100 protein-coding genes, 1 tRNA gene and 3 pseudogenes are annotated in these 110,695 nt (G+C 72.0%); 47 read left to right on the plus strand and 57 right to left on the minus strand.

Annotated elements, in window-relative coordinates:
* The coding region (locus ABH931_RS30845) for an SbcC/MukB-like Walker B domain-containing protein (RefSeq protein ID WP_370120511.1) at nt 1–2,058 on the plus strand (2,058 nt) is incomplete at its 5' end.
* On the opposite strand, the gene ABH931_RS30850 is transcribed toward ABH931_RS30845, so the two are convergent.
* On the minus strand, nt 2,043–2,672 hold the full coding sequence (locus tag ABH931_RS30850; RefSeq protein ID WP_370120514.1) for a TetR/AcrR family transcriptional regulator: 630 nt from the start codon (nt 2,670–2,672) through the stop codon (nt 2,043–2,045). The two genes, ABH931_RS30845 and ABH931_RS30850, sit on opposite strands and share 16 nt — an antisense overlap.
* A gap of 112 nt (nt 2,673–2,784) precedes the next feature.
* Between ABH931_RS30850 and ABH931_RS30855 the strand changes: the two genes are divergently transcribed.
* Together ABH931_RS30855 and ABH931_RS30860 are read left to right on the plus strand one after the other, a co-directional pair.
* Nucleotides 2,785–3,204, plus strand: a complete 420-nt coding sequence (locus ABH931_RS30855; protein WP_370120517.1) for a 4-oxalocrotonate tautomerase family protein — start codon at nt 2,785–2,787, stop codon at nt 3,202–3,204.
* Nucleotides 3,205–3,250: 46 nt separating this feature from the next.
* A complete protein-coding gene (locus ABH931_RS30860) occupies nt 3,251–4,900 on the plus strand; it encodes a glycoside hydrolase family 13 protein (protein WP_370120519.1) in 1,650 nt (549 codons plus the stop codon).
* A gap of 156 nt (nt 4,901–5,056) precedes the next feature.
* Here the strand turns inward: ABH931_RS30860 and ABH931_RS30865 are convergent, their stop codons facing one another.
* On the minus strand, nt 5,057–7,573 hold the full coding sequence (locus ABH931_RS30865; RefSeq protein WP_370120522.1) for a Tex family protein: 2,517 nt from the start codon (nt 7,571–7,573) through the stop codon (nt 5,057–5,059).
* A 109-nt stretch (nt 7,574–7,682) separates the two neighbouring features.
* On the opposite strand from ABH931_RS30865, the gene ABH931_RS30870 reads away from it, so the two are divergent.
* Nucleotides 7,683–8,171, plus strand: a complete 489-nt coding sequence (locus ABH931_RS30870) for an N-acetyltransferase family protein (protein WP_370120525.1) — start codon at nt 7,683–7,685, stop codon at nt 8,169–8,171.
* A 102-nt stretch (nt 8,172–8,273) separates the two neighbouring features.
* Here the strand turns inward: ABH931_RS30870 and ABH931_RS30875 are convergent, their stop codons facing one another.
* Nucleotides 8,274–8,867 carry a Uma2 family endonuclease gene (locus tag ABH931_RS30875; RefSeq protein ID WP_370120528.1) on the minus strand — a complete coding sequence of 198 codons (594 nt, stop codon included), beginning with the start codon at nt 8,865–8,867 and terminating at the stop codon, nt 8,274–8,276.
* A 113-nt stretch (nt 8,868–8,980) separates the two neighbouring features.
* Here ABH931_RS30875 and ABH931_RS30880 point away from each other — a divergent pair, with 113 nt between their 5' ends.
* Nucleotides 8,981–9,304, plus strand: coding sequence for a YciI family protein (locus tag ABH931_RS30880; protein WP_370120531.1), 324 nt, complete (start codon nt 8,981–8,983; stop codon nt 9,302–9,304).
* Entirely contained in the window at nt 9,301–10,533 is a 1,233-nt protein-coding gene (locus ABH931_RS30885; RefSeq protein WP_370120534.1) for an RNA polymerase sigma factor, read from the plus strand. The genes ABH931_RS30880 and ABH931_RS30885 overlap by 4 nt, the downstream gene beginning before the upstream one ends.
* On the opposite strand, the gene ABH931_RS30890 is transcribed toward ABH931_RS30885, so the two are convergent.
* Complete coding sequence (locus ABH931_RS30890) at nt 10,530–11,360, minus strand: thioesterase family protein (RefSeq protein ID WP_370120537.1); 831 nt, start codon at nt 11,358–11,360, stop codon at nt 10,530–10,532. The genes ABH931_RS30885 and ABH931_RS30890 overlap by 4 nt on opposite strands.
* 112 nt (nt 11,361–11,472) lie before the next feature.
* On the opposite strand from ABH931_RS30890, the gene ABH931_RS30895 reads away from it, so the two are divergent.
* The gene (locus ABH931_RS30895; RefSeq protein WP_370120540.1) at nt 11,473–12,258 is read left to right on the plus strand and encodes an SDR family NAD(P)-dependent oxidoreductase; all 786 of its coding nucleotides are present in this window, start codon (nt 11,473–11,475) and stop codon (nt 12,256–12,258) included.
* A gap of 16 nt (nt 12,259–12,274) precedes the next feature.
* Here ABH931_RS30895 and pgi read toward each other — a convergent pair whose 3' ends face one another.
* From pgi to ABH931_RS30915, 4 genes are all read right to left on the minus strand, one after another.
* Complete coding sequence (gene pgi / locus ABH931_RS30900; protein ID WP_370120543.1) at nt 12,275–13,921, minus strand: glucose-6-phosphate isomerase; 1,647 nt, start codon at nt 13,919–13,921, stop codon at nt 12,275–12,277.
* 319 nt (nt 13,922–14,240) lie between these two features.
* Nucleotides 14,241–15,506: a sensor histidine kinase gene (locus tag ABH931_RS30905; RefSeq protein ID WP_370120546.1), complete on the minus strand. Its 1,266-nt coding sequence runs from the start codon at nt 15,504–15,506 to the stop codon at nt 14,241–14,243.
* On the minus strand, nt 15,503–16,138 hold the full coding sequence (locus tag ABH931_RS30910; RefSeq protein ID WP_370120549.1) for a response regulator: 636 nt from the start codon (nt 16,136–16,138) through the stop codon (nt 15,503–15,505). The genes ABH931_RS30905 and ABH931_RS30910 overlap by 4 nt, the downstream gene beginning before the upstream one ends.
* Nucleotides 16,139–16,459: 321 nt before the next feature.
* A complete protein-coding gene (locus ABH931_RS30915; protein WP_370120552.1) occupies nt 16,460–17,119 on the minus strand; it encodes a Pr6Pr family membrane protein in 660 nt (219 codons plus the stop codon).
* A 142-nt stretch (nt 17,120–17,261) separates the two neighbouring features.
* On the opposite strand from ABH931_RS30915, the gene ABH931_RS30920 reads away from it, so the two are divergent.
* Nucleotides 17,262–18,236 carry a glycosyl hydrolase family 18 protein gene (locus ABH931_RS30920; protein WP_370120555.1) on the plus strand — a complete coding sequence of 325 codons (975 nt, stop codon included), beginning with the start codon at nt 17,262–17,264 and terminating at the stop codon, nt 18,234–18,236.
* Between the two features lie 274 nt (nt 18,237–18,510).
* Here the strand turns inward: ABH931_RS30920 and ABH931_RS30925 are convergent, their stop codons facing one another.
* From ABH931_RS30925 to ABH931_RS30955, 7 genes are read right to left on the minus strand one after another with little or no spacing between them, the layout of a single operon-like run.
* The gene (locus ABH931_RS30925; RefSeq protein WP_370120557.1) at nt 18,511–19,962 is read right to left on the minus strand and encodes a chlorohydrolase family protein; all 1,452 of its coding nucleotides are present in this window, start codon (nt 19,960–19,962) and stop codon (nt 18,511–18,513) included.
* On the minus strand, nt 19,959–20,738 hold the full coding sequence (locus tag ABH931_RS30930) for an ABC transporter ATP-binding protein (RefSeq protein ID WP_370120560.1): 780 nt from the start codon (nt 20,736–20,738) through the stop codon (nt 19,959–19,961). The genes ABH931_RS30925 and ABH931_RS30930 overlap by 4 nt, the downstream gene beginning before the upstream one ends.
* Complete coding sequence (locus ABH931_RS30935; RefSeq protein ID WP_370120563.1) at nt 20,732–21,697, minus strand: ABC transporter ATP-binding protein; 966 nt, start codon at nt 21,695–21,697, stop codon at nt 20,732–20,734. Before ABH931_RS30935 ends, ABH931_RS30930 begins: the two co-directional genes overlap by 7 nt.
* On the minus strand, nt 21,694–22,542 hold the full coding sequence (locus ABH931_RS30940) for an ABC transporter permease (RefSeq protein WP_370120566.1): 849 nt from the start codon (nt 22,540–22,542) through the stop codon (nt 21,694–21,696). Before ABH931_RS30940 ends, ABH931_RS30935 begins: the two co-directional genes overlap by 4 nt.
* Nucleotides 22,539–23,468, minus strand: a complete 930-nt coding sequence (locus tag ABH931_RS30945) for an ABC transporter permease (RefSeq protein ID WP_370120569.1) — start codon at nt 23,466–23,468, stop codon at nt 22,539–22,541. Before ABH931_RS30945 ends, ABH931_RS30940 begins: the two co-directional genes overlap by 4 nt.
* An 8-nt stretch (nt 23,469–23,476) precedes the next feature.
* Complete coding sequence (locus ABH931_RS30950; protein ID WP_370120571.1) at nt 23,477–25,120, minus strand: ABC transporter substrate-binding protein; 1,644 nt, start codon at nt 25,118–25,120, stop codon at nt 23,477–23,479.
* On the minus strand, nt 25,117–26,313 hold the full coding sequence (locus ABH931_RS30955) for an amidohydrolase (RefSeq protein ID WP_370120574.1): 1,197 nt from the start codon (nt 26,311–26,313) through the stop codon (nt 25,117–25,119). The genes ABH931_RS30950 and ABH931_RS30955 overlap by 4 nt, the downstream gene beginning before the upstream one ends.
* A gap of 75 nt (nt 26,314–26,388) precedes the next feature.
* Here ABH931_RS30955 and ABH931_RS30960 point away from each other — a divergent pair, with 75 nt between their 5' ends.
* Complete coding sequence (locus tag ABH931_RS30960) at nt 26,389–27,030, plus strand: FadR/GntR family transcriptional regulator (RefSeq protein WP_370120577.1); 642 nt, start codon at nt 26,389–26,391, stop codon at nt 27,028–27,030.
* Between the two features lie 18 nt (nt 27,031–27,048).
* Here the strand turns inward: ABH931_RS30960 and ABH931_RS30965 are convergent, their stop codons facing one another.
* The 4 genes from ABH931_RS30965 to ABH931_RS30980 form a co-directional block, all read right to left on the minus strand.
* On the minus strand, nt 27,049–27,786 hold the full coding sequence (locus ABH931_RS30965; protein WP_370120580.1) for a hypothetical protein: 738 nt from the start codon (nt 27,784–27,786) through the stop codon (nt 27,049–27,051).
* Between the two features lie 16 nt (nt 27,787–27,802).
* The gene (locus tag ABH931_RS30970) at nt 27,803–28,795 is read right to left on the minus strand and encodes an alpha/beta fold hydrolase (RefSeq protein WP_370120583.1); all 993 of its coding nucleotides are present in this window, start codon (nt 28,793–28,795) and stop codon (nt 27,803–27,805) included.
* Nucleotides 28,796–28,874: 79 nt separating this feature from the next.
* Nucleotides 28,875–29,357, minus strand: coding sequence for a type II toxin-antitoxin system PemK/MazF family toxin (locus tag ABH931_RS30975; RefSeq protein ID WP_370120586.1), 483 nt, complete (start codon nt 29,355–29,357; stop codon nt 28,875–28,877).
* Between the two features lie 57 nt (nt 29,358–29,414).
* Complete coding sequence (locus ABH931_RS30980) at nt 29,415–29,969, minus strand: YceI family protein (RefSeq protein WP_370120589.1); 555 nt, start codon at nt 29,967–29,969, stop codon at nt 29,415–29,417.
* An 85-nt stretch (nt 29,970–30,054) separates the two neighbouring features.
* Between ABH931_RS30980 and ABH931_RS30985 the strand changes: the two genes are divergently transcribed.
* The 4 genes from ABH931_RS30985 (at nt 30,055) to ABH931_RS31000 (ending at nt 34,238) form a co-directional block, all read left to right on the plus strand.
* Complete coding sequence (locus tag ABH931_RS30985; protein WP_370120592.1) at nt 30,055–30,573, plus strand: MarR family winged helix-turn-helix transcriptional regulator; 519 nt, start codon at nt 30,055–30,057, stop codon at nt 30,571–30,573.
* 91 nt (nt 30,574–30,664) lie between these two features.
* Nucleotides 30,665–32,362, plus strand: coding sequence for a CHAD domain-containing protein (locus tag ABH931_RS30990; protein ID WP_370120595.1), 1,698 nt, complete (start codon nt 30,665–30,667; stop codon nt 32,360–32,362).
* A 219-nt stretch (nt 32,363–32,581) separates the two neighbouring features.
* Nucleotides 32,582–32,761, plus strand: a complete 180-nt coding sequence (locus ABH931_RS30995; RefSeq protein WP_370120598.1) for a hypothetical protein — start codon at nt 32,582–32,584, stop codon at nt 32,759–32,761.
* Nucleotides 32,762–32,912: 151 nt separating this feature from the next.
* Nucleotides 32,913–34,238: a PHB depolymerase family esterase gene (locus tag ABH931_RS31000; RefSeq protein WP_370120601.1), complete on the plus strand. Its 1,326-nt coding sequence runs from the start codon at nt 32,913–32,915 to the stop codon at nt 34,236–34,238.
* Here the strand turns inward: ABH931_RS31000 and ABH931_RS31005 are convergent.
* Both ABH931_RS31005 and ABH931_RS31010 read right to left on the minus strand, forming a co-directional pair.
* Nucleotides 34,210–34,911 (minus strand): pentapeptide repeat-containing protein, encoded by a 702-nt coding sequence (locus ABH931_RS31005; protein ID WP_370120604.1) that lies wholly within the window; start codon nt 34,909–34,911, stop codon nt 34,210–34,212. The two genes, ABH931_RS31000 and ABH931_RS31005, sit on opposite strands and share 29 nt — an antisense overlap.
* 221 nt (nt 34,912–35,132) lie before the next feature.
* Nucleotides 35,133–36,785, minus strand: a complete 1,653-nt coding sequence (locus ABH931_RS31010) for a purple acid phosphatase family protein (protein ID WP_370120609.1) — start codon at nt 36,783–36,785, stop codon at nt 35,133–35,135.
* A 461-nt stretch (nt 36,786–37,246) separates the two neighbouring features.
* On the opposite strand from ABH931_RS31010, the gene ABH931_RS31015 reads away from it, so the two are divergent.
* A complete protein-coding gene (locus tag ABH931_RS31015) occupies nt 37,247–38,191 on the plus strand; it encodes a pseudouridine synthase (protein WP_370120612.1) in 945 nt (314 codons plus the stop codon).
* Here ABH931_RS31015 and ABH931_RS31020 read toward each other — a convergent pair.
* The 3 genes from ABH931_RS31020 to ABH931_RS31030 form a co-directional block, all read right to left on the minus strand.
* Complete coding sequence (locus ABH931_RS31020; protein ID WP_370120615.1) at nt 38,136–39,959, minus strand: GMC oxidoreductase; 1,824 nt, start codon at nt 39,957–39,959, stop codon at nt 38,136–38,138. The two genes, ABH931_RS31015 and ABH931_RS31020, sit on opposite strands and share 56 nt — an antisense overlap.
* Nucleotides 39,949–41,883, minus strand: a complete 1,935-nt coding sequence (locus ABH931_RS31025; RefSeq protein ID WP_370120618.1) for a long-chain fatty acid--CoA ligase — start codon at nt 41,881–41,883, stop codon at nt 39,949–39,951. Before ABH931_RS31025 ends, ABH931_RS31020 begins: the two co-directional genes overlap by 11 nt.
* A gap of 179 nt (nt 41,884–42,062) precedes the next feature.
* Nucleotides 42,063–43,358: an acetyl-CoA C-acetyltransferase gene (locus ABH931_RS31030; protein WP_370120621.1), complete on the minus strand. Its 1,296-nt coding sequence runs from the start codon at nt 43,356–43,358 to the stop codon at nt 42,063–42,065.
* Nucleotides 43,359–43,435: 77 nt separating this feature from the next.
* On the opposite strand from ABH931_RS31030, the gene ABH931_RS31035 reads away from it, so the two are divergent.
* The 3 genes from ABH931_RS31035 to ABH931_RS31045 are packed head-to-tail and all read left to right on the plus strand — an operon-like array spanning nt 43,436 to nt 46,177.
* Nucleotides 43,436–44,785 (plus strand): 3-oxoacyl-ACP reductase, encoded by a 1,350-nt coding sequence (locus tag ABH931_RS31035; protein WP_370120625.1) that lies wholly within the window; start codon nt 43,436–43,438, stop codon nt 44,783–44,785.
* Between the two features lie 4 nt (nt 44,786–44,789).
* Nucleotides 44,790–45,680 (plus strand): MaoC/PaaZ C-terminal domain-containing protein, encoded by an 891-nt coding sequence (locus tag ABH931_RS31040; RefSeq protein WP_370120628.1) that lies wholly within the window; start codon nt 44,790–44,792, stop codon nt 45,678–45,680.
* A gap of 38 nt (nt 45,681–45,718) precedes the next feature.
* Nucleotides 45,719–46,177 (plus strand): SCP2 sterol-binding domain-containing protein, encoded by a 459-nt coding sequence (locus ABH931_RS31045; protein WP_370120631.1) that lies wholly within the window; start codon nt 45,719–45,721, stop codon nt 46,175–46,177.
* Between the two features lie 7 nt (nt 46,178–46,184).
* On the opposite strand, the gene ABH931_RS31050 is transcribed toward ABH931_RS31045, so the two are convergent.
* Both ABH931_RS31050 and ABH931_RS31055 read right to left on the minus strand, forming a co-directional pair.
* A complete protein-coding gene (locus ABH931_RS31050) occupies nt 46,185–46,742 on the minus strand; it encodes a GNAT family N-acetyltransferase (protein ID WP_370120634.1) in 558 nt (185 codons plus the stop codon).
* A gap of 12 nt (nt 46,743–46,754) precedes the next feature.
* Nucleotides 46,755–48,467 carry a class I adenylate-forming enzyme family protein gene (locus ABH931_RS31055; RefSeq protein WP_370120637.1) on the minus strand — a complete coding sequence of 571 codons (1,713 nt, stop codon included), beginning with the start codon at nt 48,465–48,467 and terminating at the stop codon, nt 46,755–46,757.
* Between the two features lie 58 nt (nt 48,468–48,525).
* Between ABH931_RS31055 and ABH931_RS31060 the strand changes: the two genes are divergently transcribed.
* Together ABH931_RS31060 and ABH931_RS31065 are read left to right on the plus strand one after the other, a co-directional pair.
* A complete protein-coding gene (locus ABH931_RS31060; protein ID WP_370120640.1) occupies nt 48,526–48,837 on the plus strand; it encodes a hypothetical protein in 312 nt (103 codons plus the stop codon).
* 30 nt (nt 48,838–48,867) lie between these two features.
* Nucleotides 48,868–49,617 carry an aminoacyl-tRNA hydrolase gene (locus ABH931_RS31065; protein ID WP_370120643.1) on the plus strand — a complete coding sequence of 250 codons (750 nt, stop codon included), beginning with the start codon at nt 48,868–48,870 and terminating at the stop codon, nt 49,615–49,617.
* A gap of 5 nt (nt 49,618–49,622) precedes the next feature.
* Here ABH931_RS31065 and ABH931_RS31070 read toward each other — a convergent pair whose 3' ends face one another.
* The 3 genes from ABH931_RS31070 to ABH931_RS31080 all read right to left on the minus strand — a co-directional run bounded on the left by ABH931_RS31070 (nt 49,623) and on the right by ABH931_RS31080 (nt 52,350).
* On the minus strand, nt 49,623–50,930 hold the full coding sequence (locus ABH931_RS31070; RefSeq protein WP_370120646.1) for a radical SAM protein: 1,308 nt from the start codon (nt 50,928–50,930) through the stop codon (nt 49,623–49,625).
* Nucleotides 50,931–51,028: 98 nt separating this feature from the next.
* Nucleotides 51,029–51,451, minus strand: coding sequence for a VOC family protein (locus ABH931_RS31075; RefSeq protein WP_370120649.1), 423 nt, complete (start codon nt 51,449–51,451; stop codon nt 51,029–51,031).
* The gene (locus tag ABH931_RS31080) at nt 51,448–52,350 is read right to left on the minus strand and encodes a helix-turn-helix domain-containing protein (protein WP_370120652.1); all 903 of its coding nucleotides are present in this window, start codon (nt 52,348–52,350) and stop codon (nt 51,448–51,450) included. Before ABH931_RS31080 ends, ABH931_RS31075 begins: the two co-directional genes overlap by 4 nt.
* Nucleotides 52,351–52,427: 77 nt before the next feature.
* Between ABH931_RS31080 and ABH931_RS31085 the strand changes: the two genes are divergently transcribed.
* Nucleotides 52,428–53,594, plus strand: a complete 1,167-nt coding sequence (locus ABH931_RS31085; protein WP_370120655.1) for an alpha-hydroxy-acid oxidizing protein — start codon at nt 52,428–52,430, stop codon at nt 53,592–53,594.
* A 186-nt stretch (nt 53,595–53,780) separates the two neighbouring features.
* Here ABH931_RS31085 and ABH931_RS31090 read toward each other — a convergent pair whose 3' ends face one another.
* Nucleotides 53,781–54,674 carry a DUF1254 domain-containing protein gene (locus ABH931_RS31090; protein WP_370120658.1) on the minus strand — a complete coding sequence of 298 codons (894 nt, stop codon included), beginning with the start codon at nt 54,672–54,674 and terminating at the stop codon, nt 53,781–53,783.
* Between the two features lie 136 nt (nt 54,675–54,810).
* Here ABH931_RS31090 and ABH931_RS31095 point away from each other — a divergent pair, with 136 nt between their 5' ends.
* Nucleotides 54,811–54,954, plus strand: a complete 144-nt coding sequence (locus ABH931_RS31095) for a hypothetical protein (RefSeq protein ID WP_370120661.1) — start codon at nt 54,811–54,813, stop codon at nt 54,952–54,954.
* A 54-nt stretch (nt 54,955–55,008) separates the two neighbouring features.
* Here the strand turns inward: ABH931_RS31095 and fahA are convergent, their stop codons facing one another.
* Genes fahA through ABH931_RS31110 form a run of 3 tightly spaced genes read right to left on the minus strand, consistent with a single transcriptional unit; the run spans nt 55,009 to nt 58,403 of the window.
* The gene (gene fahA / locus ABH931_RS31100) at nt 55,009–56,226 is read right to left on the minus strand and encodes a fumarylacetoacetase (protein WP_370120664.1); all 1,218 of its coding nucleotides are present in this window, start codon (nt 56,224–56,226) and stop codon (nt 55,009–55,011) included.
* A 36-nt stretch (nt 56,227–56,262) separates the two neighbouring features.
* The gene (locus tag ABH931_RS31105; protein WP_370120667.1) at nt 56,263–57,150 is read right to left on the minus strand and encodes a hypothetical protein; all 888 of its coding nucleotides are present in this window, start codon (nt 57,148–57,150) and stop codon (nt 56,263–56,265) included.
* Entirely contained in the window at nt 57,147–58,403 is a 1,257-nt protein-coding gene (locus tag ABH931_RS31110) for a homogentisate 1,2-dioxygenase (protein ID WP_370120670.1), read from the minus strand. Before ABH931_RS31110 ends, ABH931_RS31105 begins: the two co-directional genes overlap by 4 nt.
* A gap of 173 nt (nt 58,404–58,576) precedes the next feature.
* Here ABH931_RS31110 and ABH931_RS31115 point away from each other — a divergent pair, with 173 nt between their 5' ends.
* Both ABH931_RS31115 and ABH931_RS31120 read left to right on the plus strand, forming a co-directional pair.
* Nucleotides 58,577–59,089 carry an Lrp/AsnC family transcriptional regulator gene (locus ABH931_RS31115; RefSeq protein WP_370120673.1) on the plus strand — a complete coding sequence of 171 codons (513 nt, stop codon included), beginning with the start codon at nt 58,577–58,579 and terminating at the stop codon, nt 59,087–59,089.
* 181 nt (nt 59,090–59,270) lie between these two features.
* A complete protein-coding gene (locus tag ABH931_RS31120; RefSeq protein ID WP_370120675.1) occupies nt 59,271–59,888 on the plus strand; it encodes a DUF2306 domain-containing protein in 618 nt (205 codons plus the stop codon).
* Nucleotides 59,889–59,943: 55 nt separating this feature from the next.
* Here the strand turns inward: ABH931_RS31120 and ABH931_RS31125 are convergent, their stop codons facing one another.
* The gene (locus ABH931_RS31125; protein WP_370120678.1) at nt 59,944–61,983 is read right to left on the minus strand and encodes a hypothetical protein; all 2,040 of its coding nucleotides are present in this window, start codon (nt 61,981–61,983) and stop codon (nt 59,944–59,946) included.
* Between the two features lie 343 nt (nt 61,984–62,326).
* Between ABH931_RS31125 and ABH931_RS31130 the strand changes: the two genes are divergently transcribed.
* Entirely contained in the window at nt 62,327–63,259 is a 933-nt protein-coding gene (locus ABH931_RS31130) for a TIGR03619 family F420-dependent LLM class oxidoreductase (protein WP_370120681.1), read from the plus strand.
* A gap of 148 nt (nt 63,260–63,407) precedes the next feature.
* Here ABH931_RS31130 and ABH931_RS31135 read toward each other — a convergent pair whose 3' ends face one another.
* Nucleotides 63,408–63,743, minus strand: a complete 336-nt coding sequence (locus ABH931_RS31135; protein ID WP_370120683.1) for a hypothetical protein — start codon at nt 63,741–63,743, stop codon at nt 63,408–63,410.
* A gap of 138 nt (nt 63,744–63,881) precedes the next feature.
* Between ABH931_RS31135 and ABH931_RS31140 the strand changes: the two genes are divergently transcribed.
* A complete protein-coding gene (locus ABH931_RS31140) occupies nt 63,882–64,349 on the plus strand; it encodes a hypothetical protein (protein WP_370120686.1) in 468 nt (155 codons plus the stop codon).
* A gap of 35 nt (nt 64,350–64,384) precedes the next feature.
* Nucleotides 64,385–64,549, plus strand: coding sequence for a hypothetical protein (locus ABH931_RS31145; protein ID WP_370120689.1), 165 nt, complete (start codon nt 64,385–64,387; stop codon nt 64,547–64,549).
* A gap of 39 nt (nt 64,550–64,588) precedes the next feature.
* On the opposite strand, the gene ABH931_RS31150 is transcribed toward ABH931_RS31145, so the two are convergent.
* The 3 genes from ABH931_RS31150 to dhaK form a co-directional block, all read right to left on the minus strand.
* Nucleotides 64,589–65,512 (minus strand): NADP-dependent oxidoreductase, encoded by a 924-nt coding sequence (locus ABH931_RS31150; RefSeq protein WP_370120692.1) that lies wholly within the window; start codon nt 65,510–65,512, stop codon nt 64,589–64,591.
* A gap of 137 nt (nt 65,513–65,649) precedes the next feature.
* On the minus strand, nt 65,650–66,336 hold the full coding sequence (gene dhaL / locus ABH931_RS31155; RefSeq protein ID WP_370120786.1) for a dihydroxyacetone kinase subunit DhaL: 687 nt from the start codon (nt 66,334–66,336) through the stop codon (nt 65,650–65,652).
* 69 nt (nt 66,337–66,405) lie between these two features.
* Entirely contained in the window at nt 66,406–67,452 is a 1,047-nt protein-coding gene (gene dhaK / locus ABH931_RS31160) for a dihydroxyacetone kinase subunit DhaK (protein ID WP_370120694.1), read from the minus strand.
* 96 nt (nt 67,453–67,548) lie between these two features.
* Between dhaK and ABH931_RS31165 the strand changes: the two genes are divergently transcribed.
* The 6 genes from ABH931_RS31165 to ABH931_RS31190 all read left to right on the plus strand — a co-directional run bounded on the left by ABH931_RS31165 (nt 67,549) and on the right by ABH931_RS31190 (nt 73,185).
* Nucleotides 67,549–68,064: a PTS-dependent dihydroxyacetone kinase phosphotransferase subunit DhaM gene (locus ABH931_RS31165; RefSeq protein WP_370120697.1), complete on the plus strand. Its 516-nt coding sequence runs from the start codon at nt 67,549–67,551 to the stop codon at nt 68,062–68,064.
* 78 nt (nt 68,065–68,142) lie between these two features.
* Nucleotides 68,143–69,012: an acyl-CoA thioesterase II gene (tesB, locus tag ABH931_RS31170; protein ID WP_370120700.1), complete on the plus strand. Its 870-nt coding sequence runs from the start codon at nt 68,143–68,145 to the stop codon at nt 69,010–69,012.
* Nucleotides 69,013–69,142: 130 nt separating this feature from the next.
* Nucleotides 69,143–69,553 carry a VOC family protein gene (locus ABH931_RS31175; RefSeq protein WP_370120703.1) on the plus strand — a complete coding sequence of 137 codons (411 nt, stop codon included), beginning with the start codon at nt 69,143–69,145 and terminating at the stop codon, nt 69,551–69,553.
* Nucleotides 69,554–69,725: 172 nt separating this feature from the next.
* The gene (locus ABH931_RS31180) at nt 69,726–71,060 is read left to right on the plus strand and encodes an MFS transporter (protein ID WP_370120706.1); all 1,335 of its coding nucleotides are present in this window, start codon (nt 69,726–69,728) and stop codon (nt 71,058–71,060) included.
* A 152-nt stretch (nt 71,061–71,212) separates the two neighbouring features.
* A tRNA-Pro gene (locus ABH931_RS31185) sits at nt 71,213–71,286 on the plus strand.
* 664 nt (nt 71,287–71,950) lie between these two features.
* Nucleotides 71,951–73,185, plus strand: a protein-coding gene (locus tag ABH931_RS31190) for an IS3 family transposase (RefSeq protein WP_370120789.1) whose coding sequence is annotated in 2 segments (ribosomal slippage) — nt 71,951–72,203 and nt 72,203–73,185 — 1,236 coding nt in all. Because the reading frame shifts where the segments join, the coding sequence is not laid out codon by codon here.
* Nucleotides 73,186–73,260: 75 nt separating this feature from the next.
* Here the strand turns inward: ABH931_RS31190 and ABH931_RS31195 are convergent.
* Nucleotides 73,261–73,551, minus strand: a pseudogene (locus tag ABH931_RS31195) (TetR/AcrR family transcriptional regulator); the annotation flags it as partial.
* On the opposite strand from ABH931_RS31195, the pseudogene ABH931_RS31200 reads away from it, so the two are divergent.
* Nucleotides 73,542–73,661: pseudogene (locus tag ABH931_RS31200) on the plus strand (GntR family transcriptional regulator); the annotation flags it as partial. The pseudogenes ABH931_RS31195 and ABH931_RS31200 overlap by 10 nt on opposite strands.
* Nucleotides 73,662–73,694: 33 nt before the next feature.
* Here ABH931_RS31200 and ABH931_RS31205 read toward each other — a convergent pair.
* A complete protein-coding gene (locus tag ABH931_RS31205) occupies nt 73,695–74,456 on the minus strand; it encodes a YoaK family protein (RefSeq protein ID WP_370120709.1) in 762 nt (253 codons plus the stop codon).
* A 128-nt stretch (nt 74,457–74,584) separates the two neighbouring features.
* On the opposite strand from ABH931_RS31205, the gene ABH931_RS31210 reads away from it, so the two are divergent.
* Nucleotides 74,585–75,490: a LysR family transcriptional regulator gene (locus ABH931_RS31210; RefSeq protein WP_370120792.1), complete on the plus strand. Its 906-nt coding sequence runs from the start codon at nt 74,585–74,587 to the stop codon at nt 75,488–75,490.
* 45 nt (nt 75,491–75,535) lie between these two features.
* On the opposite strand, the gene ABH931_RS31215 is transcribed toward ABH931_RS31210, so the two are convergent.
* Together ABH931_RS31215 and ABH931_RS31220 are read right to left on the minus strand one after the other, a co-directional pair.
* Nucleotides 75,536–75,856, minus strand: a complete 321-nt coding sequence (locus ABH931_RS31215) for an NIPSNAP family protein (RefSeq protein WP_370120712.1) — start codon at nt 75,854–75,856, stop codon at nt 75,536–75,538.
* Between the two features lie 30 nt (nt 75,857–75,886).
* Entirely contained in the window at nt 75,887–76,852 is a 966-nt protein-coding gene (locus tag ABH931_RS31220; protein WP_370120795.1) for an NADP-dependent oxidoreductase, read from the minus strand.
* Between the two features lie 128 nt (nt 76,853–76,980).
* On the opposite strand from ABH931_RS31220, the gene ABH931_RS31225 reads away from it, so the two are divergent.
* From ABH931_RS31225 to ABH931_RS31260, 8 genes and pseudogenes are all read left to right on the plus strand, one after another.
* On the plus strand, nt 76,981–77,961 hold the full coding sequence (locus ABH931_RS31225; protein WP_370120715.1) for a GlxA family transcriptional regulator: 981 nt from the start codon (nt 76,981–76,983) through the stop codon (nt 77,959–77,961).
* A gap of 390 nt (nt 77,962–78,351) precedes the next feature.
* Nucleotides 78,352–80,016, plus strand: coding sequence for an RICIN domain-containing protein (locus ABH931_RS31230; protein ID WP_370120717.1), 1,665 nt, complete (start codon nt 78,352–78,354; stop codon nt 80,014–80,016).
* Between the two features lie 218 nt (nt 80,017–80,234).
* Nucleotides 80,235–82,616, plus strand: coding sequence for a non-reducing end alpha-L-arabinofuranosidase family hydrolase (locus ABH931_RS31235; protein ID WP_370120798.1), 2,382 nt, complete (start codon nt 80,235–80,237; stop codon nt 82,614–82,616).
* Between the two features lie 361 nt (nt 82,617–82,977).
* Nucleotides 82,978–83,393: pseudogene (locus ABH931_RS31240) on the plus strand (HNH endonuclease); the annotation flags it as partial.
* A 1,320-nt stretch (nt 83,394–84,713) separates the two neighbouring features.
* The gene (locus ABH931_RS31245) at nt 84,714–85,214 is read left to right on the plus strand and encodes an SMI1/KNR4 family protein (RefSeq protein ID WP_370120720.1); all 501 of its coding nucleotides are present in this window, start codon (nt 84,714–84,716) and stop codon (nt 85,212–85,214) included.
* 435 nt (nt 85,215–85,649) lie between these two features.
* Nucleotides 85,650–86,864 (plus strand): hypothetical protein, encoded by a 1,215-nt coding sequence (locus ABH931_RS31250; protein ID WP_370120723.1) that lies wholly within the window; start codon nt 85,650–85,652, stop codon nt 86,862–86,864.
* Complete coding sequence (locus tag ABH931_RS31255) at nt 86,861–87,727, plus strand: hypothetical protein (protein ID WP_370120726.1); 867 nt, start codon at nt 86,861–86,863, stop codon at nt 87,725–87,727. The genes ABH931_RS31250 and ABH931_RS31255 overlap by 4 nt, the downstream gene beginning before the upstream one ends.
* Nucleotides 87,728–87,765: 38 nt before the next feature.
* Nucleotides 87,766–88,047: a hypothetical protein gene (locus ABH931_RS31260; RefSeq protein ID WP_370120729.1), complete on the plus strand. Its 282-nt coding sequence runs from the start codon at nt 87,766–87,768 to the stop codon at nt 88,045–88,047.
* A gap of 547 nt (nt 88,048–88,594) precedes the next feature.
* On the opposite strand, the gene ABH931_RS31265 is transcribed toward ABH931_RS31260, so the two are convergent.
* Both ABH931_RS31265 and ABH931_RS31270 read right to left on the minus strand, forming a co-directional pair.
* A complete protein-coding gene (locus ABH931_RS31265; RefSeq protein ID WP_370120732.1) occupies nt 88,595–89,269 on the minus strand; it encodes a DUF6461 domain-containing protein in 675 nt (224 codons plus the stop codon).
* A gap of 238 nt (nt 89,270–89,507) precedes the next feature.
* On the minus strand, nt 89,508–89,924 hold the full coding sequence (locus ABH931_RS31270; protein ID WP_370120735.1) for a hypothetical protein: 417 nt from the start codon (nt 89,922–89,924) through the stop codon (nt 89,508–89,510).
* An 843-nt stretch (nt 89,925–90,767) separates the two neighbouring features.
* Here ABH931_RS31270 and ABH931_RS31275 point away from each other — a divergent pair.
* Both ABH931_RS31275 and ABH931_RS31280 read left to right on the plus strand, forming a co-directional pair.
* The gene (locus tag ABH931_RS31275; protein ID WP_370120738.1) at nt 90,768–91,202 is read left to right on the plus strand and encodes a hypothetical protein; all 435 of its coding nucleotides are present in this window, start codon (nt 90,768–90,770) and stop codon (nt 91,200–91,202) included.
* A 105-nt stretch (nt 91,203–91,307) separates the two neighbouring features.
* Nucleotides 91,308–92,471 (plus strand): HEAT repeat domain-containing protein, encoded by a 1,164-nt coding sequence (locus ABH931_RS31280; RefSeq protein WP_370120741.1) that lies wholly within the window; start codon nt 91,308–91,310, stop codon nt 92,469–92,471.
* 303 nt (nt 92,472–92,774) lie between these two features.
* Here ABH931_RS31280 and ABH931_RS31285 read toward each other — a convergent pair whose 3' ends face one another.
* The 13 genes from ABH931_RS31285 to ABH931_RS31345 all read right to left on the minus strand — a co-directional run bounded on the left by ABH931_RS31285 (nt 92,775) and on the right by ABH931_RS31345 (nt 107,592).
* Nucleotides 92,775–93,215 carry a hypothetical protein gene (locus ABH931_RS31285; RefSeq protein WP_370120744.1) on the minus strand — a complete coding sequence of 147 codons (441 nt, stop codon included), beginning with the start codon at nt 93,213–93,215 and terminating at the stop codon, nt 92,775–92,777.
* Nucleotides 93,216–93,276: 61 nt separating this feature from the next.
* Nucleotides 93,277–93,750, minus strand: coding sequence for a hypothetical protein (locus tag ABH931_RS31290; RefSeq protein WP_370120747.1), 474 nt, complete (start codon nt 93,748–93,750; stop codon nt 93,277–93,279).
* Nucleotides 93,751–93,783: 33 nt separating this feature from the next.
* Nucleotides 93,784–94,998: an MFS transporter gene (locus ABH931_RS31295; RefSeq protein ID WP_370120750.1), complete on the minus strand. Its 1,215-nt coding sequence runs from the start codon at nt 94,996–94,998 to the stop codon at nt 93,784–93,786.
* 75 nt (nt 94,999–95,073) lie between these two features.
* Nucleotides 95,074–95,766, minus strand: a complete 693-nt coding sequence (locus ABH931_RS31300; protein WP_370120752.1) for a histidine phosphatase family protein — start codon at nt 95,764–95,766, stop codon at nt 95,074–95,076.
* Nucleotides 95,763–97,073: an ATP-grasp domain-containing protein gene (locus ABH931_RS31305; protein WP_370120755.1), complete on the minus strand. Its 1,311-nt coding sequence runs from the start codon at nt 97,071–97,073 to the stop codon at nt 95,763–95,765. Before ABH931_RS31305 ends, ABH931_RS31300 begins: the two co-directional genes overlap by 4 nt.
* A 59-nt stretch (nt 97,074–97,132) precedes the next feature.
* Nucleotides 97,133–98,008 carry an LLM class flavin-dependent oxidoreductase gene (locus ABH931_RS31310; protein WP_370120758.1) on the minus strand — a complete coding sequence of 292 codons (876 nt, stop codon included), beginning with the start codon at nt 98,006–98,008 and terminating at the stop codon, nt 97,133–97,135.
* Nucleotides 97,999–99,072, minus strand: a complete 1,074-nt coding sequence (ribD, locus tag ABH931_RS31315; RefSeq protein ID WP_370120801.1) for a bifunctional diaminohydroxyphosphoribosylaminopyrimidine deaminase/5-amino-6-(5-phosphoribosylamino)uracil reductase RibD — start codon at nt 99,070–99,072, stop codon at nt 97,999–98,001. Before ribD ends, ABH931_RS31310 begins: the two co-directional genes overlap by 10 nt.
* A 38-nt stretch (nt 99,073–99,110) precedes the next feature.
* Nucleotides 99,111–99,656 (minus strand): NADPH-dependent FMN reductase, encoded by a 546-nt coding sequence (locus ABH931_RS31320; RefSeq protein ID WP_370120761.1) that lies wholly within the window; start codon nt 99,654–99,656, stop codon nt 99,111–99,113.
* A 35-nt stretch (nt 99,657–99,691) separates the two neighbouring features.
* The gene (ribA, locus tag ABH931_RS31325) at nt 99,692–100,357 is read right to left on the minus strand and encodes a GTP cyclohydrolase II (RefSeq protein WP_370120764.1); all 666 of its coding nucleotides are present in this window, start codon (nt 100,355–100,357) and stop codon (nt 99,692–99,694) included.
* A 19-nt stretch (nt 100,358–100,376) separates the two neighbouring features.
* On the minus strand, nt 100,377–101,504 hold the full coding sequence (locus tag ABH931_RS31330) for a peptidogalycan biosysnthesis protein (protein ID WP_370120767.1): 1,128 nt from the start codon (nt 101,502–101,504) through the stop codon (nt 100,377–100,379).
* Nucleotides 101,501–102,673 carry a hypothetical protein gene (locus ABH931_RS31335; RefSeq protein WP_370120770.1) on the minus strand — a complete coding sequence of 391 codons (1,173 nt, stop codon included), beginning with the start codon at nt 102,671–102,673 and terminating at the stop codon, nt 101,501–101,503. Before ABH931_RS31335 ends, ABH931_RS31330 begins: the two co-directional genes overlap by 4 nt.
* Nucleotides 102,674–104,139: 1,466 nt before the next feature.
* Nucleotides 104,140–104,421 (minus strand): hypothetical protein, encoded by a 282-nt coding sequence (locus tag ABH931_RS31340; protein WP_370120773.1) that lies wholly within the window; start codon nt 104,419–104,421, stop codon nt 104,140–104,142.
* 66 nt (nt 104,422–104,487) lie between these two features.
* Nucleotides 104,488–107,592, minus strand: coding sequence for a BTAD domain-containing putative transcriptional regulator (locus ABH931_RS31345; protein ID WP_370120776.1), 3,105 nt, complete (start codon nt 107,590–107,592; stop codon nt 104,488–104,490).
* A gap of 397 nt (nt 107,593–107,989) precedes the next feature.
* Here ABH931_RS31345 and ABH931_RS31350 point away from each other — a divergent pair, with 397 nt between their 5' ends.
* From ABH931_RS31350 to ABH931_RS31360, 3 genes are read left to right on the plus strand one after another with little or no spacing between them, the layout of a single operon-like run.
* A complete protein-coding gene (locus tag ABH931_RS31350) occupies nt 107,990–108,493 on the plus strand; it encodes an SdpA family antimicrobial peptide system protein (RefSeq protein ID WP_370120804.1) in 504 nt (167 codons plus the stop codon).
* Nucleotides 108,481–109,455: a sporulation-delaying protein SdpB family protein gene (locus tag ABH931_RS31355; RefSeq protein WP_370120779.1), complete on the plus strand. Its 975-nt coding sequence runs from the start codon at nt 108,481–108,483 to the stop codon at nt 109,453–109,455. The genes ABH931_RS31350 and ABH931_RS31355 overlap by 13 nt, the downstream gene beginning before the upstream one ends.
* A complete protein-coding gene (locus ABH931_RS31360; RefSeq protein ID WP_370120782.1) occupies nt 109,452–110,486 on the plus strand; it encodes a GNAT family N-acetyltransferase in 1,035 nt (344 codons plus the stop codon). Before ABH931_RS31355 ends, ABH931_RS31360 begins: the two co-directional genes overlap by 4 nt.
* The last annotated feature ends 209 nt before the right edge of the window (nt 110,487–110,695 follow it).

A 110,695-nucleotide genomic window follows, 5' to 3' on the forward strand; every position in this document is an offset into this window, starting at 1 on the left:
ACCGTATCGGGACAGACGGCGGCGGCCGAAAGCACCGCGCACAGCAGCACCGCGTCCGCAGCCGGCGCCGACCCGCGCGAAGGCGCCCCGAGCGCGCCGAGCGCGACGGCGCCGGGGCGGGCGGTGGCCGGGGCAGGTGGCGGGCAGGCCACCGTTGCCCGGTTGCGGGCGGCCGAGCAGGCGGCGCATGCGGCCGTGGGTGGGTTGCGGGCGCTGGTGGCGGCGGAGCGGAGGTTCGAGGCCGTCGGGCACGAGGCGACGCGGGCGCAGCGGCAGTTCGAGGCGGCGGAGGAGGCGCGGGATGACGCCGCGTCCTGGCTGGCCCACTGGCCCGGCCGCAAGGCCGAGGCGCAGCGGGAGGTCGACGCCGCCCGCGAGGGCGCCTCGCGGCGGCAGGGCCTTCAGGAGCGGCTGGGCGCGGCCGAGCAGCGGGCCGAGGCCGCCGCGCGGCGCGACGCGCTGGGCGCCGAGCACGACGCGGCCCGCGAGCGGCACCACGGCCTGCGGGAGGACGCCCTCGACGCCCAACGGTCCTGGCTCGACCTCCAGCAGCGCCGGATCGACGGCATGGCCGCCGAACTCGCGGCTCGCCTGACGCCGGGCGCCGCGTGCGCCGTCTGCGGCGCGACGGAGCACCCAGCTCCGGCCGTCGCCGCACCGGACCAGGTGACGCCGGATCAGGAGCGGGCGGCGGAGGCCGCCTTCCGCACGCTGGAGCAGCGTGCCACCGACGCGGGCACGGAGGTCTCCCGGCTCGCCGAGGCGTCCTCCGCGGCGCGGGCCCGAGCCGGGGACGCCTCGCGGGCCGAGCTGCTGACGGAGGTCTCCGCCCTGCGCGCCGACCGGGACGCGGCCGAGCGCGCCGAGGCGGCGGCCGTCGCCGCCGCGCAGCGGCTGGACCGGCTGGAGCAGGAGCACGAGCGGCGCGGCGAGCGGCTGGCCTCGGCACAGACCGCCGCCGCGACCGCCGAGGCCGCCCTGGTCCGGCTGGCGGCCGAGCGCGTCGAGCTCGACGCCCGGCTGGCCGAGGCCCGCGCGGGCGCGCCCTCGGTCGCGTCCAGGATCGAGCAGCTGTCGCGCGAGGCCGCGGTGCTCGGCCGCGCGGCCGACGCGGTCCGCGGCGCCGACGCGGCGGCCGAGGCGGCCGAGGCGGCTCGGGCCGTCGCCGAACGGGAGTGCGCGGCGGCGGGCTTCGCGGACGTGGCCGCCGCCTGGGCGGCGGCCCTCTCGCCCGCCCGCGTGGAGCAGCTGCGCGAGGCCGTGTCGGGCCACGCGGAGCGGCTGGCCCGGGCCCGGGCCCTGGTGACCGATCCCGAGCTCACCGCCTCCGCCGCGCTGCCGACCGCCGACGTGCCGGGTGCCCGCGCGGCCGACGAGGTCGTGGAACAGGCGCTGCTGGAGGCGCACGCGGCCGAGCGGAGCGCCGCCGCGCGGGTCGCCGACCTGATCCGCCTGACAGCCCGTCTGGTGGACGACGTGGACCGGCTGCGCCCGTACGCGGCCGCGCTCACCACGGCGACGGAACTGTCCGCGCTGGTGGCCGGCACCAGCCGGAGCAACGAGCTGCGCATGTCCCTGGAGAACTACGTGCTCGCGGCCCGCCTGGAACAGGTCGCGGCGGCGGCGGGCGCGCGCCTGGAGGTCATGTCAGGCGGCCGCTACACCCTCGAACACACCGACGCGCGCGTCCGCGGCAACGCCCGCTCGGGGCTGGGCCTGCAGGTCCTGGACGCCTGGACGGGCCAGTACCGCGACACCTCGACGCTCTCGGGCGGGGAGAGCTTCTTCGCCTCGCTGGCCCTGGCCCTCGGCCTCGCGGACGTGGTGACGGACGAGGCGGGCGGCATGCCGCTGGACACCCTCTTCGTCGACGAGGGCTTCGGCTCGCTCGACCCGGACACCCTGGAGGAGGTCATGTCGGTGCTGGACTCGCTGCGCGAGCGGGACCGCGCGGTGGGCATCGTCAGCCACGTCGCGGAGCTGCGGGACCGGGTGCCGCAGCAACTGTCGGTCCGCAAGGCCCGTTCCGGCTCGACGCTGCGTCAGGACCATGCCTGAGGTCGGCTGACCTCGGACGCCCGCCCTCCGCCGGAGCCGCCGCCCGCGTAGCGGCTGCGGGCCAGGTCGAGGGCGGTGCGGGTCATCGTGTCGAAGGGGTCGGCGGTGCCCGCCGCGCGGCAGAGCACCTGGGCGCCCTCGAGCAGGGCCAGGAGCGTGGTCGCCAGGCCCGAGGCGTCCTCACCGGAGAGGCCGGAGGCGGCGAGGCGAGCGGTCAGGATGTCGCTCCAGGAGGCGAAGGCCGTGGCCGCGACCTCGCGCAGGGAGGTGGTCTCCGCGGGTTCGCCGGAGGCGACGGTCACCGCCGCGACCGCGCAGCCCGAGCCGGTCGCGGCGCACTCGACGACCGGGCGGATCAGGGCGAGAAAGGACTCGACGACCGCCACGGGGTCGTCCGCCGGGAGCGCGGCGAGGTTCTCGCGCACGTCCCGGCCGTTCCTGGCCGCCGCCTCGGCGACCAGCTGCCCCTTGCCGCCGGGAAAGTGGTGGTAGATCGCGCCGCGCGCCGCGCCGCTCTCGCGCAGCACCTCGGTGAAGGACATGCCGGCCACGCCGCGCCGCCGCAGCGCCTCGACGGTGGCCTCGATCATGCGGTCCCGGGTGTCCCCCGCCATCGGATCTCCTCTGCGGTCCGCTCCGTCGAGCTTGACTAGTACGCCCATCCTAGCCCACGCTGGAACGGCGCTAGGACGTACGTACTAGCTACCTCCAACCAAGGGGACCGTCATGCCCATCACCGTCACCGCCCCGCGCGGCGTGCTCACGCCCGCCGGCGAGCGCGAGATCCTGCCCCGCCTGACCGACGCCCTGGTCGAGGCCTCCGGGCTGACCGGCAACAAGACCTTCCTGTCCTTCGTCGGCGGCACCGTCCACGTGCTGCCGCCCGAGGACGTCTACGCCGGGGGCGTGAACCGCCCCGTCGTCATGGTCGAGCTGAAGCTGCCGAACATCGGCCTGCCCACCCCCGAGGCGCGCGCGGCCTTCATCCAGGCGGCCACCGCCGTCGTGGAGCAGCTGACCGGTCCGGGCCACGAGCGCGAGAACACCTGGGTCAACATCCTCAACGCCCCGGACGGCGCCTGGGGCATCGGCGGGCGACCGCTGACCGGCGAGCAGCTCATCGAGACGATCACCGCCGGGGCCTGACCGGAGGCCGCCCGACGGGGGGTGGTCCGGTCGCGGGCCGTGGGGCATGGTGGTGGACGTGCCGACTTCCGAGGGTTCCCAGGACCGGGCCACCACCGACTGGTGGCGAAGTGCCGTCATCTACCAGGTCTATCCACGCAGTTTCGCCGACGGGAACGGAGACGGGACGGGTGACGTCGCCGGCCTGCGGGCCCGTCTCGGACACCTCGCCGGGCTCGGCGTGGACGCGCTGTGGCTGTCGCCGTGGTACGTCTCGCCGCTGGCCGACGGCGGCTACGACGTGGCCGACTACCGCGACATCGACCCCGCCTTCGGCACCCTGGACGAGGCCGAGGCACTGATCCGCGAGGCCCACACGCTCGGCCTGCGGATCATCGTCGACCTCGTCCCGAACCACTGCTCCGAGCAGCATCCGTGGTTCCAGGCGGCGCTCACGGCCGGGCCGGGCGCGCCCGAGCGGGAGCTGTTCCACTTCCGCAGCGGACGCGGCGAGGACGGCGAACTGCCGCCCAACGACTGGCCCTCGCACTTCGGCGGTCCGGCCTGGAGCCGGACCGCCGACGGGGCCTGGTACCTGCACATGTTCGCCCCCGAGCAGCCGGACTGGAACTGGGACCACCCCGAGGTCCGCGCCGAGTTCCTCTCCGTCCTGCGCTTCTGGCTGGACCTGGGCGTGGACGGGTTCCGGATCGACGTCACCGACCACCTGGTCAAGGAGGACGGCCTGCCGGACGCCGCCGGTCACCACCACCGGCCCCACCCGTGGCGGGACCAGGAGGGCGTGCACGAGGTCTACCGCTCCTGGCGCAAGCTGCTGGACTCCTATCCGGGCGAGCGCGCCTTCGTCGCCGAGCTGTGGGAGACCGACCCGGAGCGGTTCGCCCGCTACCTGCGGCCCGACGAGCTGCACACCGCCTTCAACTTCCCCTTCCTGCGCTCCCCCTGGAACGCGGACGCGTTCCGCGAGGTGATCGACGCGACGCTGCACGCGCACGCGCTGGTCGGGGCGCCCGCGACCTGGGTGCTGTCCAACCACGACACCACCCGGCAGGTGACCCGCTACGGCCGCGCCGACAGCTCCTACGACTTCGACCGGGCCGCCCGCCACGGCCTGCCGGTGGACCTGGCGCTCGGCACCCACCGGGCCCGCGCCGCCGCGCTGCTGATGCTGGCCCTGCCGGGCAGCGCCTACGTCTACCAGGGCGACGAACTCGGCCTGTGGGAGATCGAGGACATCCCGGACGAGCTGCGGCAGGACCCGACCTGGGTGCGCAGCGGCGGCGTCGACCGGGGCCGGGACGGCTGCCGCGTGCCGTTGCCCTGGGAGGGCGAGGAGCAGCCGTTCGGCTTCAGCCCCGAACAGGCCTCGGCCGCGCCCTGGCTGGACGTCCAGCCGGACGCCTGGCGGGAGTTGACCGTCGCCGCGCAGAGCGGCGATCCGGCCTCGCACCTGGAGCTCTACCGCGAGGCGCTCGGGCTCCGACGCACACTGGCCGCGCTGGGCGACGGTCCGCTGGAGTGGCACGAGGCCGCGCCGGGCGTGCTGGACTTCTCCCGCCCCGTCGGCTTCCGCTGCGTGCTCAACCTCGGCACGGAGCCGGTCCGGCTCCCCACCGGTGAGCTGCTGCTGGCGAGCGGACCGCTCGCGGACGGTGCGCTGCCGCCGGACACCGCCGCCTGGCTGCGCGAGGCCTGAGACCCGCTCAGACAAGGAGGCCCCTGCCGCACGGGGGGACGGGAGGGGCCTCGCGTCTCATCCTACGAGCTGGAGGACCGTCAATCCGCCGAATGAGCACCAGGGATCAATGAGCCATCGATCGCTGGCAAGGTTGACGGTCCCATCCAACCTCCGCTACTTCGCGAGCCCGGCGCGCCGGAGCGCCTCGGCCATCTCGCTGTTGATCGCGCCACCGCCGCCGTCGCGCGGCGCCGGGGGACGCCGGTCGCCACCGCGCTGACCGCCCTGGCCGCCGCGCTGACCGCCTTGGCCCCCCTGACCGCGCTGGCCGCGCTGCTGCTGACCGCCGCCCTGACCCGCTTGGCCGCGCTGCTGCTGACCGCCGCCCTGACCGCCCTGACCGCTCTGCTGCTGGACCCCGCCCTGGCCCGCCTGGCCGCGCTGCTGGCCACCACGCTCGCCACGCTCGCGACGCGGCCCCCGCTCACCGCCGCCGGACCCGGCGCCGGAACCCGCCTGCGCCTCGTCGTCCAGACGCAGCGTCAGCGAGATGCGCTTGCGCGGGATGTCCACGTCCAGCACCTTCACGCGCACGATGTCGCCGGACTTCACGACCTCGCGCGGGTCCTTGACGAAGGTCTTGGACAGGGCCGAGACGTGGACCAGGCCGTCCTGGTGCACGCCGATGTCGACGAACGCGCCGAACGCGGCCACGTTGGTGACCGTGCCCTCCAGCACCATGCCGGGCTCCAGGTCGCCGAGCTTCTCGACACCCTCCTTGAACTCCGCCGTGCGGAAGGCCGGACGCGGGTCTCGGCCCGGCTTCTCCAGCTCGGCCAGGATGTCCTTGACCGTCGGCACACCGAAGGTGTCGTCGGCGAAGTCGCCCGGCTTGAGGGTGCGCAGCTTCGCGCTGTCGCCGATCAGCGTCTTCAGCTCGCCGCCGGTGGACGCCAGGATCCGGCGGACGACCGGATAGGCCTCGGGGTGGACGCTGGAGACGTCCAGCGGGTCGTCCCCGCCGGGGATCCGGAGGAAGCCCGCGCACTGCTCGAAGGCCTTCGGGCCCAGGCGTGCGACCTTCTTCAGCTCCTTGCGGCTGCGGAACGGACCGTTGGCGTCGCGGTGGGCGACGATGTTGTCGGCCAGCCCGGCGCCGATACCGGAGACGCGGGTCAGCAGCGGGGCCGAGGCGGTGTTCACGTCCACCCCGACGCCGTTGACGCAATCCTCCACCACGGCGTCCAGCGACCGCGACAGCTTGGTCTCGGAGACGTCGTGCTGGTACTGGCCGACACCGATCGACTTCGGGTCGATCTTGACGAGCTCGGCCAGCGGGTCCTGGAGCCGGCGGGCGATGGAGACTGCGCCGCGGATCACGACGTTGAGCTCGGGCAGCTCCTGCGAGGCGAACGCGGAGGCCGAGTAGACGGAGGCGCCGGCCTCGGAGACCACGGCCTTGGTCAGCTTCAGCTCCGGGTGACGCTTGATCAGGTCCAGCGCCAGCTTGTCCGTCTCGCGGGAGGCGGTGCCGTTGCCGATCGCGATCAGATCCACGCTGTGCTTCGCGCAGAGCTTGGCCAGCGTCGCGATGGCCTCGTCCCACTTGTTGGCCGGGACGTGCGGGTGGATCGTGTCGTGGGCGACGACCTTGCCGGTCGCGTCGACGACGGCCACCTTGACGCCGGTGCGGTAGCCCGGGTCCAGGCCCAGCGTGGCGCGGGCGCCGGCCGGCGCGGCGAGCAGCAGGTCGCGCAGGTTCGCGGCGAAGACGCGGACCGCCTCCTCCTCGGCCTCGGTGCGCAGCCGCAGCCGCAGGTCGATGCCGAGGTGGACCAGGACGCGGGTCCGCCAGGCCCAGCGCACGGTGTCCTGGAGCCACTTGTCGGCCGGACGACCGCGGTCGGCCACCTCGAAGCGGTTGGCGATCCGGGCCTCGTAGCCGCCCGGCGCCTCTGCGTCGGCCTCGTCGGCGTAGGGCTCCATGGTCAGCTCGAGCACGTCCTCCTTCTCGCCGCGCAGCATCGCGAGGACGCGGTGGGAGGGGAGCTTGACGTAGGGCTCGGCGAAGTCGAAGTAGTCGGCGAACTTGGCGCCGTCCTGCTCCTTGCCGTCACGCACCTTGGCCACCAGGCGGCCGCGGCCCCACATGCGCTCACGCAGGTCGCCGATCAGGTCGGCGTCCTCGGCGAAGCGCTCGACCAGGATCGAGCGGGCACCGTCGAGCGCGGCGGCGGCGTCGGCGACGTTCTCGCCGAGGTAGGCCGCGGCCTCCGCCTGCGGGTCGCGGGTCGGGTCGGCGAGCAGCGCCTCGGCGAGCGGCTCCAGTCCGTTCTCGCGGGCGATCTGCGCCTTGGTACGGCGCTTGGGCTTGTAGGGGAGGTAGATGTCCTCCAGGCGCGCCTTGGAGTCGGCAGCACGGATCTGCGCCTCCAGGGCCTCGTCCAGCTTGCCCTGGCTGCGGATCGACTCCAGGATCGCGGCCCGGCGCTCCTCCATCTCCCGCAGGTAGCGCAGGCGCTCCTCCAGGGTGCGCAGCTGGGCGTCGTCGAGCGAGCCGGTGACCTCCTTGCGGTACCGGGCGATGAAGGGGACGGTCGCCCCTCCGTCGAGCAGTTCCACGGCGGACTGCACCTGTGCGGGACGGACGCCGAGCTCCTCGGCGATGGTCTGCTCAATGGACAGAGTCACTCTTGGTTACCGCTCTCTCGCTGGATACGTGCGGCGCCATTCTGTCCCGGCGGGAGCGGGGAGGAAAACCACCGCGCGGTCGGGCGGGTCGCGGTGACAGGATCGCGCCATGGAGATCCGCGAAGCGACGGACGCCGACTGGGCGTCGATCTGGCCGTTCTTCCACAAGATCACGGCCGCCGGAGAGACCTTCACCTACCCGACGGATGTCGACGAGCCGACCGGCCGCGCGATGTGGATGGTCCGCCCGCCGGGCCGTGTCGTGGTGGCGGTCAACCGCTCCGGCGTGGTGCTGGGCACCGCGAACATGTACGCCAACAAGATGGGGCCGGGCGCGCACATCGCCAGCGGCAGCTTCATGGTCGACCCGGAGCACCAGGGCCGCGGCGTCGGCGGCGCCCTGTGCCGGTACCTGCTGGGGTGGTCGCGCGAGCAGGGCTTCCGCGGCGTTCAGTTCAACGCGGTGGCGGCGAGCAACACCCACGCGGTGCACCTCTACGAGTCCCTCGGCTTCGAGATCATGACGACGATCCCCGAGGGCTTCCACCACCCGACGTTGGGCTACGTCGGGCTGCACATCATGTACGTCAAACTGTAGGGAACAAACGAACGTGCGGGACTGGGATTCACTGACCCTCGCCGAGCAGACGCTGTTGCGCGGGGGCGCACGGAACGCGCTCCCCGCATGGTCACCGGAGCACTACTCGTACGTCCGCAGCCCGGAGGTGTCGACGCTCCACGGGCCGACGGCGATGCGGTCGCCGAAGGCGAAGGGCACGGCCTTGCGGTAGCGGATGCCGTCGGGTCCCTGCGACGGGTCGGAGTAGACGGTTCCGGCACCCTTGCGGGGGTCGACGACGAGGTAGAGGGGCACGCCCATCGCCGGGTAGTCCCGCGCCTTGACCTCGAGGTCGTTGCGCGGGTTGCCCGGCGAGACGACCTCGACGGCGAGCAGGACGACGCGGCTGCTGACCCGCGTGCCGACCGCGTCGACCTCGGACTCGGGAACCACCATCAGGTCCGGCACCTTGCGCAGGCCGGTCACCGGGTCCTCGGTGTCCGTGTCGGAGAAGGCCGCCACGCCCGGGTCCTGCTGCTCGATCTGGCGGCGAAGACGCAAGACGTTAACCCCGTGCTGCCCGCTGGGGCTCATCATCATGACGGTGACCTGGCCGTCGGTGATCTCGACCTTCCAGTGCTCCCGCTGTCGCGCGGCGACCTCGGTCAGCTCGTCCGCGACGGCACGCAACCGGGAGATCTCCTCCGGGGCAAACTGGGGGCGGTCATCGGTCATGCCCCAAAACTACAGAATCCCGGGTGTGGTGTCCGATCGGAGCGTGGGCGTTCGTAGTAAGGGTGAGAGGTCGCCCGCGAGGGGCGTCCGCACACAGCGGGAGACGATCCGAGATGCAGTACCTCCTGAACGTGATCCACGACAGCGCCGAGAACGCCACCGAGGCCGAGCAGGCCGCGATCGTGGTGTTCAACCAGCGGATGAAGGCCGAGGGCTACTGGGTCTTCGCCGGGGGCCTCGGGGTGACCGACAACGCGACGGTGGTCGACAACCGCGGCGAGGAGCCGCTGGTCACCGACGGGCCGTTCGTGGAGTCCAAGGAGTACGTGGTGGGGTTCTGGATCATCGAGGCGCCCGACCTCGACGTCGCGCTCCGGCTGGCCACCGAGGGGTCGAAGGCGTGCCACCGCAAGGTCGAGGTCCGGCCGTTCCTGTGACGGTCCAGGAGGCTGTCGCGCGGGCCCACCGGGAGGAGTGGGCCCGGATCGTCGCCGCGCTGACGCGGCGCTTCGGGGACCTCGACGTGGCCGAGGAGGCCGCCGCCGAGGCGTTCGCGACGGCGGTGGAGCGGTGGGCGGAGGACGGCGTGCCGCCGAACCCGGGGGCCTGGCTGACCACCACCGCGCAGCGCAAGGCCATCGACCGGATCCGGCGCGAGAGCAGGCGCGAGGCCAAGCAGCAGGAGGCCGGGATGGCCGGGATGTGGCAGGACGCACCGCCCGAGCCGGTCGGCGCCGTCGAGGACGAACGGCTGCGGCTGGTCTTCACCTGCTGCCATCCCGCGCTCGCGCCGGACGCCCGCGTCGCGCTGACGCTGCGCATGCTCGGCGGGCTGACGGTGGCCGAGATCGCGCGGGCGTTCCTGGTGCAGGAGAGCGCGATGGCGCGGCGGATCACTCGCGCGAAGGCGAAGATCAAGGCGGCGCGGATCCCCTACCGGGTGCCGGCCGCGGAGGATCTCCCGGCGCGTGTCGCCGGAGTCCTCACCGTGCTGTTCCTGGTCTTCAACGAGGGCTACCTCGCCACGGGCCCCGACACCGACCCGGTCCGCCAGGACCTGACCGCGGAGGCGATCCGGCTCACCCGCCTGCTCCGCGCGCTGCTCCCAAAGGACGGCGAGGTGGCGGGCCTGCTCGCGCTGATGCTGCTCACGGAGGCCCGCCGCACGGCAAGAGTCGCGCCGAGCGGCGAGCTGGTCGCCCTGGACGAGCAGGACCGCGCAGCCTGGGACGCGGATCTGATCGCGGAGGGGCACCAGCTCGTCCGCGAGCGCCTGGCCACCGGCGCCGCACCCGGCCGCTACCAGCTCCTCGCGGCGATCAACGCCGTGCACACCTCCGCCCGCGACTTCCTGGACACCGACTGGTCGCAGGTCGTGGCCCTCTACGACCAGCTGGTGCGGCTGGACCGCTCACCGGTGGTCGCCCTCAACCGGGCCATCGCGCTGGGCGAGCTCGACGGCCCGGCGGTGGCGTTGGCGTGCGTCGACCGGCTCGCGCAGCCGCTCGACGGCTACCACGCCTTCCACGCTGCCCGCGCCGAGCTGTTGCGGCGGCTCGGCCGGGCCGCGCAGTCGCGGGCGGCCTACGACCGGGCGATCGATCTGGCGGGCAACGCCGCCGAGACCGCCGCGTTGGTCCGCCGCCGGGAGCTACCGGGCGGCTAGCGGGGCACGACCGCGAGCTGGCGGGACTGGGCGACCATGCGGTCGTTGGAGTCCCAGATCTCGCAGTCCTCCTCCAGGAAGCCCCCGGCGAGGTTGCGGGTGGAGTGGACGATCCGGAGCCAGCCGGAGGCCGGGACGGCGCGGACGTGGACGGTGAGCTCGACCGTCGGGGTCCAGCCGTAGAGGCCGAGGTCGAAGGTGGTCGGCGGGAGGGCGTCGACGGCGAAGAGCAACAGCAGCGGGTCGGGCTCGTGGCCGTCGGCCATGCGCAGCCAGCCCTGGATCTTCCCCTCGCCGGACGGCTTGCCGAGCGCCCAGCCGACGTAGGCCGGATCGAGGCGCAGGTCCAGGCGGTGCAGCAACTCCGCGGAGGCGAGGAACTGCGGCGGGGCGGCGTCGGTGCCGATGCACTGCTCGACTGGAGGCAGCTGCGGCGGCTTCGCGCTGGTGCGCACGGACTCGTCGGCGCGGGAGGGGTCGCCGTAGCTCGCCAGCACGCGCAGGCGTTCGACGCTGCTGCCGTCGTCCGCTGTCTGCCACAGCGTCGCGGCGCCGGTGGAGAGCGTGCGTCCGCTGCGGATCTGCTCGACGTGGACCTCGGCGGGACCGGCGGTGGAGGGCGAGACGTAGTAGCCGCTGAGCGAGACGGGCTGCGGGTGGCCGGCGGCCTCGCCGAGGTGGTCCCCGAGCGCCCGGCCGACCAGGGAGAGCAGCAGGCCGCCGTTGATGCCGCCACCGATGCGCCAGCCCGCGTCCAGTTCGGCGTCGTAGACGCCGGGCACGCCCGCGCGTCGGGCGACCGCGGTGCCCTGCTCGAACTCGGTCATGCTGTACTCCCGACTTGAACCACAACGACTCTGACCACTGTCATAAGTTACTTAACGGTAGTTAAGCGCAATCGTTCTTCCAACGTCAAGGCGCATCTGCTACCACCTCGGCATGGTGGATTTCAGCGCGTACGCACTGGACAAGCGGATCGCCGTCGTCACCGGCGCGGGCAGCGGCATCGGACGGGCGACGGCGGAGGTGCTCGCCGCCGCCGGGGCACACGTCGTCTGCGCGGACGTCGACGGCGCCGCCGCCGAACGCACCGCCGCCGAGATCGACGGCACCCCGGCCCACGTGGACGTGGCCCGGCGCGACCAGGTCGTCGAGCTGATCACGGGGACCGCGCAGCGGCACGGCCGGCTCGACATCCTGTGCAACATCGCCGGGATCATCCGCACCGGCCTCGTCGTCGACGTGCCCGAGGAGGACCTGGACGCGGTCTGGGCGGTGAACTTCAAAGGCACCTTCCACGCCTGCCAGGCGGCCGCGCGGATCATGTGCACCCAAGGGAGAGGGGCCATCGTCAACACCGCGTCCGGAGCGGTGGACAGCGCGACGCCGGAGATCATGAGCTACAGCGTCTCCAAGGCGGCCGTCGTCCAGCTGACGAAGAACCTCGCCGCCGAGGTCGGCCGCTACGGGGTGCGGGTCAACGCGGTGGCACCGGGGTTGGTGCGCACCGCGATGACCTCGCGTCACTACCTGCTGCCCGACGGCAGCATCGACGAGGCCGCCCGCGCCGCCGCGGAGAAGCCACTGAAGCGGATGTCCCCGCTCGGCATGATCGGCGAGCCCGAGGACATCGCGCACGCCGTCCACTACCTGGTCAGCGATGCCGCCCGGTTCGTGACCGGGCAGATCCTGCGTCCCAACGGCGGCGTGGCGATGCCCTGGTGAGGCCCTTGCGGGACGACTACCGCCCGCGCAGCTCGCGGTAGCGGGTGGCGAGAGAGGCGGTGGAGGAGTCCAGCGCGTCCAGGCCGGTGCCCTCGACGAGCGAGGGCTCGATCCGCTTGGCCAGCACCTTGCCGAGCTCGACGCCCCACTGGTCGAAGGAGTCGATGTTCCAGATGGCGCCCTGGACGAACACCTTGTGCTCGTAGAGGGCGACCAGCTGGCCCAGCACGGACGGGGTCAGCTCGCCGGCCAGGATGGTGGTGGTGGGGTGATTGCCCTTGAAGGTCTTGTGCGGCACCAGCTCCTCGGCGACGCCCTCGGCGCGCACCTCCTCCGGCGTCTTGCCGAAGGCCAGCGCCTGGCCCTGGGCGAACAGGTTCGCCATCAGCAGGTCGTGCTGGGCGCGCAGGCCGGGCGCGAGTTCGGCGACCGGCCGCGCGAAGCCGATCAGGTCCGCCGGGATCACCTTGGTGCCCTGGTGCAGCAGCTGGTAGTAGGCGTGCTGACCGTTGGTACCGGGGGTGCCCCAGACCACCGGACCGGTCTGCCACTGGACCGGCTGCCCGTCGCGCTGCACCGACTTGCCGTTGGACTCCATGTCCAGCTGCTGCAGGTAGGCGGTGAACTTGGACAGGTAGTGCGAGTACGGCAGGACGGCGTGCGCCTGCGCGTCGAAGAACGCGCCGTACCAGAGGCCGAGCAGGCCCAGCAGCAACGGCACGTTCTGCTCCGGCGGCGCGGTGCGGAAGTGCTCGTCGACCAGGCGGAAGCCGGCCAGCATCTCCTCGAACGCCTCCGGCCCGATGGCGATCATCAGGGAGAGGCCGATCGCGGAGTCGTAGGAGTAGCGGCCGCCGACCCAGTCCCAGAACTCGAACATGTTGGCCACGTCGATGCCGAACTTCGCCACCTCGGTGGCGTTGGTCGACAGCGCGACGAAGTGCTTGGCCACCGCCTCCTGCCCGGCGCCGAGCTGCTCCAGCAGCCAGGTGCGGGCACTGGTGGCGTTGGTGACGGTCTCGATGGTGGTGAACGTCTTCGAGGCGACGATGAACAGGGTCTCGGCGGCGTCCAGGTCCCGCACGGCCTCGTGCAGGTCCGCGCCGTCGACGTTGGACACGAACCGCACCGTCAGATCGCGGTCGGTGAAGCTGCGCAGCACCTCGTAGGCCATGGCCGGGCCGAGGTCCGAGCCGCCGATGCCGATGTTGACGACGTTGCGGATCCGCCGGCCGGTGTGACCGGTCCACTCTCCGGAGCGGATGCGGCGCGAGAAGTCCGCCATCTTGTCGAGCACGGCGTGGACTTCGGGCACGACGTTGACGCCGTCCACCTCGACCACGGCGCCGCGCGGCGCGCGCAGCGCGGTGTGCAGCACGGCGCGGTCCTCGGTGATGTTGATCTTCTCGCCGCGGAACATGGCGTCGCGCAGCGCCGCCACCCCGCGCACCTCGGCGAGCTTGCGCAGCAGCGTCAGCGTCTCGTCGGTCACCAGGTGCTTGGAGTAGTCGACGTAGAGGTCACCCACCTGGAGGGTGTACGACTCGCCGCGCTTGGGGTCCTCGGCGAACAGCGAACGCAGGTGCGTCTCCCCCAACTCCGCGCGGTGCGCGGCGAGAGCCGCCCACTCGGGCAGCTGGTCCAGACGGGTTCCCTGGGTCATCACGCGTCCTTCCAACACCGGCCCGCCCTCACGGACCGTTTCGTCAGGGACGAGCCTATGCCTTCTGATGAAACGGCAGGTGGCGCCAGCCCAGGGCGAGGAGAAGTCGCACGATCCAGGGGCGCGGGGCTCTGCCGATATGCGGCTCCTCCCCCAGCCTTCGGCCGGGCGGTGCCCCCTGCGTGGGCGCGAGCAACCCACCGCAGGCGGATGGCCCTGTCCGCTCGGGATCCCAAGGCCGCGGGAGGGGTCCCCCCGGCCGGAGGCCGGGGGATTGTCGCGCACGCAGTTCATCGAGCAGAGCCGCGCGCCCCTGGCACTACCGCGCGGCTGCGGTCAGCGGGAGCGAGAGGCGGATCTTGTAGCCGCCGTCCGCCGTGGGGCCGGCGGCGAGGGTGCCGCCCAGCAACGCGGCGCGTTCGCGGAGGCCGATGATGCCGTGGCCGCCGCCCGGGAGGGTCAGCTGGGGGTCGCCGTCGAGCGGGCCGGTCGGCGGGGCCGCGTTGGTGACGGCGACGCGCAGGCAGTCCTCCCGGAGCTCGATCCGGACGTTGGTCTCCGCGCCCGGCGCGTGCTTGCGAGCGTTGGTCAGGGCCTCCTGGACCGTGCGGTAGGCGGCCCGCTCGATCGGCTCCGGCAGGAGCGGGAGCGAGTCCTGGCAGTAGCCGACGACGTCGAGCTCCGCGCCCGCCTCGGACTCCGCGACCAGGCGCGGCAGGTCGGCGAGGCGCGGCTGCGGGGCGAGCTCGGTGGGGCCGGCGCCGGCCGCGCGCAGCACGAGGATCATGCTGCGCAGTTCCTCCAGCGTGGCGACGGCCAGGCCGCGCATCGTGCCCGCGACCTCCCGCACGCCCGGGTCCTTCGCGGTGACCTGGAGCGCTCCCGCCTGGACGGCTATCAGGCCGGCCTGGTGGGAGACCACGTCGTGCATCTCGCGCGCGATCCGCGCGCGCTCGCGGGCGATCACGGTCTGCGCGTGCAGCTCGCGCTCATGGTCACGCAGCGTGGCCAGCTCGGTGATCCGGGCCCGCAGCGCCTCGCGTGTCTGCATCAGCAGGGCCAGGGCGGCCGGGCCGATGGACAGCATGATCGCGTAGATGAGCTGCTGGAAGTCGTCGCTCCAGGACCGGGTCAGCTCCTTGCTGATCGGCCAGGGCAGGTAGAGCCCGATGCCGACCACTCCGGCCGCGAACCAGGCCTGCCACGGCACCCGTCGCGCCCTGGCCACGGTGTAGACGGCGACCATCGCGGCCACCATGGCGTCACCCGCGTACAGACCCGTCAGGGTGCCCATCAGGACGAGCCTGGGGTACCGGCGGCGCAGCAGCAGGACCGAGCAGGCGACCATCGAGGCCCAGAAGGTCCAGTCCTTCTTGCCCGGATAGTTGAGGCCCGCGTCGACGAACGCCGCCGCGGTGAGCACCAGGGTGATCAGCGCGTCGCGGACCCGCTTGGGCAAGCGGAGCACCAGGGCCCGGACCCAGCGGCCGAACCGGCCCGCGGCGAGCACGACCGGTGTGGCGATCCGGCATCCGAGCCGCCGCACCGCCCGTACCGGAGCCCACTGGCGGACGGACTCCCTCACGCGCCGGTCTCCTCGAGCAGCCCCGCGCGCTCGGCCAGCACCGCGGCCTGGATGCGGTTGGTGACGCCCAGCTTGGTCAGGACGGCGCTGACATAGTCCTTCACGGTCGCGGCACCCAGGTGCATCCGGGCGCCGATCTCGACGTTGGACAGGCCACGGCCGAGGAAAGCGAGGACCTGGCGCTCGCGCTCGGTCAGGGTGTCCACCGCCGCGGCGGCGGGGTGGTCGGCCTGGCGGCGGTTCTGGCCCAGGCGGCGCAGCACGGGGGTGGACAGGCAGCCGGCGCCGGTCGCGACGGCCCGCACGGACCTGGCGAGCACGTCCGGCTCGGTGTCCTTGAGCAGGAAGCCGCTGGCGCCCAGGCGCAGCGCCTGGTCGAGGTACTCGTCGGTGTCGAAGGTGGTGAGCATGGCGACGTACGGGGGCGCGGGCAGATCGCGGATGCGGCGCAGCAGGGTGAGGCCGTCGACGTCGGGCATGCGGATGTCCAGCAGGACGACGTCCGGTTGGAGACGGCGTACCTCGGCCACCGCCTCGACGCCGGAACAGGTGCCGACGACGTCGATGTCCGGCGCGTTGCCGAGAATCATGGCCAGGCCCGAGCGGATCAGAGCCTCATCATCGACGATCATGGCCCGGATGGGACCGCTGGGACCGCTCGCTTGCGTTGGAACCACGCGCCCGTTTCCTACCTGTGTGTTCCGTCATGCGCCAAGCGCACCTCGCGCGACCGTACCTCAGGGCACAACCTTATGAAAATCGAACCCCCGATCGGAGGGCTTGCACCCACCTACCGGGGGTGACGACAGCGGTTCGGGTACGACCATGATGGCCGGACCGCACGGCAACGTGCCTGGTGGCGGGCACCACGGGGGGGTGCCCGACCATCACGGCCGGGGGCGGACCGCTTCAGCGGAGGCGATATTTCCGCTTTTTCATGATTTTCTTCGCGCTCAGCCGTTCCCCTGGTATTCCGGGGACATTTCCGCTCGGCGTCGCCCGAACAGGTTTCCCGCCCACACCAGCAGCGCGCCCACCGCCAGGAAGGCGAGCGTGATCAGCAGCGAGGAGACCATCACGTGCGCGTACCCCTTCTCGCGCGGGTCAAGGAAGGGATAGGGGTACCAGTGGACGATCGGACCGCGGACCAGCGTGTAGGGCAGGTAGAGCAGCGGGAAGGCCAGCCACCACAGCGCCCGCGTCCACAGGACCGGCCGTCTCGGCGGCACCGCCAGCCAGTCGATGAAGATCACCACCGGCATCAGCCGGTGGACGACGTCGTTGACCCACGGGATCGTCCCCAGCGCCTCGTACTGCGCGAGCGCGATCGTGTAGACGATGCCGGTGATCGCCATGTAGAGCGTCACCGCACCGCGCAGCAGATCCGGGACGCCGCGCCCGCCCACCATCCCGAGCACGCCGCCGACCAGCAGCACCAGGGTCATCGAGCAGTTGCTGAGGATGGTGAAGTAGCTGAAGAAGTTGGCGAGCGAGCGCCCTTCCGACGCTGAGTGGTAGGCCTGCACCCCGAGCGCCACCGCGGTGAACGCGCCGAAGGCGAAACGGATCGCACCGACCACACCGGGCGTCGCCCGATCGAGTGAGGACTTCATCGGCGCCGCGTTCCCCTTTCCGGTACCGGCGGCGGGGAACCGCCGGTGATCTTCTGATCATCATGTCCGAGAGACGAGGCGAAACGGGCGAGGCGGGGGCGACGACATGCGGTGGTGGCACTGGACGGCGCGCAGGTCGGCGATGCCCGCGCTGGCACTCGCCCTGGTCCTGCTGCCCCTCGGCCAGCTGTGGGCGGCCGGCGCCGGGCGGGAGGCGCCGACCCGCACGCAGGGACGGGACGCCGTCTGGCTCGGCCACGCCTGGGTCGACGGCCGCCGCAGCGAGGCCGACGCGGTGGCGCTGCTGCGCCGCCTGGGCGGCGCGGGCACCGGTCACGGCGTGCGCGACCTCTACGTCCACGTCGGCCCCACCCGCGAGGACGGCTCCCTCGATCCCGCGCTCGCGCCGCGCGCGGCCTGGGTGATCGCCACCTTCCACCGGCTCGCGCCGGGCGTGCGGGTGCAGGCCTGGCTGGGCGACGTCGTCGCCTCCGAGGGTCCGTACGGCCTGGACCTCGCCCGGCCGACGACCCGCGACCACCTGGTCGCCGCCTCCGCCTCCCTGCTCGCGCTCGGCTTCGACGGCATCAACCTCGACACGGAACCGGTCCACTCCGGGGACGCGGGCTACCTCGCCCTCCTCGACCGCCTGCACGCGCTGACGTGCGCCGACGGCCGCGTCCTGTCCGTCGCCGTCCCGCAGACGGACCCCCTGCCGCCGCTGCGGCTCCTGGCGCTGGCGCTGACCGGCCACCCGAAGTGGTGGTCGCGCGACTACCTGGCCGCGGTGGCCGCGCGTGTCGACCAGATCGACGTGATGGCCTACGACAGCGGCATGCCGCTGCCCTCGCTGTTCTCCGGCTACCTCGCCCAGCAGACCAGCCTGGCCCTGGCCACGGCCCCGCCCACGGTCGACGTCCTGATGGGCCTGCCCGCCTACCGCGAGGACAACCTCGGCCACCACGCGGACGCCGAGACCATCCCGGCCGCGCTCAGCGGCATCCGCGCCGGCCTCGCCGCCTCCCCCCTCCACGGCCGCCCCTTCGGGGTCGCCCTCTACGCCGACTTCTCGGCGTCCGAAGCCGACTGGACCGCCTACCGGGAGGGGTGGGGGTAGGGCCCGCCCAGGGCCTGGGCCCGGCCGCCGGCCGATGAGCGCGAGCCCGACCGCGCCCAGCACCGCGACGCCCTGACGTCCCCGCCGTCGCCGGGCTGGGCGAGGTCGCGAAGCGGCTGGTGGTCTGCCTCGGGTTCGGCGTCGACGCCCACCACGGCGTCAACCACTCGCTGGTGCTGGAGAACCTCGCCGCCCTAGATCAGCGCGGTGATCGATGAGTTCCGCGACACCCTCCCCGCGTTGCGACCGCCCCGGGCCTTTCCGCACTGACGGGTCACCGGGTGCGGAACGCGGGCGGGAACAGCTCCGACGGCGGGCGGCGCCGGTAGTCACGGTCCGCGTAGGCGTCCCGCATGCGGTCGAAGTAGGCCTGCGCGCGGGAGAGCGCGGCGGCCTCGTCGTGGCCGGGGATGACGCGGTCGCGCATCACCGTGCGGCCATTGACCACGACGGTCGTGACGTTCGCGCCGGTGCAGTGCGCCAGCAGGGTGCGGATCGGGTCCTCGACCGGGCCGGTGCGCGGGTCGCCGAGGTCGACGACGACCAGGTCGGCCAAAGCGCCCGGGGCGAGGCGGCCCAGGTCCGGGCGGCCGAGGGCCCGGGCGCCGCCGAGGGTGGCCGCGCGGTAGTAGTCGGCGGCCGCGCCCGCGTCGAGACGGCCGGTGACCAGCTTGGCGAGGTGGCTGCCGTCGTCCATGTTGCGGATCATGTCGGGCGGGAAGGAGTCCGTGCCGAGCGCGACGGTGACACCCGCCGCGCGGTACCGGTCGACGTCCTCCAGTGCGGCACCGTAGCGGAGCATCGTACGCGGGCAGTGCACGATCCCGGCGATCCGCGCCAGCGCGGCCAACTCCCCCGCGTAGGGCGCGTCCAGCTGGCTGTGGCCGCCGATGTGGATCGCGTGCGGGATCAGCAGGCGCGGCCCGAGCAGCCCGGTGTCCTCCAGCAGCTGGAGCGCGGTGCAGCCGTGATGTTCGATCAGGAGCCGTCGCTCCGACGGGTCCTGGAGGCAGTGCAGCCGGACCAGGCAGTCCAGCTCCTCGGCTGCGCGGGCGGTGGCCCGCATCAGCTCGGGCGACAACGTCTCGATCCGGCACGGCAGGAGCGCGCCGCGCACCAGGCCGCCGTAGGCGCCGTCGACGTCGCGGGCGAAGCGCACGGCCTCGGCGAGCCCGTGCTCGCCGAGCGCGGGCTGCCACCACATCCCGGGCGTGCCCTCGGCGTCGACGACCGGGACGCCCGAGCGGTAGCTCGGGCCCAGGTACATGCGCAGGCCGAGCCGTCCGGCGATCTCCGCGACGCCGGCCAGCTCCTCGTAGGTCTCGGCCCACGCGCCGTGCGTCTCGGCGGCGATCGGCATCGCCGTGGTGACGCCGTTGCGGATCAGCTGGGTGAGGGCGTACTCGCGCATGGCGAGGGTCTCCTCCAGCGGGAAGACGGCCCGGCGCCGGTCGCGGGCGTACTCCAGCGACCACTCCAGGCCGCGCCCGTCGGCGTGCCAGGTGTCCAGGATCGCGTGGTCGATGTCGGCGAGGGCGTCCAGGTCGACGAACCCGGGGCCGACCACCGCCTGCCCCGCGTCGATCACCTGGTCGGCCTCACCGGCCCAGCCGCGGCCGACGAACTCGATCCGCTCGTCCCGGTAGACGACCTGGCCGTCGCGGTGCACGACGTGGTCGCTCCCGTCGAAGCCGATCACGTAGGCCGCGGTGACGAGAGTCCTCACGCGGGCCTCCGCGTCGGCTTCCAGCCCGGTCGCGGCACGGCCGCCCGCAGCTGCCGGGTGTACTCCTGCTGCGGGGCCGCGAGCAGCGCGGGGGTGGGGCCCTGTTCGACGACGCGGCCGTTCCTCATCACCACGGCCCGGTCGCTGATCTGGTGGACCACGGCCAGGTCGTGGGAGATGAAGACGTAGCTGCTGCCGCCGCGCTCGCGGATGTCGGCGAGCAGGTTGAGGATCTGCGCCTGGATGGAGACGTCCAGCGCGGCGACCGCCTCGTCCAGCACCAGCACCCGCGGCTCGACGGCGAGGGCGCGGGCGATGGCGACGCGCTGCCGCTGCCCGCCGGAGAGTTGCCGGGGCAGCATGGCGGCGTGCCGCTCCGCGAGGCCGACCGAGTCGAGCAGATCGAGCATGCGGCGGTGCCGCTCGGCCGGCGTGCGGTCGAAGTGCAGCGCGAGGCTGGTCTCGACGACGTCGCCCACCCGCTGACGCTTGTCCAGCGAGGAGTAGGGGTCCTGGAAGACGATCTGGATCTCCCGGGCCCTGCGGCGCCGTTCCGCGCCGGAGGGCTTCCGGGCGGTCCGCTCCCGGCCGCAGACGGTGATGGTCCCACCGGACGGGGTCTCCAGGCCGACGAGCATCCGGGCGACGGTGGTCTTGCCCGAGCCGGACTCGCCGACGATCGCGAGCGACTCCCCCTCCTCCAGCGCGAACGAGACGTCGTCGACGGCGACCGCCTCTCCGAAGACCTTGCGCAGGCCGGTGGCCTCGATCACCATGTCAGCTCCTCGACTCGGAGGCAGGCGACGGCGGCGCCGTCCACCTCCCGGACGGCGGGGGTCTGCCGCGTGCACGCGGGCTGGGCGTACTCGCAGCGCGGCGCGAACGCGCAGCCCGGCTCGGCCTCGAAGGCCGCCACCGGGCGGCCGGGGATGACCGGCAGCCGGTGCGCGATCTCGTCGATGCTCGGCCGGGAGCGCAGCAGCCCGGCCGCGTAGGGGTGGCGCGGACGCTCGGTCAGCGCCTCGGCCGGCTGGGTCTCCACTATCCGCCCGGCGTACATGACGGCGAGGCGGTCGCAGGTGGCGGCGGCCAGCTCCAGGTCGTGGGTGATCAGCAGCAGGGCCGTGCCGCGGGCGCGGCGCGCCTCCTCCAGGATGGCCATGACCTCGGACTGGGCGGTGACGTCCAGGGCGGTGGTCGGCTCGTCGGCGAGGATCAGGTCCGGCTCGACGGCGAGCACCGAGGCGATCATCACGCGTTGCAGCAGGCCGCCGGAGAGCTCGTGCGGGTACTGCCGCAGCCGCCGCTCGCCGTCGGGGATGCCGACGTCGGCCAGCAGCCGCACCGCCCGCAGGCGGGCGTCGCGCGGGGCGACGCCGAGGTTGGCGATCATCGCCTCGGTGAGGAAGTCGCCGACGCTTCGGACCGGGTTGATGTGGGCGCGGGGGTCCTGGAAGACCATGGCGATGCGGCGGGTGCGCAGCTCGCGCAACCTGCGGCCGGAGATCCCGGTGACCGGCTCGCCGTCGAAGACGATCCGCCCGGTGGTCCGGGCCTTCGTCGGGGTGAGCCCGATGATCGCGCGGGCGGTCATCGACTTGCCGGAACCCGACTCCCCCACCAGCCCGACCGCCTCGCCCTGGCCGATCGTCAGATCGACCTGCTCGACGAGCGTGCGCCAGCCCTTCTCGTACGGGACGGCCAGGCCGAACCCGTCCAGCTCGATGAGACTCATCGCCCTTCCTCCCCGAGCCTGTCGCCGAGCACGTTGCCCGCGGCGACCACCACGGCGATCAGCAGGCCGGCACTCAGTGCCTCCAGCGGCTGGCCGCGCATCGCGCTGTCCAGCCCGCTCTTGACCATCAACCCCCAGTCGGCCGTCGGTGGTTGCACGCCCAGACCGAGGAAGGAGACCGCCGCCTGGTCGATCACCGCGAAGCCGAACGCGGAGACCGCCTGCGCCACGATCAGCGGGGTGAGGTTCGGCAGCAGGTGCCGCGCGCAGATGGCGAAGGCCGAGCGGCCCTGCACCCACGCGGCGGCGACGTACGGCAGGTTCCGCTCCCGCAGCGCCGCGCTGCGCAGCACCCGGGCCACGAACGGCGTGTAGGCGACCGTCAGGCCGAGCACCACCGCGGGCAGGCCGGGGCCCAGCACAGCGACGGTGACCAGCGCGAAGACGATGCTCGGCACCGCGAACAGCACGTCCAGGCCGCGGGAGACGACGGCGTCGACCTTGCCGCCGCACCAGGCGGCGAGGATGGCGAGCGTCCCGCCCACGGCGGTGGAGCAGACGATGACCAGCAGCGGACCGAGCAGCGTGGTCCGGGCGCCCCAGATCACGCGGGAGAGCACGTCCCGGCCGACCGCGTCGCCGCCGAGCCAGTGGGTGGGCGAGGCGGGGCCGAGGGCGTTGAACAGGTCCGGCAGGTCCGGGTCGTAGGGGGCGATCACGGGCGCCAGCAGCGCTGCCGCCGCGAGCACCACCAGCAGGCCGACGGCGATCCGCTGGGCGGGCGAGCGCAGCGCCGCGGGCAACCGGGGCAGTCTCAGCCTTCCTGGCAGAGCAGGGGAACTCATGGCGCCATCCTGGGGTCGAGGAACGAGTAGCAGAGGTCGACCACGAGGTTGACCAGCACGAACGCGGCCACCAGTACCAGCACGACGGCCTGCACCACGGCCATGTCGCGCTGGAGGATCGCGCGGACGAAGAGGGAGCCGATGCCGTCCAGCCCGAAGACGTCCTCGACCACGACCGAGCCGGCCAGCAGCCCGGCGATGGTCAGGCCGGTCACCGTGGTGATCGGGACGGCGGCGTTGCGCAGCACGTGGCGGCGGACGACACGACCCTCGGCGAGCCCGCGGCTGCGGGCCGTCTCCACGTGTTCGCGGCCGAGTTCGGCGCGGACCGAGGCGCGGGTGATCCGGGCCAGGTAGGCGCCGTTGCCGAGGGCGAGGGTGAGGGCGGGCAGGGTGAGGTGGTAGAGCCGGTCGCCCAGGCCGCTGCCCGCCCCGAAGACCGGGAACCAGCCGAGGTCGTTGGCGAAGACGACGACCAGCACCACACCGACCAGGAACGCCGGGGTGGCCAGGAAGACGGAGGAGGCGAGGCTGATCGCCGCGTCGGTCCTGCCCCCGCGCAGCGCGCCGACGGTTCCGGCGGTGACGCCGCCGAGCACGATCAGCACGGCCGCGTAGGCCACCAGCGTCAGGGTGGTCGTGGTGCGGGCGCCGATCAGGCTCGCGACGCTCTGCTTGTAGACCAGGGAGCTGCCGAGGTTGCCCGTCAGCGCGCCGGAGAGCCAGTGGTAGTAGCGGACCAGGAACGGGTCGTCGAGGTGGTACTGGTGACGGATCGCCGCGATCTGCTCGGGCGTGCCGCTGTGGTTGCCGAGCAGGAACGCCATCGGGCCGCCGGGGACGAGGTAGAGCATCCCGTAGACCAGGAAGGACGCCACCAGCAGGACCACGGCCAGTCCGGCCAGCCGTCGCAGCAACGACTTCACGGGGCCCCTCACTTGGCACCCAGCCCGGCGGCCCAGGGGTAGTACAGGTACGAGAACGACGGCACCGCGCCGGTGATCCGGTTGTCCATGTAGAGGATGACCGGCAGGTTGTTCAGCGGCATCCACACCGTGTCTCGGGTGACCGCCGACTGGACGCCCACGACGAGACCCGCTCGCTTGACCGGGTCGGCCTCGGCCCGTGCCTGCTGCACGGCGGCGTCGACGCCGCGGTAGTCGCTGAAGTTGTTCGGGCCGCCCGCGGTGAAGACGGTGTAGACGTCCAGCGGGTCGGGCACGTTGCCGTACCAGGTGGAGAGGAAGGCGTCGATGCCCTCGCGGGCCTTGGGGTCGTTGTAGAGGTTGCCGTACTGCTCGACGGGGATGACCTTGATGTCGATGTGCAGGCCGAGCGCCTCGCCCGTCGCCTTGATCAGCTCACCGGTCTGCTCGTGCACGGCCGAGCTGCCCTGGACGCCGATGGTGATGGTCCCGGTCGGCGAACCCGCCGCGTTCAGCAACTGCTTGGCCTTGGCCATGTCCGGGGTCAGGCTCGGCAGCGCGTCGTAGGCCTTGCTGTAGACGTCCTTGGCGTAACCCCAGGAGTCCGGGCCCGCGATGGCGCGCTGCGGGGCGGCGATGCCCTGGAAGACGACCTTGGAGATCCCGGCGCGGTCCAGTGCCAGCGACAGCGCCTCGCGGACCCGCGGGTCGGCGTAAGGGCCGGTCGTCGCCGAGCTGAGCAGCGCCCAGAAGGTGAGCGAGCGGCCGAGGGTGACCGTCCCGGTCTTCGACTGCTGGAGCTGGGAGAGGGCGGCCGGCGGCAGGTAGAAGTACTCGCCGTCGATCTCGCCGGAGCGCAGCGCGTTGACGGCCGTGGTCTCGTCGGCGATGAAGCGGAAGGTGATCTGCTTCGACTTCGCCTTGAGCGCCGGGTCCCAGTAGTGGTCGTTGCGGGTGATGGTGAGCGAGTCGCCGGAGTGCCAGCTGCCGAACTCGAACGGCCCCGTGCACATGACGCCCTTGGACGGCGTGCCGAGGTCCCTGCCCGCCCGCTGCGCCTGGGCCTTCTCCACGATCGCGCCGGCGGCGGTGGCCATGATCTGGTTGAACAGCACGTCAGGGCGCGTGAGCGTCACGGTGACCTGGAGCGGGCCGGTCACCTGGACCGACTTCACGTTCTTGACGTACTCGCCCCAGTAGGTGCCGAGGGAGGGGTCGAGGTGCCGGTTCAGGCTGTAGGCCACGTCGGCGGCGGTCAGCGGGGTGCCGTCCCAGAACGTCACACCCGGGCGGATGGTGTAGACCCAGGTGGTAGGGGTGGGGTTCTCGGCCTTGGTGGCGAGACCGGGCTCGATCCTGAAATCCGGGGTGAGCCGCAGCAGGCTCTCGCAGAGGTTCGCGAGCACGGTGTTCTCGGCGTAGTTGTACGAGTGGATCGGGTCGAGGCTCTGCGGCTCGTAGGGCAGGTTCCAGGTGATGGAGGCCAGGCCCTTGGTGGCGGCCGCGGTGGTGGTCCGCAGGTCGAGCACGGCGGGGGCGGCCGAGCCGACGGGGGTGGTGCCGCAGGCGCTGAGCAGCAGGGCGAGTCCGGCCAGGGCGGTCGTGCGAGTAGTCGTGCGGGTGGTCGTGCGTCTCCTGGGGTCAGAGCTCATGCGGGGGTCCTTTCGAGGAGCCGGCCGTCGCGGGCGACGACGCGGCCGCCGTGGACGACGACGGCGGGAAGCGGCCGGTCGACGACGGCCTGGGGGAGGGAGTCGGCGGCGAGGAGCACGAAGTCGGCGGGGGCGCCGGGCAGCAGGGTGCTGGGCTCCAGGCCGAGGAGCGCGGCGCCGCCGTCGGCGGCGAGGCGGTAGCAGGCCTCGAGTTCCGCGTCGGTGCGGGCGTCCGTGCGGTAGGCGAGCAGGTGGGCGCGGGCGATCATGTCGCCGTCGCCGAACGGGGTCCACGGGTCGCGGACGCCGTCCGACCCGAGCGCGACCCGGACCCCGGCAGCGGTCAGCTGCGGGAACGGGACGACGGGTTCGGCGCCGAGGGCGCAGGTGGCGAGCGCCACCTGCGCCTCGGCCAGCAGGTCGGCGAGCTGGGTCAGGGTGTCCGGCCCGCAGTCGGCGAGGGCGAAGGCGTGGCTGACGGTCACCCGGCCCTGGAGGCCGAGCGCGCGGGTGCGGCGGGCGATCTCGGCGATCTGGTCCAGGCCCGGCGCGCCGCCGTCGTGCAGGTGGATGTCGAGCGGCTTGCCGGCGCGTTCGGCCAGGCCGAAGAGCAGGTCGAGCTGCCCGTCCCGGTCGCGGTCGATGCCGACCGGGTCGAGCCCGCCGAGCACGTCCGCCCCCTCGTCCAGAGCCTTGGCCAGCAGCTCGGCCGTGCCCGGCGCGGTCAGCACGCCGAGCTGGGGGAAGGCGACGGTCTGCACGTGCAGCAGGTCCGTGCGGGCGTCCGCCGCCTCGCGCACGCCGTGGACGTTGGCGAGGCCGTAGGCCGGTGCCACGTCGACGTGCGCCCGCCAGGCGCGGGTGCCGCGGGCGACAGCGTGGTCCATCAGGGCCCCGGCCCGCCGGGCGACCGGGATCATCGCGGAGCGCGCGGTGACGTCGTAGGCGATGAGGGCGCGCAGGTCGTCGGCCGGTTCGCGGCTGAGCCAGCGGTCGCCCCAGGTGGACTTGTCGGGGTGGATGTGGGCGTCGACGGGCGCGGGCAGCGCGAGCAGTCCCGTCCCGTCCACGACCTCGGCGTCTGCGGCCCGGGCGCCCGCCGGATCGGCGTGGGCGACGCGTCCGTCGCGAACGAGGAGGTCGCGCGGAGCCGCGCCGAACGGGCGGACACCGGTGAACAGGACGGAGTTCATCTGGGCACTTCCCTTACCCTGGGGCGAGTTGAGCCCTAGATTTATCAGACATCAGATGACTCGGGAAGAGTGAAGATGAGGAACGTGGGTCGCAGCTCGCTGGTCGAGGCCGCCATCGCGGAGATCCGCGGCGAGATCGCCAAGGGGAGCTGGAGCGTCGGGGAGAAGATCCCCTCCGAGGCCCAGCTGGCCGAGACCCTCGGCATGTCCCGGCTCTCCGTGCGCGAAGCGGTTCGGGCCCTGGTCCACACCGGCCTGCTCGCCACCCGCCAGGGCGCGGGCACCTTCGTCACCGCGACGGACGAATCCAGTGTCGCGATCGGCCGGATGCTGGACTCGGTCGCGGAGCGCGACATCGCAGAGGTCCGCCGCGGCCTCGACGTCCTCGCCGCGCGCCTGGCGGCCTCGCGCCGCACCGACGCGGACCTCGCGCAGCTGCGCGAGGTCGCGGCGCGGCGCGAGGCGGCGTTCGGGGCGGGCGAGCTGGAGGTCTTCGCCGACGCCGACGTGGAGTTCCACCTGCGTGTCGCGCAGGCCTCGCACAACCGCCTGCTCAGCGACCTCTACCGCAGCATGAGCGAGGCCCTGCACGACGTGATCGTCGCGGACCACATGCAGCACTCGACCTCGTCGGCCCACACGGACCTGCTCCAGGCCGTCACCGACGGGGACCCGGCGGCGGCGGCCGCGGCGGCGCTCGTCATCGTCGAGGCGTAGGCCCCTTCACCGGCGGGTCTACCGGTGCCGCATCCAGAGGTTGGTCTCGGCGTAGTGCCCGCGGTCGCGCTCGCGGTCGATCTCGACGAGGTCGAGTGCGTCCGGCACCACGTAGGAGCCGGACTGGGGGAAGGCCATGCCGGTCCACTTCTCCCACTGCGCGACCGTCCCCGGCACGACCATGGAGCGCGGGGCGGGTGCGAGGACCGTGGCGCCGAGGCGCTGGTGGGTGCGGATCCACGGGTCGAGGTGCAGGCCGTCCTCGCGCGTCCAGGCGGCGAAGTCCGCCATCGAGGTGAGCGGATACAGGGCCTTGAGAGCGGGTCGCACCGGCACGATCACCCGCGCCAAGCCGGCGTCGACGGCGCGGTCGCGAAGCGCGGTGATCACCCTTCCGGCCATCCCGCCACGCGTGCGGTCCGGCCGGACGGTGACGGCCAGGACGCAGAGCGTGTCGGGCGCGGCGCCCTGTTCGTGCTCCGCCACCGCCCGGACCAGCGCGCCGTCGTAACCCTCCGGCAGCGTCGCGGTGGCGCCGTCCCACCGCAGCGCCACCGCCCGGCCGTCGGCCACGACCTCGCCGTCCTCCAGCAGCAGCACGTCGTAGTCACCGAAGTAGGCCCCCACCTGGTCCCGGTGGTCGTTCGAGACGGGGTCGTGCAGCACGAAGGTCGGCCAACCGCCCCGCAGGGCGGCCCTGGCCTGCCGGTGGAGGTCGGGACGGGAGGCGGTGGTGACGATCTCGGTCATGGGCACCGGTGGATCATAGGGATCATTCGTCCAATCCGGCCAGGAACTCCAGCAGTGCCGCGTTGACCTCCTCCGGGCGCTCCTGCTGGGTCCAGTGCCCGCAGCCCGGCAGGGTCAGCGTCGGCTGGAGGGTCGGATACAGCTGCGGGAGCGCGGCGATCGCGTCGGCCATGCCGGGGAAGGTGCCGACGAGGTCGCGGTCGCCGAGGATGTAGCGGCCGGGGACGGTCAGCGGGAGGCGGTCCCAGGCGGCCGACAACTCCCAGTTGCGGTCCAGGTTGCGGTACCAGTTGAGGCCGCCGGTGAAGCCGTTCTTCGCGTACTCCGCCACGAAGGCGGCGATGTCGGTGTCGGTCAGCCAGGACGGCAGGTTCTTGCTGTCGTCGAGGTGGCCGAGGAAGGTGCCGTCCGGCTGGGTGAGCGGCTGCGGCGGCTGCGGGTCGTTGCGGGGGTTGTCACCGCTGGCGCCGTTGAGGAAGGCCCGGAAGGTCCGGTCGGGATCGGCGGCGAACTCGGCGTCCGCGAGGCCCGGACGGCAGAAGTAGTTCCAGTAGAAGCGCCCGCCGAACAGCGCGTCCATCACCGCCAGCGGCGGCGTGTCCCCCTGGCGCGGGAACGGCGGCGCGACGCTCAGCCCGACGACGCCGCGGACCAGGTCGGGGCGGAGCAGCGCCGTCTGCCAGGCGACGGGGGCGCCCCAGTCGTGCCCGACCACCGCGAACCGCTCCGCGCCCAGCGCGCGCGTCAACGAGACGACGTCGCCGACCAGGTGGGGCAGGCTGTACAGGCCGACGTCCGCCGGCGCGTCGCTGCGCGCGAAGCCGCGCTGGTCGGGTGCGACGACGCGGTAGCCGGCCGCGGCCAGGGCCGGGAGCTGGTGGCGCCAGGAGTACCAGCACTCGGGGAAGCCGTGCAGCAGCACGACCAGCGGCGCGTCGGGCTCGCCCGCCGCCGCGTAGTGCAGGGTGATGCCGTTGACCCGGATGTCGTGGTGCTCGATCGCCTGCGCGGACAAGACCGCCCCCTCGTTCGTACTCCGTCAACCCGCTCAGCCTAGGCGGATTGACGGAGCATGAGAACAGGGACTCCGGAGCTCAGACCTGCCAGGCGTAGAGGTGCATCAGGCGTGCGGCGACGATGGTGAAACGGTCCAGGTCGAGGGCGGCGGCCTCGCGGCGCATGCCGGCGGGGTGGAGGCGGAAGACGCGCTCGAGGTTGACCCAGGAGTCGCGGCCCTCGCGGTCCCAGGGACCCTCGCCGAGGGCGACCCACTCGGCGACGTCGTCGCCGGTCGAGCCGTCGTGGCGCTTGCTGGTCAACTCGACCGCCAGCACCGTGCCCGCGTGCTCGCGGGCGACGATGAGCACGGGGCGGTCCTTGCCGCGTCCGTCGCGCTCCTCGAAGGGCACCCAGGTCCAGACGATCTCGCCGGGGTCGGGGTCGCTGTCGTGCCGGGGCGCGTAGCTCATGTGCACGACGCGCAGGCCGCGCGGCTCCACCTCGATCGTGGCGGTGGAGCCGTAGCGGCCGGGATTCTCTGCGTGTTCATCTTGGTGAGCGCCAGTCAGACCGATCATGCGGCAAGGCTAACGCCCCGGACGCCCCAAGTGGAGGCGGAGCTTCAGGAAGAACTCTCAGGCGTTCTTGACCAGGGAGATCTCGAACTCGAGCACGATCTTGTCGCTGACCAGGACGCCACCGGTCTCCAGCGCGGCGTTCCAGGTGATGCCGTAGTCCTTGCGGCTGATCGCGTGCTGGCCCTCGAAGCCGATGCGCTGGTTGCCGAACGGGTCGGTCGCGGTGCCCTCGAAGGAGAACGGAACGGTGATCTCCTGCGTCACGCCGCGGACGGTCAGGTCACCGGTGAGCTCCAGGCTCTCGCCGTCGAAGTCGGCGCTCTTGGAGCGGAAGGTGATCTCCGGGTGGTTGGCGACGTCGAGGAAGTCGTTGGTGCGCAGGTGGCCGTCGCGGTCGGCGTTGCGGGTGTCGATGCTGTCGACCTCGATGACCAGGTTGACCTTGGAGTTCTCCGGCGCCCCGGCGTCGACCTGCACGTCGCCGGTGAAGCGGTTGAAGGAGCCGCGCACCTTGGTGACCATCGCGTGACGGGCGACGAAGCCGATACGGCTGTGGGCCGGGTCGATGGTGTAGGTGCCGGTGTGCGCCGGGGTGATGGTCGTGGTGCTCATGATGGCCTCCAAAGTGGTTGATCCGTCATCTACAGAGTGCACCCACTGTGGGTGACGTGTCAACCAATGGGGGTAGAATTTCCTCATGACCACCTCTCCCCACACCCAGACCTCCCCCGCCGACGGGGCCGAGCCCCGCTGGCTGAACCCCGAGGAACAGCACCTGTGGCGCACCTTCCTGCGCATGCGGCAGGAGCTCGACGCCCAGCTCGCCCGGCAGATACAGGCCGAGTCCGACATCTCCCTCGCCGACTTCTCCGTCCTGGTCGTCCTGACCGACGTGCCCGAGGGCCGGGTCCGCGTCCTGGAGCTGGCCCGCGGCCTGCAGTGGGAGAAGAGCCGGCTCTCGCACCACCTGGCCCGCATGGTCAAGCGCGGCCTGATCGACCGCGCCGAGTGCAGCGAGGACGGCCGGGGCTCCTTCGTCCTGATCACCGACGCCGGCCGCCGCTCCATCGAGGCCGCCGCACCGCGCCACGTCGAGCTGGTACGAACCCTCTTCTTCGACCCGCTCACGAGTGAGCAGGTGACGCAGCTGACCGCGATCTCCGAACGGATTCTCGGGGCCATGCAGGGTTGCCCGTCCCTCGACCCGGAAAACTGAACGGGAAAGCGACAGCCAACGCCGAACAGGACGGATGCCCCGGGCGTGAGCGCCGGTGCCGCCGGGAAGATCCTGGATGGGAGCGCGGACGATGGCCCGGAAGACGACGGTCGGCAAGCCCCCGGCGCGGCGGTCCGACCCGCCTGCCGCCGAGGGCCATCTCGAACGCGAGCGCAAGTACGAGGGGGAGGCGACCGCGTCCCTGCCCTCGCTCGTCCCGGTCGAGGTGACCGCCGTCACCGCCGGGACCGAGCAGTTGCGCGCCGTCTACTACGACACGCCCGACCTGCGTCTGCTCGCGCACCGGATCACGCTGCGCCGCCGCACCGGTGGCCACGACGCCGGCTGGCATCTCAAGCTCCCGGCCGCCGACGGTGCACGCCTGGAACTCCAGCTCCCGCTCGGCTCGCCGGAACCGGACGCGGCCGCGACCGCGACCCCCACGGACGTCCCCACCCACGTCCCCGCCGACTTCCTCGCGCGGGTGCGGGCCTACAGCCGAGCGGCGGAGCTGGCGCCGATCGCCCGCCTCGCCACCGAGCGGCGCCGCACCCTGCTGACCGACGGTGCCGACCGCGTCCTCGCCGAGCTGGCGGAGGACACCGTGACGGCGCACGCGCTGGACCCGTCCGGCGCGGTCCGGCACGAGCAGCGCTGGCAGGAGGTCGAGGCGGAGCTCGTCGACGGCGAGGGAACGCTGCTGGACGCCGTCGAGGAGCGACTCCTCGCGGCCGGGCTGCACCGCAGCGCGAGCGCGTCGAAGCTCGCCCGCGCCCTCGGCCCGGCCCCGGCGGTCACCGCGGTGTCCGCCGCGCCGGGCGACGAGCCGGGCGACGAGCCGGACGACGTGCCCGGCCGCGAGGCGGCCGGCGAGGCGGGCGACAAGGCGGGCGGCGAGCCCTGGAGCGAGCCGGCACCGGGGAGTGTGGGGGCGCTGCTCACCGCGCTGCTGCGGCAACAGGTCGGGCAGTTGCTGGCGCAGGACGCCGAGGTGCGCCGGGACCGCCCCGACGCCGTGCACCAGATGCGGATCTGCGCGCGGCGCCTGCGCAGCACGCTGCGGGTGCACGAGCGGCTGCTGCGTCCGGACGCCGCAGGCGGGCTCACGTCCCTGGCGGCCCTGGAGGAGGAGCTGCGCTGGCTCGGGCACACCCTCGGCACCGCGCGCGACCGCGAGGTCCTGGGCGAGCGGCTGCTGCGCGACCTCGACGCCCTGGACCGCGCGGAGCGTCCCGGCCCCATGCGACGGCGGCTGAAGGCGTGGTCACGCCAGGGCTACCGGACCGCCTGGCGGCTCACGATCCGCGAGCTGGAGGGCGCCCGCTACTTCGCGCTGCTCGACGCGCTGGAGCGGCTCGCGGCGCGGCCGCCGCTGCGACGCCGCGCCGGACGCCCGGCGGCCGCCGAGGTGCACCGGCTGCTCAGCCGCGAGCGGCGCCGCGCGTGCCGACGTGTCGCCCAGGCGCTGGCGCTGCCGCACGGGACCGAGCGGGACGAGGCCATGCACGCCGCCCGCCGCGCCGCCAAGCGGGCCCGCTACGCGGGCGAGGGAGCAGCCCGGCCGCTCTTCGCCGCGGCCATGAAGGGCCTGCAGACCGTGCTCGGCGAACGCCAGGACGCGTTGATGGCGGCGCAGGCGCTCCCCGAGCTGGCCGCGTCCGCGCACCGGGCCGGCGAGCCCGGCTTCGGCTACGGCGTCCTCTACGTCCGCCAGCGCGACGCGGTCGCCGCCGCCGAGGCGGAGGTGCCCGGCGCACAGGCCGTGGCGGGTGCCGTGCGGGTGAAGTGAGGGGAACCGGGCCTGCCCGGGTCCCACAATCGGTGGAACTGCGGGTGAACTCCGGCGGCGGGGGCCGATTTCTGCCCTAGTGTCGCGAGCACAGGCAGCGCACAGTCCTGGCCGCCGCTCACCGCCACACCGCAAGGCCGCAGCACCGCCATGCCGCAAGGCCGCCACACTGCAAGGCCGCCGCACCGCCATGCCGCCACGAGACGCTCGGAGGATCCGATGCTGGTGGACTCGTTCTCCTTCACCCACGACGAGACGGCCCCGTCGGTCGACTCCCAGGCCCAGTTGCTGGCCGAGGCGGGCTGGCTGCCCCGCCCGCGGCTGCAGCTCGTCGTGCCGGGCGACGCCTGCGAGCACCCCGAGTACTGCGACGAGGACCACGGGGACGACGAGTTCTGAGCGGAGTTCCGAGGGCGATCACCACCTGGGCACACGTCTGCGTGACGGTCCGCCATGAGCCGGGCCCTGCTGTGGTGCGCGCCCACATGTCGGGCCCGACGGCTCCGCTTCTAGGTTCCGGGTGGCCACTCCCCCACCCCAGGAGCCCGACATGTTCCCTCGTACGTCCCTGCTGCGCGGACACAGAGCCGTGCTCGCCGCCCTCGCCACGGCCGGGCTGGCCGTCGCCGGTCTGCTCGCCGCCCCCGGCGCCGCGAACGCCAACTCCGGCTCGCTGACCCAGGTCAGCTCCTTCGGCAGCAACCCGGGCAACCTCGCCATGTACGAGTACGCCCCGGCCGGTCTGGCGAGCGGCGCGCCGCTCGTCGTCGCCCTGCACGGCTGCACCCAGACGGCGACGGACTACTACAACGACTCCGGCTGGGCGCAGCTCGCCGACCAGTACGGCTTCGCCGTCGTCTTCCCGCAGACGAACAGCACCAACAACTCCCTCTCCTGCTTCTCCTGGTTCGACTCGACCAAGGACACCCGCGGCAACGGCGAGGCCGCGTCGGTCAAGGCGATGGTCGACTACGCGACCGGGCAGTACCACTCCGACAGCAAGCGGGTCTTCGTCACCGGCCTCTCGGCGGGCGCCGGCATGACGGCCGACCTCCTCGCCGACTACCCCGACGTCTTCGCGGGCGGCGCGATCGACTCCGGCCTGCCCGCCCAGTGCGCCACCTCGCAGAACGCGGCCTCCGGCTGCCAGGACAACAACCAGAACCTCACCCCGGCCCAGTGGGGCGACAAGGTCCGCGGCTCCGACTCGGGCTACAGCGGCCCGTGGCCGCGCGTCGCGATCTGGCAGGGCACCTCCGACTACACCGTCTACCCCGTCAACGCGACGGAGCTGCGCGACCAGTGGACCAACGTCTGGGGCGTCTCCCAGACGGCCTCCAGCACCCAGTCGCTGACGGGCGGCACGACGGAGAGCGTCTACGACGACGCGAGCGGCAACCCCGCGGTGGAGCTCTACCAGATCTCGGGCATGGGCCACGGCCTCGCGGTCAACCCCGGTTCCGGCAGCGCGCAGTGCGGGGCGACGGGGGCGTACTTCCTCAACTACATCTGCTCGTCCTACTACACAGCGCAGTTCTGGGGCATCACCGGGACTGGCCCGTCGCCCTCGGCGAGCGCGTCCGCTTCCGCGTCGGCCTCGCCCTCCCCCTCGGCGAGCGCGTCCGCGTCGGCGTCGCCGTCCGCGCCGGTTTCCGCGTCCCCGAGCGCCTCGGCTTCCCCGACGTACACGCCGAGCTGCTACACCGGCTCGAACTACGCCCAGGTGACCGCCGGCCGCGCCCACGACGTGGGCGGCATCGCCTACGCCAACGGCTCCAACGCGAGCATGGGCCTGGACAACGTCTTCTACAGCCACACCCTGGAGGAGACCTCGGCCGGCTACTACGTCATCGCCGACTCCGGCTGCCCCGCCTGACCGCGGCCTTGAGGGGCTCCCCGGCCTCGCGCACGGTCAACCCGAGCGCGGCGGCGAGCGCCGGGGCCAGCTCCAGCAACTGCATCGGCGTGACCGCGGCGCCTCGCAGCGCGTCGACCCCGTCGGCGAGCTCGATCCGCTCGGCCTCGCGCAGGTCCACCTCCGTCAGCTTGGCCTGATGGAGGTGGACCTGCTCCAGCCGACTGCCGGGGAAGGCGCACTCCGTCAGCGCGGCGCCGGAGAAATCCACCTCGCGCAGGACGCAGTCGTGGAACACCACCTCGTGCAGCTTGGCTCCACGCAGGTTGACCGAGTCGAACTTGCACCCGTGGAAGACCACCCGCCGCAGGCCCGCACCGTGGCACTCCAGCCCCGCGAGCACCCCGCCGATCGCCTCCACGTCGAGCCAGTTGCTCTCCGCGAGGTCGCACCCCACCATCCGCACGCCCTGCAACCACACGTCGTTCAGCCGGGCCCGCCGCATCCGCACCTGCTCGAACGAGCTCGCGGAGACGGCGGCCTCGACGAAGCTCACCTCCTCCACCCGCTCGTCGACGAACTCGGCCCCGTCGATGTGCACGGTGTCGAAGCGCGCGTCCCTGAGGCTGCTGCCGGCGAAACGGCGCAGGTGCGGCGCGAAGGGCAGTTCGTCAAGCGTGCGGGGAGTAGCCATGAACGCAGGCTAACCGGGTGCACTGACAGGACCCCGCACCATCCGGGGCGCGGGGCTCTGCTCGATGAACTGCGTGCGCGACAGTCCCCCGGCCTTCGGCCGGGGGACCCCCTCCCACCGCCTCGAGATCCCGGGCGGACAGTGCCGTCCGCCCGGGTGGGTGGCTCGCGCCCACGAGCCGGAGCCGCATGTCGGCAGAGCCCCGCGCCCCGGAAAGACGCTTACGCGTCCGAGCGCCTGCGGTGCAGCACGAAGCTCTCCAGCGCCGAGATCGCCCCGTCCGGCTGCGCCACGTTGTAGTAGGTCACGTGCATGCGGGTGGTGTCACCCGCGTGACGGCCCGGGTCCACCGTGAACGCGGCGAAGCCGTACGCGTGCTCCGCGTCGCGGAACGCCGACCACGGGGTGTCCTCGAAGACGTAGACCGGCGTGCGCTTGCCGTTCGCGCCGACCGCGCCCACGCTCGTGAGGACCTTGCCCTTGCCCGGGGCGAACAGCTTGCCGTTCGACGGGGAGGAGGTGCCGCCGCCGCCCAGGACCATGTGCACCGTGCCGAGCGAGGTGTCGATCGAGTCGGTCGCGTCGGAGACGGGGTTGGGGGTGAGCACCTCACTGCCGCCGACGACGCCGCGGACCGCGAGCGAACGCTCGTAGTGGTGCTCGTGGCCACAGAGGACCAGGTCGACGCCGTAGCGGTCGAACAGCGGGCCCCACAGCTGCCGCAGGCCCAGGTCCGAACCGTTGGCGTCGGCGGAGCTGATCATCACCTGGTGCATGCAGACGACGATCCAGTCGATGCCGCTGTTCGCCCGCGCCCGCCGCAGGTCCGCCTCCAGCCAGGCGGCCTGCGCGCCGCCGCTGTAGCCGTTGACGTAGTTGTCGCCGGCGTCCTGGTACGCGACGTCGTCGTTCTGCAGCACCACGACGTGTACCGAGCCCGCCGTGAACGAGTACCAGAGCCCGGCCGTCTCGGCGTCCGTGGAGCCGTTGCGGGGCAGGGCGAAGCGCGCCTGGTAACCGGCGTACCCGATCGGGCCGTTGCCCTGCTCGTCCTCGTGGTTCCCCGCGGCCGGCATCCAGGCCCGGTAGCGCGCGCTGCGCGTGTTGTTGGCGTGGAAGCCCTGCCAGGTGCGCAGCCGGTCGGCGCTGATGTTGGCGTAGCAGAGGTCGCCGTTGAGGAGGTGGAACAGCGGGTCGACCTTCTCCACGCCGGCGACGATGTCCGCGGAGGCGGGCGAGCCGATGCCCGCGTCGACGACGGCGAAGCCGCCCTTTCCGTCCGCCTGCCAGACGGTGTTGGGGACGGACTGGTCGCCGAAGCTGGTGAAGGTGAGCGGCCGTCGGCCACGCGGGGCGGTGCGGAAGGTGCCCGAGTCGGGGCGGGCGCCGCTGTGCATCGCGGCGTAGGTGTAGAAGGTGTCGGGCGCGAGGCCCTGCAGGCGCGCGTGGTGGATGTAGACGGTGCGTCCGCTGACGCCGTCGACGTAGGTGACGGTCTCGGCGCCGACGTTGCGGCCGAAGCCGCCGTCGAATGTGCCGTATCTCACGTGCGGGTCGCGGACCTGACCGTCGGTGGTCCAACTGACCGTCATCTGCGTGGCCGGGTCCTCGCCGAAGGTGAGGTGCAGGCCTTCGACGGGCGGGGCGCCGAGCGCCTCGGGTTCGGTCATCAGCAGGGGCGAGCCCGCGGACGGCGCGCCGGGGGTGGCGGCGCGCGCGGCGGGCGCGCCGATCAGGCTCGCGCCGACGGCGAGCGCGCCACCGGCTCCGGCCAGGCGCAGAGCGGTACGTCGGTCAACGTGCGTTGACGAAGCGTCACCTTGGATTGACGAATCGTCGGCCGTACGGGGCAGATCCGGTGTGGCGTCGTTCACCAGGACTCCTGAGGGCGTTTCGGACCGGCAGGACCCGCCCACGCTAGGGCCGGTGCGTGCCCGGACCGGTCCGCGCGGGCGTCCGACGGGTGAACGGCGGATGGCGCGCGGCGCCGGGCGGGGTCCGTCCGAAGCGCCCAACCACGGGCACCGGGACCCACGCAAGCCCCGACACGCCGGACCGGATGATGATCTCGAAGGTGGTACGTTGACGTTCTGCCTGACACCGCAAGCGGTTTGCCCCAAGTGTCCAATTCGCTTGATTCGCCTGATATATTCCTCAGCGAGTTCAACGACGACACGGGCGGCCCTCGGGCGACGCGGAAGGTCAAGGCCGGTGCCGGACAACGGGGGTGGACCGCCCGCCCCGCGCTGCCCGCGACACCTTCGGTGCCTCGTGATCACCGCTCCGACCGCAGGCCGCCCGCTGTTGTCCCAGGTGACGGAGCTAGGCTGAGCCCATGCGACGAAGGCATCCTGCGCCGCCCTCGCCGCTCCCGCAGCGCCAGGGCATCGACCCGGTCCGGCTCCGCCTCCCCGTCGACGGCAACTGGCCCACCGTGCGCGCCTACCTCGCCGAGCGCCTTCCCGCCGTGCCGCCGGGCGTGTTCGACGCGATGCTCGCCGAGGGGGAGATCTGGGGCGAGGACGGGCCGCTGGCGCCCGACGCGCCCTACCGGCCCGGCGGCTGGCTCTGGTTCCACCGCGAACTCGCCCCTGAGACCCCGGTCCCCTTCGCCCTCGACGTGCTGCACCGCGACGACCGGCTGGTCGTCGTCGACAAGCCGCACTTCCTCGCCACGACGCCGCGCGGCGGCCACATCACCGAGACGGCCCTGGCCCGGCTCCGTCGCGAGCTGGACCTGCCGGAGCTCAGCCCGGCACACCGCCTGGACCGGCTGACCGCCGGGCTCGCGCTCTTCGTCGTCCAGCCCGCCCACCGCGGCCGCTACCAGGGCCTCTTCGCCGAGCGCCGGGTGCACAAGGAGTACCTGGCGATCGCCCCCCACCGCCCGGAGCTCGACCTCCCGACGACGGTGCGCAGCCATATCGTCAAAGTGCGCGGCATCATCGCCGCACACGAACTGCCGGACGCCGAACCCAATGCGGAAAGCCGCATCGAGCTGCTGGAGCACCGGGGCGGGCTCGCCCGGTACCGGCTGCTGCCGGCCACCGGGCGCACCCACCAGCTGCGCCTGCACATGAGCGGGCTGAGCATCGCGATCCTGAACGACCCGGTCTACCCCGTCGTGCTGCCCGAGCGCGCGCCGGACGACTTCACCGATCCGCTGCAACTACTGGCCGCGGTGCTGGCGTTCACCGACCCGGTGACCGGCGAGGAGCTGCGCTTCACGAGCCGCCGGACGCTGGCGGCGTGGCCCCCTCCCGGGTCTCCCCCAGCGTGAGCTCGCCGAACGCGCCCGCCGGGACGGCCGGCCGCCGGGGGGCGACGGGTCGGAGCCGCCGGTAGGCCTCGCCCGGGGCCGGGCGCGGGTCGCGGTCACCGCGGTTGGGCCAGAGCGACATGGCCCGCTCGGCCTGCGCCGTGATGGTCAGCGACGGGTTCACGCCCAGGTTGGCCGAGACGGCCGAGCCGTCCACCACCGAGATACCCGGGTGGCCGTGGAGGCGATGATAGGGGTCGATGACGCCGTGCTCCGGGTCGGCGCCGATCGGGCAGCCACCGAGGAAGTGCGCGGTGAGCGGCATGCCCAGCAGTTCGCCGATGTTGGTCCCGGCGAACCCGTTGATCTGCCCGGCCAGATGCCGGGCGGCCTCCCAGCCCTCGGGGATGTGAACCGGGTTGGGCACGCCGTGTCCCTGTTCCGCGGTCAACAGCCCCCTGCCGGGCCGGCGGCGGCGCAGGAAGGTCGTCAGCGAGTTGTCGTGCGTCTGCATGACCAGGCCGATGATCGTCCGCTCCGACCAGCGGCGCGTGGTGAGGGTCCGCAGCACCATGCCCGGATGCCGCAGGTAGACCCAGGCGGCGGCGAGCGCCTTGGGGACGCGCCCGCCGACGGCGTACTGCGGCACGCTCATCAGCGCCATCGCGTTCGAGCCCTTGCCGTAGCGAACGTTCTCGATGTGGGTGGTGGCGTTCGGATGGATGGAGGAGGTGATGGCGACCCCGCGAGTGAGGTCGAGCTGCGCGTCCCGGCCCTTACCCGGCGCCCTGCGGTAGCGCCGCGGGAACGTCAGCGCGCCCACCAGCGCCTCGGAGTTGGTCCGGGTGAGCTCCCCGAGTCGCGGCGACAGGCGCGGCAGCGCGCCGCTCGCGCGCATCCGGTGCAGCAGCGTCTGCGTCCCGTAGGTCCCTGCCGCCAGCACCACCTGCCGCGCGTTCACAACGGTGCGCGCGCCACGCCGACGGCGGTCGGTCGGCACGGTTGTCACCGCGTGGCCGCCGCCCGGGCGTTCACACAACCCGACGACGGTCGTCAGCGGCCGCACCTCGGCCCCCGCCCGCTCCGCCAAGTGGAGGTAGTTCTGGGTGAGGGTGTTCTTGGCGCCGTGACGGCAGCCGGTCATGCACTCACCGCACTCGGTGCAGGCCCGCCGCTCGGGCCCGGCCCCGCCGAAGTACGGGTCCGCGACCGCACCGCCGGGCGCCGCCTTGCAGCGGCCGTCCGCGTCCTGGCCGTCACCGAAGAACACACCGACCGGCGTGAGCCGGAAGCTGCGGCCGACGCCCATGGACTCGGCGGTCGCCCGCAGGTACTCGTCCGCCTCGGTGACGGTCGGGTTGGTCCGCACCCCCAGCATCCGCTGCGCCTGCGCGTAGCAGGGTGCCAACTCCTGCTCCCAGTCGGTGATGCCCGCCCACTGCCGGTCCTCGAAGAAGGCGGTGGGCGGCACGTAGAGGGTGTTGGCGTAGTTGAGCGAGCCGCCACCCACGCCCGCCCCGGCCAGCACCATGACGTTGCCCAGCAGGTGGATGCGCTGGATGCCGTAGCAGCCGAGGGCCGGCGCCCACAGGTAGTTGCGCAGGTCCCAGGAGTCGCGCGGCAGCGTCTCCGGCGTGAACCGGCGGCCGGCCTCCAGCACGCAGACCCGGTAGCCCTTCTCGGTCAGCCGCAGCGCGGCGACGGAGCCGCCGAAGCCGGAGCCGACGATCACCACGTCGTAGTCGTCGCCGTGTTCGCAGCCGTCGTCCGGCCGAACCTCAGTGCTCACCGTAGAGCTCCTCGATCTCCCGGGCGTACGCGGCCGCCACCGCGTGGCGCCTGACCTTCAGGGACGGGGTCAACATCCCGTTCTCCTCGCTGAACTCCCCCTCGACGAGCACGAAACGGCGGATCGACTCGGCCCGCGAGACGGCCTCGTTGGCGTAGTCGACGGCGGCCTGCACGTCCGCCAGCAGCTCCGGATCGCGGCGCAGCTCGGCGAAGGGCGTGCCGGGCGGCCGCTTGCGGACGCCGAGCCAGTGCTCCATCGCCTCCGGTTCCAGGGTGACCAGCGCGGCGACGTAATGGCGCCCGTCGCCGACGACCATGCACTGCCCGACCGGCGGCCTGCTGCGCAGCCGGTCCTCCAGCTGGCTCGGCGAGACGTTCTTGCCGCCGCTGGTGACGAGGATGTCCTTCTTGCGGCCCACGATGGTGAGGTAGCCGTCCGCGTCCAGCTCGCCGAGGTCGCCGGTGGCCAGCCAGGAGCCGGGCAGGGCGGCCTGGGTGGCCTCCAGGTTGTTCCAGTAGCCGGAGAAGACGCTGCCTCCCCGCAGCATCACCTCCCCGTCCTCGGCGATCCGGATCGTCGCCCCGGGGACGGGACGCCCGACACTGGCCGGACGCGGGTCCAGCGGCGGCGTCACGGTCGTGGCGGCGCTGGTCTCGGTGAGTCCGTAGCCCTGGTAGATGACGATGCCGCAGCCGAAGAAGAACATCGCCAGCCGGGTGTCCAACGCGGAGCCGCCGCTGATCGCGTAGCGGACCGAACCGCCCAGCGCCTTGCGCACCCGCCGGTAGACCAGCAGGTCGTAGAGCGTGTGCGCGGCCCGCAACGCGAGGTCGGGCCCGGGGCCGCCGCCGAGGAGGCGTGCCATCTCCGCCCGCCCGTAGGCCACGGCGATCCGGTCCGCCCGCACGAAGGAGGCGCCGCGTCCCATCCGCTCGGCCATCGCCCGCGCCGTGTCGTGGACCTTCTCGAAGAAGTAGGGCACGGCCACGAGGAACGTGGGCCCGAACCGCTCCAGCTCGGGCCGCAGCTCGTCCGGTTTGATGCCGGGGAACAACCCGACGGTGATCTGCCCGAGCAGGCAGGCCAGTTGCAGCATCCGTCCGAGGACGTGCGCGAGCGGCAGGAACATCAGCGTCGTGGGCTGCTGGTGGGTGGCCTCGACGAAGACGGGCTTCAGCAGCTCGACCAGGTTGGCCGATCCGGCGTGCAGGTTCGCGTGGGTGAGCACGCAGCCCTTGGGCCGCCCGGTGGTGCCGGAGGTGTAGACGAGCGTCGCGATCGTCTCCGGCGTGAGCGCGGCGCGGCGTCGCTCCAGCTCCGCGTGGGGCACCTCGTGCCCCAGGTCGGCGAGGAAGCCGAGAAGGTCCTCGTCGACGGACGGCACGGCGAGGCGGAGCGGCGTCTCCAGGCCGTCCACGACGGCCGAGGTGAGCTTGACCAGCTCCGGGCTCTCCACCAGCAGCAGCACCGCGCCGGAGTCGCGCAGGATCCACTCCACCTGCTCGGCGGAGCTGGTCGGGTACACCGGCACGGTCTGCCCGCCGGCCGCCCAGACGGCGAAGTCCAGGACGGTCCACTCGTAGCGCGTGCGCGCCATCAGCGCCACCCGCTCGCCCCGCTCGACGCCGGCCGCGACCAGGCCCCTCGCCGCGCTCGCGGCGTCGGCGGCGAAGTCCTTGGCCTTGACCGGCTGCCACGCGCCGTCGTGCGGGCGTCGCAGGGCGACGGAGTCCGGGGCGGAGAGCGCGTTGTCGAACGGGACGTCGGCGAGGCTCCCGTGCGCGAGCGGCGGCACGAGCGCTGCCGCGCCGACCTCCCGCACGACGCCTTCGGCGTCGGTGGTGAGGGTCAGTCGCACGCGCTCCGAGAGGTCCGGCCTCGCGCGGGCGGCTCTGAGGTCCGAGAAGAACGTGTTACCCATGCGCGGCGGCTCCTGTGCGGTGGGAGGGACGTTGCACTTGCCTCAGGGGCGCGGGGCCCGGCTCGATCAACTGCGCGCGCGGCAAGCCGGCCTTGTGCGGTCAGATCCCGTGTGAACGGGGCCATCCGCCCGCAGTGGGTCGCTCGCGCACGCAGTTGATCGAGCGGGGCCTCGCACCCCTAGTGGGGGTACTCCAGGAGGGCGGTGACACCCTGGCCGCCCGCCGCGCACACGGAGACGAGTGCCCGGCCGCCGCCGCGCCGCGCCAGCGCCTTCGCCGCCGTGGCCACGATCCGGCCGCCCGTCGCCGCGAACGGATGCCCGGTGGCCAGCGAGGAGCCGTACACGTTCAACCGGTCGCGGTCCACCTCGCCGAGTGGCGAGTCCAGGCCCAGCCGTTCCTTGCAGAACGGCCCGCTCTGCCACGCCGCCAACGTCGCGAGGACCTGCGAGGCGAACGCCTCGTGGATCTCGAAGAGGTCGATGTCCGCGAAGGTCAGCCCCGCTGCCCGCAGCAGCTCGGGGACGGCGAAGACGGGGGCCGTCAGCAGCCCGTCCTCTCCCGGCACGAAGTCGACCGCCGCGGTGCGCGCGTGCGTGAGGTACGCAAGGACGGGGAGGTCGCGCGCCGCCGCCCACTCCTCGCTCGCCAGCAGGACCGTGGCCGCGCCGTCCGTCAGTGGGGTGGAGTTGCCCGCCGTCATCGTGCCGTCGGGACCGCCGAAGACGGGCTTCAGCCGGGCCAGTCTCTCCACGCTGCTGTCGGGGCGCAGGTTCTGGTCCCGGTCCAGGCCCCGGAAGGGTGTCACCAGGTCGGCGAAGAAGCCGTCCTCGTACGCCCGGGCGAGCCGCTGGTGGCTGGTGGCCGCCAGCGCGTCCTGTTCGGCGCGCGGGACGTGCCACTGCGCGGCGGTGCGGGCGGCGTGCTCGCCCATGGACAGGCCCGTGCGCGGTTCCGCGTTGCGCGGGATGTCGGGGACCAGGTGGCGCGGGCGGACGCCCGCCAGCGCGCGGACCCGGCCGCCGAGGGAGCGCGCGCGGCGCGCGGTGAGCAGCACCTGCCGCAGGTCGTCGTTGACGCCCAGGGGGGCGTCGCTCGCGGTGTCGACGCCGCCCGCGACGCCGACGTCGAGCTGACCGAGCGCGATCTTGTTGGCGACCAGGATCACCGCCTCCAGACCGGTGCCGCAGGCCTGCTGCACGTCGTAGGCGGGGGTGCGCGGGTCGAGGCGGCTGCCGAGGACGGTCTCGCGGGCGAGGTTGAAGTCGCGGCTGTGCTTGAGCACCGCGCCGGCGACGAACTCGCCGATCCGCGCCCCGCCCAGACCGAACCGCTCGACCAGGCCGTCCAGCGCGGCGCCCAGCATCTGCTGGTTGGACGCGGTGGCGTAGGGGCCGTCGGCGCGCGCGAAGGGGATCCGGTTGCCGCCCAGGATCGCGACGCGGCGCACGGTCGGGGGTGGGGATGACGGCACGGCGACGGCTCCTTGTGCGGCGGGCGGCAAAGTACTTACTCTCTAGTAAACTTACTCAGCCGTAAGGAGAAATCAAGATGCCGGACCGCTACCTCTCGTGGACCGCGGGCGGCCCGGGACGGTTCCTCGCCGCGCGCCTGGGCCTGCCCCGCCCCGAGCCGCTGAGGCGCCGCCAGGACGGCGGTCCGGACGTGCCCGGTCCGGTGCTGGCCGGCGCGGCCGAGGGCGGGCGGCTCGGCAAGCCCGTCCGGGCGCTGCTGGCCGAGTGGGGCGTCGACGCCCCCGACCAGGCCGACGTTCCCGCCGCCCTGGTGCTGGACGCGACCGGCGTCACCACGAGCGAGCGGCTCCGCGAGGTGTACGCGTTCCTGCACCCGCGCATCCGCTCCCTCGCGCCGAACGGCCGCGTGGTCGTCCTCGGCACGCCGCCCGAGCTCGCCACCGACGCGCGCGAGGCGGCCGCGCAGCGGGCGCTGGAGGGCTTCGTCCGCTCCGTCGGCAAGGAGCTGAAGCGCGGCGCCACCGCCCACCTGCTCCTCGTCGCGCCGGAGGCGGAGGAGGGGCTCGCCGCGCCGCTGCGGTTCGCCCTCTCCCCGCGCAGCGCCTACGTCTCCGGACAGACCCTGCGCGTCACCGCCACCCCGACGCCGCCCTCCGGCTCCTTCGACCGCCCGCTCGCGGGCCGGGTCGCGCTGGTCACCGGCGCCGCGCGCGGGATCGGCGCCACCGTCGCGGCGACGCTCGCCGCCGACGGCGCGACGGTGGTCTGCCTGGACGTACCCGCCCAGGGCGCGGAGCTGCGCGCGACCGCCGAGCGCGTGGGCGGCCGGGCGCTGGAGGCCGACCTCACCGACGCCGACGCCCCGCACCGGGTGGTGGACGACCTGACGCGGCACCACGGCGGGGTCGACATCGTCGTGCACAACGCGGGCATCACCCGCGACCGGACCCTCGGCCGGATGGAGCCCGGCCAGTGGGACGCGGTCGTCGCGGTCAACCTGACGGCGGTGGAGCGGCTCGACGAGGCGCTGCTGGACGCGACGGCCGAGGGCGGACCGGTCCTGCGCGAGGACGGGCGCATCGTGTGCACCTCGTCCATCAGCGGGATCGCCGGGAACGTCGGGCAGACCAACTACGCGGCCGGCAAGGCCGGTCTGATCGGGCTGGTCCAGGCCGTGGCCCGGGACGAGGCCGTCGCCGGGCGCGGGATCACCGTGAACGCCGTGGCGCCGGGCTTCATCGAGACACAGATGACGGCCGCCGTCCCGCTGTTCGTCCGCGAGGCGGGCCGTCGCCTCAACAGCCTGAGCCAGGGCGGGCAGCCGGTGGACGTCGCCGAGGCCGTCGCCTTCCTCGCCTCCCCCGGCGCGGCCGGGATCACCGGGCAGGTGCTGCGCGTCTGCGGCCAGGCCCTGCTGGGAGCCTGACCGGATGACCACCACGACCACCGAGCCCGCCGTGCGTGAACTCTCGTCCCTGCCAGGCACCCTGGGCCTGTACGCGCGGGCCGTGCGGCCCAGGCCGCGGCGCCACGCGCCGCTCGCCGGTGAGGGCGCGGTCCAACTGCGCGGCGCCGTCCCCGATCCGGAGCGCCTGCGCGCCTACCGGGAGGTGTGCGGCTACGCCGCGGGCGGCGATCGGCTGCCCGCGGCCTTCCCGCATCTGACGGCCTTCCCGCTCAGCATGGCCCTGATGACCGCGCGCGACTTCCCGCTGCCGGTGCTCGGCCTGGTCCATCTGGCCAACCGCGTCGAGCAGGTGCGGCCGATCACCCCGGACGAGTCGCTGGACCACCTGGTCCGCTCCACCGCGCCGCGCCAGCACAGCAAGGGCCGCGTCTTCGAGATCGTCGCCGAGGCCCGCGCGGCCGGCTCTGCCGACGTCGTCTGGCGCTCCGTCAGCACCTATCTCCACCGCGGCCCCGGCGGCGGCGCGGCCCCGCGCACCGTGGAGGAGGACCTCCCCCCGGCGCTGCTGGAGGAGACCTGGCCGCTCGCCCCCGATCTCGGCCGCCGCTACGGCGCGGTCTCGGGCGACCGCAACCCGATCCACCTGCACCCGCTGGCCGCCCGGTTGTTCGGCTTCCGCCGCGCCATCGCCCACGGCATGTGGTCCAAGGCCCGGGCGCTCGCCGCACTGGAACAGGCCGAGGGCGGCCTGCCGGACGCGTTCACCGTCGGTGTCGACTTCCGGCGGCCCGTGCTGCTCCCCGGCAGCGTCCGGTTCGCCGCCGCCCGGATCGGCGGGAACGGCTGGGCCTTCCACGTCACCGACCCGAGCGGCGCGCAGCGCCACCTGCTCGGCCGTCTCAACCCGCACTGAACCGCGCCGCATCCCACCCACCCTCCAGGAGCCGTCCCATGACCGACACCGCCGGCCTCGCCGACCTCGACTTCACCGCCGTCACGCCGCAGGAGTTCGCCCGCATCGTCAAGGGCCTGTCCGCCAGGGAGATCAAGGAGGCCGTGCAGGACACCGCGCTGCGCCTGCGCGTTCTGCGCGAGGTCTTCGCCCGGATGGAGAGCCAGTTCCGCCCCGAGAACGCCGGGCAGACCTCCGCGGTGATCCGCTGGAAGGTCGGCGCGGACGAGGGGACCGTCTTCGAGACCGCCATCGACCAGGGCAGCTGCACCGTCACCGAGGGCCGCACCGAGGCGACGCCGAAGGTGACGCTGGTGCTGGGCGACACCGAGTTCCTGAACCTCGTCTCGGGCAACGCCAACCCGATCACGCTGTTCTTCTCGCGCCGGCTCAAGGTCGTCGGCGACCTCACCCTGGCGGCCCGGCTGACGCACTACTTCGACATCCCGAGGGCGTGACGCGACGTCAGGACGTGGGCTCCGGGTCGGTGGCCAGCCGGGCGTGGAGCTCCACGTCGTAGCGGACGCCCTCGTAGGCCAGCTTCTGCCGCTCCAGCCCCTCGACCAGGTAGCCGGCGCCCGTCGCGACCCGGCACGAGGCGGGGTTGTTGACGCGGTGGCCGAGCTCCAGCCGGAACAGCCCGAGCCCCGCCTCGTCCAGGGCCCAGCGCGACAGCGACCGGCAGGCGCGCGTGGCGACACCCCCGCCCCGCGCGCCCGGCGTCGTCCAGTAGGAGACCCAGCCGGTGCCGTGACGGCGGTCGACGGCGCCGACCGCCATGTTGCCGAGCAGTTGCTCGGCGCCGCCCGCACCCCGCACCACGGCGAACGCGAACGCCTGCTCCGCCTCCCACCGCCGCGCCTGCTGGTCCACCCACCGGGCCGCCGCCTCCGGCGAGTCGACGGGCTCGGCGGCCTGGCCCCGCATCAGCGGGTCGGCGAAGGCGGTCAGCACCGCCTCCGCGTCACGCTTCGCCCACGGCCGCAGCCGCAGGCCCTCCCCCGCATCCAGATGATCAGGCATGCGGCCACTGTGTCATGAGGCGTCGGCCACCGGGTCGGTGTCCGCCTCCTCCTGACGGGCCCGCAGGGCGCGCAGCTCCGTCTTGAGGATCTTGCCGGCCGCCGAGACGGGCAGCGCGGGGAGGAAGCGCAGTTCGCGGACCCGCTGGTAGGGCGCGACCCGGGCGGCCACGAACTCCAGCAGCTCCTCGGCGCTCACCTCGGCGCCGGGGCGCGCCACCACGTAGGCGGCGGGGATCTCGCCCGCGTCGGGGTGCGGCGCGCCGATCACGGCGGCCTGCGCCACCGCCGGGTGTGCGGCGAGGACCTCCTCCAGCTGCGTCGGGTAGACGTTGTAGCCCTTGTAGATCAGCATGTCCTTCGCCCGCCCGGAGAGGAACAGCTGCCCGTCCTCGTCGAGTCGGCCGATGTCGCCGGTCGCGAGCCACCCGTCCACCCACTGCTCGGCGGTGAGCTCCGGGCGGCCGAGGTAGCCGTCGGTGACCTGCGGACCGCGCGCGAAGACCAGGCCGGTCTCGCCCACGGGTAGCGGCTTGGCCGGGTCGGCGAGGTCGCGGATCTCCAGGTCGGTGTCGAACAGCGCCACGCCCACGCAGCCGGGCGGCGTCGGGTGGTCGCGGTCCGGGGTGACGAAGGTGAGCGCCATCGTGGCCTCGGTGAGCCCGTACCCCTCGGCGACGGCCGCGTTGGGGTAGGCCGCCGTCATCCGTGCGATGGTCGGCGAATCGAGCGGCGCCGCGCCGGAGTTGACCAGACGGACGGCCCGCAGGTCGTAGGAGCCGGCGTCGACCGCGGCCAGCAGCGCGTGGTGCATGGCCGGCGAGCCGGTCAGCCCGGTGGCTCCGTGGCGCACCATCGAGGCGAGGAACTCGCGCGGGTCGAACCGCCCGTGGGCCACGACGGTGGTCCCGCCCAGCAGCCCGATGTTGTGGCTGACCAGGCCCATGGCGTGGAACAGCGGCACCACGTTGACGACCGTGTCGTCGCCCGGCGTCCCGGTCCACGGCGTGACGGCCTCGGGTACCGGGCGCAGCGTGACCAGTCCGTCGGCGTCGTAGTCCGGCAGCACGGCGCTGCGCGCGCACAGGCCCTGGAGCACGTTGGCCCACAGGTGCCGGTCGCGCACCCGCACGGCCTTGGAGCGTCCGGTCGTGCCGCCGGTGAAGGCGAGGTGGGCGAGGTCGTCGGGGGTACGCGGCGTCGCGGGCGCGGGATCGGCGGCGAGCAGGTCCGCGAGCGGGACGGTGTGCGGATCTCCCCCCTCGGGGCCGGGCGCGGTCGCCGTCGGCGGGACGAGCACGGCGAGGAGCGACGGCTGCGCCTCCAGCAGCGGTCGCAGTGCGGGCAGCACGGCCGGATGCGTGACGAGCGCCTTCGCGCCGACCTCGTCGAGGGCGGCGGCCAGCGAGTCGGTCGGCTGGGTCGGGTTGACTGCGGAGACGGTCGCCCCGGCGAGCAGGGTGCCGTGGTAGGTGACCGGATACCAGAGGCTGTTGGGCTGGACCAGGGCGACCACGTCGCCGGGGCCCACGCCACGCTCGCGCAGTCCCTGCGCGCAGCGGAGGGCGTTCTCGTACAGCTCGGAGAAGGTCAGCCGCTCCTCGCCGTCGACGAGCGCGTCGCGCGCGCCGTACGCGCGGGCGGCGGAGGCGAGCAGGGTGTGGAGTCCGGTGCGGGGATAGTCGAGCGTGCGGGGCAGGCCGGCGGGCCACAGGGCACGGTTCAACCCAGGTCTCCCTTCGGGTGGGTGTTCGCCAAGCTAGGCGCCCCCAGACGGTCTGACAATGCAACCGACAGAACCGACCGCGCTCACTCAGGCCGTCATGGGCGTCTCCCCGGTCGAGCGGCCCGTCGCCTCCGCGGCGTACGGCTTCGTCCGCTTCATCGGCGGCGGTCTGGCGCCCTTCGCGGCGGGCAGGCTGGTCGAGCACGACAACGTGCACGTGCCGTTCTACCTGGCCGCCGGGGTGCTCCTGGCCGGCATCGCCATCCTGTCGAGCGTCCACGGCCTGCTGGACCGCGCCACGGCGGGAGAACCGGCGGGCGCCGCGGACGGCGACCACGGCCAACGGCACCCGGCCGAGGTCGACGCGTAACCGCGGCGGCGGGTGGCCGATACTGGACCGGTGACCAGCGACCCCTCCACCCCCGACCGTCCCACCGCCGACCGCACCTCCCCCGCCACGCCCTTCGCCGACCGCGCGGACGACCGCGACAGCGCGCCGCAGTACGTGCTGCCGCTGGTCGTCCGCGTCGAGCGCGCCGAGCCGCCCGGCCACACCGACGCGCTGGAGACCGCCGCGCGGGCCGTGCTGCGCTTCCTCGGCGACGAGCGCGTGACCGAGCCGGAGGGCGAGTGGGCGGCGGCCGTCGCCGCCTGGGAGGACGCCCGGATCCGCAAGGTGGTCCGACGGGCGCGCGGCGGCGAGTGGCGCAAGGCGTCCGAGCTGCCGGGCCTGACCACCACCGGCAAGAGCGCCGAGGTGCGGGTCTTCCCGCCGATCCCGCTGGACGGCTGGCCCAAGGAGCTGGCCAAGCTCCAGGTCTCCGGCACGGAGCTCACCGACGAGACGCCGCCCGCCCCGGCCGACCCGGGCACCCCGGTGCTCTGGCTCAACCCGGAGCTGGAGATGTCGACGGGCAAGTCGATGGCCCAGGTCGGCCACGCGGCGCAGCTCGCCTGGTGGGCGCTGCCCGAGGCCGCCCGCGCGGCCTGGCGTGCGGACGGCTTCCCGCTCGCCGTCCGCACCGCAGCGGCCGCCGCCTGGCCGGCCCTGACCGGCTCAGGTCTCCCGCTCGTGCGCGACGCGGGGTTCACGGAGATCGCGCCGGGCTCCTGCACCGTCGTGGCCGACCACCCCGCGCTGCGCCGGTAGGGGGTTCAGCCCGGCAGGGAGTCCATGAAGGAGCTGACCGAGAACACGGCCTTGCCCGGACCGGGCGGGCCGTAGCCGGGCGGCGAGGAGAGGCCGAACTCCTCCAGCGTCGCCCGGTAGGTCCGCAGCAGCCGGATGTGGTACTCCAGCGGCGCTCCGCCCGGATTGGCCTTGCCCAACGGGGTGGTGGGCTCGGGGCACCAGGTGGTGAAGCGCGGCACGATGCCGTGGGACATGAAGAACCGCAGGCCCTCGTGGGTGGAGGCGATGGCCTCGTCCACCGTCGTGAAGCCGAACGGCTCCGCCATCTCCACGCCCGCCACGAAGTTGGGGATCACGTGGGAGGGGCCGAAGACCTCGGCCGAGTCGAGGATGCGGCGGTGCCACTCCTCCCGGCCGATGTAGCGCTCCTTGCCGGGGCAGTACAGCTCGAACAGCCGCTTGTCCCACACCTCGAAGTTGGGGTGGTAGATCTGCACCCCGTAGTCGCGGAACCGCTGCACGTCGTCGCGCGGCAGCGCCTGCGCGACGACCTTGCCGATCCAACGCCCGGGAAAGCGCTCCTCGATGGCCTTGGCGTACTGGCCGTAGAAGTCCGCCTCGTCCTTGCCCCCGATGTGCGAGGTGATCGCGCCGCCGGTCAGCGTGTAGGCCTTGGACGTTCCGGCCGTGTCGTGACGGTCGATCAGCTCCAGCGCCTCCAGCACCTCCTCGACCGGTTTGACCCCGGTGTAGGGGCGGCCAGCGGCCTTGTGCTGGCGCCAGTTGTGGTTGATGTCGCAGTACTGGCACTCCTCCTTGGCGCCGAAGTACTGGCAGACGCGGAACACCGTCAGGTAGATCAGGTAGCCCCACTGGATCGTGGGCGCGACCTCCATCACCGACTTGCCGTTGGCCAGGGTGTGCCGGTAGTAGTCCGGCATCGGCGGCACGCCCACGTCCGCGATCCGCGCGCCGTCGAGGTAGAGGCCGAGCGTCCCCTCCTCGTCGGCGCCCACCCGGTACGGCGAGGACGGGTTGACCCGCACCGACACCACCGTGCGGCGCAGCCCGTACGGGCCACCGGTCAGCACGATCTCCTCCGGCGGCCGGTTCAGCGCGGCGGCGCCGAGCTCCGGCAGCGTGCGGTGGTCGAAGGAGAAGATGAAGTACGACTTCGGCTTGACGTCACCCCCACCGCTGAGCGCGGACTCGTCGAAGGCCATGCCGCCGCGCAGCAGGTCCTCCTTGATCACCGCCTCGCGCGGGACCTCGGGGTAGCGCTCCATCAGCTCCTCGACGAGCGCTGTACGGCTCTGTTCCTGGCTCTGCATACCCAGCCCTCCGTGGAAAACAGGACGTGCACGTCGAGACCGAGCCTAGACCCGTCGTCGGACAGACCGTCGCCGGACAGCCCGGGCACCGGCGGGCCTCAGCGCGGCTCCCCGGGATACGTGCCGAAGGACCAGCGGTTGCCTTCGGGGTCGCGGGCGGCGAAGTCCCGGGAGCCGTAGTCGGTCTCGTGCAGCCCGGTGGTGATCTCCGCGCCCGCCGCCTTCGCCCGGGCGTGGACCGCGTCCGGGTCGGCGGTGACGACGTACGCGCCGAAGCTGCCGGGACGAAGCGGCCACAGGTCCTGCCCGTCGGTCTCGCGGACGGAACCCAGCATGATGCCGCCGCCCTCCGGCCAGGACAGCTGCGCGTGCTCGACGGTGTCGCCCTCGCCGTACACCACGGTCTCCTCGAAGCCGAAGGCATCGACGAGGAACCTGATCAGCGCGCGGGCGTCCCTGGCCCGCAGGGTCGGCCAGACCTGCGCCGCGGGCGGGGTCCTCCGGACGGATTCGGTGGTCATGGCGGCTGCTCCTCGCTCGACGTCTGTTGCCTCTCCCAGCCTCGGCCCGGAGGGTGGTGGCCGGCTTGGATGTTTCGGAACTCCTCGGCGAGCCACGCGCTCGGCGCGCAGCCGGCCAGGGCGGTGAACTCGCGGTCCAAGTGGGACTGGTCGGCGTAGCCGTGGTCGGCCGCGAGGCCCGCCAGGTCCGGCGAGTCCGGGCGGGTGGCCAGGTGACGCCGGGCGAGGTCGAAGCGCACGACCCTGGCGGCGGCCTTCGGCGTCAGCCCGGTCTCGGCCAGGAACCTGCTCCGCAGGTGCCGTTCGCTCCAGCCCACCTCGCCGGCCAGCGTCGCCACCCGGATCAGCCCCCGGGAGGCCAGCACGAGCCGCCACGCCTCGCACACCTCCGGCGGCGGCCCGGCCTCCCGCAGCCGGCCCAGCAGCCAGGCGTCCAGCACCGCGAACCGGCCCGGCCAGTCCGCCGCCTCCCGCAGCCGCTCCTGGGCGTACCGCGCCTCCGCGCCCAGCACGTCCTCGGCGTGCACGTCGATCCCGGCCAGGCCGCCCGCCGGGAGACCGAGCAGGGCCCGGGCGCCGAGCGGCCCGAGGGCCACCTGCACGCCGGACTGCCGTCCGGGCACCTCGATCAGCGCGGGCGCCGTGTGCAGGCCGCCGAGCAGGGTGACGTAGTCGCCGGGCGCGTCACGGCGGTCCGGGTGGGCGGCGACGGTGAGCGGCTCGTCCAGGGTGAGGATCAGCGTCAGGTAGGGCGAGGGCAGCCCTCGGTGCCGCGTCGGGGCGACACCGCGCTGCCGGTAGCCGGAGTACCAGCCCACCAGGCCGCGCAACGCGGGCGCCGGTGCGCCCCGCACGGCCTCGTCGACGACAACGGGCACCACGCCGCTCTCCACGCTCACATTCTCGCGTCCTTGCCGGGGCCCGTCACTCGGGAGAGGCTGTCCGCGACAACCGCGGCCAGGAGGCGATCGACACGATGAGCCAGCAGTTCGGCGACTACCAGAACGAGATCTACTTCAACGGCCTCTTCGGCCGCCTCCCGGCGTTCCCCATGGACTTCGCCGAGCTGGCGCGGCGCGCCGAGGCCGCGCTGCCGCCGAACGTCTGGTCCTACGTCGCCGGTGGCGCCGGGGACGAGCGGACCCAGGACGCGAACGTCGCCGCGTTCGACGCCTGGGGCCTGGTGCCGCGCATGCTCGTCGGGGCGACGCAGCGCGACCTCGGCGTGGACCTGTTCGGGCTGCGGCTGCCCACACCGCTGTTCATGGCCCCGGTCGGCGTGATCGGACTGTGTGCCCAGGACGGTCACGGCGACATGGCCACCGCCCGGGCCGCGGCGCGCACGGGCGTGCCGATGGTCGCCTCCACGCTGACGGTCGACCCGATGGAGGAGGTGGCCAAGGAGTCCGGCGACACCCCCGGCTTCTTCCAGCTCTACACGCCCACCGACCGCGAGCTGGCGGCGAGCCTGGTCCAACGGGCCGAGGCGTCCGGCTACGCCGGGATCGTGGTCACCCTCGACACCTGGGTGACCGGCTGGCGCCCGCGGGACCTGGCCACCGGCAACTTCCCGCAGCTGCGCGGCCACTGCCTGGCCAACTACTTCTCCGACCCGGTCTTCCGCTCCCGGCTGGCCAAGACGCCCGAGGAGGACCCGACCAGCGCGGTCCTGACCTGGACCCAGCTGTTCGGCAACCCGCTGACCTGGGACGACCTGGAGTGGCTGCGCTCGCTCACCCGGCTGCCGCTGATCCTCAAGGGCATCAGCCACCCCGAGGACGCCCGCCGCGCGAAGGACGCGGGCGTCGACGCCCTGTACTGCTCCAACCACGGCGGCCGCCAGGCCAACGGCGGTCTGCCCGCGCTGCACTGCCTGCCCGGCGTGGTCGAGGCGGCGGACGGCCTGCCGGTCCTGTTCGACTCGGGCGTCCGCTCCGGCGCGGACGTGGTCAAGGCCCTGGCCCTGGGTGCGACGGCGGTCGGCGTCGGCCGCCCCTACGCCTACGGCCTGGCCCTGGGCGGCACGGACGGCGTCGTCCACGTGCTGCGGACGCTGCTCGCGGAGGCGGATCTGATCATGGCCGTCGACGGCTACCCGACCCTCGCGGACCTGCGCCGGGAGGGCGCGCTGCGGCGCGTGTGAAAGCCGCGCCCCGAACGGGAATCCTTCGCGCCGCACCCACGTTGCCTGGTTGCGGCTCGCGTTCCGTCGTCACGGGGGTGGACGGCGGCTTGGGACGCCCGCGCGCTGACGGCGGGTCATCCTCGCACGTGGGAGGATGACCCGCCGTCAGCGCGCACTCAGGTCGCGAACGGGCGGCGGCACCGCTCAGAACCAGGCGTAGCCGGGCAGCGTGTGCAGGCCGATGGCCGCGCCGAGGGCGCGGGAGAGGTGGTCGGCGCCGAGCTCCTCGCGGGTGCCGACCAGGGCCTCCCCCGGACGGTGGGCGGTGCGGGCCTGGGCCAGGCGCTCGCGCGCGTCGGCGATCCCGTGCTCGATGGCGAGCTCCGCCCCGGCGTGCAGGTCGCCCGGCTCGAACTCTCCGGGCTTGACGCCGACGCCGATCGCGGCGAGTCGCTCGCGCAGCACCGCCTCCATCGGCAGGACGGGGCAGAAGCCGAGCAGGAAGTCGAGCACGGCGAAGAACTCGATGGTGTCGAGGTACTCCTCCCGCCAGACCGGCCAGGCGGGCTCCGGCGCGGCGTCGGGCGCGCCGCGCCCGAGGTAGTCACTGAGCGGCCGCAGCCCGAAGCCGTTGCGGAAGGCGGCGAACACGGTCTCCGTCCCCGCCTCCACGGGCGCGGTGCGCCCGGTCAGCCCCACCAGCGAGGTGTCGGCCCGCAGCACCGCGGCGATCCCGTCCGGGACCCGCCCCTGCCAGCCCGGGGCGGCGATCAGGTGGTGGCCCGCCTGCCCCGCGGTGCTGCCCGAGCCGACGAATCCCACATAGCTGGTGTCGAGGTCGTGCACGGCGACGACGTAGGGCCGCTCCGTCGCGGGCACCGTCAGCACCCACGGCTCCGCCCGCAGATCCAGCCACGCCCACGCCGACGGCGGCCCCTCCGGCCCGGCGGGCGCCCCCACGAACTGGAACGCCCCGAAGGGCGCTCCGCCGTCGACGACCTGGCCGTAGAGCACGTGGTAGTTCTGCAGCAGGGCGAAACCCCAGATCCAGCCCTCCGCGGCGGTCCGGCGGATCTCCTCGACGGGCGGGAATGCCATGGCGCCTCCTCGCATGGGGCCGCGAGCTCGACGACCCGTCCTCCGAGAGTGCGCGACACCGGCCCGGGACGCCACCCGGGCGGCCCGCCCGAGGGGCGCGCCACACCCCGGACGGGCCCGCCGGGACTGGTCCGCCGTGGCCGTCCCGACGGGCGCCACGCCGTTCAGCGGCGGGGCCGTCCAGGTCCAGGCGCAGGCGAGCGCGACGGACTCCGACTACGGCAGCGCGGTGACCGTGAACAAGACCGCCACGGTGAAGCTGAGCCGGGTCGCCAAGTAGGCCGAGGACCGGCGGCCGCCCGCTCGGGGGGCCGCCGGTCCCGTCGTCCCGTCGTCAGCGCGCGGGCAGGACGCGGCCCGTGACCTCGCCGAAGCCGATGCGGCCGCCGGCGCGGCCGGGCGCGGTCGCGGTGATGGTGACCTCGTCGCCGTCCTCCAGGAAGGACCGCGTCGTGCCGTCGTCCAGGGTGACCGGGCGTTCGCCGTTCCAGGTGAGCTCGATCAGCGCGCCCTCGGTGCCGCGCTCGGGACCGCTGACCGTGCCCGAGGCGAACAGGTCCCCGGGGCGGACGCTCGCTCCGTTGACCGTCATGTGGGCGAGCTGCTGCGCCGCCGTCCAGTACATGCCCGCGAACGGCGGACGCGAGATCAGCGTCCCGTTGACGCGGACCTCCAGGGCGAGGTCGAGACCCCACGGCTCCTTCGCGTCGCGGTCGTCCAGGTACGGCAGCGGCTCGACGTCCCGCGCCGGGGGCGCGACCCGCGCCGCGCCGAGCGCGTCCAGCGGAACGATCCACGGGGAGAGCGAGGTGGCGAAGGACTTGCCGAGGAACGGGCCGAGCGGCACGTACTCCCAGGCCTGGATGTCGCGCGCGGACCAGTCGTTGACCAGGCAGACGCCGAAGACGTGCTCGGCGAAGTCCCCCTGGGCCACCGGCGAGCCCAACTCCGAACCGGCGCCGACGACGAAGCCGACCTCCGCCTCGATGTCCAGGCGGCGGCTCGGCCCGAAGCCCGGCACCGCGTCCGTCGGCGCCTTGCGCTGGCCGTTCGGGCGGACCACCGGCGTACCGGAGACGACGACGGTGCCGCTGCGGCCGTGGTAACCGATCGGCAGGTGCTTCCAGTTGGGGGTGAGCGGCTCGGTGCCGGGGCGGAAGAGGCGGCCCAGGTTGGTCGCGTGGTGCTCGGAGGCGTAGAAGTCGACGTAGTCGCCGACCGTGAACGGCAGGTGCAGGACGATGCCCTCGCGCGGGACCAGGCACGGCTCGACGACCGCCCGGAACGCGGGCTCGCTCAGCCAGCGCGTCAGCGCCTCGCGGACCCGCGTCCAGGCCGGGCGCCCGGCGGCCAGCAACGGGTCCAGGCTCGGCGCCTCCAGCAGCGGGTCGGGCGAGCCGACGGCGCGGGCCGCCGCGCCCGCGTCGAGCACCCAGTCCCCGACAGCCACGCCGAGCCGCCGCCGCTGCGGGTCCTCGGCGGTGGAGAACACCCCGTAGGGGAGGTTGTCGATGCCGAAAAGGGTGTCGGCGGGCAGGTCCAGCCAGGTCACGGATGCTCCATCAACGTTCGGTGGTACGCGAGTGGGTCAGGCGGGCGGCAGCAGGCCGAGGTCGGTCAGGTCCTCCAGCGGCTCCAGCAGGCTGCACGTCCCGTACGCGGTGAACGCCCGGCGCGCGCGCTCGACCTGATCGTCGGTCAGGTCCGCTGCCACGGCCGCGAGCCCCTCCGCGCCGTGGTCCACCAGGACCTCGGCGACGGCGACGCCGTCCGCGCCCTGCACCGCGAAGTGCGTGGCCAGCAGGATGTTGAGAAAGCCGTGATGGGTGAAGCCGGTGGCGGGGTCGATGTGCCGGACGGCGTGGTGGAGGCCCGCCGTGCACTTGAACGCCAGCTCCCGGCTCGCGCAGCCGGTGATGAAGGAGGCCAGCTCGTCCGCGTCCGGGAACGCCTGCGGTTCCAGGCCCCCGGTCCGGTACTTGGCCCGGTAGGGCGAGGCCGCGAGGACGTCCAGGACCAGCTCCAGCCCCCTCACGCCGCCCGCGTCACGGCGCAGCTCGACCGCCGCGTGGATGTGCTGCCCCGGCAGCTCGCGGTCCAGCGCGGCGCAGCCGCGGGCCGCGGCCTCGGCCGGGGTGCCCTCGGCGTCGGGGCCGAGCTCGACGCCGACCAGGTGCAGGCCGGGCCACTTGGCGGTCTCGTCCAGTGCGGCGGCGAGGGCCGCCGGGCCGCTGCGCACCACGAGTGCGACGTCGAGCGGCAGGTCCGTGCCGCCCGTCCGCTCGGCGGCGGCACCGACCTCGGCGATCCGGTCGGCGCCGACCAGGAACGGGCCGACCAGCGGCGCGTACCAGGCGCGACGGTGGGCCCGGTGGGCCGGCACCGCGTCGGCGACCGGCGCGTTGCCGGGCGGGAACAGCGCGGCGTCGTCGCAGAAGCCGGCGAAGAGCGGCGGGACCAGGTGCGCGGGCCTCACCGCTGCTCCTCCCCGCTCGTCCCACCGGACTCGGCCGGTCCGCGGCCGCTCCAGCTCCAGGCATACCGGCCGTCGTCGGTGGCCCGCGCGCCCTCGGCGAGCTCCAGCGGGCGGAAGGTGTCGACCATGACGGCGAGTTCGTCGAAGAACTCGGCGCCGATGCTGCGCTCGTAGGCGCCCGGCTGCGGACCGTGGGTGTGGCCGCCGGGGTGCAGCGAGACGCTGCCCTGGCCGATACCCGAACCCTTGCGGGCCTCGTAGTTGCCGCCGCAGTAGAACATGACCTCGTCGCTGTCGACGTTGGCGTGGTAGTACGGCACCGGGATCGACAGCGGGTGGTAGTCCACCTTGCGCGGCACGAAGTTGCAGATGACGAAGTTGTTGCCCTCGAACACCTGGTGTGCCGGCGGCGGCTGGTGGATCCGGCCGGTGATCGGCTCGTAGTCGGCGATGTTGAAGGCGTAGGGGTAGAGGCAGCCGTCCCAGCCCACGACGTCGAAGGGGTGGGTCGGCATCACCATGACGGTGCCGCCGACCGAGCCGCCGACGCGGTGCTTGACGTAGACCTCGACGTCGCCGCCGCCCTCACCGTCATGATCTGTCTCGGTCTCGACCAGCAGCGGGCCCACGGGGCCGCGCAGGTCGCGCTCGCAGAACGGCGCGTGCTCCAGCAGCTGCCCGAACTTGGACAGGTAGCGCTTGGCGGGCGTGATGTGGCTGTTCGCCTCGATGGCGTACAGCCGCAGCGGCGCGTCACCGGTCGGCAGCCAGCGGTGCGTGGTGGCGCGCGGGATGACGACGTAGTCGCCCTGCCCGACCTCGATGGTGCCGAAGACCGTCTCGACGACGCCCGTGCCGGACTCGACGTAGACGCACTCGTCCCCTATCCCGTTGCGGTAGAGGGGGGAGGGCAGTCCGGCGGCGACGTAGGCGATCCGCACGTCCGCGTTGGACAGCACGACACGCCGGTCGCGGACCGGGTCGGCCTGGCGCCAGGAGGCGCCGGGGAAGAGCTCGTGCAGCTTGAAGTGGAACGGCTTGAGGGGGTGGTTGGCCTCCGGCTTGCCGTCGTCGACCCGCCAGACGCGACTGTCCACCATCGCCGAGGGGATGGCCCGGTGGTAGAGCAGCGAGGAGTCGGAGGAGAAGCCCTCCTCGCCCATCAGCTCCTCGTAGTAGAGCGAACCGTCCGCAGCTCGGTGCTGCGTGTGCCGCTTCGGCGGGATCGAGCCCACACTGCGGTAGTAGGCCACCTTCGTCGCCTCCCGGGCTGCTGTGCCCTCGGCGTCCGGACGGAACCTGCCCGACGCCCTGACAGGACCAGTATTGACGATCAGCAGTACAGGGCCTAGCTTCGCTCGCTGACAATGTCCCGCGATCGAGCTGTGCAATCTGCCAAGCTTGATCCCCGAGGAGAGGCGGCGAGATGGAAGCTCAGCGCAGAAAGCCCGACCAGCTGGACGTGCTGCTGATCCGCGCGCTGGCGGAGCATCCGCGTGCCGGGTTCCTGGAGCTGTCACGCCTGACCGGCGTCTCCCGGGCCACGGTCCAGGCCCGCATCCAGCGCCTGGAGGCCGACGGCGTGATCACCGGCCACGGCCCGGACGTGGATCTGGCGGCGGCCGGCTTCCCGGTGCTGGCCTTCGTGAACCTGGAGATCTCGCAGGGCAGCCTGGAGGAGCTCTCCGTCGAGCTGGCCAAGGTCCCCGGTGTGCTGGAGGCCTACGGCACGACCGGCTCCAGCGACGTCCACTGCCGGGTCGCGGCGACCTCCCACGAGGGCCTGCAGCAGACGCTGATCGAGATCAGCCGCATCCCCTTCGTGGCCCGCTCCACCAGCGTCATCGCCCTGTCCAAGGTGGTCGCCCCGCGCTACCTCCCGCTGCTGGAGGCGGAGGAGCGCCCGCGCCCCACGCGGGTGCCCACGCGGGAGCCCTGAGGCCGGGGGTGGGGAGATCCCCACCCTCACGACTGAGGCCCACCGGATCGAGCCGCGGCGGCGTCCGCGCAAGGCTTTCCGCATGCGAAACGAGTTATCGGCCCCCTCGGACGGGGCTCTCCGCCGCCCGGAACCGCCCGCTCGCGGCCCGCGTCGGCGCGCGTTGCGACCACCGACTCGGGTGGGCTGGCTGGTCACCACGCTGCTGTCGGTGCTGGCCGTCGCCTACGCCGCCCGGTACCTCACCCTCGATCCGGCGGTGTTCTTCAGCCGCCAGCGAGCCGTCTACCTGCGGCACGAGCTCCCCCTCGCCGTCCACATCTCCGGCGCGGTGGTGGCCATGGCGACGGGACCGTGGCAGTTCTCCGGCCGTCTGCGCCGCCGACGGCCGCGCCTGCACCGCCGCCTCGGCGTCGCCTACCTGCTGGGCTGCCTCGTCGCCGGGATCGGCGCCCTGCTGCTCGCGCCGATCGCCTACGGAGGCCCGGTCGCGGGGCTCGGATTCGCCGCGCTGGCGGTCGCCTGGCTGGTGACCGGCGCGATCGGCCTGCGGATGATCCTGCGACGACGGGTGGCCGACCACCGCCGCTGGATGTTGCGCAGCTTCGCCCTGACCTTCGCCGCCGTCATGCTGCGGCTGATGCTCGGCGTGGCCGGCGCGCTCCACCTCGACTTCCGTGCCTCCTACCAGGCGGTGGCCTGGCTCAGCTGGCTTCCCAACCTGATCCTCGCCTGGTGGTTCACCCGCCCGCGCGGTCGTGCGCACGGCAGTGCGCACGACCGCGCACACGACCGCTGAACGCGCCTGGGGGCGCCGGGCAGAACCCGGCGCCCCCAGGGAACAGCACGGCGGGTCAGTCGTTCCAGGTCGGACGGAGCGTGACCGACAGGATCGTGCGGTACTCGGCGGCCTGGGCGGCACCGACCGTGTACAGCGCGGAGGGGTCCGTGCCGTAGGTCGAGCCGACGGTCGGCAGCGGCTTCGGGGTGGAGTAGCCCGCGAACAGCATGGTCAGCGAGCCGTTGTCGTTCTGGACGACCGTCGGGTCGTAGACGCGGCCCGAGTAGTAGCCCGAGACGTCCAGCGAGCCGCCGTCCGCGTCCAGGTCGTGCAGCGCGGAGAAGGTGTAGTCGGTGCCGATCAGCTTCTGCGGCGCGGACCAGTTCACACCGTCACGCGAGGACGCGTAGAAGATCTGGTTGAACGCGTCGCTGTCACCGTCCGAGGCGTACGCGCCGGAGAGGAAGAGGCCGAGGGTGCCGTCGGGGTTCCTGACGACCGTGCCGCGCGAGCCGACCCAACGCAGGGTGTCGTTGCTGTTGGAGTTCGGGTCGTTCAGGCCGTTGACCTGGCCGAGGTCGGTGAAGTGCGTGCCGTCGGTGGTGTAGGCGGCGCGGACGACCGAGTAGTCCTCGTTGTTGCCGAAGAGCGTCTTGGGCTTGTTCTTGCCCTCGCCGATCTGCGACAGCGTCGCGTAGGAGGCCACGGCCGCGCCGGGCGCGCCCACGTCGCTGCCCTTGGCGACGGAACCGGTGCCGCCGGTGCAGCCGGTCAGGTCGGTGGCGTCCTCGCCGGAGCAGGTGACCTGGACGATGCCGGCCGCGGTGCCCAGGCTGACGGTGACCTGACCGTTGGTCAGCGGCAGCGCGGACGTGCCGCCGACCGGGATGCTCGCGGCGGGGAGCGTGACGGCCGCGGTGGTCGTGGTCGGGGTGTAGTAGTTGAGGATCTTCTCGGTGTACAGCACGCCGACGCTGCCGCGCGGGGCGCCCGCGAGGTGCGGGACGGTGCTGATGATGCCGTCCGGCGAGATCAGGCCGGAGGTCTGGCCCGCACCGGCCGGGATGACCGAGTCGGCGGTGATCGCGTCACCCGCGTTGATCTGCACGCCGGCGCCGTCACGCGTGGTGCAGCCGGTGAACACGGTCGCGGTCGCGTTGTTGTCGTTGCAGTCGACGGTGTGGCCGTCGACCGAGAAGTGACCCGGCTGCTCGAAGTTCGCGGTGTTGCCCACGGCGACGGTGACGCCGGCGCCGGCCGGACCGGCCGGGACGGAGACCGCGGCGGTCGCGGTCGTGCTGCCGCCCTGGCCGACCGACTCCGCGGAGGGCAGGCCCGCGAGCGGGTTGTCGCCCTTCGGGTGCAGCTGGTGGACGATCAGGTTCACACCCGGGTTGTCGCCACTCGGGCGGCTGAGTGTGTACAGGAACTCCTGGCCGTCCACCGTGAGCGTGAAGGCGTGGCCCTGGCCGTCGTCGTTGGTGTTGCCGTTCGGGCACAGGCCCTGGTTCTGCTCCAGCGCCTCGCCGGTGTACGTCCAGGTGCGGCCGTGGTTGTGCGACACGGCGGAGACGACGGCCTCGTCGCCGTCCTTGGGACGGTAGTCGAACAGGCCCGTCAGCTTGTCGCCACCGTCGGAGCTGGTGACGAACGGGAAGTAGTACGGCTGCATCGGCAGCGTGGTGTGCGCGGGCTGGCGGACGACCGCGCCGGTCTCCGGGGTCGGGCCGCCGCTGGAGCAGTAGCCGTCCAGCGGGCCGGGCGTACCGGTGACGCCACTGGCCGCCGGGACGGCGCCGGAGGCGGCCGGGTCGACGGCCAGGTTCGGGTAGGTGACGCCGCCGACGGTGACGGTGCCGGCACCTCCGGCGGTGAACGTCGGCAGGCTCAGGCCGTAGGACGGACCGGACGTCAGGTCGCCCTGGGCCAGGGTCCAGGGGCCGCCCTTGACCTTGTCGACCGTGGGTGTCCCGACGGAGTAGCCGGAGAACTCGTGGTGGTGGGCGGGCTGCGCCTCGGCGCCGGCGACGGCGGGCTGGACGAGGAGCAGAGCGCCGGCGGTGAAGCAGACGACACCGGTGGCGGCGATCGTCGCGGTGCGACGACGTGACATGGCGGGTCCTTCCGGAAGCGGTTCGCGAAGGCGTGTCGGGACGGTTCGGGACTCGGGCGCTCGGAGCGCGGTCGGCCGTGATCCTGGCTGATGGGCGCGGTGTCCGGGAGTGGTCTGGTCCACTGTTCACCGAGCGTTCGGCGAGCGTCCCGCGCCCGTCCCCCGCCTCGTCGGCGACCACCCGGGTTCGGCCCGCTTCGGGCGTTCCGACCGAATTTCGACTCCCCCGGCCGGGAATGACGCTTGATCATGGATGCGTTTCCCCGGGGTGGGGACGGGGCGGTGCGCGCCCGCACGGCGCCGGACCCGCAGCCTCGCGCCACGACCTTCGGAGGGGATCGTCATGACCTTGCGCCTCGGCCTCAGCCTGCCCCAGTTCCGCCAGTACGCGCCCGGCAGGGACGTCGTCTCGGTGGCGCGCGCCGCGGAGGAGATCGGCTTCGACAGCCTGTGGGTCTTCGAGCGGCTGCTCGTCCCCGAGAACCCGGTCCAGGGTCTGTACGGGGTGCCCGGCCTGCCCTGGCCGGAGTTCTACCGGTCCGTCGCCGAGCCGCTGATGACGCTGGCCACGGCCGGCGCCGTCACCGAGCGCGTGCGCCTGGGCAGCAGCGTCCTGGTCGCGCCGCTGCACGTGCCGTTCCAGCTCGCCAAGCAGCTGGCCACCCTCGACGCCGCCACCGGCGGCCGGGTGCTGGCCGGCCTCGGCATCGGCTGGTCCCACGACGAGTACGCGGCCTCCGCCGTCGCCCCCTTCGCCGAGCGCGGGGCGCAACTGGAGGAGCTGCTGGACGTCCTGGCCGCCGTCTGGGGCCCGAACCCGGTCGCCTACGAGGGCAAGCGCACCGTCATAGCCGAGTCCGAGGTCGGCCCGAAGCCGGCCCGCCCGATCCCGGTGCTGCTCGCCGCGTCCGGGCGTCCCGCGCTCGACCGCCTGGCCCGCCGCGCCGACGGCTGGCTGCCGGTGCAGGTGCCCTTCGACAGGCTGCGGTCCGTCTGGTCGGGCATCCGCGAGGCCGCCGAGGGTTACGGCCGCGACGCCTCAGCGCTGGAGATGATCGGCCGCGCGAACGTGAGCATCACCGCGCGGGCCCTCCCGGAGGAGGGGCGGACGCAGTTCACCGGCTCGCACGAGCAGATCGTGGCCGACGTGGTCGCCGCCGCCGAGGCGGGCATGGACGAACTCCTGCTCGACCTCCAGGGCAGCGCCCGGGACGCGCAGGAGCTGATCGACCTGGCGGCCTCCTTCCACGCGGCGACGCGCGCGGCCGGCGCCTGACGCCCGACGCGCGACGCCTGGCTGGCCCGCCTGCCGATCCGCAGGCGCGGGGCGGTGGGCGGTGGCCGTGGCGCGGTCGTGGAGGTCGTGGAGGTCGTGGAGGTCGTGGAGGTCGTGGAGGTCGTGGAGGTCGTGGAGGTCGTGGAGGTCAGCGTCGGCCGGAGCGCAGGCGCTCCTCCTCCGCCAGCCGGTCGATCACGTCCTTCGCCTCGCGCAGTCCGACGCGGGTCCGTTCCCGGTAGACCTTGATCGCCTGGATCTTCCTCCCGCGCCGGACCAGCTCCAGGATCTCGCCATCCGCATCCACCGGAAGCACCGGCGCCGCAGCCCCCGCCCCCATCCCCGTCCCCGTCCCCGTCCCCGGCAGGACCGGCATCGCGTCCACCGGCCCGCCGTCCATCCCGAGCCTGGCCAGTACCAGGTCCAGCTTCTCCTCGATCGCTGCGAGGCGCTGTTCCACCGTCACCTTGTCCATGGGATCCATGCGGTCACGATATTCGCTGGGCCGGGTTCCTGGCCTTCCCCGATCCGGACCGGCTGATCGTCCTCGCCGGCCCTGCTGCCGAGCCGCCTGCCAACCCTGCCGCGGGGGCCGCGGGGGCGTCTGCCTAGACTCGTCGCCGTGACGAAGCTCTTCCTGATCCTGCACATCCTCGCCGTGATCGTGGCGATCGGTCCGGTCGCGATCGCCGCGAGCATGTTCCCGCCGGTGGCCCGCAAGGTCCTGGCTGCGCCGGACAACGTCGGCGACACCGCCTCGCTCGGCCTGCTGAACCGGATCTGCAAGGTCTACGCCCTGGTCGGCCTGGCCGTCCCCATGTTCGGCTTCGCCGCGGCCGGGGTGATGAAGGTCACCGGCCAGACCTGGGTGATCGTCTCGATCGCGCTGACGGCCGTCGCCGCGATCCTGCTCGCCGCGCTGGTGCTGCCGCGCCAGGCCGAACTGCTGGCGGGCCATGGCCCGCGCGGCCGGGAGGTCGGCGTCAAGGACACCAAGCAGCTGGCGATGTACACGGGCATCTTCAACCTGCTCTGGGCGGCGGTGACCATCATCATGATCGTCCGCCCGGGCTCCACGCTGGGCCACTGAGGAATGGCCGCGGCGCGCACGCGGTTGACCCGGGTATGAGCGACACCGCGAACACCGCCCAGGGCCGCGACGAGGCAGCCGCAGCGCCCGCACCGCTGCTGCGACTGCTGCAGTTCCCGGGGCTTCCCGGTACCGACGCCGACGCGCCGGTCTGCGGCCCGCACGGCTGCGCCGTCCCCGGGCCCGCCGAGCAGCGGTAGCGGCGGCTCACAGCCCGGCGGTCCCTTGCCGGGGCGCCCTCAGCCGGGCCCGGTCAGCACGATCTTGCCGCGGACGCGGCCGCTGCGACTGAGCTCGACCGCCGCGGCGGCCTCCGCCAGCGGGAAGCTCCGCTCGACGTGCACGCGCAGCGAGCCCGCCTCCGCCAGGGCGTTCAGCGCCCGCAGGTCGGGACCGGAGGGGTGCACCCACACGTACTGCCCGCCGATCTCCTTCACCGATCCGTCGACGACGGAGACGATCCGGTGCGGGTCGCGCACCACCTCGGCGGAAGCCAGGACGGAACCGCCGCCCAGGAAGTCCAGCGCGGCGTCCACGCCCTCGGGTGCCAGCTCGCGGACCCGCTCGGCCAGCCCGTCCCCACTGAGCACCGGCTCCGCGCCCAGCTCGCGCAGGAACGGAAAGCTCTCCGTCCGCGAGGTCGTCCCGAGCACCCGGGCCCCTCGCGAGGCCGCGATCTGCGTCGCGAACCCGCCCACCCCGCCGCCCGCGGCGTGGACCAGCACGGTGCCACCGCCGTTCACACCGGCCGCGGCGAGCGCCTGATACGCCGTCAACCCCGCCAGCGGCAGTCCACCGGCCTCCTCCCAGCTCATGCCGGCCGACTTCGGCGCGAGTGCCCGCAGGGGCACCGCGGTGAACTCGGCCCAGGTGCCGAACTGTGCGAAGTCCTGCCGGTTGTAGGCGACCACCTCGTCGCCGACGGCGAACTCGGTGACGGCGACCCCGACCCCCACCACGACCCCGGCGACGTCCCAGCCCATGGTCAGCGGGAAGTACACGTTGAGCAGCGGATCGACCGCTCCCTCCGCGACCCTCCAGTCCACCGGGTTCACCCCGGCCGCGCGAACCCGCACCAGCACCGAGTCCGGTCCGACCTTGGGCAGGGGTTGTTCGGTCAACCGCGGCGTCTCGCCGTACGCATCGATGGTGACGGCCTTCATCAGGCTCCCCGCTTCCGTCGTACGACGGCCGGACCGGCCGTCCCCGCCCGATCCTCCCCCGCACGGCGCCCCGGGGCATCCGCGCCGGAGCGACGCGTCGGCCGTTCGGGGGACCCCCGCGCCCGTGAGCCCGCGGTTCAGCGCTCGGCCACCCGGGCGTCCAGCGTGTCCGCCAGAGCGGCGAAGATCAGGGCGGTGGAGGTCGCGCCCGGGTCCTGGTGGCCGATGCTGCGTTCGCCGAGGTAGGAGGCGCGACCCTTGCGGGCCTGGAGCGGGGTGGTGGCCCGGGCGCCGGCGTCGGCGGCGTCGGACGCGGCGCGCGCCGCCGCACGGAGCTCGGCGCCGGAGGTGACCGCGTCGTCGAAGGCCGTGACGGCGGGCATCAGGGCGTCGACCATCGTCTTGTCCCCGGCGGCGGCCGCGCCCAGCGCGCGGACCGCGTCCAGCGCGGCGCGCAACGCCAGCGCGAGCTGGTCTCCGTCCGCCTCGGGGGTGGCGAGCTGGCGGCCGGCGGCGCGGAACGCCGACCCGTACAGCGGGCCGGACGCGCCGCCGACACTGGAGATCAGCGTCATGCCGACCTTGGCCAGCAGCTGCCCGACCGTCTCGGGCGCGTAGTCACCACCGATCGCGGCCGTCACGGCCGTGAAGCCGCGGTTCATGTTCGCGCCGTGGTCGGCGTCGCCGATCGCGGCGTCGAGCGCGGTCAACACCTCCCGGTCGCGGTCGACGGCCGCAGCCGCCGCGCGGATCCAGGCACGCGTGGTCGCGATGTCGAGCGTGTCGACCCGGTTTCCGTCGTCGGCCCGGCCGTTCCCGTTCACACCGTTGGCACCGCTCGCGTCGTTCACGCCTGTGACCCCTCCCCCACCGTCCAGGACTCCCGCGCGAGTTCACATCCCCCAGCGCAGCGCCGGTGTGTTCACAGGCGCGTCCCACAGCTCCAGCATCTCGTCATCGACGCGACAGAGCGTGAACGACGCGCCCGCCATGTCCAGACTCGTGACGTAGTTCCCGACCAGGCTGCGCACGATGGTGACGCCCCGTCCGGCGAGCAGCCGGGAGACCTCGTGGAAGAGGATGTACAGCTCCGCGAGCGGCGTCGCGCCGAGCCCGTTCACCATGACGATCACGTCGGCCGCGTCCGCCCCGCCGCCACCGGTCTGCGCGAAGACCGGCTCGGCGAGGATCGCGTCCAGCGCCAGCTCCGCCACCTCCGCCGCCGTGGCCAGCTTCGCCCGCCGACGGCCCGGCTCGCCGTGGATGCCGACGCCGACCTCCATCTCGTCGTCCGGCAGCAGGAACCCCGGCCTGCCGTTGGCGGGCGTCGTGCAGGCCGTCAGCGCGACGGCGAAGGATCGCGCGTACGCGTTCACGCGTCGGCCCATGTCGGCGACGGCCGCCAGCTCGGCGCCGCGCTCCGCCAGCGCGCCCGCGATCTTCTCGACGAACACCGTCGCCCCGGTGCCGCGCCGGCCCGCCGTCCAGGTGGAGTCCTGGACCGCCACGTCGTCGTCGACCAGGACCGTCTCCACCGCGATCCCGGCCTCCTCGGCGGCGAGCTCGGCCCCCATCTGGAAGTTGAGCACGTCCCCTGTGTAGTTCTTCACCACCAGGACCACCCCCGCTCCGGCGTCGACCGCGCGGGTCGCGGCCAGCAGCTGGCCGGGCACGGGCGAGGTGAACACCTCACCGGGGCAGGCCGCGTCGAGCATCCCGACGCCCACGAAGCCGCCGTGCAACGGCTCGTGGCCGGATCCGCCGCCGGACACCAGCGCCACCTTCCCGGGCCGCGTCGGCGCCGTCCGCCGGACGAACGGCGCGCCTTCGCCCGGGTCACCGGTGTCGCCTCTGACCACGGTCAGCGTGAGGTGCGCGGCCGCCAGGCCGGCCAAGCTGTCGGCCACATACGTCTCGGGGGTGTTGAGGAACTTCTTCACGACGGCAGCCCTCCCGTGCACCCGGCGGACGGACGCGCCACGCGCGTCCCCACACGTGCTTCCACTTCGGCGAGCCGCGAATCTAGCATCGCGACCATGACCGAGAGCAGTAACGCGCCCACCGATCGTGTCCGCGTCTCACCGCCGAGGGAAGAAGACGCACCACTCCCGCACGCCGTCCGCCCCGAGCCGACCGAGCGGGCCGAGCGGCCGGGAACCGTCGGGCTGGTCCTGGTCTCGCACAGCGCACGCCTGGCCGAGGGTCTGCGCGAACTGCTGCAACCGCTGGGCGGCGGGCTGGTCCCGATCGCCACGGCCGGCGGCGCCGAGGACGGCTCGCCCGACGGGGGTCTCGGCACCAGCTACGAGCGCATCGAGGCGGCCGTCGCCGCGGCTGACGCGGGCGCGGGCGTGCTGATCCTTCCCGACCTCGGCAGCTCCGTGCTCACGGCCCGTCTGGTCCTGGCCGACCTCGGACGCGTGGACGCGCTGCTCGTCGACGCGCCCTTCGTCGAGGGTGGCGTGGCCGCCGTCGTGGCCGCGTCCACCGGCGCGTCGCTCCCCGACGTCGCCGCGGCCGCCCGCGAGGCCCGGTCGGTCCCGAAGTTCTGAGCCCCAAGCCGCCCGCAGCAGCGACCGGGCAGCGTGCCGGGACCCCTGGAAGAATGCAACCAGTACTGATCGAGGAGAGTGAGCGCTGACGTGGGCAGTCCCGTCGACAACCTGGTGGACCTGCTGGATCTGGAGCAGATCGAGGTCAACATCTTCCGGGGCCGCAGCCCCGAGGAGTCCCTGCAGCGCGTCTTCGGCGGCCAGGTGGCAGGCCAGGCGCTGGTGGCCGCCAGCCGCACCGTCGACCCCGACCGTCCGGTGCACTCGCTCCACGCCTACTTCCTGCGCCCGGGCACACCCGGGGTCCCGATCGTCTACCAGGTCGACCGCATCCGCGACGGGCGCTCGTTCACCACCCGTCGGGTGCTCGGCGTCCAGCAGGGCAAGACGATCTTCGCGCTCACCGCCGACTTCCACCTGCCCGAGGAGTCGCCGTTCGAGCACCAGACGGCGATGCCGGACGTGCCGGCGCCGGAGGACGTCCCCTCGGCACTGGACGAAGTGGGCTCGGTCCTCGGCGAGCTGCCGCCCTTCATCAGCCGCCGCCAGCCCTTCGACCTGCGCTACGTCGAGCGCCTGCGCTGGACCGAGGAGGAGCTGAAGGGCGTCGAGCCGCGCAGCGCGGTCTGGCTGCGCACCAACGGCACCCTCCCCGACGACCCGCTGATCCACACCTGCGCGGTCACCTACGCCAGCGACATGACGCTGCTGGACTCCGTCCGCGTGCCCGTGGAGCCGCTGTGGGGCAAGCGGCACTTCGACATGGCCTCACTGGACCACGCCATGTGGTTCCACCGCCCGTTCCGTGCCGACGAGTGGCTGCTCTACCAGCAGGAGTCCCCGGTGGCGTTCGGCGGTCGCGGGCTCGCCCGCGGGCAGATCTTCGACCGCCAGGGGCAGCTGGTGGTGTCTGTGATGCAGGAGGGCCTCTTCCGCCGCATCGATTGAGGCGCCGACCCGCACACATTCGCTGTCCCCACGGGCACCCCCTCGGCCAGGATTCGGTGATCCGTTCCAGCGCCCTGCGCTGCCTCTGCCCTTGCTCCCGCCCCTGACCTTGTCCTTGCCGAGGAGTCCCGTGACCACGCCCGCCTCCGTCACCGTCACCGCCACCGCATGCGAACCGGCGACGATCGAACTCGCCGCCATCACCGTCGACTGCGCTGACCCCGGCCCGACGGCCGACTTCTACCAGGCCGCCGCGAACGGCGAGCTGGTACGGCGCGAGGACGACTCCGCCTGGGTCAGGATGGCCGGCACACTGTGGATCTTCCGTCGGGTCGTGGACTACCGGCGTCCGTCCTGGCCCTCGTCCACGGTGCCGCTCCAGATCCACATGGAGTTCTACGTCGACGACATCGACGCCGCCGAGGCCCGGCTGACCGCCCTGGGGGCCACCACGGCGGAGTACCAGTCCAACCGGGAGGGCGGACTGCTGGTCATGCTGGACCCGGCCGGGCACCCGTTCTGCATCTGCACCCGCGCCTAGCCTCCCCGTGGGGGGCTCCCCCACCGGTGACTCCCCGCAGCCGGTGCCTCCCGGCCGGGGGCTGCCCCACCGGTGCGTCCCCGCCGGTGCCTCCCGCCGGTGCCTCCCGCCGGTCACGGATCGGTATCCGGACCGCCGTCCGGGTTCACAGACGGGTGGGGGAAGATGACCCGTGCCCATAGAACAGCAGTCCGACTCCGCCGCCGCCCCGAGTCCGGCCCCGAACGCCGCCGAGTCCCTCGCCGGCACGGGCCCCCTGGCGCGCCTCGGCCGTTCCGTCCGCAGCGCCCTCGCGGACATCACGCCGCTGCGGGAGCACCCCGACTACCGGCGGCTCTGGTTCGGGCAGGCGGTCTCGGGCATCGGACAGCAGATGACGGCGCTCGCTGTCTCCGTGCAGGTCTACGCACTCACACACTCCCCCTTCGCGACCGGCCTGATCGGCCTGTGCTCGCTGCTGCCCCTCGTCTCCTTCGGCCTCTACGGCGGCGCGGTCGCCGACCGCGTCGACCGCCGCAAGCTCGGCCTCCTGGGAGCAAGCGGCGCGGCGGTCCTCTCGGTCCTCCTGGCCGTCCAGGCGCTGCTCAGCCTGCACGCCGTCGGGCTGCTCTACGGGGTCGTGGCCCTCCAGGCGGTCTGCTTCGCGATCAACGCCCCAGCTCGGGCGTCGATGATCCCGCGCCTGGTCCCGGCCGAGCAGCTCCCGGCGGCCAACGCCCTGGGCAGCATGAGCATGAACCTGGGCCTGACCATCGGCCCGATGATCGGCGGCCTCTTCATCGGACTGTGGGGCTTCCAGGCCGCGTACATCGTCGACGCCCTGGCCTTCGGCGCCTCCCTCTACGCGATGTGGCGGCTGCCCGCCATGAAGCCGGAGGCCTCCCCCGACGGCAAGCGCGCCTCGGTCCTGGACGGCCTGCGCTTCCTCCGCGACCGGCCGAACCTGCGGATGACCTTCCTCGCGGACATCGCGGCCATGGTCTTCGGCATGCCCCGCGCCCTCTTCCCTGCCCTCGCCGCCACCGTCTACGGCGGCGGCGCCGGCACCGTCGGCCTGCTCACGGCCGCGCCGGCCGTCGGCGCGCTCGCGGGCGGCCTCTTCTCCGGCTGGGTCGGCCGTGTCCACCGCCACGGCCTGGCCACCTCACTCGCAGTCGCGGCCTGGGGCTTCGCCTGCGCGGGCTTCGGCCTCGCCCACCACCTCTGGCTCGCGCTGGCCCTCCTCGCCTGCGCAGGCGCGTCGGACACGGTCTCGATGATCTTCCGCAACACGATGCTCCAGGCCGCCGCCCCGGACGACATGCGCGGCCGCCTCCAGGGCGTCTTCATCGTCGTCGTCGCCGGCGGCCCCCGCCTCGGCGACTTCGAATCCGGCGTCGTGGCGCAGCTCACCACCCCGTCCATCTCCGCCGCGACCGGCGGCCTGGCCTGCCTGGCCACCCTGGCCCTCCTCCTGGCCCGCTACCCGTCCTTCCTCCGCTACGACTCCCGGACCCCCTCCCCTTGATCACCTTCTGGGCCTCCCCACCACCCCCACAGCTGTGACCTGCACTCATCCACATGGAAACCCGTGCACAAGCACGGCCTCCGATCCTGTATTGTTCTTCCTGTGCCCGGGAGACCGGGGACGGACCGCTAGGCCGCAAGGCAGAGCAGTCACGGGACGTGGCGCAGCTTGGTAGCGCACTTGACTGGGGGTCAAGGGGTCGCAGGTTCAAATCCTGTCGTCCCGACAGCGATGTCGGAGCCCTCCGATCTGGATGAAAGTCCAGGTCGGAGGGCTTTTTGCTGTCCAGCGTCAGCCACCTCACTTGCCGACCAAAGGGTCCGGTCAAGTGCGCTACACCGCTCTTTGGGGACCATTTGGGGACCAGCCTGTTCGGTGAGCGGTTTTTGACGATCGCTCAGAAGAGGCTGATCGGACATTCGAGGCGCTGACCAGCAGGAATCGGATGATCCCCATCCGATTCGGCAGCCCAATTTGATGTGGCGTGCGTCACATCGTATGTTGACCGTGCGTAGTCGGAAGTCTTGCCCCGTCCGCAGCCAGGCTGGCGTCAAAGGCGGGAGGGAACCCTTCTCCGACCGGAGCCCGTGATGCGCAATCTCGAAGGGTTGGCAGGGCTCTGACGGTCAGACCTTCGGCCGGTCGGCCAGTGGGATCTGACGCGGGTAGCGCTCCGGGGGCGTACACACGTCCAGGAGCGGGAGAGGCGTTGTGTCCGCGCCTGCCTTCTCAGCTGCCCGCAGAGCGGTGTCCAGGTCTCCGTGGGCGAGTGCCTCGGTCGGGCAGCTCGGGCACGCGCCGAAACTGGGGTGGCGCGCGTCTCCTGAGGTGACTCCCTTCGTGTGGACACGCTGACAATGGATCTTGATGGTCCGAGGAAGGGTGTCCTGGTGGGACGGAAGTCTCCATATCCGATGGAGTTCAGGAATGACGCGGTGGCGCTGTTTCGCGCGGCGGGTGGGCGGCGCACATATGCGGCGGTCGCGGCGGACGTCGGGGTGACCGGCGAGACGCTGCGGTCTTGGGTGCGGCAGGCCGACGAGCAGGCCGGCCGTGCGAGCAACGGCGAGGTCCCGTCGGAGAGCCGCGACGAGGAACTCGTGCGGCTGCGGGCCGAGCTGGGCCGGCTGCGCAAGGCCGAGAAGGAGTGGGAGCTCGAGCGGGAGATCCTGCGGCGGGCGGCCCAGTATTTCGCGCGGGAGATGAGGGCATGACCGGCCGCTGGGACTTCATCTCCGCCCACCGCGCCGAGTTCGGCGTGCAGCGGATATGCCGGGTCCTGGGCGTGGCGCGTTCGGGCTACTACCGGTGGCTGGCCGGTGCCGAGGCCCGGCAGGCCCGCCGGGTGGCCGACGACGTCCTGGTCGCGGAGATCCGCGAGATTCATGCGAGCCACAATGGCACCTACGGAGTGCGCCGGGTCCACGCCGAGCTGCGGGGCTTCGGCCACACGGTCAACCGCAAGCGCGTCGAACGCAACCGCAAGCGCGTCGAACGGCTCATGCGCGTGAACGGGATCGAGGGCCGGTACTTGCGCAAGCGCAAGCGCACCACGGTCCCCGACCGGCTGGCGCCTCCCGCCCCTGACCTGGTCCGACGCGAGTTCACCGCCGTGCAACTGGACGAGAAGTGGTGCGGCGACATCACATACGTGCAGGTCGGCGGCACATGGCTCTATCTCGCCTGCGTGATCGACATCTGCTCACGCCGGGTGCTCGGCTGGTCGATGGCCACCCACATGCGCACGCAGTTGGTCGTCGACGCCCTCACGATGGCAGTGGCCACCCGCGGCGGCCGCGTGGCCGGGGTGATCTTCCACGCGGACAGGGGATCGCAGTACACCTCCGCCACGTTCGCCCAGGTCAGCGACTATTTCGGCATTCGCAGGAGCATGGGACGCGTCGGGTCCAGCTACGACAACGCCCTCGCCGAGAGCTTCTGGCAGGGGCTGAAGAGAGAAGCCTTGCGGGACACGTTCACGACGGTCCGTCAGGCACGACTGGAGATCTTCCAGTGGCTCACCTACTACAACGCCCGCAGACGCCACAGCTCCCTCGGCTACCTCTCACCCGTCGAGTTCGAATGGCAGCACCAGCGCGGGCATAGACTCACACTCGCGGCATAAACCCCTGTGTCCACACTCCGGGGGTCACCTCACGGCCATGGCAGCCCCACTGGCTCCGGCACTGGGGCGGCCGTATCAGTCGATGTCGGGCAGCGGGCGGTGGGCGACCTCGTGGGCGTCCTCCGGGGTGAGCCCCAGCATCTGCAGCAGCATCCGGGCCAGATTGGATGCGGCCTCGTCGCCGTCGAGTTCCGGGCGGGCGAAACTCTGCTCCACCAGTGCCAGCAGCGAGCCTCCGAGGGCCACCAGGGCACTGGCCGGGTCCGAGATGGTGAACCGGCCGGAGGCCATACCGATCTCCAGATCGCGTACGGCCCGGGGGGCCAGGCCCGACTCGGAGTAGATGTGGCCGAGGCCGCGACGCCTCCCTCAGCCAGGCCGCCGCGCTGCTGCACGTCAGCAACACCCAGCTCTGGCTGAGGGAGCACCTGCGGTCGGGAGAAGCCCTGCCGTGGGGCTCGCCAGCGGACAAGTGACAGGACGGTCCGCCTGGCGAGGGCCGCCGCGCGCTACCTGTTGCCGTGCGGACTCCCGCCCGCGTGGGCTGACGATCGCACGGCTACGCGCTCGTCGTAGACGAACAGCGCCAGTCCCAGCATGAGGAGACCGACGACAGCCCACAGGCCGAGGACACCCCCGGTTGCCGTCAGCAGGCCGCCTCCGAACGCGCCGGCAAGGAAGGCAGTGATGACGGCGGCCAACTGGCGCGCTCGGCGCGCCGCTTCCCGATCGCGGTCGACGACCGCCGTGCACGCGCTCTGGATCGCGGTACGGAGGTTTCCCGTTGTCATCGTGGTGTTGTACGCGGTGTCCACCAGCTTGCGGAAGGTGGACACCTGCACCGACGCGACGAAGGCGATCACGACCGTGACGACCAGGTCCGGCGTGCCCACGGGCATCAACCCCACGGCAGCAAGCACCACGATCTCCAGGGCGAGGGCCGCGCGGGCCGGCCATCGCACGACAGCGGCCACGCGGGGCCGCTTCAGAGTCTCCGCGACGACCACGCCCAGGACGAAGGCCAGGATCGCGGGCAGGTGACGGAGGGCCTGTGCCCACTGCCCCCGCGCGACCGCGATGCCCAGCAGGACGATGTTCCCGGTCTGCGCATTGGCGAAGACCCCGCCGTGGCCGACGAACGTGAAGGCGTCGAGCGCCCCGCCCACCAGAGCCAGCAGAACGCCCAGCCCCACGGACTGCGACGTGGGGAGCGGTGGCTCCGGAGCAGCGGGCTGCACCTCACGGATCATCTCGCCCTGCCGGCGCGACACAACTGGCTCCTCGTGGAATCCCGACGGCTCCTCCGTGCGGTACTTCCACAGTGAGTGACGAAAGCGTGAAGTACAATCTCGGAAATCTGCATGGGTATTAAGCTGAAGTGAACGACGGAGGTGGCGCCATGCTCGACGTGCGGCGCATCCTGCTCTTCGTGGAGGTCGCGCGTCGCGGCTCGGTGACCGCGACCGCACGGGCGCTCAACTACACCCCATCGGCGGTGTCACAGCAGGTCAGTCGCCTGGAGGCGGAGGCCGGCCAGCCCCTTCTGGAGCGCCGTGCGCGGGGGGTGACCCTCACTGACGCCGGGCGTGCCCTGGCCGAGCGCGGAGAGCGGATCGAACGGGAGCTGAGGGCCGCGGACAACGAACTCGCCGACTTCGCGGGACTGCGCGCGGGTACTCTCCGTGTCGGCACGTTCCCCACGGTGGCCGCCTCCCTGCTCCCGTCCGCCGTCATCGCCTTCCGCGAGGCACACCCCGACGTACGGCTGACGGTGCGCAGTGACCGCATGGCCGGACTGTGGTCGATGCTGGAGAACCGGGAGATCGAGCTCTCCCTGATGTGGGACTACGACTGGTGCCGCATCGACCGGGAGGACGCCGTCGTCACCCCGCTCCTCGACGACCCCCCGGCCCTCCTCGTCAGCGACCGGCACCCGCTCGCGGGCCACCCCTCGGCCACTCTCGCGGAAGTCGCAGGCGATCCCTGGATCACCCGCGCCGACCAGCACCCGGTCGCGGAGGCCCTGGACCGCAGCTGCCGCGCCGCCGGCTTCGAGCCCCAGATCGCCTACGAGGCCCACGACTACCAGGAGGCCCAGGCCATGGTCGCCGCCGGCATCGGCGTCGCGCTCGCCCCGACCCTGGCCCTGGAAGGCATCCGCCCCGGCGTCAGCGTCCTGCCGCTGGAGCCGCCCGCGCCGGTCCGCCGCATCCTGCTCGTCCGCCTCTCCGACCACTCCCTCACACCCGCCGCGCAAGCCTTCGCCACACTCCTGCGCGACCACGCCGCCACCCGCACGCCCTGAACGCCCTGAACGCCCGCCGAGGCGATCGGCCTGGGTCACGTCAGGTCACCGCAGGGATGAGGCCGGGGTGGGGACCACGCGGGTGACGACGGACTTCTCGGGGATCAGCAGGCCGTAGACGGCCGGGCCGATCTTGTTCTTCCAGCGGTCATGCTGGTACACGGCCTCGTACAGGGCCTCGCTCTGGGCCTCGTCCTCGAAGCGGCGGATCCACACGTAGCCGTCCTCGTCCTGGGCGTCGACGAAGGAGGCGGTCACGTCCATGCCCAGCGAGGCCTGGAACGGGATGACCACGTCCTCCATGTAGCGCACCCACTCCTCGCGGCGTCCGGGCTGCGCCTGGTAGCGACGGATCTCGTAGTACACGGTGCTGCTCCAAACTGCTTGCAGGGAAGGTCAGTCGGTCACGGTGAGGACGACCTTGCCGCGGGTGCGGCCGGCCTCGACGCGGGCGTGGGCCGCGGCGACCTGTTCCAGGGGGAAGGTCTCCTCCACCTCGACGGCGACCTCGCCGGCGTCGATCAGGCCGGCGATCGTGGTCAGCGCGGGACCGTCCGGCTCGACCAGGTACGGGGTGACCCGCACCCCGGCTGCCTCGGCGGCCTGGGCCAGTTCCGGGGAGACGCCGGCCGGGATGGCAACCAGTAGGCCGCCCGGGCGCAGGACCTTCAGCGAGCGGGTGCTGGTCCGGTCGTGGGCGTCGCCCACCAGGTCGATGACGACGTCGACGTCCCTCACGACGTCCTCGAAGCGGGTGGTGGTGTAGTCGATGCTCTCGTCGGCGCCCAGTTCCTTGAGCCAGGGGTGGCGTGCGGCGCTGGCGGTGGCGATCACGTGGGCGCCCAGGTGGTGGGCGAACTGGACGGCGAAGTGGCCCACCCCGCCGGCGGCGGCCGTGATCAGCACGCGCTGGCCCGCCTGCACGTGGGCGGTGTCGACCACGGTCTGCCAGGCGGTGAGCGCGGCCAGCGGCACGGCGGCCGCGTGCACGTGGTCGATGGTGGCCGGCTTGCCGGCGAACTGGCGGGCCGGGGCGGTGACGTACTCGGCGTAGCCGCCGGCTGCGCGCGGGAACCACGGCATGCCGTAGACCTCGTCGCCGACCTTCAGGGTGGTGACGCCGAAGCCGACCTTCTCGACGACGCCGGAGACGTCCCAGCCGAGGATCAGCGGGAGCGTCTGCAGCCCCGCCATTCCCTGGCCCTCGCGGGTCTTCCAGTCCACCGGGTTGATCCCGGCGGCGTGGACCCGTACCAGCACCTCGGTCGGCAGCGGCTCGGGGCGCGCGACCTCCTCGACGGTCAGCACCTCCGCTCCGCCGAACTCGCTGATGGTGACTGCCCGCATCGTGTGCTCACTCATGTTGTCCTCGCTCATGTGCGTCTCACTGTTTCTTGTGCCGGGACCGCGGTGCCGGCACAAGAAAGCGTGGCGTGTGCCCGCAGAGGCGGGTGAGTGGCCGGGGGGACATCTGTCGTACTATTCCAGCCATGACGCACCGCGTTGTCGTTCTCGCCCTCGACGGAGTCCAGCCGCTGGACCTGGGCATCCCGGCCCGGGTGTTCAACGAGGCCCGTGAACCGGACGGGACCCGTCTGTACTCCGTCACAACCTGCTCCCTCGGCGGCCGGCCGGTGCGCACGCACGAGGACTACCGGATCGTCGTCGACCACGACGAGTCGGCGCTGGAGACCGCGGACACCGTCGTTCTGGCCACACAGGAGCCCAGCGAGCAACTGCTCGCGACCGGCGAGCTCCCCAAGGAACTCGCTGCGGCGCTGGACCGGATAGGTCCGCAAACCCGCATCGTCAGCCTGTGCACCTCGGCCTTCCTGCTCGCAGCGGCCGGTCTGCTGGACGGCCGGCGGGCCACCACGCACTGGGCGCTGTGTGACGCGCTGGCGCGGCTGTTCCCCGACGTTGACGTCGATCCGGACGTACTGTTCGTCGACAACGGACGCATCCTGACGTCCGCCGGCGGAGCGGCGGGCATCGACCTGTGCCTGCACCTGGTTCGTCAGGACCACGGGGCGGCCGTGGCCTCGACCGCCGCGCGGCACTGCGTCGTGGCACCGTGGCGCGAGGGCGGGCAGGCCCAGTTCATCGAGCACCCGGTTCCGCAGGACACCGACCGTTCCACTTCGGCGACCCGGCAGTGGGCACTGGACCGGCTGGCCGAGCCGATCACACTGGAGGACATGGCCCGGCACGCGCTCATGAGCGAGCGCACCTTCACCCGCCGGTTCCGCAGCGAGGTGGGCAGCAGCCCGCTGAAGTGGCTGGCACAGCGGCGGCTGGCCCACGCGCGCCTGCTGCTGGAATCCACCGACCTGACCGTCGCACGGATCGCCACCGCCTGCGGCTTCGGCGACCCTGTCGCCCTGCGCAAGCACTTCCACACGTACCTGGGCCTGTCACCACTGGCCTACCGTCGCGCTCACAGAGCACCGGAGCCGACCACGGCACGGTGACCCCACTGTCCACCCATCGCCGACGACCGGCTGACCGGTCGTCGGCTGCGTTTCCGCGCCAGCCGCCGCCTCCGCCCGACTCCGTGATCGCCGGCCGGCGCGAGGTGCCCGGAAAAAAATCTTCGCGGTCGAGACAACCTTTCCGGGAGCGGTGACAACTGAGTGGTGCCCGGACAAGCGGTCTGGTCAAAGGCACGGCTGAAAGAGAGCATCGACATGGCCCCTCGCCCATCCACGTCGCCAGAGGCGTCGCCCGGCGGACGCGCCCGCCATGGTCGCGCGTCGTTCCGCTCGGGCGTTCCGGGGCGGCGGAAGACGCATCGCGGCCTTCGGCTGTACCGGCGTCGGAGTTTCTGGGCGGCCGTCAGCCTTGCGGTCGTTGGCGGCTCCGTGGTCGCGATCAACACGGCCTCAGCGGACACCGTGGACACGAACGCCTGGTACGTGCTGGTCAACCACAACACCGGCGAGGCCCTGGACGACCTCGGCTACGCCACGAACGACGGTGCCCCGGTGGTGCAGTGGAGCCGTACCGGCGGGACCAATCAGCAGTGGAAGTTCATCGACGCGGGTGACGGGAACTACCGCCTGCAGAACCGGAACTCCGGCAAGGTGCTCGACGACTACGGCTGGTCGAAGACCGAAGGCTCCCAGCTGGTGCAGTGGCGCGACCTCAACGGCGCCAACCAGCAGTTCCACCTGGAGAAGTCGCCGGACGGCTACATACGTCTGATCAACAACTTCAGCGGCAAGGCCGTCGAGGTCCCGCTGGGCTCCAAGGCCAACGGGGGCCGCATAGCCCAGTACCACGACTGGAACGGCGCCAACCAGCAGTGGCAGCTCGTCCCGGCCGGAAGCGTCAGCGGCACCGGGAACCCGGGGAGCTCCGGCAGCAGCGCCACGCCCACCGCGCCCGCCACGCCGAGCGGTACCCGCCCGACGTCGGCGCCGCCGGCCCCCGCGGGCGGCGGCAGCTCGGCGAAGCGTTTCATGGGCAGCAGCACGGTGCTCATCGGCGGCTCGATGTCCGACGCCTCAGCGGCCGCCGCGCCGTTCGACGTGCGGTACGCCTATGTGCACAGCCAGCCCGCGCCCTCGTCGGACTACTACTCGGCAGCGCGCTGCCACGACGGCTGGTCGGGCTGGTGGGGCTGCTGGAACGGCAGCACCACGGCGCCCGGAACCTACGTGACCTGGCGGGACAGCGTGGCGGCCCAGGCGACGTACAAGGGCAACCCGCGTCCGCAGAAGATGCTCTGGACGTGGTACTCGCTGCGCGACCTCGGGGACGCGGCGGGCCAGGGCGACGGTCCGGGCGAGGTCCAGGCCATCAACAGGGCCGACCTGCTCACCCGCTACCTGAACGACTACCGCTTCTTCCTCCAGAAGATCGGCACCTCGCACGACATGATCGACCTCGAGCCCGACTTCTGGGGCTACGTCCGGTCGCTCGGCGACCCGCACCAGGTCGCCGCGCAGGTCAAGGCCGCGGACCCGACGGACTGCGGATCGCAGGAGAACAGCGCCGCCGGCCTGGCTCAGTGCCTGATCTCGATGGGGCACAAGTACGCGCCGAACACCGCCGTGGGGCTGCACCTCACCTGCTGGGACTGGCAGACCAACACACAGGGATGCGTCAAGGACTACGCGAGCCTCGGGGCACGCAACGCCGACTTCCTCGTCTCCGACGTGTCCGACCGTGACGCGGGCTGGTACGCACAGCCTGCCCACGGCGGCCGCGACACCTTCTGGAACGACCAGAAAGCCGCCGCCGCACTACGGTTCTGGAAGACGATGGCCGAGTCCGTGGGCAAGCCGGTGGTCCTGTGGCAGATCCCCGTGGGCAACATGGCGCAGAACAACACCCTCAACCACTACCAGGACGACAAGGTCGACTGGTTCTTCGCGCACATGGACCAGGTGGCGGACGCGCACATCGCCGGGCTGATGTTCGGTCCAGGGCAGCAGGAACAGACCTCGGTCGAGACCGATGGCGGCAACCTGATCCGGAAGACGATCGCCTACGACAACTCGGGCGGTGTGGCTCTCAAGTAGTAGTGGGGACGTGCGGACCCGACCTCGCCGCTTCGACGGGGTCGGGTCCGCACCCTTTTCCCTCCCGACAACAAATTTCTCCCAGTGCACGGCAACCTTTCTGGCCCCGGCGGCAACTGACGGGTAACCGGGGCCGAGACCAGAGCCCACTGAGCCAGAAGGACAAGTCCTTGCCAGATCAGAACCGCTCTCATCGCCGCCGTCCGGCAGGCCGCCGCGTGCTCGCCGTCGCCGTGGTTCTCGCCGCGGCAGGTGCTGCCGTACCGCTGGTCGCCCAGGCCTCACACACGTCGAACGCCGGCACGCTGGGTGCGGCGGCGGCCGGCAGCGGCCGCTACTTCGGCACGGCCGCGGCGTCGGGCAGGCTCGGCGACTCGACGTACTCCAGCATCCTCGACCGGGAATTCAACATGATCACCCCGGAGAACGAGATGAAGTGGGACACCACCGAACCCTCCCGCGGGTCGTTCAACTTCGCTCCCGCCGACGCGATCGTCAGCCACGCCGCCGCGCACGGCCAGCGGATGCGCGGCCACACCCTGGTCTGGCACTCCCAACTGCCGGGCTGGGTAAGCTCCATCACCGACGCCTCCACCCTGCGCCGCGTCATGGACAACCACATCACCACCGAGATGAGCCACTACAAGGGCAAGATCTACGCCTGGGACGTGGTCAACGAGGCCTTCTCCGACGACGGCAGCGGCCGGCACCGCAGCTCGGTGTTCCAGAACGTGCTCGGCGACGGCTTCATCGAGGAGGCCTTCCGCACCGCCCGCAACGCCGACCCCTCGGCCAAGCTCTGCTACAACGACTACAACATCGAGAACTGGTCCGACGCCAAGACCCAGGGCGTCTACCGCATGGTCAAGGACTTCAAGTCCCGCGGCGTACCCATCGACTGCGTCGGCTTCCAGAGCCACTTCGGCGCCGGCGGCCCACCGGCCAGCTTCCAGACCACCCTGTCCAACTTCGCCGCCCTCGGCGTGGACGTCCAGATCACCGAACTCGACATCGCCCAGGCATCCCCCACCGCGTACACCAGCGCCGTCCAGGACTGCCTCAACGTCGCCCGCTGCACCGGCATCACGGTGTGGGGCATCCGCGACAGCGACTCCTGGCGCACCGGTGAGAACCCGCTGCTGTTCGACGGCAGCGGCAACAAGAAGCCCGCCTACACGGCGGTGCTCAACGCCTTGGGCAGCAGCGGCGGCACCGGCGGCGGTACGCCGGCCGGAGGCATCACCGCAGGCTCCGTCTACACGCTCGCCGACCAGGCTGCCTCCGGACGCGTTCTCGACGAGTACCTGGGACAGAACGACAACGGCACCCCGCTCCAGGTGTGGGACGCCAGCGGCGCCACCAACCAGCAGTGGCGGGCCACCAAGAACGGCGACGGCTCGTACACGTTCACCAACATCGCCAGCGGCCGGGTCCTGGACGAGCCGGGCAACCAGACGGGCAACGGCACCAGGATGGAGGTCTGGGACTCCAACGGCAGTGCCAACCAGCACTGGAAGGCCGCCCGGAACAGCGACGGCTCCTACACCCTGACCAACGTCGCCAGCGGCCGAGCCCTGGAGACCCCCGGCAACCAGACCGCCAACGGCACCACCGTCCAGGTCTGGGACTCCACGGGCGCTGCCAACCAGCACTGGAACCTGCAACTCTCGACGCCCGCGCCGACGGGCGGCCCGTGTGCCCTGCCGTCGACGTACCACTGGACCTCGACGGGTGCGCTGGCCCAGCCGGCGAACGGATGGGCCTCGGTCAAGGACTTCACCGACGTCGTCTACAACGGCAAGCACCTGGTCTACGCGTCGAACGTGTCGGGAAGCTCGTACGGCTCGATGATGTTCAGCCCCTTCACCAACTGGTCGGACATGGCCTCCGCGCGGCAGACCGGGATGAGCCAGGCCGCGGTGGCACCCACCCTGTTCTACTTCGCGCCCAAGAAGATCTGGGTACTGGCCTACCAGTGGGGTCAGTGGCCCTTCATCTACCGCACGTCGAGCGACCCCACCAACCCGAACGGCTGGTCCGCGCCGCACCCCCTGTTCACCGGCAGCATCCCCGGCTCCGGCACCGGCCCGATCGACCAGACCCTGATCGGCGACGGCCAGAACATGTACCTCTTCTTCGCCGGCGACAACGGCCACATCTACCGGGCGAGCATGCCGATCGGGAACTTCCCGGGCAACTTCGGCTCGTCCTACACGACGGTCATGAGTGACTCCACGAAGAACCTGTTCGAGGCGCCCCAGGTCTACAAGGTCCAGGGCCAGAACCAGTACCTCATGATCGTCGAGGCTCGGGGGGCGAACGAGCAGCGCTACTTCCGCTCCTTCACCGCCACCAGCCTGAGCGGCTCATGGACGCCGCAGGCCGCCACCGAGAGCAACCCCTTCGCGGGCAAGGCCAACAGCGGCGCCACCTGGACCAACGACATCAGCCACGGTGACCTGGTCCGCAACAACCCCGACCAGACCATGACCGTCGACCCCTGCCACCTGCAGTTCCTGTACCAGGGCAAGGCCCCCTCCGCCACCGGCCCGTACGACCAGCTCCCCTGGGAGCCCGGCGTCCTGACCCTGCAGCACTAACCCTCCGAGAAAGCGTCGAGGACCCCGGCCGTGCTGCGGCCGGGGTTCTTTCTTTCGGCGGAACACCACCATCCGCCGTTCCGAGCATCTGGCGGTTCACCTCGGCAGGGCCGCGGGCGACCGCTACCGGGTAGACGCGCGGGCCCAGAATCGGGCCCGCCAGTTACGGGCCCGCCCCGCGCGCCTACGGACGTGCCGTGAACCTCCCGTCGCCCCGCTTGCGCAGCCAGCCCCGGGCGGCGAGCTTGGTCATCTTCGCCCGCAAAGGTTCCAGCTTGCCGTGTACCGAGGCGTCCAGCCCCAGCTGCTCGCCGGCCCCCCGACGGCCAAGACGACCGCCCTGCCCGCCACCGCCGGAATCCGGCGCCGCAGCACGCGGATGCGCGAAATCGTCCTGACCGCCTACGAGTACCAGTGCGCGTCCTGCGGCTACGACGGCCGTATTGGCGCCGTCCCCGTCGGACTCGAAGCAGCCCACGTGCGCTGGTGGGGCTTCGACGGCGGCCCCGACGAGGTCGGTCACGGACTGTGCCTGTGCTCGCTGCAGCATAAGCTCTTCGACAAAGGCTTCCTCGGCCTCGCCCACGACGACACCGTCACGGTCTCGCAGCGCTCCGTCTAAGCAGCCCCACCGGACCCAAGGTGATCGACCTGACCGGCCGGACGCTGCACGGCCCGCAGCCCGGCGCGGCAGGCGTCCACCCCCGACACCGCGCCCGGCACACCCAGCAGGTCTTCCACGGACTTCCCCGCACCCGAGTGCCCACCGAGCCGTAGCCCGTCCCGATCCGCCTCTCAAGACGGAGGACAGCGAGACCGCACAGATCACACTGCGTCACTCCGACCAGCCATCAGCAGAATCTTCCGTATCATGTCCGAAAAATCATGATCAGAATGGGTTCATCAGCGACTGCCAGGACTACACTGAATTCCATGAAGAGCTTCCGTGCTGAGAACCAGATACTCCCCACTGGGGACCATCTGGGGACCACATGCTCTGCACGACCGCGCACGAGCGACGCATATCCGCACGTTCCGCACGCGCACGTCGTGGATTCCGTGCAGTTTGAAGCGAATTGAGGCCTCGTCGCTCGACTGGGGGTCAAGGGGTCGCAGGTTCAAATCCTGTCGTCCCGACTCGGACGCTAGTCCAGGGTCGCAGGTCAGAGCCGGTGTCTGATTCATCAGACACCGGCTCTCGACGTTTTTCGGCCCACTTCAGCTGGGAGCAGATTGGGAGCGGAGCTGGGAGCACTCGGCTCCCAATCCGCTCCCAGGTCAATCCACGTTGACCGCTATCACCCACAACGGTCGAGATGCCCAGAATTCTTTCGCGACGGCCCCGATGCGCCATGCGAGCAGGGCTCAGCACGAGGATTTTGACGACGCGCCATATGCTGTCGACCCCACGGGGCCGAGTTGCGCTCTTGACGACACGCGCCTGGGTGCAGCTCCGCGCTCCCAGCAACTTCGCCACATTTCACACCGTCAGCTCGGGCAGCGGCATCGCGCCGCTGCTCGCACTGACGGGGCAAGCGCCCGCCCTCGCAAAAGGCCGCCCGACGCAATGCCGGCAGCCCACACCACGCATATCGCAAGCACCCGCCGCAGTGGCGCTGGTCGTCGTCCTGATCCGCTACATCAGTCGCCTGAGCGGCTACGCCAACTATGCGCAAGTGAGCGCCGCCGAAGCGGTGTGTAGGCGGCGGTGGCCAGCACCGTTTCGCGGCTGTGCATAGGCCACCCGCCTAACCCGGCAAGCGTGTCCGTGGAGCATGCTGACCAGCGGGGCCATCTTGGAGGCAGCTCGTCGCCGAGACCGCGGACAGGGGCGAACCCAGCGGCCTGTTCGACCGCCCTCCTCGCATGAGTCACGCCGAGCCGTGCGATCGGGTCCACGGTCAGGTCGGGTATCGAGATGCTGCGGTAGACGAAGTCCGGGGCGTAGCCGTTGAACGGGAGCGGCGCTCCGTCGACGGCAAGCGGCCGCTCCAGTCTGGTCTTGCCGAGCTGTTCGCGTGCCAGGTCGAAGGAGAAGTAGTCGCCGAGGCGGCGGGCCCGCTCCTCGCACACCCTCCGCGCGGCCTGACTCGATCCGTGCCCGGAAACTGGGACGAGCTCTTCGAGGAACTGGGCCTCCGCCTCCCGGACGAGTACGTGACCCTGCTGACGGTCTACGGCGCCGGCTGCTGGAGCAACTGGCTGCGCTTCCTCACCCCACTGCGTTCCGGCGAGCGGCGCTTCGTCGACCACGTACGCACGACCACTGACCCGTACCGCGAATTCCGCGAGCTCTACCCACACCGCTACAGTCTGGCGGTCTGGCCGGAGCCGGGCGGCTTCCTGCCCTTCGCCAACTCCATCGACGGCGACGAGATTGGCTGGCTGACCGAAGGACCGGATCCCGATGCCTGGCCCTTGATCGTCTACCCCCGGCACGCGCAGCAGGGCCCACCTCTGCCGCTCGACCTGATCGACACACTCGTCGCCTGGCAGCGCGGCACCTTCGCCACCGCCGGACTCGCCGCCATCGACCAGGACGACGATCCGATCGAGTTCGCCGGCTTCGAACCATGGAACGACAGCGCGTACTGGTAAGCGCCCAGGTGCGAGCATGCTGCCACGGAGTCATTCCAGCCGAATTGCACCGATTCATGTCACTCTGAGCTTCCCAGCCGCGAGGCGTTCTGGCAGCATCGCCGCATGCCTGATCGATCCGTCGCCCCCGACCGCGCATCCGAGACGCCTGCATCACATACGGGGCAGCGGCTCGCGCTGGTCCTGGCCGAAACGGCGGGAGATGTCCGCGCACGTGAGGCTGCCGCAGCACTGCTGCGCGACCGCGCGGATCTCCATGAGAGGTAGCTGCTCGGGCTGGTATGGAACCCGGCGCTGCCAGTCTCGGTACTGAAGCGGCTGCTCGCGGTCGATGAGCTGCCCACCGGCGCAGGCTCCTGGCTCGCTCAGCGCGAACTCCCGCTCGGGGCCACGGCAGCAGTGGTGGCCTTCGGGAATGGGCGCCAGCGCCGAGAGGTGATCGAGAACCCGACCGCGGAAGCCGCCGCGCTGGTCCCCCTCGCCCACGATCCCGATCCGAGGGTCCGGCGCTGCTACGTCGTGCTGGCCCCCGACTACCGGCGGCACGTGCCGCGTGAAGCCCTCCAAACCCTCGCTGTCGAGGCCGATGACAAGGTCCGCGCGATGACGGCCGCGTGCCTCGACGTGCCTGCCGGAATACGCGCTCAACTCGCCGCGGACCCCGAACCGGTGGTGCGGAAGTCCGCAGTGAACCGGAAGACCTGGAAACTGCTGTCACCAGATCTGCGAGCCGCACTCTTGGATGACCCCGATCCAGACGTCCGCGCGGCCGTCGAAAGGGCGAAACAGGTCGACGCGCCGCTGCCGCGCACCGTCACGCAGTACCGGGCGGACACGCAGGACCGCCGCAGGCAGGCGGCGGGCGAATCGCCGCTCGACCGGGAGCTGTCGGTGCTGCTGGCCTCGGACGAGGACCCAGGGATCCGTCGCGCCCTGGCCGGCAATCCGCACACACCGACCGACGTGGCTCTACAACTGGCGGAAGACCCCGACGACGGCGTGCGCCTGACGCTATCCCAGCGCGAGGACCTCACCGAAGAACAGCGCGCCGCGATCGCCTACATCGTGCCGAGTGGCTACACCTACCCGCCGAAGTGGATCTCGGAGAACGGGCACGACCCCGCTGTGGCCCGTCGGGCTGCCGCTTCCTCCCACGTGCTGCTGCGCCGCAGCATCGCCATGACTCGGCAACTGCCGCCAGATGTGGTGGACCTGCTCGCCAAGGACGAGGACTTCTTCGTCAAGCTCACGTTGTGCGAGTCCTGCCCGGACGCGCCGCACGAGCTCGTGATCGAGATGTACGCGTACTGGCACGGCCTGCGCTGGAGTCTTCTGATGAGCCACCCCAACTTCGCCAAGCCGGGCTTGGCCAGGTTCGCCGACCACCCGAATCCCCGCCTTCGCCACGCAGCACTCCACGATCCCGACGGCGGTCCGGACCTCGTCCTGCGCCTCGCTGACGACTCGCACGTCGGGGGCTGGGCTGTGAGCGACCCGCGACTGCCGCACGACGAGCTTGTCCGCCGGCTCGGCGACCCGCCGCACGCGATGGCAGCAGCCCGCAATCCCGCCCTGCCGGCCGAGACGATGCACCGCCTGCTCGACCTTGCGGGGGCATCCGCCGAAACATCCCACGGGATCCGGCAGTGACTACCGCACGCACCGCCACCCCAGCGCCCTTCCGCATCCCCGCCGACTTCATCCGCTACGCCGTGGCACTTCGGGCCCCTGAGCTCTCCCGTGGTTACCTGACCGGATGGTTGAGCGCCGAGGACACGGTCGAGTTAGCCTTCCTGCGCCGCTGCGATCTCGCCGAGGAGTCGGGGCCCTTCACCCGAATCAAGCAGGCGACCGCCGCGAAGACCAAGCAGCTCGCGGCGGTGTGCCGCCAACTCGACTCCGGTGATCCCGATACCGAGCGGATCTGGGACTATCTCGCGTTCGCCTGGGCCTGCTCACGTCCCCCTGCCGAGGCCACCCGCCTCCTCGAAACCCTCACTGCCTCTCGACTCCCGCTCGCGGAAGGAACGACGCGCGACCCTGAAGAAGCCGGACGCGCCTGGCTCAGCGACGGCCGACAGGAGTTCCTGCTCGACCGTGCTGCCGCTCGCGAGGGCATGAACTGGGACAACAGCTCGGCGCTGCTGGGGACTGACCGACCCGAGGAAGTCGACGCCGCCTTCTCCCGCCGCGAGGACATGGTCGGCGTCGCCGTCATCGGCCTCGCGTTGACCCATCCCGACCCGACCGCGATCCTGCCCCGCGTCGCCCGCGCTCTGGAATCATCCGACCAGCAGCTCCGTCACCAGGGTGTCGTCGCCCTCGCCCACGTCGCACGCCTGCACCGCACCACCGACCCGCACTGCCTCGAACTGCTGCGCTCCTGGCCACGCGGCAACGAAGCCGACGACGACCTTTGGGCTTACCTGCCCCACCGCCGACTCCCGCCCTGGCTCTGGCGTCACAAGGCAGCCGAACGCCTCGCCTGGCAACTGCGCAACCGGTGGCGCTGACACGCGCCACCTCACCGCCAGTTGTCCGAAGCACTCAGGTGCTGGACGAGGTCCTGTTCGCGGACGACGGCCTGTACGACGCCTGTGAACTGCCCGCCGAAGTGATGCCCATCCTCAGGGAGAACTTCCGCCGCATCCAGTTGCCCGACTACCCGATGTGGGCCAGCACCGACGACTCCCCCATCCGCTGGTACTCCGCGCCCGACGCCATCCTCCGCCTCGACGGCATCCAGAACCGGGCTTGGCTCCACGCCCGCGCCCGCACGCCGGCCGGCCTCGAAGCGATCCGCCGCCTCCTGCCCGGCCGCTGGGTCGGCTGAGCGAGAAGGATCCCCGTGTCGTGTGCGGTTCGTCGTTATGGGCCCACCCGGCTCCGCTGCCCGTGATCAGGGGCGCCTTCGGCTCGGACTCGGGCGACCGACCACCATGTCGAAGAGTGGCCAGCCGTCGATCTTCCAGGTCTCGGGTCGTCGGTGGACCAGCCAAGCGCGAGGGCCTCGTCCAGCAGGGCCCTGACCGTACCCGGTTCGTGCAGGTTCAGCCACAGGTCCCCCGCACCGACGGCGCCCGAGTGAATGTAGCCGTCCGGGACCAGACGACCAGAGGTCTGTCGGAAGACAACGAGGAGTCGACCTCGTGCACCCTGGCGGCGAAGAGTGAGGGCTTCGGCGCAGTCCCTGTACTGGCCCTGGTCCACGTGGTGCTCGTGCCCCAGTGACCAGAGAAAGGTCTGGTCACCGACAACGAGACGCCGGGCCTTCTTGCTGCTGCGAACCACTCACGGATGCTACTGGGATCGACAAGCTGACCGGCACTCGCGGGGCGTCGCCGGACTCACACCTCCGGTCGGCAGTGCCTGATGACTCGTCAGTGCAGGGACAGGTCTGGGTCGGGGAGGCACCGAGCCCTGTCCTTGCAAGGAACAGCCCAGGCCGGGGTGCGCGCGTAGCCGGAGGCGAGTGGCACCGCGTACGTGTCGAGCGGCTCGGTGAACCACGAGGGGTGGACGGTCGCCCCCATGACGCGCTCCATCAGCGCGAAGATCTTCATACCCCAGATCTCCGTCTCGTCCTCCACATCGATCAGCCCCCGACACCACTCGGTTTCCCAGCGCGGGTCCCCAGCTCGCAACGGGCTGATCGGACCCCAGTGCTCCTCGAAGACCACAAGCTCGCCGTCCACGGCGTAGTGGACGGAGTCTCCACCGTTGATATCGATCTGTACGCTGAAGCACCGGCCACCGCGCGATAGATCGCGCAGGACTCCGGGAATGGCGGTCGTGTAGCCGCTGGCCTCCACAACGAACACCAAGTCACCGACCGTACCAACACCGACCAGGTCCTCGCTGCGGCCGACGTGTACCGTCTCGTCAGCTGCCTGCTTTGCAGTCAACCGTCTGCCGGCTCCCAAATCGCCGTGCAACCGACGGATCACCTCATCCTGCGGCACACCGGCGACGACCGCGATGGCCGGAAGGATGTAGTCCTCCTCCAAATCGTCCATCCACGCGAAGCGCTCTTCGACAGCCGTTATCTCATCCACGAGCCAAGGCATACCAGCAAGCAGAGACATCCTGCCCTCTCGGTGGCTCTGTTCGTGAGTTGTCAGAGCGCGTGTCGATCGACGGCGAGAGCGCCTGGCCGCTCGGGAGAGTGACGTCGCCGAGTTTTGAGAACGCGTTGGTGCTTGCTTCGGGACTCTGCTTGAGCTGCGGGCGACGAGGGAGCTGCGGGGGTTCGATAGTTCAGGGATCGCTGCTGGAGACGCGCCGACGCGACGCTCAGGTCGTGTCGCGGTTGGCAACCGACTGCGCGGGTGGTTGCTCGTCGCGGGTCTCCGGGGCGAAGGCGTCGCGGCGGGCGAGGGTCACCGACAGAGACAGGCCCAGCCGCTCCGCCGCACGTCGCCGGACACGCACCTGTGCCTTGGTCCGGGGCCGGAACGAGGGGAGCCGGGAGCAGCCGCAGCCCGGGCGGTGATCGTAGGTCAGTCCCTCCGCGAGCACGGTCGCAACAACGGACCATGCCTTCGTGTCGCGTCGCCGCGGCGCGGCGAAGTCGTAGCCAGCGAAGACGAGTTGCTCACGACAGCCGGGACAGATGCGCTTCCGGATCGGCCACGTGCTGCCCTTGAACGCGAGCCGGCACGCCACGCACACGTAGTGCCGGAAGGCGCCGTTGAACGCGTGGTAGCACATGGTCTGACAGGGTACGCGTCGTCCGCGGCCGGGCCCAGCGGATTCTCGATCATCCTGACCAGCTCGGATGGCTTGGCACTGCTATCGAACCGGACCGCACTCATCGACCGATACGGTCGGCTCCGACAGGAAGACGTCCGAGTCGACGGGCCCAAAGGCGACGTTGAAGGTGTCGAGCCAGTACGACCAGTCCTGCATCCCAGCAGCACTACTGAACCGGTGGTTCAGCTGCCACCGCACCCACTGCCGAGCGCGAAGACGCACCGCAGGCAGCCTACGCGGCCGCGGCGGAAGCCCGAACAACGGCTCCACTCGCGCCAGCACACGAAGCCGGTCACCCTCATCCCGCAAGCTCAGGCCAACGTCACGAAGATCCCTCTTGCTCTCCCGTGGGGCGAAATCGTCACGCTCGGACATCTCGATCACCTGAGCGAAGGACGGCGCTACCAGCGCCACCGGGAAGCCTGTCGGTGCTGCGTTCCTCTGGGCGGCCGCATCACCGCCTCTGGAGCGCTTCGTCCAGGAGGTCCTGATCCACTGCACCGTGATCTCGACCGCAACCGCCTTTCGCCCAGGAGACTACGGTGATCCCGCTCTGACCGTCATCTCCGCTGCGACACGGGCGCCCGCTCTCACTTCTCAGCAACACCCAGGAGCGCTGCGGAGCCAGACCGCTCTTCGTTGCCACCGACAAACGGTCTCATATTCCACCTACGGAGCCACCTCGGAGAGGAAGCAGGTCCTGCCACCCGCCCGAATCGCCAAGGTCTTCCTCGCACTGCGGAATGCGCAGAGACAGACTTCCTGCGGCCAGTTGTCGGTGTCGCCTGGCACGATCCCGTCATGGGAAACATCTACGACTACTTCGCGGCCGCCGACGACGCGCAAGCCTTGGAGCTCTTTGAAGACGACTGTATGGACGACCCGTTCGGCACGCTCGGCCTCAAAGGGGCGGATCCCTACCTGATGCTCGGAACGGTTGAGGCCCATCTCACCGATGTGTCCGAGGAGCATGTGGAAGCTGACCCCCGCTTCTGCGAACTGCTCAGCGACCCGGACCACGAGGGGCACTGGCTCGTCTCGCTCACGGACACCCTCCGCGACGCCCTCGCAGCGGCCAGCGCAGAACGCCTACTGGAAGCCGCCACCGCATGGACCCTCACACAGGACAGCGCCAGGCAGGACCCGGGGCTCATGGCCGACTTCCTGGGTCGTCTCGCCGAACTCGCACGCGACGCTGGGCAACGACGACGCCTGTACTGCGGCATGTCCCTGTAGGGAGTTGGACATTGGGAACACGCTCGGCACCATCAGCTGTCGGCAACGGGGCCCGGCACCGCCCGGGGAAGCTCTCTGTCAGTCCCCCGCGCAACACTGCTGCCCATGAGCACTCCTGGTGAGCCTCCCACCGACATCGCGACGCTGCCGCACCCCAAGACCATCCTGCTCGACACCCCGTGGGCGGAGCTGAGCCACGCCTACGGCACGGCCGAGGACACGCCCACTCTGCTGGTCGGTCTCCTTGACGAGGACCCCGATGTCCAAGCCCATGCCCTGGGCCAGTTGCAGATGTCGGTCCTGCACCAGGGCTCGATCTACAGCAGCACCGCACCGGTCGCTCTTTTCGTGGCGGGGATCCTGGACCACCCACACACTTCGGCCGAGCACGAGAGCGAGTATCCATGGGACGACAGGGTCCGCACGCTTCGCGCCGCACTGCTGGAGTGGCTCGGCGAGATTGCCGAATCGGTCGGCTATTACGACAACCGCGAACCTGACCCCGAGTACGACGACCCGGCCGACATCACCGCCTGCCGCGCCACCCGCCCCACGATCTACCAGGCGGTGGCCCCTTACCTGGCCCACACCGACCCAGTCACACGAGAAGCCGCGCTCGGCGCCGCCGGCCGCCTGCTCACAGCCCCCGAGCTCCACGCGCAGATACCCGTGGCCGCAGACAGGCTGCGCACCACGCTGAAAACGAGCAGCAACCGGCGGGAGCGCGCCGCGGCTGTCCTCACACTCACCGCCTGGGGACAGGACACCAGCGAGTTGCTCGCCGACCCGGACCCCGCGATCCGCGCCTGCGCAGCCCTGACCCCGCTGCACACCGACGACCCGCGCCCCACCGCCATCCTCCTGGAAGCCCTGTCCGACCCGCGCGCAGCAGATCACTGGTTCGACGACGAACCCCTCCCCCAACTCGACGGCTGGTTCCGCTTCACCCTCCTCCAAGCTCTCCTTGCCCGCACCACCACCCTGGAGGAGATCCTCGACGCCGCACTCGCCCTGATGCCCATGGCCAACGACTTCACCGTCGAATGCGACTGGGGTCCACTCCTCCTGCGCGCCTTCCCCGACGGCAACACCACCGAGGCAGCACTCACCGACGCCCAATGCCACCTCCTCACCGCCATCGCCGCGAAGGACGACTGCTGGGGCAACATCGGCAACAAGATCATCTGGCTGCGGAAAGTCGGGCTTCCAACAGACCGCGACGCCATCCACACTCTCCTGGCAAACGCCGACCGCACTCCCGACGTCTGACGCATCGACTCATCGACTCATCGACGGCTACACAGTGTCACCGAGCTCTGAGGGCTATCCGGCTGACCACGCGCGAGGCGAGGCGTCGCGCCTGAAGGCCTCGGCTGCGAGCAGGATCTCAGGCGCGCACGCCGTCCGTCGCACGGACATCACACCCGCCCAGTATGCGTGGCTCTCACACGGCGCTCACGGACCACACGTCACCACCTGGACGCGGCAGCATCCGCCCGGGACGAGAAAGGCCCTGACCTGCACGGACGGATTGCAAGTTCCTGCATCGCACTTAATTTCGACCGCTGGGGGTCAAAGGGTCGCAGGTTCAAATCCTGTCGTCCCGACCAGCGTTTTCGCAGGTCGGAGGCCGTTTCCACCGAGAGGTGGGGACGGCCCTTTCGTTGTGTGCGCAGCTGGTGGTCGCAGTGTGGTCGCAGCCCGCGGCGGCCGCGTGGGCTGTCGGTGGCAATTCGCCTGGCTTGGAATCGATTTGAGCTCGATCAGCTGGTTCCGGCGCCCGGCTGCGTGGTCGTCCTGTGGTCGCAGCACCGCCTGAAGCGCCGCGACGGGTGGCAGGACGGCGCGGTCGGCCTGGTCCAGCGCGTCGTCGATGCTGTCGACGGCCCGACGGGCGGCCTGGGCGGTGAGGTGGGCATAGATGTTCGCGGTGGTGGACAAGGTGGCGTGGCGCAGGCTCTTGGAGACCACGGTGAGCGGCACGCCGTTGGTGAACGTCTCGAACTCCCGCAATACATACGGAAGATGGCGCTGGCCCCAGGTCCCAGATCAAGGTACGGTCCAGGAGTTCGCGTCAGCAGGTCTCGATCCACCGCTCCATGATCGAGTTCATCCGGGGCACTCGAATGCCGGTGGTCACGACCTGCGGCCCGGCATCCGCCGGCAGCGCGTCGAACGCCGCGGTGAACTTCGAGTCTCGGTCGCCGATCAGGAACCGCGCCTTGGTGCCTGCGTCCTCAAGGTCCATGACGAGGTTGCGTCCGAGTTGCACGATCCACCGCGCGGTCGGGTGCGCAGTGGATCCCATGACGCGCACGCATCGGCTCGCGTGCTCGATGACCGCGGGCTGATCACCCCGCCCTGTGGCGTTCCCGCCCCGGTCGGGGCGAACCGACCCTTGTCCACGGCCCCGGCCTTCAGCCACCGCCGGACCAGTCCCCGCCGAACCGATCCCGGCGGCCGCTTCCACCACGATCAGCTCCTGCAGGATCCGCTGGGCCAGGGCCCGGATCAGCTCGACTCCGTCGGGCGAGCGCAGTGACTCCATGAGGCGGAGTCGAGCAGACTGGGCCTCTCCCGTTCAGGCTCTCCCCTGTGTGTTGCGGTCCAGTCCGGACATCATCGGCACCGCGAGGACCGAGATGAGGGCGAGGAAGATCCACGGCCAGCAAGGCCCGTACGACAGGAGGGAGGTGAAGAGCAGCGGCGCCGCCGCACCGCCGATCGTCCAGGAGAACTGAAACACCGCCAGATATCGCCCCAGGGCCTGCTCCGACGCCATGGCAACGCTGAGTTCGCCGATGGGCGAGGTCCGAAGGATCTCAGCGGCAGTGAAGACGATCATGGCCAGGATTGCGCCGGCCACGACCGCCCAACGGGGCAGGCCGACGAGCAGCGCGAAGGCGACGAAGGCAACGGCGTTGAGCAGGGTGCCGAGGACAAGCAGGGTGCTGGGCCGGCAGCGAGCCGTCCACCGGGTCGAGACGGTCTGCAGGGCTGCGACCAGTGCGCTGTTGATCACCACCAGGACGCCGACGAGCCAGGCGGCACTCCGGAGGTACCCGGTGACGTAGACCGCAAGGAGGACGGTGGGCATCATCGCGGTGAGGACGAACACCAGGTTCACCAGGACGAGCCGAAGGTAGGAGCGGTCACGCAGCACCGTGAGGTAGCCGAGGTCTGTCCTCGGTGCGTCCGCGCGGGAGGCCGCCGTGCCCTCCGTGGGCTTGCGTCGGGGGCGCCAGGTGCCGATCAGAAAGGCCGCGAGGAGGAAGGTGGCTGCATTGCCGGCCACGACCGCCCTGAGGCCCGCGGAGCTGGCGATGCTGACGGCCAGTGCGGCGCCGACGCCGCCGGTCCCGGCGCCGATGTTGCGCAGGGCCCGAAGGAACGCGAACCACCGGGGCCGTTCGCCGTCCTTCGCGGCCAGCACGACCAGGGCGCTGCTGGAGGTCCAGTAGGCGTTCGCGCCCGCCTGGACCACCAGCGTGGCGAGCACGATCTGCCAGGGGGCCCTCGCCACCAGGTAGCTTCCGAACCCCGCGGCGGAGACGAGGTTCCCGGCCACGACGACCCGGCGTGCACCGTACCGGTCGACGAGCGGGCCGATCAGCGCGGGAGCTGCCATCGCGAGCAGTTGGCCGAGGCTCAACGCCGCACCGACCTCGAGAAGCGACAGCCTGGTGGTGCGGGCGAAGTACACCACCACGAACGACATCATCATGCCGTTGCCGAGACTGTCGATCAGGTTGGCGGCGACGAACCGCCCGCTGCCGCGGAGGTCCGGCAGGCCCAAGCGGTCCCCCAGGCCGGGCCGCGGTGAGCAGACTTGCTTCGGGCTGGTGGACGTCGCCATGGCTCGCTTTCCGGTTCAGCTGTGGTGGAGGTCGGACAAGTGGCAGGAGTCGTTGAAGACCCGGAGGGACGCGGCGCCCCCTACCCCGTAGCGGATCACGGAGAGGGATGCGGGGCCGAGTTCCATGCGGAACAACGCGTCGGCGGGGGCGCCGAGAGCCGAGCGGATCAGTGTCTTGATCGGTCCGACGTGGCTGACCACGAGGACCGTGCTTCCGCGGTGCCGGTCGAGGATCGCGTCGCGGGCCGCGAGCACGCGGTCGGCCATGGCGGCGAAGCTCTCGCCCGAGGGCGGGGGCTGCCGCTCGTTGTTCTGCCAGGCCTCGAGTTCAGCCGGCCAGCTACGTTTCACCTCGGCGTACGTGCGCCCCTCCCACATGCCGAAGTCCGCTTCGCCCAGTCGGGCGTCGCTGTGGACGGGCAAGCCGGCCGTTGACGCGAAGGCCTCGGCGGTGGACCAGGCCCGCCGGAGCGGGGAGCAGACCACCGCTCGCACCGGCCCCGTCGCCCCAGGCGGCGCCTTCAGATGGCGTGCGGCTGCTTCGGCCTCCCGCCGGCCGCGCTCGCTGAGGTCGGGGTCCGCTCCCGAGCCGGAGAACCTCTTCTGCGGGGTGAGGGAAGTCTGGCCGTGCCTGAGCAGCAGCACGGTCGTGTACGGTCCGTCGTTCTCGGACCAGCCGGAGTGACGGCCCGTCGTGTCTTCCGTCACCGCGAGGGCCCCTTCCCGGCAGGGAGCCCTACGGGATGCGCCGTACCCGTGGGGAATTCCGAGACGCGCCTGTCGCCGATCTCGGTGACTCCCATGGCTCGCGCGAGCCGTTGCACGGCCGTTCGCAGCTGGTTGCGCAGCTCGCCCGGCTCCGGGCCGGTGCCCAACGCCATGCCCGCCCGGTGCCACCCGGCCTCCGGGAACGGCAGGGTACGTCCTTCCCGCACGCTCTGAGAGACGGTCTCCACCTGCGGCAGACCGGCGAGCAGCGGGGCCTGCTCGGCGTAGCCGTGCACGAAGCCGCCCGCGATCAGGAAGTGGACGGCCGCGTGGCGCTCCTGAAGCGGGTCTGCGGCACCCTCGCCGTCGTCGACCGGCAGGCCGAGGGCGAGCCGTGCCTGCGCCGCGTAGGGGTTCCAGCCGCGCGACCTGAGCACCAGGTCCATGATGTGTCCGCCACCGGGCCTCGCTGCGAACTCGATATTGACCAGCTCGCCCCCGCTGATGCGGTATTCGGCGTGCAGGAAGGCGTCCTGGATTCCGTGTGCGTCCACCAGCTGCTGCACTGCGCGGGTGCTGCGGCCGTCGAGTTCGTCGGCCGGCGACACCAGGTGGCCCCGCTCCAGGAAGAACTCCGGGCCGGCCAGCTCCTTGCGGGTCACGGCGACCCGCTTGACCAGCCCGCCCTGGACTGCGGCCTCCACGCTGATCTCGGGGCCCTCGATGTACTCCTCGGCGATGCACCGGCCCGAGCCGCTGTAGGCGATCGCACGCTCAAAGGCGGCTGTCGCCTCCTCGGCCCGCCGGATCAGCCGTACCGAGGCGCTGCCGCCGCTGTCGACCGGCTTGATCACGACCGGCCCCTCGGCGGCCGCCAGAAACCTCAGAAAGGCTTCCGGCGAGCGCAGTTCGGCGTAGCGCGGCACGCGCAGACCGGCTCGCTCGAGCGAGGCCCGCTGCAGGTGCTTGTCCCGTGCGATGCGGGCGGCGTCGGGGCCGGCGCCCGGTAGTCCTGCCCGTTCGGCGATCAGCGGGGTCACCCCCGCGCACTCCTCGGTGAGGGTGACCACCCCGTCGTGTTCCTCGGCCAGGCGCACCAGGTGGTCGGTGAGTCCGGGGTCGTGGCGCGGGTGATGGGGGTCGGCCCGGCGGACGTCGAGCGGGTGGAACTCGTCGCAGAGGAACTCATAGCGCGGTTTGGAGAAGCCGTCGACCAGCGTGATCCGCAGGCCCGCGCGGATCCAGGTCGCGAACGCCGTCTGGTGGCCCTCTCCCGCGCCGAGCACGAGGAGTCGGGTGGGTGTCATGGGTACTGCCTCCAAGCAGGGAACTGTCGAGCGGGTCGATGTGCGTGCCCCCCGGGCGGCTACACGCCGGTGGTGGCGAGGTCGGTGACCCGCAGTGCCAAGGCCAGAGCGGCGAGCTGGCTGCCGTCGGCGTTGTCGAACGGCAGGTGGACCAGGACGCGGGCCAGTCCCGCTTCGTCGTACCGCTCCAGGAGCCCGGGCAGCTGCCGGGCGCCGACCCGCAGCAGGGTCAGCCGACCGTACGGCTCGGGGGTGGGCGGCAGGTCCTGGTCGGCAGTGCTCACCGCCAAGGTGAGTTGCATGGTGCTGGGCAGGGGGACTGCCTGGGGGCAGATCGCGCGCAGCTCGGTCGGGACTCGCTGTGGCGTGACGTAGTTGGTCATCCAGCCGTCGGCCAGCCCCGTCAGTTCGCGCAGTGCCACCGGGTCGTTGGAGGCGAGCAGCAGCGGGGGTGGGCTCGCGTCCGGTGCGCACTCGAACCGCACCGTCTCGGGCAGGCTCGCCGCGCCGCGGCGCAGCAGGTCGTCCAGCACCCTCACGGCGTGGATGAAATGCCGGCGGCGCAGGTCCGGGTCCAGGCCGTAGACCTCGTTGACCGGGGTCCGGACGCCGGCGCCGACGCCCACGACGAGCCGGTTGCCCGAGAGCGTCTGCAGGGTGGCCACCGCCTGTGCCAGGGTGAGGGGCTGCCGGTAGCTGAGGCACAGCACCGCGGTGCCGATCTCGTCGAACGGCACGCCCCGGCCGAGGGCGTTGCTGAGCAGCGCGACCGGATCGAACCCGGCTCCGCGGTCGACGCCGTCGTTCTGCAGCAGGGGGATGTCCCGAACCCAGATGCCCGGGATGCCGAGGTCGGCGAGGTGGAGGATCCGGCCGACGGGGTCGGTCCAGGGGTCGTCGTAGAGGGGCAGGACGAGCCCGGCTCTCATCCGCATGTGGTTGTCCTCTCGGGTGTTGCGGTGATGCGGACGTCCTGGCCGAGCACCCGTACGTCGAGCACGTCGAGCCGGATCCGGTCCGCGAGAGTCGTGATGCCGGCGTCTGCGACGGCCGACGGTCCGTCTCCCAGCAGCGCGGGGGCGAGGTAGCCGACCACCTCGTCCACCAGCCCTGCCGCGAGCAGGGCCCCGGCGATCCGAGGGCCGCCTTCCACGAGCACGGAGTGGATGTCCCGGTCGTGGAGTTCCCTCAGAACGGCCGTCAGGTCGACCCCGGCCCCGGCGCCGGGCGGCACGGTGAAACGCTGAACGTGGCCGGGGAGGTGCGCCGCCGAGGCGGGATCGGCCAGGGCGAGGAGCGTTGACGCGGTCCGGTCCCAGATACGGGCGTGGGCGGGCAGGTCCTTCGCCGAGCGCGTCGGCACCACCCGAACCGGCGCCCGGCCCACGACGCCGTGGCGCAGGCCCAGGTGGGGGTCGTCGGCGCGCACCGTGCCGGGGCCGACCAGGATCGCGTCGTGCCGGGCTCGCAGTTCGTGTGCGTCCCTGCGGGACTGCGGCCCGGTGATCCAGCGCGAGGTGCCGTCGGCGGCGGCTGCCCGGCCATCCAGTGTGGCGCCGAACTTCCAGGTGACGTAGGGACGGTGGTGGGTGGTGGCGTGCAGCCAGAACCGGTTGGCCTGCCGTGCCTGCGGCTCGCGCACACCGCCCACCACCTCGACCCTCGCAGCGATCAGCCGCTCGTGGCCGCCGGTCGCGACCGGATTGGGGTCCGCCACGGCGTAGACGACGCGTGCGATCCCGGCCTCGATCAGTGCGGTCGCGCAGGGGCCGGTGCGACCGGTGTGCGCGCAGGGCTCCAGCGTGACGACGGCCGTTCCTCCGGCGGCGGCCGCGCCCGCCCGGCGCAGCGCGACCACCTCGGCATGGGGTCCGCCCGCCGCCTCGTGCGCGCCCTCGGCCACCCGGTTCCCCTGGCGGTCGAGGATCACGCAGCCCACCGAGGGGTTGGGCGTGGTGCGGCCCAGCCGCTCGGCGGCCAGTTGCACGGCCAGGTCCATGGCGTCCCGTTCCGCCGCGGACACCTGCGCCGCCCTGGTCACAGGGTCACCGTCTGGCGCAGCATGTGCGCGCAGCGGATCAGCTCGACCGTCAGCTGTTCGCACCGCCGGGCGATCTCGTCCGCCGGCGCGATCCCGCCGGTCGCGGTGGTGACGAAGTCGTCCGGGCAGCTGGCCACCTGGGTCGGTATCAGCCAGCCGCCCAGGGCCTTGGCCACGGTGCGGAGTTGCTCGCAGACGACGTTGCCGCTGCGTGGGCCGCTTCCGTGAGCGAGGACGGCGACCGCCTTGTCGTCGAAGGACCCGTCGGGTAGGTGGTCCAGGGCGGTCTTGAGGACGGCCGAGTACCCCGCGTGGTAGACGGGCGACGCGAGGACGACGGCGTCGGCGGACGCGACGTGGTCGCGCAGGGCCGTCGCCTTGGCAGCCGTGTCCGGCCCGGGGAGGGGTGTGAGGCCGTAGCCCGCGAGGTCGAGGATCTCGATCTCCACGCCTGCGGCGCGCAGGGCGTCCGCGGCGACCGAGGCGAGGGCGGCGGTGGCCGACAGGGGGTTCGGGCTTCCGGTGATGAGCAGAGCTCGCATGACGGTTCGGACTTTCTCGCGACGTGGACGGTCGGTCAGCCGGCGTGCTGCGGGACCTCGATGGCGTGGTGGGTCTTGCGCGCCTTCGTCTGCAGGTAGTGGCGGTTGTACGGGGTGACGAACACGCCGGTGGACACCCGCTCGACGACCTGGACGCCGCACTGCTGGAGCTGCCGGACCTTCTCCGGGTTGTTGGTCAGCAGGCGGATCCGGGTGATGCCGAGGGCGCTGAGCATGTCAGCCGCGACCTGGTAGTCGCGGGAGTCCGCGTTCAGGTCGAGGTGTTCGTTGGCCTCGTAGGTGTCCATGCCCTGGTCCTGCAGGACATAGGTGTCGATCTTGTTGTAGAGCCCGATGCCGCGCCCCTCCTGGCGCAGGTAGAGCAGCACTCCGCCGGCCGACTCGATCTCGGTGAGGGCCTCCTGCAGCTGGGGGCCGCAGTCGCAGCGCGCGGAGCCAAGGACGTCGCCCGTCAGGCATTCCGAGTGGACCCGGACGAGGGGCTCGGTGCTGCCGGTGTAGTCACCCAGGCCGATGGCCAGGTGCTCGCCGTGGTCGGCCAGACCGCGGAAGCTGAAGACGTCGGCCTTCAGCCACTGTCCGAGCGGCGTCTTGAGCGGGACGTGCACCCGCGCCCGGACCTCCGAGCCGGCCGGGTTCTGGTCGGCCTGGACGGGGCGTGCGTTGTCGACAATGGTCATGAGGTCATCTCCTGAGTAGTCAGTTGAATGAAAGCGAGGGGGCGTGGTCGCCCAGTTCGGCTTGCCAGGCCTGGCCCAGCCGGTGGTTCGCCGCGGCGACCGCGTCGTCGGCGGCGTCGTGGGAACCGTGGTTCGGCACCGCCCAAAGGGGGCTGAGCCGTGCTCCGCGCCTGGACTTCGCCTGGGCGGTTCCCTTGCCCAGGTGCATGCGCCGCAGGTCGGCCGATAGGTAGGCGTGCTCGATAGGCTGGTAGCAGCTGAGAGCGAAGTACTCGGCTGCGCCGGCGAGCCGGTCGTAGTCGAAGCCGGTGGCGCGCAGCCAGACGGTTCCCGCGAAGTCGTAGGTGAGGGCGAAGCCCACCATCTGGTCGTCCCGGAAGCAGCCCAGGATGGTGCCGCTGTCCGCCAGTCCCTCTGCCTGGCGGCGCAGCAGTTGGCGCAGCGGTTCGGGGTCGGCCGGGTGACCGTACTTGCCCTGCAACTGGGCCAGCAGGTCGCCGGCTTGTGACCAGCACTGCGACAGCTTGAGCCGGCGCAGTTCGTAGTCGGCCGCCCGGAAGGCGTTGAGCTCCTTGCGGATGGCGTACTGGCGGCGGGCCGGGAAGGCGCCGAGGTAGTCGTCGAAGCCGTTGCCCGGCAGGCTGACGGCCGCGTCCGTCCCTTGGAGCTGCGGGACGCGGGTACCGGTCGCGGTGGCGAGGGCGGCGGCGACGTCGTCGTGCACGTACAGCCACCAGGCCTGGTCTGCTTCCCACTCCCGGGCGACCTGGGCCACTGCGTCCACCAGCAGTTGCAGACAGTGCTCCCGGTCGGCTGCGTCGAGATCGGGGTCGAGCAGCGGTGCGTTCCGGTAGCCGCGTCGGGCTCCGGCGATCAGCAGGCGGTCCGCGGGGCGGACGCCGGTCAGGGCCTCGTGGGGACGGTAACCGGCGTTCGGCTCCTGGTGGACCAGGTACACCGGTGCTGCGCCGACCAGCCGGGAGGCCTCGTCGGTGACCAGCACGTATCCGGCGGTCGCGGTGACACTGTCCTCCTCGTGCCTCAGCCACCGGTGGCTGAGGTAGAAGCCGGCCTGCGCCGCGGCGGCCATCCGGTCCCATGCGGCGTCGGGGACGTCGTCGAGGCTGGCGGCCAGGGAGACCTTCATGCGTCGCCTGCCCGTCGCGGGACCAGCGCGGTGCCGAATTCGACCTGGAGCTCCAGCGCCGTTTCGGCGAGGTCGAGGTGGGAGGTGAGGGCGATGCCGCAGGTGCGCTCCAGGAAGCCCGCCACGGCGGCGAGACCGTCGATGTCGCGTGCCCTCACGAAGCCGCGTGCGCGCAGCCCTTCGACGGCCGGGTGCACCCAGCCGTCGGCCTCCGCGACGGACGCCACCGCGCGGGACGCTCGTTCGTCGTCCGGGAGCAGGAACTCGGCGGCCAGCAGCGGCTCGCGGTCCCCCGACAGGTCCCGGTCTGCGGCCAGGGCACACTCGACGGACGAGTAGCCGCGGCTCGTCCAGTGGAGCAGCGTCGCCCAGGACGTGCGCGGGTTGCACTCAAGGACAACGACGTCGCCGTCATCGGTGCAGATCAGGTCGAAGTCGGCGATGCCCTGATACTGCGCCTCGTGGAGCACGGCTTCCGCCGCGTGCACGAGCGCGGCCGGCGGCGCTTCGGCCGGCGCGATCCTCGGCCGGTAGAGCGGATGGCGTTCGTCGTCCGTCCGTCCCTTGACGCTCCAGCCGGTCGCACGGCAACTGCCGTCCGCGAAGCGCACCAGTTCCAGCGAGCACTCGACGCCGGGAACGAACGCCTCGATCACAAGATGGGTGCCGCACTTCGCGGCGAGCGCCTCGGCGGCGGCAACGGCCTCGCTGCCGCTGCCTGCCCGTGCCTGCTCGTGGCCGGCCCAGGCCAGGGCTCCCTTGACGACCACTCCGCGTGGCGAGTCGTCGGCCAGTCGCCGGATCGCCGCCGTCGGAGCCGGTGCCGTCGGACGCCACACCAGACCGGGCGCGGTCGACACACCGGCCCGGGCGGCCAGCTCACGGGTGGCGGCCTTGTCCAACAGCAGCCGCACGGCCGACGCGTCGTAGCGCTGTGCTGCCTCGGCCAGCAGCGCGGCCCGCAGGGTCGCCGAGTCGGGATCGGAGGTGATGACCACACCACCCTCGCCCGCGTCCGACACCCTCAGCAGTGCAGCGCCGACGGCCTCGGCTTCCTGCGGCGCCAACCAGTGGCCGGTGACGCCGATGTCCTCCCATTCCTTTTCCAGCTCCCGGTCCTCGGGGGCAACCACGAGGACGTTCGCACCGGCCGCGCTGGCCGTCAGCAACGCCGAACGCCACAGTGGGCCGCCAAGCCTTCGGGGGTTCCCGAACCTGATCAAGGTATTACTCATCGTTCATCGACCTGATCTCCGCTTTTCGTTCAAGCCGGCGCAGTGAAGTTGCTGTTCCGGGTCGGAACAACGCGACTGCGGGGCGCGCCGGAGCCCCGGGAGTCGAATGGCAGCCCGTCCGGGCGAAAACTCACAAGACAGCCGACCGCTACGTGAGCCCGGCCGCCGTCACAGCACGCGATCTCCGGCGGCCACCGCGCCCGTCGAGCCCACCGGGACACCGCCCGCCCGGCTCGGTTCTCCTTTGTGTTTCTCCCCGACGACCCCAACCAGCGCGATTGCGGCCGAGGGACGCGAGGTCGCCCGCCACGACTGCCGGGATCTCGAACCGGAGGTCTTCGCCCCGGAAGGGACTGGACGGCTGGCCGGAGCCGGTCGAAGGGCAGGTCCAGCTGCTCGGGCGCCCCGTCGAGCCGGTCCCGCCACAAGTCGACGCGCTCCACCAGCCTTTCCTTCGCACCGTCGGTTCAGGACCATCGCCCCTGAACATCCAAGTCACCCCCCGTCGGGACCCAAAGAGATCGGTGTCGGCGGCGGTTCCGGATCCGGTCGCCAGTGCGAAATCCCCGGTCACCCCGCCGTTTCGAGTATCCGTACGGGCCTCATCGGCCGGGTACTCTGCCGCAACCCGCCGCCGGTAGCACGGGAGTAGGGCCGCGGGAGGCGCCGCGCCCAACGTCGCCACCCTTGACCTCGCCGAGCTGCAGCCCGCCGCCGGCTTGAAGCAGAACGGCGACTGACAACCACCGCTGGGGCGTTCGCCGCTCCCAGCAACTCCGCGCCGGCGGGCCGGGTCCTCGCCAGGCCCACCGGCCGGCGTGCCCTGCCGTCGATTCGTGCGCACCGAATCGGCCTGCCTTCCCACGAAGGGGAATTGAGCATGAGAGTGCGGCGCTCCAGCGACCGCCGGTTCCAGGCGGTCGAGACGCAGACGCGCATCCGCAGCCGGCGCGAGAGCCGCGTCTACCGGGGGAACGGGCCGGCGGACGCCAGGCTCGTCCGGTTCCTGACCGGCCTGGAGAACTGGACCACTGTCGACGCGGCAGCCGCGCTGCTGGCCGAGGCCGCCGACATCACGCCGCAGGCCGCCCGGCGCGAGGTCCTGCGCCTGGTCGAGCGCCGGCTCCTGGCCGACGAGGCCACCCCGGAACAGCTCGACACCGTCTCGGCGGCTCCCGGTGGGAGAAGCAAGCCTGTCGGGACATCTTCGGCTACCAGGTGCTCTCGGACGCCATGGAACGCGTCGACTACACGACCTCGGAGGGCACGCGCCCTCGGCACCTCCTGGACGCTGTGCTCGCGCCCGACGGCCCCTCGCCGTACGGGAGGAGGCGATGGACGCCCAGGACCTCTCGACCTTCCTCTGGCGATAGGGTCAAGAAGATGGCCGTCTCGCAGGATCAGGTCCGCCGGACAGCCCGTCGGACGGCGCCCGGTACCCCACTGAGGCCTACCTGCTCGTCCTCGCCGCGGAGGGCGCACAGCAGCACGAAGCAGCCGAGTTCCGGCAGTGGGACTGCGGTGCGCAGCAGCGCCATCCCGAGTTCGGCGCGGTGTTCGGCGACCGGTCGCTCGACTGGATCCGCGAGAGCGTGGCGGCGGCCGCCGCGGGCCGGGCTGGTCCTGGGCTGCGCGATCCAGTCCACGCTGGCCTGGGAGGCCGGGCGGGACTTCGCCGCCACCGCGACTCCCTCACTGGGCCGGGAGGTCGCCAACTGGTGCGGGAGCATCCTGCGGTTGACCCGCCTCTAGGCCGCCCCCAGACAGCGGTTGCACCGGATGCGCGGGGAGGAGATGTCAGCCAGGTGGACCCGGGGGTTCTCGGCCTCCGCGGCCTCGGCGGGGTAGGTCGAGGCCGCGAACTCGAACCGTCGGCCCGCCTCCGGCAGGTCCTCGCGATACAGCGCGATGTGCGCGGACCCCTCCAGCGCCCTCGCCTCGCAGGACCGCAACCCGCTCTCCCCGGAGAGGGTGACGGCATGGCGGAAGGTCACCTCGGCGCTGTCCAGGTCCCCCACGGCGAGGTACGCCTCACCGAGCCCGTTCAGCGCATAGCACTCGGCCTCCAGCAGCTTGTGCTCGCGGGCGATGCGCAGGGCGTTACGACCGGACTCGAAGGAGCGGGGGACATCACCGAGCGCCCGGTATGCCTCGCAGAGGATGGCCTGCGCTTCGGCGGCCAGGTGCACCTGGTTCTCGCCGTCCGCCCTCACCAGGGCTCGGTCCAGGTAGTCGATCGCCTCGCTGGAGCGCCGCTCCCGAACGAGCAGGGCCCCTATGTTCACCAGAGTGGACGCCTCCGCCGTGCTGCGGCCGGTGACCCGGTGGTCGTCCAGCACTTGGGAGAAGTGTGCGAAGCTCTCCTGGCCGCGGCCCAGCTCCCGGCAGGCCACCCCGAGGTTGTTGCGCAGGATCGCGCTCAACTGCTGGTCCGAGCGTGCCTCGGCGATGGCCAGGGCCGAGCGGAAGGACTCGTACGCCTCGCCGAAATGCTCGTCGTTGATCTCGATGATGCCCAGCTCGGTCAGCTGGTACATCTCGGTGTCGCGGTCGGCTCCGCGCCTGCTGATCGCAATGCCGGCCTCCAGCGCCACTCGGGCCTCCGCACTGCGACCCCGCTGCCGCAGGGCTCCGGCGAGACCTATCAGGATCAACGCCTCGCCACGCTCGTCCCCGGCCGATCGGGCGGCGACGACGGCATCCTCGAAGAGCTTGAGCGCGGCACCCGCGTAGTTGGTCCGCCGCAGGAACGGCTGGACGGCGCAGACCAGTTGCCACGCCGTGTCAGGCGGGCCGTCGCTGAGCGCCGACCGGGCGGCCTCGACAAGGTTGACCGACTCCCCCGCGAGCAGTTCGACGGCCTCGGCGACCGAGGAGGGCTCGGGGACCCCCGGACCAGGGCGGGCGTCGGTCAGTTCCCTACGGAACGGACCCATCGCCAGCGGGGCGCACCAGGCCGAGGCGGTCCGCAGGTAGTGGTCGAAGAGGCGGTCGAGCGCCTCCTTCCTGTCCTCCTCGCCGTCGTGCTGCGCGCACATCCGCGAGGCGTAGTCACGGACCAGATCGTGGAAGTGGTAGCGGTCCGGCTGCTCCTGGAGGACGAGGTTGTCGTCGAAGAGCGACTCAAGGATCTCCTCGGCCCGGTCGATCGGCAGATCCGCGAGGGCCGCAGCGACGGGCGGCGTGAAGTTGGGGCCCGGCTGGAGGCTCAGCAGTCGGAAGAGCCGGCGGTGCTCCTCCGAGAGGGACCGGTACGACATGGAGATGACGGCCGACACGCTCCGGTCGCCGAAGTCAAGGAACCTGGCCCGCTTCTCCTGGTCGCTGAGCTGCTGGATCAGGTAGGGCATCGTCCAGCTCGTCCGCTCGCGGAAGCGGCCGGCGGCGATCCGTACGGCCAGCGGCAACCGCCCGCAGAGCTCGACGAGTTCGGCGACCCGGCCCTCGGCGTCCTCCTCGACGGCCAGCCGCTGCGGCCCGACGATGTGCAAGAAGAGCGCGACCGCGTCGGCCTGCGGCATCAGGTCGAGCGACAGAGGTACGACGCCCTCCAGGGCGGGCATCCGGCGGCGGCTGGTGATGAGGACGAGCGGGCCGTGCGTCCCCGGCAGCAGCGGCCGGACCTGCTCCACGCCGAGCGCGTTGTCCAGCAGGACCAGCGCCCTCCTGTCGGCCATCACGCTACGCCAGGTGGCGGTGCGGTCCTCCAGGCCGGGCGGGACCAGCTCGTCCGGCAGTCCGCACTGGCGCAGCAGGTGGCCAAGGGCCTCCTCCGGGCTGAGCGGCTCGACCCCGGCGGTGAACCCCCGCAGGTCGACGAAGAACTGCCCGTCGGGGTAGTCGGCCGAGACGGTGTGTGCGAAATGCACGGCGAGAGCGGTCTTGCCGATGCCGCCCATCCCGTTGATCGCCGAGATGACGAGGGACACCGATCCCGTCTGCCGGCTGTCCTCCATGAGCTGAAGAATCTCGTCCTGGCGCCCGGAGAACTCGCGGGGGTCGTGCGGCAGGAACCGTCGCGTGGTCGACACGGCCGGACCAGCGGGCTCCGGGATCACCGGGGCGGCCTGGGGCGCCGGAGCCGAGGGCCGTTCCACTGCGGCGGACTCGACCACCGGCAGCCCTCGCAGGATGCGCTCGTGCAGGGCCTTGAGCTCGTCGCTCGGGTCCAACCCGAACTCCTCGACGAGGACCCGCCTGCCCTCCTCGTACACCTCCAGGGCGTCGGCCTGGCGGCCGGTGGAGTGCAGTGCGGCCATCAGCGTCGCGCGCAGTGACTGTCGCGAGGGGTGCGTGGCGACGAGCTCCGTGAGCTCACCCACGACCCGTGCGCTCTCGCCCAGTTGGACGCGCAGCTCCATCAGCGACTCGGTCGTGGCGAGGTATTCCTCCGAGAGCCGGGTGGCGACGTTCTCGAAGTACTCGCCGCCGAGCCCGGTCAGTGCCGACCCCCGCCACAGCGCCTGGGCCCCCGTGAGCAGCGAGACCGCCGTCCCGGGCTCGCCCTCGGCCACAGCCCGGTCGGCCTCCCGTACCGCGGTGCGGTAGCGAGTGAGGTCCAGCCGGTCGCTGTCAACGACGATGCGGTAGCCGAGCTGGCTGGTGACCAGGTCAAACCCCTCCACCGGCGCGATGGCGCGGCGCAGCGTCGCCACCGTGTTGTGGATCTGCTGGCGCGACGACTGCGGCGCGGACTCCCACATCACGTCGACCAGCCGGTCCATTCGGACGACGCTGTTGGCGTTCAGCAGCAGCACGGCGAGCAGTCGGTGCGAACGCAGACCCCCGAGAGGCAGCAGGTCTCCCCCCACCTCGACCTCCAGCGGCCCCAGCAGCCGAACGTCGAGATCCATCCCGCACCCCCATGTTGTGCTCGGTACGTCCCTCGGGACGCCGTGACCGCCTGGCGCTGTTACTCCTGGCTGCGGGACCAGAAGTGCGCCGGTCAGCGCAAGGTTAGCTCACCGGTAGGTGATCGGTAGCGGCGTCCGGTAGGTTCACATCGGTTGGCCACCAAGGCTGACAAAGGAATGAATAACGACGCAAGTCGGGGGAAAAGATGCGATTCGCAATCATCGGGGCACTGGTCGCCCTACTGCTGGTGGGCTTGGTCGCGACCCAGGCGGATGCCCGCGTGCCCAGGCCGAACAACCTGAGCTGCACCTCCTGCTAGTGACGGCGCAACGAGGCACGGCCACCGCGTCGCGGAGCGCCCAGGGGTTCTGTTTCACGGCCGCCCTGCTCCTCGTGATGCTGCTGGCCTCTTCCACCCAGCTGGTTCCGGCCCGGCTGCTGCCGGGCTGGCTTCAGGCCGAGCGTGAATCGACGAGGGTGGTGTGGCCCCAGGGATGGAGCTTCTTCGCCGAGCAACCGACGACGGAGACCAGCGTGGCGCTGTTCGTGGGGCACGGCGGTCGGCTGACCGCCGCCCCTCAGCTGCAGATGGCGTCGGCCACGGACTGGGGGCTGAGTCGCTCGGCGTACGCTCGGTACGTCGAACTGGCCAACCTCACCGGCCAGATCGCCGTCGGCGACTGGCTGGACTGCTCGGCGCTCACCCCGGCCGACTGCCGGGCCGCGGCGCTACGCGCTCCCGTGGTTCGCACCGTCAACCACACCGCCCGTCCGTCCATCTGCGGCCACATCCTGCTCTCGGCGCAGACCCCGGTCCGCTGGACGGCGAACACCCGTCTCTGGCAATCCGATTGGAAGATCCTGCGGATCGCGAACGGTGAGATCGCATGCAACGGCTGAAGGACCGTGTCCTCACGTCGGCCGCGAACTTCGATCCGCGGACGCTGCCGCTGGCCCTCACCCGGTCGATCCTGGCCGTCTCCGAACTGATCAGCATCGGGTTCACGCCCGACCACGACCTGTTCACCTACCAGCCCGGCCTGCCCGAGGGCATGCGCTGCTACGGCGCCCGCGAGCTGTCGTTGTGGTGCGTCGCCGGCCCGGGCTCCGGCGGCCTGCTCGTCAGCCGGCTCCTCGCGACGGCCGTCCTCGTCCTCGTGGCGATCGGGTACCGCCCGAAGTGGACGTGCGTGCCGCACTGGTTCGTGGCCTGGAGCCTGGGCCAGAGCATGACGATGGCCAGCGGGGCCGAGGAGGCCGCGCTCGCCGCGACCATGCTGATCATCCCGTTCCTGCTGGGCGACGGGCGGACCTGGCACTGGACCCGGCCGCGCGAGCCGCTGGCCCCGGTGTGGGCGGGCAGTTCGTATGCCGCTTGGTGGGCGATCCGCTGCCAGATCGCCGTCATCTACTTCACCGCGAGCATCTCGAAGCTGACCACGGCGGGATGGCGCAGCGGCGAGGCCATGTCCACCGTCCTGGTGGACCCGTTCTACGGGCTCCCGTCCGGCCTGCGGCAGCCGCTCGAACCGCTGCTGACCTCCGAAACCGCCATCAGGCTGCTCACCTGGGGCGTACTCGTCGTGGAGCTGTTGATCGCTGTGGGTGCACTGCTGCCGCGACGGTTCCGCCGTACGGCGCTCTGCCTGACGGTCCTGCTGCACGGCGGGATCATGGTCGCGATGGGACTGGTCAGCTTCGGGCTCGTCATGGTCGCGCTGGTGCTCCTGCTGCTCGTCGGCGAGCCCGGCGGGCCTGCTCCGGTGAGCACCTCTGACAAACTCGCGCCCGCGCCCTCCGAGTTCGAGCCGCCGACGCGGGACGCCCCTACCGAGATCCTGGAGTTCCGTTGTCCCCGGTGACCGTCGACGTTCAGCCACTCGACCCGGCCAGTGCCTCCGAGCGCGTCCTTTCCGACTACTTCACGATGCGGGCCGCCTGCGTGGCGGCGGACACGCCCGAGGACCCACCGCTGACCTACGAGACCTCGATCGGCCGGCTTCGCACGCCGCCGCTGGAGGACGGGCTGTGCCGCTTCTGGGTCGGCCACGTGGACGGCCGTCTGGCCGGTTCCCTCAAACTCGCACTCCCCGAGGGCGAGAACGCGGGCATCGCGAGCATCGAGATCAACGTGCATCCCGAGCTGCGCTGCCGCGGCACCGGGACCGAGCTGCTGCGCTTGGCGATGCGCGAGGTACGGGAGACCGGCCGCGGCACCGTCCTCGGCTTCCCGATGAAGCCCGGCTCGGCCGGCCTGCGGTGGGCGACGAACCTCGGCTTCGAGGTGACCCACAGCATGGTGCTGCAGGTCCTGCTCACCGCCACGACTCCCGCCGGTCTCTGGGAGGCTCCGGCCCCCGAGGGCTACCGCCTGGTCCACTGGACCGGCGCCACCCCCGGCCACCTCGTCGACTCCTACGCCCTGGCCCGGCAGGCCATCCAGGACGCCCCGATGGGGCAACTGAGCTACCGCGAGACCGTGTGGACCCCCGAGCGGGTCCGGGAGACCGACCGCGAACTGGTGGACGCCGGCACGGAACAGCGCGTCGTCGCCGCCGTCCACGAGGCGACGGACGAAGTCGTCGGCACCCACGTCATCCACAACTTCCCGCACCGCCCCGAGGTCGGCTACGTCCACGACACCTCGGTGCTCGCCACCCACCGCGGCCACGGGCTCGGCCTGGCCGTCAAGGCCGCCATGATGCGCCGGCTCGGCGAGGAGCGCCCGGACCTCGAACGGATCTGCACCACCACGGCCACGACCAACAACCACATGATCGCCATCAACCGCGCCCTCGGCTACCGGACGGCCCGCACCCTGAACTGGGTCGAGACCCCGACCGAGCGCCTCGCCGCGAACCTGGCAGCCCTCCCTCAGGGCCGTGGTCGATGAGCCCTCGATCTCTGCGGATCCCCTGGGTGGGGCGGTGGAGCGGCCGTGCGGTGGAGGGCCCCCGCCGGAAGACCCGTGCGAACTCCGCAACCACACCATGCCTGTGTGGTTCTGAGCTTGATCCTTAACCATTCGGCCTGTTCAGGGCTGTGATCAACGTGGTCTGACTCGGTCGCGTTCGATCAGGGTCTCGGGTCGTTTGACGGTTT

This window comes from Streptacidiphilus sp. MAP12-33 (genome assembly GCF_041261265.1).
GTDB lineage: Bacteria > Actinomycetota > Actinomycetes > Streptomycetales > Streptomycetaceae > Streptacidiphilus.

Bases quoted from the DNA above. Each gene is read 5' to 3' on its own strand.
- ABH931_RS31005 (WP_370120604.1), bottom strand. From the start codon at position 34,911: ATGGCTACTCCCCGCACGCTTGACGAACTGCCCTTCGCGCCGCACCTG.
- ABH931_RS30850 (WP_370120514.1), bottom strand. From the start codon at position 2,672: ATGGCGGGGGACACCCGGGACCGCATGATCGAGGCCACCGTCGAGGCG.
- ABH931_RS30930 (WP_370120560.1), bottom strand. From the start codon at position 20,738: ATGGTGATCGAGGCCACCGGCCTGCGCAAGGTCTTCGGAGAGGCGGTC.
- ABH931_RS30995 (WP_370120598.1), top strand. From the start codon at position 32,582: ATGCTGGTGGACTCGTTCTCCTTCACCCACGACGAGACGGCCCCGTCG.
- ABH931_RS30960 (WP_370120577.1), top strand. From the start codon at position 26,389: ATGAGGAACGTGGGTCGCAGCTCGCTGGTCGAGGCCGCCATCGCGGAG.
- ABH931_RS30875 (WP_370120528.1), bottom strand. From the start codon at position 8,867: ATGACCGATGACCGCCCCCAGTTTGCCCCGGAGGAGATCTCCCGGTTG.
- ABH931_RS31355 (WP_370120779.1), top strand. From the start codon at position 108,481: ATGCAACGGCTGAAGGACCGTGTCCTCACGTCGGCCGCGAACTTCGAT.
- ABH931_RS31225 (WP_370120715.1), top strand. From the start codon at position 76,981: ATGACGCACCGCGTTGTCGTTCTCGCCCTCGACGGAGTCCAGCCGCTG.
- ABH931_RS30880 (WP_370120531.1), top strand. From the start codon at position 8,981: ATGCAGTACCTCCTGAACGTGATCCACGACAGCGCCGAGAACGCCACC.
- ABH931_RS31085 (WP_370120655.1), top strand. From the start codon at position 52,428: ATGAGCCAGCAGTTCGGCGACTACCAGAACGAGATCTACTTCAACGGC.
- ABH931_RS30860 (WP_370120519.1), top strand. From the start codon at position 3,251: ATGGTGGTGGACGTGCCGACTTCCGAGGGTTCCCAGGACCGGGCCACC.
- ABH931_RS31035 (WP_370120625.1), top strand. From the start codon at position 43,436: ATGCCGGACCGCTACCTCTCGTGGACCGCGGGCGGCCCGGGACGGTTC.
- ABH931_RS31050 (WP_370120634.1), bottom strand. From the start codon at position 46,742: ATGCCTGATCATCTGGATGCGGGGGAGGGCCTGCGGCTGCGGCCGTGG.
- ABH931_RS30915 (WP_370120552.1), bottom strand. From the start codon at position 17,119: ATGAAGTCCTCACTCGATCGGGCGACGCCCGGTGTGGTCGGTGCGATC.
- ABH931_RS31000 (WP_370120601.1), top strand. From the start codon at position 32,913: ATGTTCCCTCGTACGTCCCTGCTGCGCGGACACAGAGCCGTGCTCGCC.
- ABH931_RS30935 (WP_370120563.1), bottom strand. From the start codon at position 21,697: ATGAGTCTCATCGAGCTGGACGGGTTCGGCCTGGCCGTCCCGTACGAG.
- ABH931_RS31135 (WP_370120683.1), bottom strand. From the start codon at position 63,743: ATGGATCCCATGGACAAGGTGACGGTGGAACAGCGCCTCGCAGCGATC.
- ABH931_RS31345 (WP_370120776.1), bottom strand. From the start codon at position 107,592: ATGGATCTCGACGTTCGGCTGCTGGGGCCGCTGGAGGTCGAGGTGGGG.
- pgi (WP_370120543.1), bottom strand. From the start codon at position 13,921: ATGACCCAGGGAACCCGTCTGGACCAGCTGCCCGAGTGGGCGGCTCTC.
- ABH931_RS31060 (WP_370120640.1), top strand. From the start codon at position 48,526: ATGCAACCGACAGAACCGACCGCGCTCACTCAGGCCGTCATGGGCGTC.
- ABH931_RS30990 (WP_370120595.1), top strand. From the start codon at position 30,665: ATGGCCCGGAAGACGACGGTCGGCAAGCCCCCGGCGCGGCGGTCCGAC.
- ABH931_RS31130 (WP_370120681.1), top strand. From the start codon at position 62,327: ATGACCTTGCGCCTCGGCCTCAGCCTGCCCCAGTTCCGCCAGTACGCG.
- ABH931_RS31145 (WP_370120689.1), top strand. From the start codon at position 64,385: ATGAGCGACACCGCGAACACCGCCCAGGGCCGCGACGAGGCAGCCGCA.
- ABH931_RS31350 (WP_370120804.1), top strand. From the start codon at position 107,990: ATGCTGCTGGCCTCTTCCACCCAGCTGGTTCCGGCCCGGCTGCTGCCG.
- ABH931_RS30920 (WP_370120555.1), top strand. From the start codon at position 17,262: ATGCCCGCGCTGGCACTCGCCCTGGTCCTGCTGCCCCTCGGCCAGCTG.
- ABH931_RS31270 (WP_370120735.1), bottom strand. From the start codon at position 89,924: ATGTGCTACCACGCGTTCAACGGCGCCTTCCGGCACTACGTGTGCGTG.
- ABH931_RS31115 (WP_370120673.1), top strand. From the start codon at position 58,577: ATGGAAGCTCAGCGCAGAAAGCCCGACCAGCTGGACGTGCTGCTGATC.
- ABH931_RS31310 (WP_370120758.1), bottom strand. From the start codon at position 98,008: ATGCGGATGAGAGCCGGGCTCGTCCTGCCCCTCTACGACGACCCCTGG.
- ABH931_RS31320 (WP_370120761.1), bottom strand. From the start codon at position 99,656: ATGCGAGCTCTGCTCATCACCGGAAGCCCGAACCCCCTGTCGGCCACC.
- ABH931_RS31040 (WP_370120628.1), top strand. From the start codon at position 44,790: ATGACCACCACGACCACCGAGCCCGCCGTGCGTGAACTCTCGTCCCTG.
- ABH931_RS31330 (WP_370120767.1), bottom strand. From the start codon at position 101,504: ATGAAGGTCTCCCTGGCCGCCAGCCTCGACGACGTCCCCGACGCCGCA.
- ABH931_RS31015 (WP_370120612.1), top strand. From the start codon at position 37,247: ATGCGACGAAGGCATCCTGCGCCGCCCTCGCCGCTCCCGCAGCGCCAG.
- ABH931_RS31125 (WP_370120678.1), bottom strand. From the start codon at position 61,983: ATGTCACGTCGTCGCACCGCGACGATCGCCGCCACCGGTGTCGTCTGC.
- ABH931_RS30910 (WP_370120549.1), bottom strand. From the start codon at position 16,138: ATGATCGTCGATGATGAGGCTCTGATCCGCTCGGGCCTGGCCATGATT.
- ABH931_RS31090 (WP_370120658.1), bottom strand. From the start codon at position 54,674: ATGGCATTCCCGCCCGTCGAGGAGATCCGCCGGACCGCCGCGGAGGGC.
- ABH931_RS31210 (WP_370120792.1), top strand. From the start codon at position 74,585: ATGCTCGACGTGCGGCGCATCCTGCTCTTCGTGGAGGTCGCGCGTCGC.
- ABH931_RS31220 (WP_370120795.1), bottom strand. From the start codon at position 76,852: ATGAGTGAGCACACGATGCGGGCAGTCACCATCAGCGAGTTCGGCGGA.
- ABH931_RS30980 (WP_370120589.1), bottom strand. From the start codon at position 29,969: ATGAGCACCACGACCATCACCCCGGCGCACACCGGCACCTACACCATC.
- ABH931_RS31305 (WP_370120755.1), bottom strand. From the start codon at position 97,073: ATGACACCCACCCGACTCCTCGTGCTCGGCGCGGGAGAGGGCCACCAG.
- ABH931_RS31070 (WP_370120646.1), bottom strand. From the start codon at position 50,930: ATGCAGAGCCAGGAACAGAGCCGTACAGCGCTCGTCGAGGAGCTGATG.
- ribA (WP_370120764.1), bottom strand. From the start codon at position 100,357: ATGACCATTGTCGACAACGCACGCCCCGTCCAGGCCGACCAGAACCCG.
- ABH931_RS30940 (WP_370120566.1), bottom strand. From the start codon at position 22,542: ATGAGTTCCCCTGCTCTGCCAGGAAGGCTGAGACTGCCCCGGTTGCCC.
- ABH931_RS30950 (WP_370120571.1), bottom strand. From the start codon at position 25,120: ATGAGCTCTGACCCCAGGAGACGCACGACCACCCGCACGACTACTCGC.
- ribD (WP_370120801.1), bottom strand. From the start codon at position 99,072: ATGGACCTGGCCGTGCAACTGGCCGCCGAGCGGCTGGGCCGCACCACG.
- ABH931_RS30890 (WP_370120537.1), bottom strand. From the start codon at position 11,360: ATGACCGAGTTCGAGCAGGGCACCGCGGTCGCCCGACGCGCGGGCGTG.
- ABH931_RS30895 (WP_370120540.1), top strand. From the start codon at position 11,473: ATGGTGGATTTCAGCGCGTACGCACTGGACAAGCGGATCGCCGTCGTC.
- ABH931_RS31275 (WP_370120738.1), top strand. From the start codon at position 90,768: ATGGGAAACATCTACGACTACTTCGCGGCCGCCGACGACGCGCAAGCC.
- ABH931_RS30955 (WP_370120574.1), bottom strand. From the start codon at position 26,313: ATGAACTCCGTCCTGTTCACCGGTGTCCGCCCGTTCGGCGCGGCTCCG.
- ABH931_RS30975 (WP_370120586.1), bottom strand. From the start codon at position 29,357: ATGATCGGTCTGACTGGCGCTCACCAAGATGAACACGCAGAGAATCCC.
- ABH931_RS30855 (WP_370120517.1), top strand. From the start codon at position 2,785: ATGCCCATCACCGTCACCGCCCCGCGCGGCGTGCTCACGCCCGCCGGC.
- ABH931_RS31075 (WP_370120649.1), bottom strand. From the start codon at position 51,451: ATGACCACCGAATCCGTCCGGAGGACCCCGCCCGCGGCGCAGGTCTGG.
- ABH931_RS31290 (WP_370120747.1), bottom strand. From the start codon at position 93,750: ATGGAGTCACTGCGCTCGCCCGACGGAGTCGAGCTGATCCGGGCCCTG.
- ABH931_RS30985 (WP_370120592.1), top strand. From the start codon at position 30,055: ATGACCACCTCTCCCCACACCCAGACCTCCCCCGCCGACGGGGCCGAG.
- ABH931_RS30870 (WP_370120525.1), top strand. From the start codon at position 7,683: ATGGAGATCCGCGAAGCGACGGACGCCGACTGGGCGTCGATCTGGCCG.
- ABH931_RS31165 (WP_370120697.1), top strand. From the start codon at position 67,549: ATGACCGAGAGCAGTAACGCGCCCACCGATCGTGTCCGCGTCTCACCG.
- ABH931_RS31045 (WP_370120631.1), top strand. From the start codon at position 45,719: ATGACCGACACCGCCGGCCTCGCCGACCTCGACTTCACCGCCGTCACG.
- ABH931_RS31025 (WP_370120618.1), bottom strand. From the start codon at position 41,883: ATGGGTAACACGTTCTTCTCGGACCTCAGAGCCGCCCGCGCGAGGCCG.
- ABH931_RS31280 (WP_370120741.1), top strand. From the start codon at position 91,308: ATGAGCACTCCTGGTGAGCCTCCCACCGACATCGCGACGCTGCCGCAC.
- ABH931_RS31150 (WP_370120692.1), bottom strand. From the start codon at position 65,512: ATGAAGGCCGTCACCATCGATGCGTACGGCGAGACGCCGCGGTTGACC.